We start from the raw sequence: 114,093 nt of genomic DNA, 5'->3' as shown, positions 1-114,093 counted from the left end.
TGTGCAGGCGCCGGCGCTTTTCGCCGCGCACGATGTCCACCGTCTCGCTGTCGCGCGTGATCTTGCGCAGCGGGTTCTTGTTCGTGTGGTACATCGCGGTCGCGGTCGCCATGGGCGAAGGATAGAAGGTTTGCACCTGGTCGGCACGGAAACCGTTCTTCTTCAGCCAGATGGCGAGGTTCATCATGTCTTCGTCGCTCGTGCCCGGATGCGCGGCGATGAAGTACGGAATGAGGTACTGCTTCTTGCCCGCCTCGGCCGAGTACTTCTCGAACATCTGCTTGAACTTGTCATAGCTGCCGATGCCCGGCTTCATCATCTTCGTGAGCGGCCCCTGCTCGGTGTGCTCGGGCGCGATCTTGAGGTAGCCGCCGACGTGATGCTGCACCAGTTCCTTCACGTACTCGGGCGATTGCACCGCCAGGTCGTAGCGCAGGCCGGAGCCGATCAGGATCTTCTTGACGCCCTTGAGGGCACGTGCCCGGCGGTAGATCTTGATGAGCGGATCGTGGTTGGTGTTGAGGTTCGGGCAGATGCCCGGGTACACGCAACTGGGCTTGCGGCAGGCCGACTCGATGGCGGGCGACTTGCAGCCGATGCGGTACATGTTGGCCGTCGGGCCGCCGAGGTCGGAGATGGTGCCGGTGAAGCCCTTGACCGAATCGCGGATCGCCTCGACCTCCTTGATGATCGAATCCTCGGAGCGGCTCTGGATGATGCGGCCTTCGTGCTCGGTGATGGAGCAGAAGGTGCAGCCGCCAAAGCAGCCGCGCATGATGTTCACGCTGAAGCGGATCATTTCCCACGCGGGGATCTTGGTCGCGTGGTCGTGGCTGCCGTTCTCGTCGGCGTAGCGGGGATGCGGGCTGCGGGCGTAGGGCAGGTCGAACACGTAGTCCATCTCGGCCGTGGTCAGCGGGATGGGCGGCGGGTTGATCCAGACGTCGCGCGCGGTCGTGCCTTCGCCGTGGGCTTGCACCAGGGCGCGGGCGTTGCCGGGGTTGGTTTCAAGGTGCAGGACGCGGTTGGCGTGGGCGTAGAGCACGGGGTCGGACCGCACCTGCTCGTACGAGGGCAGGCGGATCACCGAGCGGTCACGCGGCGGGACCTTGATGCGCGCGTCGGCCGTTGTTGCGCCGACTGCCTTGGGTGCTGCCCCCTCTGCCTGGGCTGCTGCCCCCTCTGCCTGGGCTGTCGCCCCCTCTCCCGCAAGCGGGAGAGGGTTGGGGTGAGGGCTCCGCGCCTTCAAATTGGGATTCGGCACGAATATCAGAGGCTGCGTGCCCTCACCCCTGCCCTCTCCCGGAGGGAGAGGGAGTGAAGACCGGGACTCGGCGGCCTTGGCGACGGCTTCCGCTTCCTCTTCCTTCGCACACGTCGCGCCATTCGCCTTCGCCTGGTCCGACACCATCAAATACGGATTCACATGCGCTTCGACGCGGCCCGGTTCATCCACGCTGGTCGAATTGATCTCGAACCAGGCCTCCGGCGTTTCTCGCCGCACGAATGCCGTGCCGCGAACGTCGGTGATCTGCTGGATCGGCTCGCGCGCCGCCAGGCGATGCGCCACTTCGACGATGGCCCGCTCGGCATTGCCGTACAGCAGCAGGTCGCACTTGGAATCGACCACGATCGAACGGCGGACCTTGTCCTGCCAGTAGTCGTAGTGCGCGATGCGGCGCAGCGAGCCTTCGATGCCGCCGAGCACGATGGGCACGTCGCTCCACGCTTCGCGGCAACGCTGCGAATAAACGATGGCCGCACGGTCGGGCCGCTTGCCGCCGACGTCGCCGGGCGTGTACGCGTCGTCGCTGCGGATCTTCCGGTCCGCGGTGTAGCGGTTGATCATCGAATCCATGTTGCCCGACGTCACGCCGAAGAACAGGTTCGGCTTGCCCAGCACCTTGAAGGGATCGGCACTCTGCCAGTCGGGCTGCGCAATGATGCCGACCCGAAAGCCTTGCGCCTCCAGCATGCGGCCGATGACGGCCATGCCGAAGCTGGGATGGTCGACGTAGGCGTCGCCGGTGACCACGATGATGTCGCAGCTGTCCCAGCCGAGGGTTTCCATCTCCTTGCGCGAGGTCGGAAGGAATTTGGCCGTGCCGAAGCGAGCCGCCCAGTACTTGCGGTAGCTGGTCAGCGGCTTGGCAGCGCGATGAAAAAAGGAGACGTCGACAGGGGCGTTCATTGAATTGCGAGGGTTGGCGCAATGCAACGCCATGTGGGCCCACAACGGGCAACCGGGCATTTTAGGGTTTTACCGGAGTCCTGTCATGTTTGCGGGCTCTCCGGTGGCGGGCGGTGCCCATCCGTTTTACTTGCGTGCGGGTGGTTCGCGGTCTGCACGAACGACCCCGTGTAGCAAACCGGCGGTTGACGTTGGCAAGCCAATTCGTCCAATTACTTGCCTTAGTCAATCAATTTGCTTGACAATAGCATGCATGAGCATTGCCCCACCCCTGCCAGATGCCGCCGCCGTGAAGGCCGTGCGGCAGTTCAATCGCTTCTATACCCGCCAGATCGGCGCACTCGACCCCTATCTGGGCAGCGACCTGTCGCTCACCGAAGTGCGTGTGCTTTACGAACTGGCGCATCGCGCGGAACCCGTCGCCAGCGAGATCGCGAAAGACCTCGGACTCGATGGCGGCTACATGAGCCGCATCCTGCGCCGCTTCGAATCCTCCGGCTGGATCACGCGCGCCGCCCGCGCGACCGACGGCCGCCAGAGCGTGGTCACATTGACGCCGGCCGGACGCGCGGTTTTCGAACCGCTGCAGCAGCAATCGCGCGATGAGGCTTCGGCACTGCTCGCACGCCTGTCCGTCGCCGATCGGCACCGCTTGGTGGAGGCGATGCAAACGGTGCAATCGCTGCTCGACGCCGCGCCGTCCGACAAGGCGCGCACCCGCACCGTGGTGCTGCGCGATCCCGCGCCCGGCGACATCGGCTGGGTCGTGCAGCAGCACGGCGAGATCTACGCACGCGAGTACGGCTGGAACAGCGAGTTCGAAGCGCTGGTCGCCGACATCGCGGCCAAATTCATGCGCGACTTCCAGCCCGCGTGGGAGAAATGCTGGGTGGCTGAACTGGACGGCGAACGGGTCGGCGCCGTGTTCCTGGTGCGCAAGTCGGCCGGCATCGCGCAATTGCGCATGCTCTTGCTCACGCCGGCCGCCCGCGGCATGGGCCTGGGCGCTCGCCTGACCGACGAATGCATCGCCTTCGCGCGCAGCAAGGGCTACAAGAAGATCATGCTCTGGACCAACAGTTGCCTGGCCGCCGCACGCGGCATCTATGCGGCGCGCGGGTTCAAGCTCGACAAGTCCGAGCCCTACGAGGGATTCGGCCAGAAGTTGGTGGGCGAAACTTGGTCGCTCAAGCTTTAGCCTTGTTCCCTGCCGCGACCACGGCCCGCGCCGTCGATGTCGGATCGCCCATCGGATGCCGAACACGCCCAATGCCCGCCTCACTCAGGTCGTAAGTCGTCACACCGTGGATCGGCACGTTGCCCTTGAGCCGGTCGGGGTGCGCCATCGTCGCGCGCAAGTCCCGAACACCCGCCTCCCAATGCTCTTCGACGGCGGCGCGTGAGAACTCATAGTCTTTCGATTCCAGCTCGTAGGGCTTGTCGCGATAAATGAGGTGGAAGATATCGATCGGTTGGTGCGTCAGGTGCGCCTGCACCTGCGCCACGCTGGCGTCGTTGCGCAGAGCGGCGGGCAGCTTGGCGATGAGATCGGCAAGGGCCTGCTGCAGGTTCAGGTTGGCGGCCAGCGCGTCGGTGTTCATGCGCGTCCGGCTTGAATAGGTGATGTCTTTCTGGCGCTCCAGCACTTCACCGAGCGTCGTGGGCATGAGGCCCTTCGCGCTGAAGAGGTCGACCTGCAACACCACCAGTGCCTCGGTGCGCGGTTGCTTGTCCAGCACGTATTGCAGCGGCGTGTTCGAGACGATGCCGCCGTCCCAATAGTCTTCGCCCTCGATGCTCACGGCCGGCAGGCCCGGCGGCAAGGCGCCCGACGCCATGATGTGTTCGGGCCCGAGCTTCTGCTGCGTGTTGTCGAAGTAGACCGAGTTGCCAGTGCGGACGTTGACGGCGCCGACACTCACGCGCGTCACGCCGTTGTTGAGCCGATCGAAATCGACCAGTCGCTCCAGCGTTTGCCGAAGCGGCGCGCTGTCGTACACGCTGGACACGTGCGCGGCCACACCGAGCAGCAACTCCGGCGTGGGCCGCGGCTTGAAGAATCCGGGGATGCCAAAGAGCGAGGTCATGGTGGCGCTCCACTGGTTGAGCGCGGCGCGGTCACCCATCCACGTCGGCACGCGTTGCGCAATGCCGGAAGAAACCAGGTTCCAGAATTCGCGGAGCCGTTCGACCCGCTTGTCCGGCGCATTGCCGGCGATCAGTGCAGCGTTGATGGCACCGATCGAAACGCCAGCCACCCATTGCGGGGGCTTTTGCGTTTCACACCAGGCGGCGTAGACACCTGCTTGATAAGCCCCGAGCGCCCCGCCACCTTGCAGGACCAGGGCCTTGTCCGCGGCGCGCATGGCAGCGCGCCGCGCGGAATCGATGCCACTTTCAGATCGAGTCGTCTTGGTCATGACGTCCATTGGACATCATGACCGGCCCGATCCGCTTGAAGCCTTCGATCAGTCGTTGTCGGACAGGAAAGCGCGGTAGATGATCGCGCCGAGGATGGCGCCCACGATCGGGGCCACCCAGAACAACCACAGTTGACCCATCGCTTCAGGGTTCGTGGCGAACAGTGCGGGACCCGTGCTGCGAGCCGGATTCACGGAGGTGTTGGTGACCGGAATGGAGACCAGGTGGATCAGCGTCAGGCACAGGCCGATGGCCAGCCCACCGAAGCCGCCCGCTGCGCGCTTGGCCGTGGAACCGAGGATCACGATGATGAAGACGGCCGTCAGGACGATTTCGGTGATCAGTGCAGCCTTCATGCTGAACTTGCCGGGCGAGAACGCGTCGTAGCCGTTGGTCGCGAAGCCGCCGATTTCAGCGCCGGGCTTGCCCGTCGCGATCAGGTAGAGCACGCCGGCAGCAGCCATGGCACCCAGGACCTGCGACACCACATAACCTGGAAGCTCGGCAGCCCTGAAGCGGCCACCCAACATGAGCCCCACAGACACCGCGGGGTTGAAGTGGCCACCCGAGATGGGGCCGAAAGCGTAGGCGCCCGTCACGACCGTGAGACCGAAAGCGAGCGACACGCCGGCAAAGCCGATGCCCAACTCCGGAAAGGCCGCGGCAAGTACCGCGCTACCGCAGCCACCAAAGGTGAGCCAGAACGTACCGAGAAACTCGGCAGACAGTTTTTTCAAAGTGCTATTCATTTCCCTGAACCATGTTTTATGTGAGTCAAAAATCCGCTTGACGATTTCAAGCGGCCGCGCATTCTAGGAAGACTTTTCGAAGGAGATTCGCTCGCAAATGTCACCCGTTGGGGCCCGAGCGCGGAGGGGTTCACGGAAGCCATGGCTTTCGATTTGCGCCCCGCAGAAGGGCGGAAGTCGCACGCAAGAAATTTCCATCGATCCGATAATGGCGCCAATGCATTCGGCCCCTTCCGGCGCAACGCCGCCCATCGACCACCCCCGACCCGAATCCCCGCGCGACCTGTTTGTTTCATTCACCTGGCTTGCCTTGCAGGGCTTTGGCGGCGTGCTCGCGGTCGTGCAGCGCGAGATGGTCGAAAAGAAGCGCTGGCTCACGCCAGACGAATTTCTTGAAGACTGGGCCGTGGCACAGGTGCTGCCCGGCCCCAACGTGATCAACCTCGCGCTGATGCTGGGGGACCGCTATTTCGGCCTGCGTGGCGCGATCGCGGCGGTCGGCGGAATGCTCGCCGTGCCGCTGGTCGTCATCCTCGTGCTGGCGTTGGTGTACGCACAGTACGCGGGGCATCCGCAAGTGGCAGGGGCTCTGCGCGGCATGGGCGCCGTGGCCGGCGGGCTGATTGCGGCAACGGGCATCAAACTGATTCCCCAACTGGCCCGGCATCCACTGGGATTGCGCACCTGCCTTGTCTTCATGGCACTGGTGTTCTCCGTGATTGCCTTCCTGCATTGGCCACTGGTCTGGGTGCTGGTTGCGTTTGGCGGTGTGTCCTGCGTCTGGACCTGGCGAAAGATTGCGCCATGAGCATCACGCTGCACTGGTCCGACTGGCTGGGCCTCTTTGGCCAGTACATGTTTCTTTCGCTGCTTTCCATCAGCGGCGCAATCACGACGGTGCCTGACATGCACCGCTATCTGGTGGCCCAGCATGGATGGCTGACGGATGCGCAGTTCAGCTCTTCCGTCGCCATCGCGCAGGCAGCGCCCGGACCCAACGTTCTCTTCGTCGCGCTGATGGGCTGGAACGTGGGCATCAATGCCGGTGGCGGCGTGGCGGCGGGCATGAGCGCCTGGCCCCTGGGGCTGTTCGGCCTCGCCGTGACCATGTTCGGCATCATGCTGCCGAGCACCACCCTCACTTACGTCGCCACGCGCTGGGGCCACCGCAACCGCGACCGGCGCGGCGTGCGTGCCTTCAAGCAAGGCATGGCGCCGATCGTGATCGGGCTGCTGGTTGCCACGGGCTGGGTGCTCGCCACGGGCAACCACGACGCGGGTGCGCCCGCATGGCATCTGTGGCTGCTGACGGCCGTGTCGGCTTTCATCGTCTGGCGCACGCGCGTGCACCTTTTGTGGCTGCTGGGGGCAGGCGCCCTGCTCGGCGCGCTCGGCATCGTCTGAATTTCAACTTGCGAGGAAACTTTCCATGAACCTTCGTCCCCTTGGCCGCTCCGGCCTTCAAGTGTCTCCCCTGGCCTTCGGTGGCAACGTGTTCGGCTGGACGGTGGACGAGGCGATGTCGTTCCGCCTGCTCGACGCGTGGCTCGATGCGGGGTTCAACTTCGTCGACACGGCCGACGTCTATTCCAGCTGGGTTCCGGGCCACGTCGGTGGCGAGTCGGAAACGATCATCGGCAAGTGGCTGCGCCAGACCGGCAAACGCAACCGCGTGGTGCTGGCCACGAAGGTCGGCAAGCCGATGGGCGAGAAGAAAGTCGGCCTGTCACCCGCCTACATCCGCGAAGCGGTGGACGCGTCGCTGCGCCGGCTCAAGACGGACCACATCGACCTCTATCAATCGCACGACGATGACGCCGACACACCGCTGGAGGACACGCTCGGCGCATTTGCGGAACTCATCAAGGTCGGCAAGGTGCGTGCCATCGGCGCGTCCAACTACAGCGCGCCACGCCTGGCCGAAGCGCTCGACGTGGCCGAGCGCGCCGGCCTGCCGCGCTATGAAAGCCTGCAGCCCCTCTACAACCTCTATGACCGCGCCGTGTTCGAGGACGAACTCGAGCCGCTGTGCGTGAAGCGCGGCGTCGGCGTGATCAACTTCTATGCGCTCGCCGCAGGTTTCCTGACCGGCAAGTACCGCACCGAAGCGGACGCCAGCAAGAGCGCCCGCGGCGCGAACACGACGAAGAAGTACCTCAACCCGCGCGGGCTGAGGATCCTCGATGCACTGGACAAGGCGGCACGGCAATACGGCTTCGCGCCCGGCCAGATCGCCATCGCATGGCAGATCGCGCGGCCTTCGATTACGGCGCCCATTGCCAGCGCCACCTCGATTGCGCAGTTGAACGAACTCACCGCCGCCGCGCAGCTGAACCTCGACGCGGGAACCATCGCCGCGCTCGACGCGGCCAGCGCCGAGACGAAGTAGGCAACGGCACCATGTCGACCAGCGCATTCGATCCCCTCGCCGCTCCTGGCCTGGAGCACTTTGCCGACCTGCAGGTTGACGTGGCAGCGCCGCAGGTGCTGGGTCGATCCACGCGGGGGCTGCGGCGCGTGGTGCCCATCCTCGGCGGCAGCGCGCAAGGGCATGGCTGGACGGCGCGCGTCTTGCCGGGGGGAAGCGACTTCCAGCTCATCGTGAGCGACACGTTGTCCGAACTCGACGCCCGATACGGGCTGGAAACCGATGCTGGCGATCTGATCTTTGTGCAGAACCGGGCCGTGCGCGCCGCGCCCGCGCAGGTCATGGCCAGGCTGCTGCGCGGCGAGGCGGTGGACCCCGCCAGCATCTACTTCCGTTGCAGTCCGAGCTTCGAGACCTCATCCGAGTCCTTGCGCTGGATTTGCGAGCGCATGTTCGTCGGGGTCGGCGTGCGCCATCCGGCGCAGGTGGTGATGCGCTTCTTTACGCTGCTTTGACGGACGTGCGCTGACGCAGCGCTTCGTACAGGCACACGCCGCTGGCCACGGAAACGTTCAGGCTCTCCACCGCGCCCGCCATCGGAATGCTGATGAGTTCGTCGCAGCTCTTGCGCGTGAGCTGGCGCATGCCCGCGCCTTCCGCGCCCAGCACAAGGGCGACCGGGCGCTTGAGGTCACTTTGATACAGCGTGCCCGGCGCGTCGTCACTGGTGCCGACGCACCAGATGTTGCGCTCCTTGAGTTCGCCCAGGGTGCGCGCAAGGTTGGTCACCATGAAGTACGGCACCGTCTCGGCCGCACCGCTGGCGACCTTCGCCACTGTGGCGTTGATGCCGGCAGCGTGGTCCTTGGGGGCGATGACCGCATGCGCGCCGGCACCGTCGGCCACGCGCAGGCAGGCGCCCAAGTTGTGTGGATCGGTAACGCCGTCGAGAACCAGCAACAGCGGCACGGTGCCCGCCGCTTCCAGCGTCTCGAGCAACTCGTCCAGCGAATGAGTCTGCGGGATCGGCTCCACGCGGGCCGCGACGCCCTGGTGTCCGTGGCTGCCGCTGAGCTTGGACAGGCGCGCACCGTCGGCTTCGATGAGGCGAACACCGGCGTCTTGCGCCTTCGCCACGAACTGCTTCATTCGCGCATCGCGGCGGCTGGCGTCGAAGAGCACTTCGATCACCGATTTGGGTGCGGTCTTGATGCGCACACCCACGGCATGAAAGCCGAAGATCACTTTGGGGGAAGACATCCAGCGATTATCGAGCCTCGCCCGACACGGCCGGACTTGCGGCAACTCTGCCTTCCTCCTTCCCCTCCCGGGGGAAGGTCGGGATGGGGGCACCGCGCGCCTCCTGCGCACGGCCTTCACCCTTCCCTCAGACGCCGATCTCGTCCCCCGCCTTGACGCGCCCCGCCTCGATCGTGATGCGGTGCTCACAGCGATCCGCAATGCCGCGGTCGTGCGTCACCAGCACGAGCGTGGTGCCCAGTTCGCGGTTGAGGTCGAACATGAGCCGCATGACCTGCTCGCCGGTCGCGAAGTCAAGGCTCCCCGTGGGCTCGTCGGCGAGCAACAGTGCGGGCTGCACGACGAAGGCACGGGCCAGCGCCACGCGCTGCTGTTCGCCACCCGAAAGCACCTTGGGGTAATGGCCCAGCCGCTGGCCCAGGCCCACGCGCGAGAGCATCTCCGCGGCGGCCTTGCGCGCGTCCTTGCGGTTGGCCAGTTCCAGCGGAAGCATCACGTTCTCGAGCGCCGTGAGATTGCCCAGCAACTGGAAGCTCTGGAACACGAAGCCGACCTTCTGCGCCCGCAAGGCGGCCCGCTCGTCCTCGTCGATCGCAAAGATGTCCTGGCCCGCCAGCCGGACGGTGCCGCGCGTGGGCGTGTCCAGCCCGGCGATGATCGACAGCAGCGTGCTCTTGCCCGATCCCGAGGCGCCCACGATGGCGGCCGTTTGCCGCGCGCCCAGCGTGAAGTCAATGTCCTGCAGAATGTCCAGTGTGCCGGTCGAGTCCGAGACGGACTTGAACACGTGCTCGACGGCAACAATTGCTTGGGACTGACCTACAGAAGGGTTTTGGGACATGAATGGCTTTGGCGTGGTGAATCGCCGTGACTTTATCTTGGCCGGCACGCTCGCCGGCACGGCAGGGTACTGGGCGAGTGCGCAAGCCCAGACGGGCAGCGGCAAGCGCGCGGTCATCCTGGTGGTTGGCGACTCGCTCAGCGCCGAGTATGGCCTCAAGCGCGGCGACGGCTGGGTGCCCCTGATGCAAAGGCGCATCGCGGAACAGAAGATTCCCGCGACGGTCGTCAATGCCAGTATCAGCGGCGACACCAGTTCGGGGGGCCGTGCCCGGTTGGGCGCGCTGCTCGCGCAGGAAAAGCCGACCCACGTGGTGCTCGAACTCGGCGCCAATGACGCGCTGCGCGGCCTTCCGCTGCAAGGCACGCAGGAGAACCTCACGCAGATGACGCGTGCAGCACAGGCGGCCGGTGCCAAGGTGCTGATCGTCGGCATCCAGGTGCCGCCGAACTATGGCTCCGACTACACGCGCCGCTTCGAGGCGATGTTCGCCCAGGTCGCGTCCAGCACCAAGGCGGCGCTCGTGCCCTTCCTGCTGAAGGGCGTTGCGGACGCGCCGGACGCGGCGAGCCTCTTCCAGGCCGATCGCATCCACCCCACGGCCGCCGCGCAGGCACGGATGCTCGACAACGTCTGGCCGGAGTTGCAAAAGCTGCTCAAGTAAGGCGCTGCGCCAAAGAAAAAAGCCACCGTCCGAGTCCATCGGACAGTGGCTTGCTTTCTTTTTGCGAGGGATTGCGCTCAGCCGCTCTTGGTGGGCAGTTCGGGTGCGATGGGCGGATCGTGTTCAAGCGAGGCCACATCGGTTTCCGGATCTCCCGGCTCCAGTCCATCGCCACCCGGATTGAGTTTGCGGTCGGCCTTGGCCCGGAGCTTTTCTTCCTTCTTCTTCTTCTTGGCAAGCTCCTTTTGGCGCTTTTCATAACCGTAGTTCGGTGTTGCCACTGTTTCTCCTTGAACAGTCCCGTCAATGTGACGGCGATGGGTCGAATGTACGCGATAACCCGGGCCTTTCAGAGCGCAGCCAGCGCGCGTTCGAGGTCCGCCTGCAGGTCTTCGACCGCCTCCAGTCCGACCGAAAAGCGCACCAGCGTGCCCTTGTGCGGCCAGCGCGCCACCTTGGCATCGCGCATCAATCCGATGTCATAAGGCACGACGAGGCTGATGGGGCCGCCCCATGAGTAACCGAGCCGAAAAAGTTGCAAGGCATCGCAGAATCGATCGACCTGCGCGGTGCTGTAGCGCTCATCGAAGACCACCGAGAAAAGGCCGGCCGCGAGGTCGGTGCCACCGCAAAGCGCACGCCAGTTTTCATGGCCGGGTGAGCCTTCGATGGCCGGATGCAGGACCTGCGCGATTTCCTCGCGGTTGGCGAGCCAGCGCGCGAGCACCCGCGCCGACTGGTCGTGTGCACGGTAGCGCAGCGCCATGCTGGGCAAGGAACGCATCACCACCTGGACGTCGTCCACGCCGATGCCGAAACCGATGCGCATGTGCGTGAGCTTGAGCTTGATGTGCAGCGCCGGGTCGCGGGAGACCACACTGCCCATGAGCACGTCGCCGCCGCCGCTGGGGTACTTGGTGAGGGCATGCACCGAGACGTCCACCCCCTCGCCGTCGCCTTCGAGGTCGAAGGGATTGAAGGCCAGGCCCGCGCCCCAGGTGTTGTCCAGCGCGCTGAACACGCCGGCGTCGCGGCACAGGCGCGCGAGCGCGGGCAGGTCGGGGAACTCCATCGTCACGGAGCCTGCCGCCTCGAGCCACACGAGCCGCGTGCGTTCGGAAAGCTTGGCAGCCAGGTCCTGTGGATTCATCGCGTCGTAGAGCCGGTGCGTGATGCCGAAGTTGGCCAGCTCGCCGGCCGCCAGCGCCTTGTTGGGGCCGTAGGCGTTGTCGGGAATCAGCACTTCGTCGCCCGTCTTGAGCAAGGCAAAGCACACCAGCGAAATCGCCGCCAGTCCGCTTGGCACCAGCAAGCATTCGCTGCCGCCCTCCAGCGCCGCCAGCCGCTCCTCCAGCGTGAAGGTGGTGGGCGTGCCGTGCAGGCCGTAGGTGTAGCCGACCTTCGTCTTCCAGTCCCGCGCGCGCATGGCGGCCACGTCCTTGAAGAAGACCGTGGAGGCCTTGTAGACCCCCGGCTGGGGTGCCTGGAAGTGCTCAGGCGGCTTGTAGGGATGGTGAATCAGGTCGGTCGATGGCTTGCTCATGATGCGATGCTATCGCGGCCCGCGGGATCACAATGCGGGGATGCGACAAGACGACCTGTCTGTCTTGCGTCCACCGACGCTGTTGACGCGTGCGCCCTCGCCGCTTCTGCGGCCCTACGTTCAGCAGATGTGGGCGAGTGCGCCCGCCGGCGGGCAGCCGGCCACACCCGTCGCACGAGAACATGTGCTGCCCACGGGCTACATGCACCTGGTCTTTCGGCTGTCCGGCCCGCCCTTGCGCGTGTTCGCGAGCGCGACCGACGACGGGGGCGAAAGCATTGGCTACGCCATCGTCGGCGGTGCCCGCTCGGCCTTCTATGTGCGAGACGTGTCGCAACCGGCGTGCTCGGTCGGTGCACAGCTTCGGCCCGGTGCAGCACTGGCGCTGCTGGGCGCACCCGAGGACGTGCTGGCCGGCCGCCACACACCCCTTGAATTGCTCTGGGGACGCCGTGCCGGCTTCGCTCTCGAGCGCCTGCACGCCGCAGGAGGACTCGCCGATCAGCTCGATGTGCTGGAAGCCCTGCTGACCGAGGCGCTCGCCTCCCGCATCCACGGCTTGCATCCGGCCATCGCACAGGCCTTGCAGGCGTTGACGTGGGGCGACGCCGGCATTGGCGAACTCGCGGCGCGCAGCGGCTACAGCCATCGGCGTTTCATCACCCTCTTTCGCGGGGCGACCGGCCTCACGCCCAAGGCGTATGCGCGCGTGCGGCGGCTGGATCGGGTGCTCGATCTTGCCGGCAGCGATCCTCTGCGCAGCTGGGCCGACATCGCCGCGGAGGCGGGATTCAGCGACCAGTCGCACCTGACGCGCGAGTTCGGCGAGTTGGCGGGCATGGCGCCGCAGGCCTGGCGACGTGCGGCACCGACGTCGGCGCGCCACGTGCCGCGCTGAAGACGCACTTCAATTTCCTTCAAGACATGCGCCGCGCGGCGGCAGAAAATTGGCGCCTGTCCGTCTTCTTCTTTGAAATGAGGCAACCGCATGGCCACCCGTGAAATGTTCCCCTACATCTGCGTGCACGACGCCAACGCCGCCGTCGATTTCTACACGCGCGTCTTCGGCATGACGGAGAAGTTCCGGCTCACCGAGCCGGGCGGCCGCGTCGGCCACGTCGAGATGGATTTCGGCGGCGCGACCCTGATGATCAGCGAGGAATTTGCGGAGTACGGCATTCGCAGTCCGAAGTCGATCGGCGCGACGCCCGTCACCATTCACCTGCATGTGGACGACGCCGACGCGGTGGTCGCAAAGGCGCTGGAGGCCGGTGCGACGATCCACATGCCGCTGGCGGACCAGTTCTATGGCGAGCGCTCAGGCAGCTTCTTCGACCCCTTCGGCCATCGCTGGAACATCGGTCATCACATCGAGGATGTGTCGACCGATGAAATGCAAAAGCGCTATGACGCCGATCCGGGCTGTTCAGATCAGCCCAAGTAGTCAGGTCAGACTGACCACTTCTCGATCAACTTTTCAGCGCCGAGCGAGTCGTACCCCTCGAAGGGCTGGTGGATCCACGGGTTGGTTGCCAGGAATTCCACCGAGTAGTCCGGCTCGAAGGTCGACAGCGCCTTCGTCCAGATCACCGCGCTGCGCAGTTCGGTGATGGGCGTGTACTTGTTGCGCAGCATGTCGACCACGGCGTGCAACGTGTGGCCCGAATCGGCCAGGTCGTCGACCAGCAGCACCTTGCCGGCAATCTCGCCCTTGGGCGTGGTGATGTAGCGGGCGATGTCGAGGTGGCCCTGGATCGTGCCGGCGTCGGCGCGGTAGGAACTGGTCGACATGATGGCCAGCGGCTTGTTGAAGATGCGCGAGAGCACGTCACCCGGACGCATGCCGCCGCGCGCAAGGCACAGGATCGTGTCGAACTCCCAGCCCGACTGATGGACCTTGATGGCCAGCTTTTCGATCAGGTTGTGGTACTCGTCGTAACTGACGTACAGGTGCTTGCCGTCTTCGGTCAACATTTTTGCTTGGCTCCAGGTGTAGTTCTGCGCGGGCGTGGGGATGGGAAAAAAGCGGGCGACGGGATCATTCCGCCAGATAGGGGTGGCGCATCATGATCGTGTGGTCGCGATCCGGGCTGGTGGACACCATGTGGATGGGCACGCCAGTGACCTGTTCAATGCGCTGCAGGTACAGGCGCGCGTTGACGGGCAGCTTGTCGTACTGCGTGACGCCCACGGTGCTTTCCGACCAGCCTTCGAGCTTCTCGTAGACCGGCGTGCAGCGCTCGATCTCGTCCGCGCCCATCGGCAGGATGTCGGTGTATTCGCCGTCAAGCATGTAGCCGGTGCACAGCTCAAGCTCCTTGATGCCGTCGAGCACGTCCAGCTTGGTGATGCACAGGCCCGACAGGCCGTTGACCTGCGCCGAGCGCTTGAGCAATGCCGCGTCGAACCAGCCGCAACGGCGGCTGCGACCGGTCGTCACGCCCTTTTCGGCGCCCACGGTGCTCAGGTGATAGCCGACGGTACCGGGCGTCGCCCAGTCGAGTTCCGTCGGGAATGGGCCGCCACCGACGCGCGTGCAGTACGCCTTCGTGATGCCCAGGATGTAGTGCAGCATGCCCGGGCCCACGCCCGAACCCGCCGCCGCATTGCCCGCAACGCAGTTGCTGGAGGTCACGTAGGGATAGGTGCCGTGGTCCACGTCGAGCAGCGTGCCTTGCGCGCCTTCGAACAGCAGGTTGGCGCCGTGACGATTGGCTTCGTTCAGCTCGCGCGAAACGTCGGCCATCATCGGCTTGAGCAGCTCGGCATGGCGCATGGCCTCTTCGAAGACCGTGTCGAAATCGACCGGCTTGGCGCCCAGCACTTCGACCAGCACGTGGTTGTGCAGGTCCAGGCAAACGCGCAGCTTGGCGGCAAAGCGCTCGGGGTGCTTCAGGTCCTGCACGCGCAGGGCACGGCGGGCGATCTTGTCTTCGTAGGCGGGGCCAATGCCGCGGCCGGTGGTGCCGATCTTCTCGATGCCGCCCTTTTCGCGATACGCCTCGCGCGCAATGTCGAGCGCCGCGTGGAACGGCAGGATCAGCGGGCACGCCTCGCTGATGCGAAGGCGCGAGCGCACTTCGACGCCAGCCTTCTCCAGCCCTTCGATTTCCTCGAACAGCTTGGCCGCCGAGAGCACGACGCCATTGCCGATGTAGCACTTGACGCCCGGACGCATGATGCCGCTGGGGATCAGGTGCAGCGCCGTCTTCACGCCGTTGATGACCAAAGTGTGGCCCGCGTTGTGGCCGCCCTGGAAGCGGACCACGCCCTGGGCGCTTTCCGTCAGCCAGTCAACCAGCTTGCCCTTGCCTTCGTCGCCCCACTGGGTCCCGACGACGACCACGTTTCTTCCAGTGGTTACGCTCATAGTTGTTCCAATTGATCAGATAGGTTTCACGCTCCATTGGCCGGCCTGCTCGACGAGCTCGCGGTCGCAATGGAATTCATCGATTTCGCTGTCGTGGCCCGGCAGCACGCAGACCACGGTTTCGCCCTGGCCGCGGAGTTTGGCGATGGCCGAACGCAGCCCCGCCGCATCGCGCCATGGTGCACGGATGGCGGCGCGCAGCGGACGCGCCGGCAGCACGCCGACCAGTTCGCGCACGTCCAGGCTGAAGCCGACCGCCGGACGGTTGCGCCCGAACACGGCGCCGACCTCGTCATAGCGGCCGCCGCGCACCAGCGCATCGGCAGCGCCTTCGACGTAGATGCCGAAGCGCATGCCGCTGTAGTAGGCGTAGCCGCGCAGGTCGGCCAGGTCGAAGCTCACGCGTGCGCCTTCGAGATGCCTGGCGAGCATCCGCAGGTCAGCGAGGGCAGGCAGCACGCCATCGACACCGGCGAGCGCCTGTTGCGCCTCGTCGAGCACCGATACGTCGCCGAACAGCTGCACGAGCGCGAGCAAGCCTTCGCGCGAATCCGATGGAAAGCCGTGCGTGATGCTGCGCAGCTCGCTCGCGTCCTTGGCGGCCAGCGCCGCATGCACGCGGCCAATGACGTCGGCATCCTTCGTCGCACCGGCGAGCAAGGCGCTCACGATGCGCGCATCGGCCATGTCGACGATGGCGCCTTCGCCGATGCCGGCGGCAGCGAGGCAATCCTGCGCAAGGCGCAAGACTTCGATGTCGGCCTCCAGGCCGGCATGGCCGTAGATCTCGGCGCCGAATTGCAGCGGCTCGCGCGTGGCGTGCGGGCGGTCGGGGCGCGTATGCACCACCGGGCCGCAATAGCACAGGCGTGCAACGCCCTGGCGGTTGAGCAGGTGCGCATCGATGCGGGCCACTTGCGGCGTGGTGTCGGCGCGCAGCCCCAGCGTGCGGCCGGAGAGCTGGTCGACCAGCTTGAAGGTCTGGAGATCGAGTGCTTCGCCGGTGCCCGACAGAAGCGATTCCAGATGCTCCAGCATCGGCGGCATCACCAGTTCGTAGCCGTAGCCGCGAGCCGTATCGAGCAAATGACGTCGGAGTTCTTCGATGTGGCGCGCCTCGGAAGGCAGCACATCGGCAATGTGATCCGGGAGAACCCAGGCAGACATGGGAGGCGAGGAACGAATGTCCCGGGGGATATAAAACGTGGATTTTACAGGCCCGCGCGAGGCCTTCTGCCGGTCAACCCGGCGGATCACTGCTTCAGCGCTCCACCTTGCTTCGCGCGACACGAAGTGCGCGCGGCCTGAAGGCGAGCCCGGTTAACTGGACAGCCAGAGCAGCAACAGGCCCACCCCGATGCTGCACAGGCCAAAGAAGCGCAACTGACCGTCGCGCAGTTGCATCAGTTGCGAGAATCCGCGCCGCCAGTTCCGGGGCGAGAAGAATGGCAGCAGGCCTTCGATGACAAAGACCAGCGCCAACGCGCTCCAGAAGACATCGCCGTTCACGCTCGTGCCTGTCCCGTCAGCGGCGCGGAGGGGCGGCGGTGGTCGAACCCGAGCCGTGCATCGAGCGGAAGAAGTCCGACGATGAAGGATCGACGACCAGCACGTCGCTCTTCTTGTTGAAGCTCTGCCTGTAGGCGTCCAGGCTGCGATAGAACTGCGCAAACTGCGCATCGCGGCCGAAGGCCTCGCCGTAGGCGGCTGCGGCTTGCGCGTCGCCCGTGCCCTTGACGGTCTGCGCGTCGCGGTAGGCGTTGGCCACGATCACTTCACGCTGGCGGTCGGCGTCGGCGCGGATCTTTTCGCCTTCGGCAAAACCGGTCGAACGCAACTCGTTGGCCACGCGCTTGCGCTCTGCTTCCATGCGGCGGTACACCGACTCGGTGATGGCCTCGACATAGTCCACGCGCGTGATCCGCACGTCGATCACGTCAACGCCCCACGGCTTGGCGCCCTTGACCACGGCCAGCACTTCGCGCTGCACGTCGGCCATCAGGGCCTCGCGACGCACGGAGATCAGGTCGCGCACCGTGCGCTTGTTGATGTTCTCCTGGAAGGCATTGCGCACCACGCGATTGAGCTGGCTCGCGCCGGCGTTCTCGTCAAGCCCCACGTTCCGGATGTATTCCGTCGGGTTGATGATGCGCCAGCGTACATACCAGTCGATCACCACGCGCTGCTTTTCCGCCGTGAGCATCGGCTCGGTGTCGAGGCTGGCCAGCGTCAGCAGGCGCTTGTCGATGTACGAGACATTCTGGAACGGCGGCGGCAGCTTGAAGTTCAAGCCAGGCTCGGTGATGACTTCCTTGATCTGGCCCAGGGCGTAGACCACGCCGAACTGGCGCTGGTCGACCACGAAAAGCGTGGAACTCAGCAGCGCAAGCGCCACGAGGACGGAGGAAACGATGAATCCGATTCTGTTCATGTCGGTCTTTCCTCAGCGCACGTCGCGATCGCGCGAACGGCCATCGCGGCTGCGGGCGGGGTCACTGGTGCTGGGGACCACGATGGGCGGCGGCGTCGTGCCGGACGCGCTGGCGGTGGGGGCGTCGGGGGACGCCGCAGCGCCTTCCTTGGCCAGTTGCATCAGCTTGTCGACGGGGAGGTACAAGAGATTGGAGCCCTGTTTGGAGTCGATCAGCACCTTGGTGGTGTTGCTGTAGATCTGCTGCATGGCGTCGGTGTACATGCGGTCGCGTGTCACCTGTGGCGCCTTCTGGTATTCGGTGAGCACCTGGCCGAAGCGCTGCGCATCACCTTGCGCCTGGGCGACGATGCGCGCCTTGTAGGCCTCGGCTTCTTCCTTCAGCCGCGAAGCGGCACCCGTGGCGCGGGGCACGACGTCGTTGGCGTAGGCCTGGGCTTCGTTCTTGGCGCGTTCGCGCTCCTGTCCGGCCTTGAGCACATCGTCAAAGGCAGCCTGGACCTGCTCGGGCGGGCGAACACCGCCCTGCTGCAGGTTGATGCCCACGACTTCGACGCCCACCTTGTAGCGGTCGAGGATGGTTTGCATGAGCGCACGAACGCGCGGGGAGATCTGGTCGCGCTCCTCGGCCAGTGCGGCGTCCATCTTCATCTTGCCGATGACTTCGCGCACGGCCGTCTCGGCCACCTGGATCACCGTGTCGGCGGGCGCCTTGCTCTCGTAGAGCCAGTCGCGCGCATTGCTCAGCCGGTATTGCACGGCGAACTTGATCTCGACGATGTTCTCGTCTTCCGTCAGCATGGCCGACTCGCGCAGGCCCGTGGAACGCACGATGCTGTCGCGGCCTACGTCCGCCGAGCGGATCTGCGTGACGAACACCAGTTCATGGCGCTGGATCGGGTACGGCAAGCGCCAATTGAAGCCGGCGCCCACGGTCGTCTTGTAGCGCCCGAACTGCGTGATGACGGCCTGCTGGCCTTCCTGCACGATGAAAAAGCCGGTGCCCAGCCAGATGAGGAGCGCCACGACGGCGACCAGACCCAGGCCGAAGCCCGCGTTCTTCATGTCGGGCTTGAAGCCCCCACCATTGCCGCCGTTGGAGGGCGGCTGGTTGTTGCCGCCGCCGCGCCCGCCGAACAGGCCGCCCAACTTGCGGTTGAAGTCACGCCACAGTTCGTCCAGGTCAGGCGGCCCCTGGTTGGGACCCTGCCCTCGCGGCCGGTTGTTGCCCGGAGGCGGCGGGTCGGCATCGGGCCGATTTCCGGTTGGACGGTCGCCGTTGGACGACTGGTCGTCCCCACGGCCCCACCGTCCATCGTTCAGATTGAACATGCCGGGAATCCGTCTCCACAGTGGCTTTGCATTCATTCGGGTGGCTTTTCTTATCTCTGCTAGTGGCGCCGATTGTGCCCAATCACTGGGCCGCACTATCCAATTCAGCCGTGACCATCGGGGACATCGTCGCGTTCATTGCAACAGTTGCCCGACGCGACAGTTCGGCACGCAGGGCCGGCAAGCCTTCGCCACTGCGGGCACTGAGGAAGATGCGGCCAACCTGCGCGCCTTCAACCTCGACCTCGTCTTCGAGGCGCACAGGGCGCTGGGCTTCGTCGATGGCGTCGAGCTTGTTGAAGATCAGCAGTTGCGGAATGGTGTCGGCGCCGATCTCGCGCAGCACGTCCTGCACTTCGGCCATCTGCTCGGGGTGGTGCGGGTTGGAGGCGTCCACCACGTGCAGCAGCAGGTCAGCATCGACAGCCTCTTGCAGGGTCGCCTTGAAGGCGTCGACCAGTCCGTGCGGCAGGTCGCGGATGAAACCCACCGTGTCGGAAATGGACACCTGGCGCGCCGCGTCGCCGAGGTAGAGCTGGCGCGTGGTGGTGTCCAGCGTGGCGAAGAGCTTGTCCGCGGCATAGGCGCGGGCCTTGACCAGCGCGTTGAAGAGCGACGACTTGCCGGCGTTGGTATAGCCCACCAGTGAGATGTTGAAGGTGTCGCGCCGCTCGCGCCGGCGACGCTGCGTGCCGCGCTGGCGCTGCACTTTGGCCAGCCGCTCGCGGGTGCGCTTGATCGACTCGCCGATCATCCGGCGGTCCAGTTCGATCTGCGTTTCACCCGGACCGCCGCGCGTGCCGATACCGCCGCGCTGGCGCTCCAAATGGGACCAGCGGCGTACGAGGTGGGTGCTGAGGTATTGCAGGCGAGCCAGTTCCACCTGCAACTTGCCTTCATGGCTGCGCGCCCGCTGGGCGAAGATCTCGAGAATGAGGAAGGTGCGGTCGTAGACGGCAACCCCCATGGCGCGCTCGAGGTTGCGCTGCTGGGCAGGACTCAGCGCCTGGTCGAAGATGACTTCGCTCGCGCGATGCATCTCGGCCAGTTCGCGGATTTCATCGGCCTTGCCGCTGCCCACGAAGAGTGCGGCGTCGGGCGCCTTGCGCTTGCAACTGAGACGGGCAACGGGTTCGAGTCCGGCAGTCTGGGCGAGCAGGCCCAATTCTTCGAGCTCACCGTCGAAATGTGGGAGTCCAAAATCAACGCCGACAAGAATCGCGGCGCCGTCCTGGCGGGGAATGTGATCAGACAAGCGGGTTGTGACCGTTCAAAAAAGCGCGGCAGTGGTCGCTGCCGCGCTGTGTGTGCCGGTCAAGCGGCCGCGTCGTCGCTCTCGTTGGCCGAGAAGTTGACCGCGCGTCCCGGCACGATGGTGGAAATTGCGTGCTTGTAGACCATCTGCGTCACCGTGTTGCGAAGCAGAACAACGTATTGGTCGAAGGATTCGATCTGACCTTGAAGCTTGATGCCGTTGACCAGATAGATCGACACCGGTACGTGCTCACGACGCAGGGTGTTCAGGAATGGGTCTTGCAAAAGCTGCCCTTTATTGCTCACGATATTCTCCGTGTTCAAGAAGTTGTTGTTGGATTGGCAACCTTAACACAGGGTTTCCGCGGTGCAGCAAGCGGACACAAAAGCCTTCGAAAAATAACGGCACTTGCGAGCCGGAACTTTTGAAGGCGGTGCCGCTCGTGCGCGCCACCCTTCAATCTTCCTTGTTGGCAAAGGGATTGGTCGAGGTCTTGAATTCAATGCGAAGCGGCGTTCCGACCAGATCGAATTCCTTGCGGAAGCGTCCTTCGAGGAAGCGCTTGTAGGCGTCCGTGACGTGCTCCAGCGAATTGCCGTGGATCACGATCACCGGCGGGTTCATGCCGCCCTGGTGCGCGTAGCGCATCTTGGGGCGGAACATGCCGCCACGCTGGGGCGACTGGAACTGCACGGCCTCCAGCAGCAGGCGCGTGAGCACCGGCGTCGACATCTTGCGCGTTGCCGCCTTGTGCGCCTGGGCAATGGCCTGCCACAACGGGCCCAGGCCTTGCCGCTTGATGGCCGAAATGAAGTGCATCGAGGCAAACTTCAGGAACGGCAGGCGCGTCTCGATCTGGCGATGCAACTGCTCGCGCTGGTAGCTGTCGACCGCATCCCACTTGTTGATGGCGATGACCACGGCGCGGCCGCTTTCCAGGATGTAGCCGGCAATGTGCGCATCCTGGTCGGTCACGCCCTGCGTGGCGTCCAGCAGCAGCAGGACCACGTTGGCCCCTTCGATGGCCTGGAGCGTCTTGACCACCGAGAACTTCTCGATGGCCTCAAAGACCTTGCCCTTGCGGCGCAGCCCGGCCGTGTCGATCAGCTCGAAGCGCTGTCCGTTGCGCTCGAAGGGCACCATGATGGCGTCGCGCGTCGTGCCCGGCAGGTCGAAGGCGACCAGGCGCTCTTCGCCCAGCCAGGTGTTGATCAAGGTGGACTTGCCGACATTCGGCCGGCCCGCCACCGCCAGGCGGATGGGCTTGTTGCCCTCGCCGTCGTCTTCATCCTCGTCGTCGGGATCGGGCAGGTTCAGTGGCTCCAGGGCCAGGTCGACCATGCCGCGAATGCCCTGGCCGTGCGCCGCGGAGACCGCATGCACTTCGCCAAAGCCCAGTTCGTAGAACTCGGCCAGCTTGGCGCTGGCGCTCATGCCCTCGGCCTTGTTGGCGGCCAGCAGGCAGGGCTTGCCCAGCCGGCGCAGTTCGCGCGCAATGTCGTGGTCCTGCGCCGAAAGACCTTCGCGGGCATCGACCACGAAAATGACCACATCGGCCTCGGCCACGGCCTGGCGCGTCTGCTTGGCCATCTCCTTGAAGATGCCGCTGCCCGCGTCCGGCTCGAAGCCGCCGGTGTCGATGACGATGTACTCATGCCTGCCGGCGCGGCCATTGCCGTAGTGGCGGTCGCGGGTGAGGCCAGCGAAGTCGGCCACGATGGCGTCGCGGCTCTGCGTGAGCCGGTTGAACAGCGTGGACTTGCCGACGTTGGGGCGCCCGACCAGCGCAATGACGGGCTTCATGGACGGCCCTTCGAGAAAGCGCAGTGAATGATGGTGCGGGCGAGGTGTGTCATTCGGGTCGGTATCCAAAGACCCCGCCCTTGCGGGTGACGACCACCACGGTATTGGCCGCCACGACCGGGTCGGCCGCGATGGCGGAGCCGTCCGGCGACACGCGATTGAGCGGCGAGCCGTCGTCGCGGTTCAGGAAATGCACAAGGCCGGTGCCTTCGCCGATGACGATCGAACGGCCCACCGACAGCGGCGCCGTCAGCGTGCGGTACTTCAGGAAGTCGGAGGACCAAGCTTTCTCGCCATCGGAGCGACGCCACGCCGTGATGACGCCGTTGGCTTCCGTGCCGTAGATGGCGCTTTCGTTGCCGCTCAGGCCTTCGGAGCCCGATGCCGGCTTGGTCCAGGTGAGGGCGCCGCGCGAGGCGTCGACGCAGCCGACGCTTGCGTAGTACGCACGGGCGCAAATGCTGTCGCCCACACGGCTCACGGTGCCGGTCAGGTCGACCAGGCGCTCCACGTCATTGGTGCCGCGCGGCGACGCGATGGGCGACTCCCAGCGCGAAGAACCGTTGGCGGGGTTGATGCCGACCAGCCGGCCGCCCACGCCGGTGACCAGCGTGTCGCCCACGGCGAGGATGACGCCGGGGCGTTTGAGGACCAGGGTCTCGGCGGGGCGCGTTTGCGTCCAGAGGCGGCGGCCGGTCTGGCCGTCCCACGCGATGGTTGTGCGGTCGGCCGTCTGCACGAAAACGCGTCGACCGGCGACCAGCGGCGGCGTGATGGTTTCAGCGGTGACCCGCTGCTTCCACATCACCTTGCCGCCTTCCAGCGCGACGACTTCGTTGTTGGTCGTCACCACGGCGGCCATCGTGCCGTCGCTTCCGACGCCAGCAGCCAAGGGTGCGCCGGCGCTCGCGCGCCACATCTCGACGCCGTTGCGTGCGTCGATGGCCACCACGGTGCCGTTGGCGGAGGCCACCGTCACCACGTCGCCCGACACATTGGCCACCAACGGGAAGGCGACGTCCGGAATCTTGACGTTCCACGCCTGGCGAATGCCGAGGACGGGCACGTTGGCGGGCAACTCGGTCGGCTTGGGCTTGGAGGTTCCCTGACAGGCCGCAAGCGCAGCCAGCAGCGCAACGGCAGCGCCACCTCGGAGAGTGCGCGCACGGGGCACGAAACGCTTGATGTTCATCATTCGATTACGAATTGTTCTTGACCGGCGCCGCAGCCTTGAGCGTCTGCGGATCAACACCCACCGCATTGAGCTTGATTTCGACAAGGCGACGGTATTCCGCACGCTCGTCAAAGGCGGTCCAGGCCTTCTGGTACTCGGCCTTGGCCTCGTCGCGCTTGCCCTGGGCCATGTAGATGTCGCCCTTGCGATCGGCCACTAGGGCTTCGAATTCCCTGGGCACGGGAGCGGCGAGCTGCTTGAGCGCGTCGTCGTAGGACTTGGCTTCCATCAACTCGGCCGCCAGGCGCAACCTGGCGATGGCTTGGTAGCCCGGATCGATGGCCTTGTCGGACACCCAGGTCAACGCGGCGCGCGATGCGTCGAGGTTGCCCTTGTCGCGCAGCGCCTTGGCGGCGAGCAGGCCGGCCTGCTGTGCGTAGGCGGTACCGGAGAACTTGTCCTTCATGTCCGCCAGCGCGCGTTCGACGCGTGCTGTGTCGCCCGATTCAACGCCGCGTTGCAGTTCGTCGTAGAGCGCGGAGGCGCTGGCCGCCTTGTTGCGTTCGTAGTACTGCCAGCCGTTCCAGCCCATGAACACGAGGGCGGCCAACACGATCACCGCGGTGATGAGGTTGCCGTAGGTGTTCCAGAAGTGCTTGAGCTGGTCGAGCTGTTCTTGTTCTTCGAGGTCGAGATGGGTAGCCATGCGCTGTCAGTCGTTGGAAGCCGATGATTGTAGGTTGCCCGCCCAGGTCGACACGTCGGCAAGCGATCGGGCGACCTGCTGGCCGCTGCCGTCGCGCAAGGACTTGACGGTCACTTCGCCCCGCGCCAGCTCGTCCGCACCAAAAATGAGCGCGAATGCGGCGCCGCTGGCGTCGGCCTTCTTGAACTGTGACTTGAAGCTGCCGAGGCCTTCGGTGGTGCTGGCGTGCATCTGCACCCGAACGCCCGCGTCGCGCAGTTGCTGCAAGGTGCGCAGCGCCAATGGCATGGAGGCCGCGTCGGGGATGACCGCGTAGGCGTCTGGCGCGGGCTCGGCCGACAAGGCGCCCTGCTCTTTCAGCAGTTCGAGCACGCGCTCGATGCCCAGCGCCCAGCCCACCGCGGGAGCCGCCTTGCCGCCGATCTGGACGATCAGGTCGTCGTAGCGGCCGCCGGCGCACACCGTGCCTTGCGAGCCCAGGCGGTCGGTCACGAATTCGAAGACGGTGAGGTTGTAGTAGTCCAGCCCGCGCACCAGCCGCGGATTGATCGTGTAGGCGATGCCGTTGGCGTCGAGGATGGCCTTGAGCCCCGCGAAATGCGCCAGGGATTCCGCGCCAAGGAAGTCGAGCAGACGGGGCGCGGACTCCACCACTTCTTTCATGGCCGGGTTCTTGGTGTCGAGGATGCGCAGCGGATTGCTGTGCAGGCGGCGACGCGCCTCCTCGTCCAGCTTGTCGGCGTGCTGTTCGAAGTGCGCGATGAGCTGGGCGCGGTGCTGCGCACGCTCGGCCGGTTGGCCGAGGCTGTTGAGTTCGAGCCGCACGTCCGTCAGGCCAATGGCCTTCCACAGCGCCGCGGCGAGCAGGATCAGTTCGGCATCCACTTCCGGGCCGGCAAAGCCCAGCACTTCCGCGCCGATCTGGTGGAACTGGCGATAGCGGCCACGCTGCGGCTTTTCGCGGCGGAACATCGGGCCCATGTAGTAGAGGCGCTTGCCGCCGTCGTACAGCAGGTTGTTTTCGACCACGGCGCGCACCACGCTGGCGGTGCTCTCGGGGCGCATCGTCAGGTGTTCGGCCTGTCCGTGCTTGTCGGAGCGGTCCTCGAAGGAATACATCTCCTTCTCGACGATGTCCGTCACCTCGCCGATGCCGCGCACGAAGAGCGCGGTGTGCTCCAGGATGGGCGTGCGGATATTGCGGTAGGCGTAGCGCGACATCACGTCGCGGACGGTGGCTTCGAACGCCTCCCAGCGCGCCGACTCCGGCGGCAGGATGTCGTTCATGCCCTTGACGGCCGACAGCTTTTCGAACTTGGGCGACGCCGCCTTGGCTTTAGGGGGAGAAACGGGCGCCTGCGCGCCCGGTGCTTGCTCTTGGGACATTGTGTGGATGCTCAGACCGTCTCGACGGCCGGTGTCGTGCTGCCGAAGCGTTTTTCGACATAGTTTTCGACCAGTGCGTGGAACTCGTTGGCGATGTTGTCGCCACGCAGCGTGAGGGCTTTTTCGCCGTCGATGAAGACCGGTGCCGCGGGCGCCTCGCCGGTGCCCGGCAAGCTGATGCCGATGTCGGCGTGCTTGCTCTCGCCGGGCCCGTTGACGATGCAGCCCATGACGGCCACCTTCATCGTCTCGACACCGGGGTATTTCTTGCGCCAGACCGGCATCTGCATGCGCAGGTAGTCGTCGATCTGCTTGGCCAGTTCCTGGAAGGTGGTGCTGGTGGTGCGTCCGCACCCGGGGCAGGCGGTGACGCTCGGCACGAACACGCGCAGGCCCAGCGCCTGGAGAATCTCGGTGGCAATCACGACTTCCTGCGTGCGCGCCTCGCCCGGCTGCGGCGTGAGCGAGACGCGGATCGTGTCGCCAATGCCCTCTTGCAGCAAGATGGACAGCGCCGTGGCCGATGCCACCGTGCCCTTGGTGCCCATGCCGGCTTCGGTCAGGCCCAGGTGCAGCGTGTAGTCGCAGCGGCGCGCCAGTTCGCGGTACACCGAGATCAGGTCCTGCACGCCGCTCACCTTGCAGCTCAGCATGATCTGGTCGCCATTCATGCCCATCGACTCGGCCAGCTTCGCGGACTCGATGGCCGAGGTGATGAGCGCCTCGTACATCACCTGCTTGGCATCCCACGGCTCGGCGCGGCGGCTGTTGACGTCCATCAGCTCCGCCAGCAGTTCCTGATCGAGGCTGCCCCAGTTCACGCCGATGCGCACCGGCTTGTTCCAGCGCATGGCGGCGTCGATCATCTGGCCGAACTGCCGGTCCTTCTTGTCGCCCTTGCCCACGTTGCCGGGGTTGATGCGGTACTTGCTCAGCGCCTCGGCGCAAGCGGGATAGTCGGTGAGCAGGCGGTGGCCGTTGTAGTGAAAGTCGCCGATCAGCGGCACGTCGATGCCCATGCGGTCGAGTTGCTCTCGGATGTAGGGCACCTGCGCCGCCGCCTCCGGCGTGTTGACGGTGATGCGCACCATTTCGGAGCCGGCAATCGCCAACTCCTTGACCTGGATCGCCGTGCCGACGGCATCGACCGTGTCGGTGTTGGTCATCGACTGGATGCGCACCGGCGCGCTGCCACCGACGGTGACCACGCGCTGTCCCCACGCGACCTGCGCCTGGCGCGAGCGACGCGGACGCGGCGCTGCCGATTCAATCGGCAGGCATTGCCCTGGAGCCATGTCTTGTGTCATTGCTTGACCTCGAATCGTGCGACGCCGCCGCCGCGGGTGACGGGGCCCAGTTCAAAGGGCTTGCCGCGAAGCTGGACATCGACGCCAGACGCCCGTCCCACGGTAACGCTCAACGGCAGGTTGCCCGAGACGCCGACCTTTTCGCCGGCATTCACGGTGCGGTGCAACAGTTGCTTGCCGCCAGCTTCGGTGACCGACACCCACGACTCCGTGCGAGCGGTGAAGACCAGCAGATCCGTGGGCGGGGGCGCGACCACGGGCGCCGGCGGCGGCGCGACGGCGGGCACCGCGCTGTCTTGCACGGCCATCTGCGTGCCACCGGGCGCACCCATGGGAACACCCGCCGGCACCGGCTCGGTGGAGGTCGGCGGTGGCGCGGAATCCGCGGGGGATGGCGCGCTCTGCTGGCTCACCGCCTGGCCGCGTGCCAGGACATGGTCAACGGTGGCGGAGAACCGGTCCAGCAGCGACTGCGGCAACCAGAAAAGCAAGGCGGCACCCACGAGCAGCAGGCCCACGATGGTCAGCATCGCCTTGGACATGGCGCTCGCGTTGGAGCGTTGCACGCCCGTGTGAAAACTCGCGCTCATGGCACGCTGGCCGCCGCTGAGGCCGGGGCGCGGAGCACCCGGCAGCTTTTCAAGCACGGGCCGCGGGTCGACGCGAAGCGCGCGGCAGACGCTGGCCGCCAAGGCGCGGGCAAACACCGGATCGGGCAGCGCATCGATGTCGTCGGCTTCAAGCGCCTCGATTTTCTGCACAGGCACCTTCAGCGCGGCCGCAACAACCGCCACGTCCAGTCCATGCGCTTCCCGCGCCTGGCGCAACATGTCACCGGCCGACTGGTGGGTGGTGTCGCCGCTGATAAGAGGAACGGCTGCCGAAGCGCCGAACTCACTTGCCCGTTCAATCATTGAAATTTCCGCGTTCGTAGGCCTGCGCTTCCTTCGATTGAGGGAAACGCCGTTGCAACTGGCCCGCCAACTGGGTGACGGCGTCGCGATTGTTGAGGTGACGCTCGACCTTGATGCCGAGCCACAGCGTTTCGGCGTTGGCCGCCTGGCTGTTGTTGACGCGCCGGATGTAGAACTGCGCCCGCGTCCACTCGTCGCGCCGCGTCAAGATCATCGCGAGGTTGTAGCCGATCACCGGGTTGGCGGCGTCAATTTCGTAGGCCTTGGTCAGGGTGCGCTCTGCCTCGGCCATCTCGCCGGCCCGGATCTGGCACACGCCTTCCGTCAGCAGCGTCTTGGCGCGGTCGGTGTAGTTGGGCACGTCGAGGGCGCGATTGAATTGCCGTGTCGCATCCGCATAGCGCTGTTGCTGGCACAGGAGCCAGCCGTAGTTGTGCATGGCGTTGGCGTCGCGCGGATTGAGCGAGATCGCGCGGCGAAAGCTGTCCTCCGCCATGGGGGGATCGTCCAGGCGCATGTAGATGAGTCCGCGCAGGTTGTACGCGTCCGAATAGTTCGGATCGGCCGTGAGGGCCTGCTTGATTTCGTCCAGCGCGACCGTGGTCTGCCCCTGCTCGTAGTAGCCCATGGCCAGCTCGAGCCGCAGGCGTGCCCGCTTGCGACCGGAGGTCTCGTCCGACTCCGTGACGATCTCCGGCTCGGCACCGCGACCGGAATTCAGTACGGGTCCGCTACCCGAAGACTTGTTCGCACATCCGGCAAGAAGGATGGCTGCGAATATGCCAAGCGCGAGCCGACTCGCGGCGACCCATGGGATCGGAAAGGCCATGCTCATCGGGTCAGCGCTCCTGGGCGTCGGGGGTGGTGGTAGAGATCTTGCGGGTGGGATGCAAAACAATGGGACGAACGGCAGCATCTGCCGCGACGCGGCGCTGCGCCATGCGCTCGGCGGCGCGCGTGCGGTCCTTGACGTCGCCTGCCAACTGACCGCATGCGGCGTCGATGTCGTCGCCGCGCGTCTTGCGCACGGTCGTCACCACGCCGGCCTCGCTCAACACCTTGGCGAAGGCTTCCACGCGCGGGCGTGGCGAGCGGATGAGGCCCGATGCAGGAAACGGGTTGAAGGGAATGAGGTTGAACTTGCACGAGACACCACGGCCCGCGTGCTTTTTCACCAGGTCGACCAACTGCCTGGCGTGCTCGGGCTGGTCGTTCACGCCGTCGAGCATGCAGTACTCGAAAGTCACGAAGTCGCGCGGGGCGTGCTCCAGGTAGCGATTGCAGGCGTCAAGCAACTCGGCAATCGGGTACTTTCGATTGAGCGGCACAAGGTCGTCGCGCAAGGCGTCGTTGGGTGCGTGCAACGAAACAGCGAGCGCCACCGGCACATCGGCGCCCAGTCGATCCATCATGGGCACGACGCCCGAGGTCGACACCGTGACGCGGCGGCGCGACAGGCCGTACGCGTTGTCGTCGAGCATCGTGCGCAAGGCGGGAACGAGTGCCGAGTAATTCTGAAGCGGCTCGCCCATGCCCATCATCACCACGTTGGAGATGACGCGTTCGTCGCGCTCCAGGTGCTTGCGCAGGAAGTGTTCGGCAAACCAGAGTTGGGCGGTGATTTCACCCGTGGTCAGGTTGCGGGAAAAGCCCTGGTGGCCCGTCGAGCAGAAGCGGCATCCGACGGCGCAACCGGCTTGCGACGACACGCACAGCGTGCCGCGATCGTCTTCGGGGATGAACACGGCCTCGACCGCGTTGCCATCGCCCACGTCGAACAGCCACTTGATCGTGCCGTCCGAGGATTCGTGCTGGGTGAGCACCTTCAGCGCCTCGACGTGCGCCGTGGTGGCCAGCTTTTCGCGCAGCGACTTCGCCAGATCGGTCATCCGGGTGAAGTCGCTTTCTCCCCGCTGGTGGATCCAGCGGAAGAGCTGCGTTGCGCGGAAACGCTTTTCGCCGAGCCGTTCGCAGAACGCGGCCAAGCCCTCCAGATCGAAATCGAGAAGATTGGTCGTCGTCATTGCGTCAGGCAAAGCGCTCAACGTGCGTAGACGTTGAGACCAGCGAAGAAGAACGACACTTCGACAGCAGCCGTTTCGGGCGCGTCGGAGCCGTGAACGGCGTTGGCGTCGATGCTGTCGGCGAAGTCGGCGCGGATGGTGCCGGCGGCTGCCTTCTTGGGGTCGGTGGCGCCCATCAGGTCGCGGTTCTTGGCGATGGCGTTTTCGCCTTCGAGCACTTGCACGAACACCGGGCCCGAGATCATGAACTCGACCAGGTCCTTGAAGAAGGGACGTTCCTTGTGCACGGCATAGAACTGCTCGGCTTCAGAGCGCGACAGGTGGATGAACTTGGCAGCGACGATCTTCAGACCGGCGGCTTCGAAACGGGAAACGATCTTGCCGATCACGTTCTTTGCAACCGCGTCGGGCTTGATGATGGAGAGGGTGCGTTCGATGGCCATGAATGTTGCTTTCCTGAGCGTTGATTTTGAGGACTATTCGACAAGGAGCCGCCCTGAGGGTTGCACCACCTTGACAAAGCCCATGATTTTAACCGGCCCGGTCCTCACCCCTCGCGCGAGGGGCGAAATACTCGGGAATTGACAAGGCCGGCTTCAGCGACCGCGACGGCGATTGCCGCCGCCACCCTGCCCACCGCCGCCCTGGCCGCCACGGCGTCCGCCGTCGCGCTGCTCCCGCCGTTGCCGCGAGAAGCTGTCGGCGCCGATGTAGCCGAGGGAGGTCTTCATCGGATCGGGCTGGTTGGCACCGCTGGGCTGGCGGTCGCCGCCGCCCTGGCCGGTAAAGCGATCGCCACGGTTGCCGCCGCCCCCGCCGCCTCCTCCTCCACCACCGCCGCCACCGCGCCGCTGGCCTTGCGGAGGACCGCCCGCGTTGCCGGGACCGCGATTGCGCCCCCCGCGGCCGCGTTGACCGTCGCCCATCGGGTTGGGGATTTGCTCGCCCGCGCCGTCGGCACGCGGACCGCCGCCACCCCCGCCGCCGTCACGCTTGCCGCGCCGGCGCTTGTTCCGGTTGTTGCGGCCTCCGCCGCCTTCCTGATCGGGTGCGCGTTGCGGACGCTCGCGCATGCCGCCGGAAGCCTGGAACAGGGCCCGGATGTCGGCCTCGTCCAGTTCCATGAAGGCACCGCGCTTCAGGCCGCGCGGCAGCACCATGGCGCCGTAGCGGATCCGGATGAGGCGGCTGACGGCATGGCCGACGGCCTCGCACATCCGGCGCACTTCGCGGTTGCGCCCTTCCGAGATGGTCACGCGGTACCAGCAATTGGCGCCTTCGCCGCCGCCATCTTCAATGGAGCCGAACTGCGCCATGCCGTCGTCCAGGCGCACGCCGTCGAGCAGCTTCTGCTTTTCTTCCTTGCTCAGCGCGCCCAGTACCCGAACCGCATACTCGCGCTCCAGGCCGAATCGCGGGTGCATCAACTGGTTGGCCAGCTCGCCCGAACTCGTGAACAACAGGAGGCCTTCGGTGTTCAGGTCAAGACGCCCGACCGATTGCCACTTGCCTTGCTGCAGGCGCGGAAGCTTGCGAAAAACAGTGGGCCGGTTTTGCGGATCGTCATGCGTGACCACTTCGCCAGCCGGCTTGTGATACGCGATGACGCGCGCCGGCGGCGGCGCAATGCGGTAGCGAATGGGCTTGCCGTTGATCTTGACCTGATCGCCGTACTGGATGCGTTGCCCGATGTGCGCCGGCTCGTTGTTGACGGAGATCCGGCCCTGCAGAATCAGTTGCTCCATCTCCAGGCGCGAACCGAGTCCGGCCTGCGCCAACACCTTGTGAAGCTTGGGGGAATCGGCTTCCGGCAACAACACGCGCTTCAGGGGCGCGACGTCCGGGCTCTCTTCGTCGGCATCGAATTGACCCGACACCACGTCGACAAAGCGGATGGGCTCCGGCGGCGGCGCGTTGCGCTGTTCGCGTTGGGCGGCACGACGGGCACGGTCGAGGTCGTCCTCTTCCTCGTCCGGCTCTTCCTCGTCTTCGTCGATGTCGTCATCCTGATCGTCTGCACGGGCCGGCTGGGCGGCCGGGGCAGGCGCTGCAACGGGCTCAGGCGTCGCTTCAGGTGTCGCGACCTGCACAGGCTCCGGCGCGAAGGACGCTTCTGGCGCCGGCTCTTCAGACAATGGCGGCTGGGCCACTGCGCCCTCTTCACCCTCTGGCGCCACGGCTTCCACCGTCTTTTTCCGGCGCGGGCGGCGCTTGCGCGGGGCGGTTTCGCCTGCGTTGTCGGCGGTCGCTTCCGGCGCCGGCGAGGCGGCGGCGTCCCCGGCCGGAGATGCCATCGCGGGCGACTCCTCCACCTTGGGCGCGTCTGTCGGCACGGGGACTTCAGGATTTACTGGTGTCATGGTTGGGTTCCGGAGCGCGCGGTGGCGGGGGTATCGTCGTCTTCTTCAGTGGGATCGGGCGCCCCAAGGGACGTGGCGGGCCGCTCGGCAATCGCGTCTTCGCCAGGCGGCGATTGCAGGGATGGCGCACCGGGCAATTGCGTGGGGGTAGCTTCGTCCGCCGGCGTTTCAGCGGGGGGGAGGTCCACCTCGGACGGCACGGCCGAGACCTCGTCGAATTTGGCCGACTGGGCTGCGACCGCCTCGGCTCTGGCCGGCTCGGCCGGGAGTGTGTCGACTTCGGTCGGAACAGCCGGGACCGCATCGACCTCCGCCGCTTCTGTCGCGCCTTGCGCCGGCTCGGCCGACGCCGGGACGGCATCAACTGCCACCGCCTCTTCTGGAGCGGACTCAACCACTGATGCCAGCTCGCTGCTGTCAAGGGCTGCCGCCAGCACCGGCTCATCAATCGGCAGCGCGCCCTGCTCAGCCGCCGCAGTGGCCAACGCATCGACCAGCGCGCCTTGCTGGGCGGGCGTCTCGATCAGCGGAAGCTGGTCCAGCGACGCCAGGCCCAGATCGTCCAGGAACTGGCGGGTGGTGGCATAGAGGGCCGGCCGGCCCACCGTTTCGCGGTGGCCGATGACTTCCACCCAGTTGCGATCTTCCAACTGCTTGAGGATCTGGGAGTTGATGGTCACGCCGCGAATGTCTTCCATGTCGCCGCGGGTCACCGGCTGCCGATAGGCAATGATGGCCAGCGTTTCGAGCGCGGCGCGCGTGTAGCGCGGGGGCTTTTCAGGGTGCAGCCGGTCGAGGTGGTCCCGCATTTCGGGACGGCTCTGAAAGCGCCAGCCGCTGGCCACGCTCACAAGTTCCAGGCCGCGCTGCGTCCATTCGTCCTGCAGTTCGACAAGAAGCGACTTGATCGTGTCGGCGCCGAGTTCGTCGTCGAACAGCACGCGCAGTTCGCGCACCGGCAACGGCTGGGCCGAACAGATCAAGGCGGTTTCGAGAATGCGCTTGGCATCCGCCGTATTCATGGTTCGCGTTTTCCGGGATGGCGCCGGGGCGGCGCGCGTTCAGGTGGAAGTTAAGGGGGCGTTGCCGGCGCTTGGCAAGAACAACGCAGGGCCGGCACGGTGTGGCCGGCGAGGCCCTGGGGGCCATCACGCGCGATTGTAGTCCAGGCCCCAGGCGCGCATCGCCTGCGCGACGTCTTGCGGTGGTTCGGACGCAAAAGACAGGGCTTCACCTGTCACCGGATGGTTGAAGGCCAGCTTGAACGCGTGCAGCGCCTGTCGGTTCAAGCCTTCTGCCGGCGCCCCGCCATAAAGGGCGTCGCCCACCAGCGGATGGCCGATGGACGCCATGTGAACGCGGATCTGGTGCGTACGCCCCGTTTCGAGGGTGCAGCGCACCGCGCAGCCGACATCGTTGCTGTCCAGGTGCTCGATCAGGGTGCGCGCTGGCTTGCCCGAATGACGGGCCAGATCGACCACGGCCATGCGCAGGCGGTTGCGTGGATCTCTTCCGATGGGCGAGTCGACGTGGCGCGCGGCGGCGCCCTGCCAGCTGCGATGCGCCATCGCCAGGTATTGGCGCGTGACTTCGCGCGCTGCGATCATCGCCACCAGGGAATCCATGGTGGCGCGCGTGCGCGCGACGACCATCAGGCCGCTGGTGTCGCGGTCGAGCCGGTGCACGATGCCGGCGCGCGGCAGGTTCGCGGCCTGCGCGTCGAGCGCGAGAAGGCCGTTGAGCAGCGTGCCGCTCCAGTTGCCCGGCGCCGGATGAACGACGAGCCCGACCGGCTTGTCGATGACGCGCAGGTGGGCGTCTTCGTGCACCACCTTGAGGTCCATCGCCTCTGGCTTGAAGGCTTGGCTCTGCGGCGTCGGTCGCAGTTCGATGCTGCCCGCATCCGCCGCATGAACGGTTGCGGACGGCTTCATGACGGGCCGCCCCTTCAACTGGACGGCGCCCGCTTCGATGAGTTGGCGCAGGTAGCTGCGCGAGAACTCCGGGATCAGCTCGGCCAGGGCGCGATCGAGACGCGCGTTGTGGTGCGCCGCGGAGATGACGAAGTCCCGCGTCTCGCTCGCATCCACCGGATCCCCCATGATTTCATCCGGGGCATCGTGGCCGTCGTCAAGGGGGTCGGTCGATATAATTGAGGGCACCTGTTTCACGAAAGCTTCTAGTGATGTTTCGCAAATTATCGGTTGTCCCCGGCTGGCTCGCGTTACTCGCGACGGCATGCCTGATCACCGGATGCTCGACCGACAAGGTCGACAAGACAGCGAACTGGAGTCCGAACAAGATCTACAGCGAAGCCAAGGACGAGTTCGACTCGGGCGCGTACGACAAGGCCGTGCCCCTCTACGAAAAGCTTGAAGGCCGCGCCGCAGGCACCCCGCTTGCCCAGCAGGCCCAGCTCGAAAAGGCCTATGCGCAATACAAGGCCGGCGACAAGACCGCTGCGGTCGTCACCCTCGACCGCTTCATGAAGCTGCACCCCGCGAGCCCCGCGATGGACTATGCGCTCTACATGAAGGGCGTGGTCAACTTCAATGACGACCTGGGCATGTTCTCCTTCCTGACACGTCAGGATCTTTCGGAGCGCGACCAGAAGGCGGCCAAGGAATCCTTCGAGTCGTTCAAGGAACTCGCAACGCGCTTTCCCGACTCGCGCTACGCGCCCGATGCACGTGCGCGCATGAACTACATCGTGAACTCGCTCGCGCAGTATGAAGTGCACGTGGCCCGCTATTACTACTCGCGCGGCGCCTACCTGGCGGCCATCAACCGCGCGCAGATCGCCATCGCTGACTACCGGGAAGTGCCGGCGGTCGAAGAAGCGCTCTACATCATGTACCGATCCTACGATGCACTGGGCATGACCCAACTGCGCGACGACACGCAGCGGGTGCTGGTCAGCAACTATCCCAAGAGCGACTACATGGCCAAGGGCTTCCGCAGCAAGGATGACCCGTGGTGGAAGTTCTGGTAATCAGCCAGTAGTCGGCGCTCAGTCCGTGAGCGCCGCAAGCGCCGCGTCGAAGTCGGCTTCGTTGTCGATCCTGCGCATTCCCGGCACCGCGGCGAGCAGCCGCTTTCCATAGCCCATCACCGCAAGGCGCGTGTCGCAGATCACGAGCACGCCCTGATCGGTCTCTCGCCGAATGAGTCGCCCCGCACCCTGCTTGAGCGCGATGGCAGCCTCGGGCAGGAAGTAGTCGTTGAACGCGCTGCGCCCCTGCGACTCCAGCCGTTTGGACCGCGCTTCAACCAGCGGATCGTTGGGTGGCGGAAATGGCAGCTTGTCGATGACCACCAGCTGCAGCACGTCGCCCGGCGCGTCGAAGCCCTCCCAGAACGACGCCGAGGCCACGAGGACGCATCCGCCCCGCCCTTGGCTCGCGCCTTCGCGAAAGCGCTCCATCAACACGCGCTTGGGCAACTCGCCCTGCACCAGCACTTCCAGCGCGACCGGCGCATCTGACTGCTCGAACTGCCGTTTCAGGTCGTCGCCAATGGTGCGCAGGGCGCGCAAGGTCGTGGTGAGCACCAGTGTCCTGCCGCCCAGCACCGCGGCGCCGCGCCCTGCGACGCGAGCGACCTCGCTGCCGTGCGCAGGATCGTTGGGTTTGGGGAAATTGCGCGGCACGTACAGCGCCGCCTGCTCAAGGTAGTCAAAGGGGCTGGACACGCGCAGCACGCTGGCGTCGTCAAGCCCGCAGGGTTCGGTGAACCAGCGCAGCTTGGGGTCGTCGCCCAGCGTGGCGGAGGTGAAGATCCAGCTTCGGCCTGTCGCCTCGGGGTCGTCCTGATCCTTCTTGATCATGCGCGTGCGCACCGCATGGGCGATGTCGAGCGGCGACTCCACCAGCCGTATCTGCGTGCCGACGTCGACCCACCGCACCGACTCGGGCGCGCAGGACAGCGCGAATCGGGCGCTGCGACGGGCCAGCTCGGTCGCGCGCTCGTGCAGGCGAACGAAATCCGGCGTGAGTTCGCTGACGGTGTCGAGCCCTTCGGCCGCTTTCTCGAAAGCCAGTTGCAGCGCTTCCAGCGACTCCTGCCAAACGTCGTCGGCCACACCGTCGGGCGCCTTCTCGGTCCAGCGCAGCTTGGTGCCCGGCCATTGCTTGCCGACGGCAAGCCTCAACTCGCGCGCGCCACGCTCCACCGCTGCGCTCAGTAGCTGCCAATCGACAAGGCCGCGTGCGTGCTGCAGGCCCGCCGCCAGGATGTCGCGTGCAAAGTCCAGTGCCTGCGCGCTGCCCAGCTGCGCGCCCAGAAACTGGACACCGGTCTCGTTGAGCTGATGGGCTTCGTCGAACACCACGACGCGCACGGTGGGCAACAACTCGGCCATGCCGGATTCACGCACCGCCAAGTCTGCAAAGAACAGATGGTGATTGACCACCACCACGTCTGCGGCCAAGGCCTCGCGCCGCGCCAGGTTGACGTGGCAAGCCCTGAACTGCGGGCACTGCGCGCCAAGGCAGTTCTCGCGCGTGGAACTGATGAGGGGAATCACCGGCGATCGTTCATCCAGCCCCGGCAACTCGGCCAGGTCGCCGGTTCGCGTGGCCTTGGACCACTGCTCGATCTTGGCCAGCGTGCGGGCCGATGCACGCTCGGACGAGGCATCATGCCGCGCCAGATCGAGCCGGTGCAGGCACAGGTAGCTGCCACGTCCCTTGAGCAAAGCCGTGCGCACCGGCAAGCCCAGCGCTTCGATCAAGCGGGGCAAGTCCCGCCCGAACAGTTGGTCCTGCAGGGTCTTGGTGGCGGTCGAAAGCAGCACGCGCTCGCCGCTCAGCAAGGCGGGCACGAGATAAGAGAAAGTCTTGCCCACGCCAGTACCCGCCTCGACAACCAGCACGCCGCCTTCATCGATGGTGCGTGCGACGGCCAGGGCCATTTCCGTCTGGCCGGTGCGCTCGCGAAACTGGTCGGCCGCGTGCGACAGCGCGCCACCTTGCGCGAAGGTCTCGCGCACGCGGTTTTCAAGTTGCATCAGGCGGGCTCTTGGGGGTCGAGTTCACGCTCCAGACGGGCGATCTGGTCGCGCAGCGCCAAGCGGCGCTTCTTCAGGCGACGCAGCAATAGCTCATCGACAGGAGTGGTGTCAACCAGCCGATCGATCGTGGCATCCAAATCCGCATGTTCCATGCGAAATTCGATCAATTGGCGAGAAAGGGAGTGAAGATTGGAATCCAATGTTGCACACGGTCACATATGATGCGACGCGAAACGTGTTCGCTTGAATAATACGTCCTCCATCAACTCCGCAACAGAGCAAGGTTGACTGCGCCGTGGCGCGACCCGAACCCATGACTCGAGGTTTCCGACTTTCAGCGGCCAGTGGCCTTCACAAGGGTGACCGTCCTTACCAGCAGGATCAGGTCATGATGCTCAGTCACCCGCGCGCGCCTGGTTGCGTGATGGGCGTGGTGGCAGATGGCATGGGCGGGCGCAGCGGAGGCCGCAAGGCCTCCGACCAGGTGCTCATGACGGCCAAGCAGCTTTACACCAAGTACGCCCCTGACACCGACAGCGCGGCTCACTTGCTCAAGCAACTGGTAGAAGACGCGCACACGGTCATCAAGCTCACCGCCCTTTCAGCGGAGCAGGAACCGCACAGCACGGTGGCAGCGTTCATCATGAATCCACGGGGTGAGTGCACCTGGATCCATGCCGGCGACTCACGCATCTATCAATTCCGCAAGGGGCGGCTCGTCAGGCGCACACGCGATCATTCTTATGTGCAGGCGCTGATCGACCGCGGCGAGATCAGCGAAGACGAGGCCGACGACCACCCGCAGGGCAACATCCTGCTGGGCTGCCTGGGCATGGCAGCGACGCCGCCACCGATTGACACGCACGTGATCCCGGAACTCCAACCCGGCGATGCGCTGCTCGCCTGCAGCGATGGCCTGTGGCATTACTTTGCGCCGGAAGAAATGGGCGCGCTCATCGCCGAGAGGCCGCCGCGCGAGGCGGTTGAATTGCTGATCGACGAGGCGCGCGTGCGCGCACGCGGCACCGGCGACAACATCTCCCTGGCCATCCTCAAGATCGAGCCTTTGCTCAAGGCGACGACGCCGGCCCAATCCTCCTGAGCGCGGGCGCACCGCGATGCACAGCGGTGGCAGGCAGCTGGCGGCCGCGGCCGCTCAGGGTGGGTTGGGTGGCAGCGGCGCTGCGCGCGGCTTGGTGCGCTTGGCATTGCGCGCATCGAGATCCGCCTTGCTGCGCTCGGCCTTTTGCTGCTTGGACTCGTAGTTCGTTCGCTCCACCGACTCCTGCGAGCGCTTCTGGGCCGCCTTGGCCTGCTCCTCTGCATGGCGGCTTTGCTTTTCAGCGAAATCGCGCTTGTTTTTTTCCGCCTGTGACGCTGCCGCTTCGCGACTGGCTGCGTTGGCTGCGGCGCGCTCTTCGCGGGCTTTCTGGTCTTCGAGCGATTTCTCGCGCTGCGCCGCTTCGGCATCGGGCGCCGACTTCTTCTGCTCCAACCGCTCCATCTCGGCTGCACCACGCCGCTTGCGCTCGGCGTCGTTGAGCGCGGCCTCCTGCCGCTTGAGATCGTCCGTCTGCGCCCGCCGGGTTCGGCGGCTGTCCGTCAGGCAGTCCTCCACCGCAAACTTTTGGTAGCAGGCTTCGCGCTCCTTGGCGTAGCGATCTTCAATGGCCTTGCGCTGCGCCGCGATGCGGGCGTGTTCGGCAGCCGCGTCGGCATCGGCGCCCTGAGCCCATGCAGGCACGGCAGCAATGGCGATCAACAGCGAAAGGAAAAGCTTGGTCATGTGATGCGGGTGTCGACGGACCTGCGCTCCAGCGAGAGAAACTCCTTCGACTGCATCTCGTGCAGGCGCGAGATGGTCCGCGGGAACTCGTGGGCCAGTGGCCCTTCGGTGTACAACGCCTCGGGCGGAACGGCTGCCGACATGATGAGTTTGACACGCCGGTCATAGAGCACGTCAACCAGCCAGGTAAACCGCCTTGCCTCCGAGGCCATCCGGACGGGCATGTGCGGCACGTCCGACAGCAGCACGGTGTGAAACTGGGTGGCGATTTCGAGGTAGTCGTTCTGCGAACGCGGCCCGACGCACAGGGTCTTGAAGTCGAACCACACGACGCCGCCGGCCTTGCGGCGCGCACGGATTTCGCGCGCCTCGATGTGCAGGATCGGGTCTTCGTCATCGGCTTTTTCGGCCAGCTTGTGGAAGGCCTCGCGCATCTCCTGATCTGCCTGCGCACCGTTGGGCGTGAGGTACAGGCGCACCTGTTCCAGAGTCCGGCGACGGTAGTCGGTGCCGTTGTCCACGTTGACCACTTCCAGCCGCTCGTTGAGCAGGGCAATGGCCGGCAGGATGCGGTCGCGGTGCAGGCCGCCGGGATAGAGATCGTCGGGCCTGAAGTTCGACGTCGTGACGAAGCCGACGCCGTTCTCGAACAGCGCCACCAGCAGGCGGTGCAGGATCATGGCGTCCGTGATGTCGGCCACGTGGAATTCGTCAAAGCAGATCAGCCGGTAGCGCTTGGCCATGCGCCGGCCGAGTTCGTCCAGCGGGTTGACGGTGCCTTGCAGGTCGGCAAGCTCGCGGTGCACCTCCCGCATGAACTCGTGGAAGTGCAGCCGCGTCTTGCGGCGCAGCGGCACGGCCGTGTAGAAGCAATCCATCAGGAAGCTCTTGCCGCGCCCCACCCCGCCGAACATGTAGACGCCGCGCGGAATGTCCGGGCGATTGATGAACTTCTTGAAGGCATTGGAGCGCTGCGCCTTGTATTCGGCCCATTCCTCGCAGCAGCGCTCCAGCGCGTCCACGGCGCGCAATTGCGCGGGGTCGCTCTCGTAACCCCGCGTCTTGAGTTCCGCCTCGTAGACGGAACGGACCGATATCGCTCCCTCAGTCACGCTCAGAAGTTGAGCGTGCGCTTGTCGACGGCCAGCGCAGCTTCCTTGGTCGCTTCGCTCAAGCTCGGATGCGCATGGCAAATGCGCGCGATGTCTTCGGCGCTGGCCTTGAATTCCATGGCGACGACAGCTTCGGAAATCAACTCGCTGGCCATCGGGCCGACGATGTGCACGCCCAGGATTTCATCCGTTGCCGCGTCGGCCAGGAACTTGACCATGCCGGTCGTGTCGCCCAAGGCGCGTGCGCGACCGTTCGCGAGGAACGGGAAGGTGCCTGCCTTGTAGGCGCGGCCAGCCGCCTTGAGCTGCTGTTCGGTCTGGCCGACCCACGCGATTTCCGGCGACGTGTAGATCACCCACGGAATGGTGTTGAAGTTGACGTGACCATGCTGGCCGGCGATGCGCTCGGCGACGGCAACGCCCTCTTCCTCTGCCTTGTGCGCGAGCATCGGGCCGCGCACCACGTCGCCGATGGCCCAGACGTTGGGCAGGTTGGTCTTGCAGTCGTCGTCGACCACGATGGCACCGCGTTCGTCGAGCTTCAGGCCCACGGCGTCAGCGGCCAGGCCGATGGTGTTGGGCACGCGGCCGATCGACACGATCAGCTTGTCGACGTCGAGCGTCTGCGCCTCGCCCTTGGCGGTGGTGTAGGCAACGCTCACACCCTTCTTACCGACCTTGACGTCGCCGACGTTCACGCCGAGTTCGATCTTCAGGCCCTGCTTGTCGAAGGCCTTCTTGGCTTCCTTGGCGATCTGCTCATCCACGGCGCCGAGGAAGGTCGGCAGCGCTTCGAGCACGGTCACTTCGGAGCCGAGGCGGCGCCAGACCGACCCCATTTCGAGGCCGATCACGCCGGAGCCGATGAGCGCCAGCTTCTTCGGCACGGCGCCGATGCGCAGGGCGCCGTCGTTCGAGAGGACGTTCTCTTCGTCGAAGGGCGCGCCCGGCAACGCGCGAGCGTTGGAGCCGGTCGCGATGATGACGTGCTTGCCGGTGATCGACTCTTCAGCGGCGCCGGCCACCTTGATCTCGTATCCGCCTTCAGCCGCCTTCACGAAGGCGCCGCGGCCGTGGAAGAAGCTGACCTTGTTCTTCTTGAACAGGTACAGGATGCCGTCGTTGTTCTGCTTCACGACGGTGTCCTTGCGGCCGAGCATCTTGCCGATGTCCAGGCCCAGGCCTTCGACCTTGATGCCGTGGTCGGCAAAGTGCTTGCCGGCGTGCTCGTAGTGCTCCGACGATTGCAGCAGCGCCTTCGACGGAATGCAGCCGACGTTGGTGCAGGTGCCGCCCGGAGCCGGGCCGCCCTTGCTGTTCTTCCATTCGTCGATACAGGCAACGTTGAAGCCGAGCTGTGCGGCGCGAATCGCCGCGATGTAGCCGCCGGGACCGCCGCCGATCACGACGACGTCGAACTGTTTACTCATTTGAATCTTTCATTTCAGTTAGCGCACACCGCAATGCCAGCGATCCATTCGCGAAACACCGCGGAACCGGCTGCGCCGGCCCGCTGGTGTTGCCCCCGTCGAAGGGTTGGCGAAGCGACACGAAGTGCGCGCAGCCTGGGGGAGTGCTTTAGATATCGAAGAGGAGGCGTGCGGGATCTTCCAGCGCTTCCTTCATGGCGACCAGGCCCAGCACGGCTTCGCGGCCGTCGATGATGCGGTGGTCGTAGCTCATGGCCAGGTAGTTCATCGGGCGCACCACGATCTGGCCGTTCTCGACGACGGCGCGGTCCTTGGTCGCATGCACGCCCAGGATGGCCGACTGCGGCGGGTTGATGATCGGCGTCGAGAGCATCGAGCCGAACACGCCGCCATTGCTGATCGAGAAGGTGCCGCCGGTCATTTCCTCGATGCCCAGCTTGCCGTCGCGCGCCTTGGCGCCGTACTCGGCAATCTTCTTCTCGATGTCCGCAAAGCTCATCTGGTCGGCGTTGCGCAGGATCGGCACCACCAGGCCACGGGGCGAACCGACAGCGATGCCGATGTCGAAGTAGCCGTGGTACAGGATGTCGTTGCCGTCAACCGAGGCGTTGAGCACCGGGTACTTCTTGAGCGCGTGCACCGCGGCCTTCACGAAGAAGCTCATGAAGCCGATCTTGACGCCGTGTTCCTTCTCGAACTTGTCCTGGAAGCGCTTGCGCATTTCCATGACGGGCGCCATGTTGACTTCGTTGAAGGTCGTCAGGATGGCGTTGGTGCCTTGCGATTGCAGCAGGCGCTCGGCGATGCGGGCGCGCAGGCGGCTCATCGGCACGCGTTGCTCGGGGCGGTCGCCCAGGTTCGGCGCGGCAACGGGCGCTGCCACTTGCTGCAACGCCGGACGGGCTGCCGGCGCGGGAATGGCGGGCGCTGCTGCCGCGGCAGGCTTGGCGCCAGCGGCCACGGCCGACAGCACGTCGCCCTTGGTCACGCGGCCATCCTTGCCGCTGCCGGCGACGTCGGAGGTCTTGAGGTTGTTATCGGCCAGCAGCTTGGCGGCTGCGGGCATGGCGACGTCACCCTTCGATCCGCCGGTGGCGGCCGAAGCAGCCGCGGGGGCTGCCGCAGGCGCAGCGCCTGCAGCCGGTGCCGCTGCGGGTGCCGCCGCGCCAGCCGTGGCAGCGGTGTCGATCTTCGCGATCAACTGGTCTGCAACGACGGTCGCGCCATCGCCAGCCACGATCTCGGCCAGCACGCCGGCGGCGGGCGCCGGCACTTCCAGCACGACCTTGTCGGTCTCGATCTCGATCAGGATTTCATCGATGGCGACGGCTTCGCCGGCTTTCTTCTTCCACGTGAGCATGGTGGCTTCGGCCACCGATTCAGACAGCTGGGGAACTTTGACTTCTACGATAGACATTTTGGAGTGTGCTCCGCTTCGTGTTCTTGATGGATTGATCGTTGTTTTACTTGGTCAGCACGAAGCCTTTGAGCTTGCCGAACGCGCCGTCGACCAGCGCCTTCTGCTGTTCCTGATGCAGGTGCGAGTAGCCCACCGCGGGCGATGCCGAGGCAGCCCGGCCGGAGTACCCGAGCTTCTGGCCTTCCTGCATGTTTTCGTGGATGTAGTGCTGCACGAAGAACCAGGCGCCCTGGTTCTGCGGTTCGTCCTGGCACCACACGACGTCGACGAGGTTCGGGTACTTCTTGAGTTCGGCACCGAAAGCCTTGTGCGGGAAGGGATAGAGTTGCTCGACGCGGATGATCGCCACGTCTTCGCTGCCGCGCTCTTCGCGCTTCTTGGCCAGGTCGTAATAAACCTTGCCCGAGCAGGCGATGACGCGCTTGACCTTCTCGGCCTTGAGGTCCTTGTTGTCCGGAATCACCGTCTGGAAGCCGCCCTTGGTGAACTCGGACAGCGGCGAGGTCGCGTCCTTGTTGCGCAGCAGCGACTTGGGCGTGAGGATGATCAGCGGCTTGCGCAGGTTGCGCACCATCTGGCGACGCAGCAGGTGGAAGATCTGGCTGGCCGTGGTCGGCTGGCAGACCTGCATGTTGGTGTCGGCCGACAGCTGCATGAAGCGCTCCAGGCGCGCCGAGCTGTGTTCCGGACCCTGGCCTTCATAGCCGTGCGGCAGCATCAGCGTGATGCCGTTGACGCGGCCCCACTTCACTTCGCCCGAGGCGATGAACTGGTCGATGACCACTTGCGCGCCGTTGACGAAGTCGCCGAACTGAGCTTCCCAGATCACGAGCGTGTTGGGATCGTTCGAAGCGTAGCCGTATTCGAAGGCCAGCACGGCTTCTTCGGACAGGATCGAATCGATGACGACGAACGGGGCCTGGTTGTCGGCCACGTTTTCCAACGGCACGTAGATGCCCGTGTCGAACTTCTCGCGGTTCTGGTCGTGCAGCACGGCGTGGCGGTGCGTGAAGGTGCCGCGGCCGCAGTCTTCGCCCGACAGGCGAACCGGGTAGCCGCTGGACACCAGCGTGGCAAAGGCCATGTGCTCGCCCATGCCCCAGTCGACGTTGACTTCACCGCGGCCCATGGCGGCACGGTCGTCCAGCACCTTCTTGACCAGCGGATGCACGGTGAAGCCGGCGGGCACCGTCGTCACGCGTTCGGCCAGGCGCTTCCACTCGCTCATCGGCACGGCCGTGTCGCCGGAATCGGTCCACTTCTTGTTGAGGAAAGGCGTCCAGTCGACGGCGTACTTGCTCTTGAAGTTCGTGAGCACGGGGTCGAAGGTGTGCTTGCCGGCATCCATGGCGGCGCGATAGGCCTTGACCATGTCGTCGCCGAGCGTGGCGCCCAGACCTTGCGCGGCCAGCTTGTCGGCGTACAGCTTGCGCGTGCCGGGGTGCTGGCCGATCTTCTTGTACATCAGCGGCTGGGTGAGCGAAGGCGTGTCCTGCTCGTTGTGGCCCAGCTTGCGGAAGCAGATGATGTCGACGACCACGTCTTTCTGGAATTCCATGCGGAACTCGAGGGCGAGTTGCGTTGCGAGCACCACGGCTTCGGGGTCGTCGCCGTTCACGTGCAGCACCGGCGCTTCGATCATCTTGACGATGTCCGAGCAGTACAGCGTCGAGCGGCTGTCGCGCGGGTCGCTGGTGGTAAAGCCGATCTGGTTGTTGATGACGATGTGCACCGTGCCGCCGGTCGCGTAGCCGCGCGTTTCGGCCAGCGCCAGCGTTTCCATCACGACGCCCTGCCCGGCAAAGGCCGCGTCGCCGTGCACCAGAACGGGCAGCACCTGCTTGCCCTGCGGGTCGTCGCGGCGGTCCATGCGGGCGCGCACCGAGCCTTCGACCACCGGGTTCACGATTTCCAGGTGCGAGGGGTTGAACGCGAGGCTCAGGTGGACCGGGCCGCCAAGCGTGGTCACGTCCGAGCTGAAGCCCTGGTGGTACTTGACGTCGCCGCTCGGCAGGTCTTCCGGCGCGGTGTGGTCGAACTCGGCGAACAGGTCGGCTGGCATCTTGCCCAGCGAATTGACCAGCACGTTCAGGCGGCCGCGGTGGGCCATGCCGATCACGATTTCCTGTACGCCGGCGATGCCGGCCTGGTTGATCAGTTCGTCCATCGAGACGATGAAGCTTTCGCCGCCTTCGAGCGAGAAGCGCTTCTGGCCGACGTACTTGGTGTGCAGGAAGCGCTCCAGGCCTTCGGCGGCCGTCAGGCGGTCCAGCACGTGCTTCTTTTCTTCAGCCGACAGCTGCGGATTGGTGCGCGCGCTTTCGAGCTTCTGTTGCCACCAGCGCTTCTGGTTCTGGTCGGTGATGTACATGTACTCGGCGCCGACGGAGCCGCAGTACGTTTCGCGCAACGCATTCAGCAGGTCGCGCAGGGACATCGTGTCCTTGCCGAAGAAGGTGTTGCTGGTGTTGAACACCGTTTCGAGGTCGGCGTCGGCGAAGCCGTAGAACGACGGCTCCAGTTCCGGAATGGCCGGGCGCTCGGTGCGCTTGAGCGGGTCGAGGTCGGCCCAGCGTGCGCCAACGTTGCGGTAGGCGGCAATCAGCTGCTGGACGGCGGTGCGCTTGCGGCCGAGCTCGGAATCGGCGCCGCTCGCCTGCACCACGCGGGTCGTGCCCTGTTTGGCCAGTTCGGCGAAGGCGTTGATGACGGGCTGGTGCGGGACATCCCGCGTGTTCGAGCCGTCGGTGGCTGGAACGTTCTGCAACGCATCGAAATACGAGCGCCAGTTGTCGGGCACGCTTCCGGGGTTGGCGAGATAGTTCTCGTACATCTCTTCGACATAGGGCGCGTTGCCGCCGAAGAGGTAGGTGTTGCCTTGATAGGCTTGATAGACGCCCGAAGACGACGAATCGCTCATATTTGCGCTGACCTTCGTTCCCCTTCAGGGAACATGAGTTGGCTTAAGAAACCTTCCGCGACACGGCTGAACCGATTGGCGGATGCGACTGTGGCTGGAAGGGCCTGAGTACCCCGCGATTGTGCCACTTGAACGATATGGGGGCACGCACCAATATCGCGAGTCTTTTTTGGGTCTTGCTCTGGACGAGTTGCCTGATTTGGTGCAGGCATGCTGAAACAGCGCCTGCGATGGCGCCGGAACAGAGTCAGCGGATCAGGTCCAGGACCTCGCGAAAGGCCGGATGCTCCGCCGTGCGCAGCCATTCGAATCCGACCATTTCCGTCGTCACCAATTCGGCGCCTGCGCCAGCGAGTCGGTCAAAGGCCGCGTCGCGATTGCGCTCGGTGCGCGAGCCGCAGGCATCGGTGACGACCCAGACATCGAATTCGTCGTCGATCAGGTCCAGTGCTGTCTGCAAGAGGCACACATGCGCCTCGCATCCGGCCATCACGATGATGTTGCGTTCCTGCGCGGCGGGTTTCTTCTGCAGGTGCTTGGGCAAGCTGCGGGCGTTGCCCTGCGGCGCGGGCGCGGGCTCGCGAAGCCATTCGCCCAGCCCTTCTTCCACGGCACTGAAATGCATCTTGGACAGGGTGCGCTGGCACAGGGCGCGGATCTCCGGCAGGTTTTCTCCGAGTCGCGACGGGTTCTCTTCGGTGCCCCACACCGGAACCTTGAGGAGCTTGGCCATCTTGGCAAGCCGAACGGCGTTCCTCGCGACGGCCTCGCCTTCGAGGATCGCCGGCATGAGCTTGGCTTGATAGTCCACGAGGACGAGTTGGGATTGGGATGCGTCGAGCAGCATGATCGGATGTCTTCTGAATTGAGTGGGCGCGCTGCGCGCCTGTCGGCGCAGCGCGATGGCGTGACCGTACCACTGAAATCCGTGGCTCGTGGTCGCCTGTTACAGACCGCTATCGCGGCACGACCTTGAGCTCGTTCATCACCATTTCAACGTCATCCAGCGAGCGGATCAGGCGCTCCAGTTCTGCGGACTGCGCCTGGGTTCGAACGCAACCCTTGAGCCACACCCAGCGCCGCTGCCCTTCGAGCCAGACGCTGGTGTCGCCGAAAGCGCCGGCGGCGAGCACGGCCTTTTGGGCGCGCGCAATGATGTCGGGGTCGTACAGGTAGGCGTTGGGGAGCCGGCATCGGCCTGATTGATAACAGCTGGTGCCGCGTTCAGCGCGGCCGTGCGTCTGGGCTCGCCGTTCGGCCTCGGTGATCAACGGGCCTTCGGGCACCGGGCAGTTGGCGATGCCGCCAGTTGCCTGCACGAAGGGATCGTTGAAGTAGTTTGCGCGCTCCTGTGCGCCGCAAGCGCTCCACGCGATTGCAAACGCAATCAACGCCAGTCGCGCCGCCGTGCGCATCCATCCATCCTCACGGCTGCAGGCGAATGAGCTGGCCTTGTGCCTGGTCGGTCAGCACATACAGAAAGCCGTCCGGCCCCAGCTTGACGTCGCGCACGCGCGCCTTGCCGTCCTCCAGCAGCTTGTGCTCGGCGACGACCTTGCCGTTCTGGATGTCGATGCGATCCAGATAGCCGAACTTCAGGGAGCCCACGAACAGATTGCCCCGCCACGCCTTGCCGTAGCGATCGTTGGTCAGAAAGGCCATGCCGGACGGCGCGATCGAAGGCACCCAATAGTGCACGGGCTGCTCCATGCCTTCATTGGCCGTGATGCCGTCGCCTATCTTGCCGCCGCCGTAGTTTTCGCCATAGGTGATCACCGGCCAGCCGTAGTTCTTGCCCGCCTGCGCAATGTTGATCTCGTCGCCGCCCTGCGGGCCATGCTCGGTCATCCAGAGGCGACCGTCCGGCCCGATGGTCGCGCCCTGCCCATTGCGATGCCCGTAGCTCCAGATTTCCGGCAGCGCATCGGAGCGGCCGACGAAGGGGTTGTCAGGCGCAGCGGCGCCCTCTTTGGTGAGCCGCACGATCTTGCCGAGATGGTTGTCGAGCTTTTGCGCGTCGTCCTTGCGGCTGAACCGGTCGCCCAGCGTCATGAACAGCGTGCCGTCGCGGCCCTCGACGATGCGGCAGCCGAAGTGATTGCGGCTCGCCACCTTGGGGCGCTGGCTGAAGATCACACGCACGTTCTCCAACCGAGTGCGGTCGTTCGAAACCTGTGCCCGCGCCAGCGCCGTGCTGTTCGTGTTGACGTTGTCGCCCTGCGGTTCCGAGAAGCAGAAGTAGATCGTGCGGTTGGATTCGTAAGCCGAATCGGCGGCGACATCCAAGAGGCCACCCTGCCCGCCCACGGCGATGGCAGGCAAGCCGGGCAGCGGAGGCCCGACCTTGCCGTCCGGTTCGATGATCCGGATGCGCCCCAACTTCTCGGTCACCAGAAATCGCCCGCCTGGCAGAAAGGTGACCCCCCAAGGGTTCTCGATTCCCGTCGCAACGACCACAGGCCGGGGCTCTGCCAACGCCAGGCTTGCGACCGGAATCAACAGCAGAAACTCAATCAATCGTTTAAATGTCATTGGTTTCTTATGACTTTGAATACTAGAACTTTGACATTACTCCTATAGCGTCAATTCGCCGCGCGTTTTTCACCTCGCCTAAACACGTTACATTCACATAACGATCATGATATGAAAATTCGTTGTGCGACAATCACTTGGCCGTAACTGTTAAAGCCGTCAAGGATTTGACATGACCGCGCGTCATCAATATCCTACTTGTCATGCGTTTTGTCGTCTTACCCGTACTTCTCTTGTTCGCCTGCAGCGCGATCGCTGCACCGCAGGATGACAAGGCGGATGAAATCGGTCACCTGATGGTCAAGCAGGGATTGATCGCGCAATTGGATCAGGTTCGTCAAACGGTCACGGACCGCACCACCAGTCTTGTGGGCAGCGCCATGGGCTTTCTGGGCGTTCCCTATCGATTTGGCGGCACCTCCGCCGAAACCGGATTCGATTGCAGCGGCTTCGTTCGCGCCATGTACAACCAGACCTTGGGCCACGTGCTGCCGCGCCGCGCTGAAGAGCAGGCCGCCGCCACCGAGAAAATCGACCGCAACGAACTCAAGCCCGGCGACCTCGTGTTCTTCAACACCATGCGCCGCGCCTTCAGCCACGTTGGCATCTACATCGGTGACGGCAAGTTCATTCATGCGCCCCGCACTGGAAAGACGGTTCAGATCGAAGACATGAATGGCAAGTATTGGCTCAATCGCTTCAACGGTGCCCGCCGCGTGCCAGGGGTCGAGGCGACTTCCGGCGGCGAATGACTCTGTTCGACTTGTCCGCACCAAAAAAAAACCCGCCGTCAGGCGGGTTTTTTTGTTTTGGGGTTCGGTTCAGCGCCGTTGCGGCGGCAGGTCCGTGCAGGTCCCGTGCGCCACTTCCGCGGCCATGCCGATGCTTTCGCCCAGCGTCGGATGCGGGTGGATGGTCTTGCCGATGTCCACTTCGTCCGCACCCATCTCGATGGCCAGCGCCACTTCGCTGATGAGGTCGCCCGCGTGCGTGCCGACAATGCCGCCGCCGACGATGCGGTGCGTTTCCGCATCGAACAGCAGTTTGGTCACGCCTTCGTCGCGGCCGTTGGCGATGGCGCGGCCTGAGGCCGTCCACGGGAACAGGCCCTTCTTCACCTTCTTGCCCTCGGCCTTCGCCTGGTCTTCGGTCAAGCCGACCCACGCCACTTCGGGGTCGGTGTAGGCCACGCTGGGGATCACGCGTGCGTTGAAGGCGGCGCTCGCCAGGGACTGGTCGCCCTTTTGCTCGCCGGCAATCACTTCCGCCGCCACATGCGCCTCGTGCACCGCCTTGTGCGCCAGCATGGGCTGGCCAATGATGTCGCCGATGGCAAAGATGTGCGAGACGTTGGTGCGCATCTGGATGTCGACCGGAATGAAGCCGCGATCCGTCACCGTGACGCCCGCCTTCTCCGCACCGATCTTCTTGCCATTCGGTGAGCGCCCGACGGCCTGCAGCACCACGTCGTAGACCTGCGGCTCCTTGGGGGCCTGTTCGCCTTCGAAGGTCACGCGAATGCCCTCCTTCGTCGCCTCGGCGCCCACGGTCTTCGTCTTGAGCATGATGTTGTCGAAGCGCGGCGTGTTCATCTTCTGCCAGATCTTCACGAGGTCGCGGTCGGCGCCCTGCATGAGGCCGTCGAGCATTTCAACCACGTCGAGCCGCGCGCCGAGCGTGGAATACACCGTGCCCATTTCGAGGCCGATGATGCCGCCGCCCAGCACCAGCATGCGCTTGGGCTCAAAGCCCATCTCCAGCGCGCCGGTCGAATCGATGACGCGCGGATCCTTCGGCATGAACGGCAGGCTCACCGACTGCGAACCGGCCGCGATGATGCAGTTGCGGAACTTGATGACCTGCTTCTTGCCCGACTTCTCCTGGCCCGTTGCGCCTGTGGTTTCCTCGACCTCGATGTGGAAGGCATCGATGAAGGTGCCGACGCCGCGCACGGTCGTGACCTTGCGCATCTTGGCCATGGCCGCGAGGCCGCCCGTCAGCTTGCCGACGACCTTGTTCTTGTAGCCCAGCAGCTTGGCGCGATCGATCTTGGGAGCGCCGTAGTCGACGCCGAGGTCGGCAAAGTGCGTGACTTCGTCCATGACGCCCGCAACGTGCAACAGCGCCTTCGACGGGATGCACCCGACGTTGAGGCAAACGCCGCCCAGGGTGGCGTAACGCTCGACGATGACGGTCTTCAGGCCGAGGTCGGCCGAGCGGAAGGCCGCAGAATAGCCGCCGGGGCCGGCGCCCAGCACCAGCACGTCGCATTCGAGGTCGACGCTGCCGCCATAGGTCGATGTTGCGGTGCTTGCCGCTGCGCGCGGGGCAGCCGCTGGCGCGGCGGCCGGGGCTGCAGCCGGCGCAGCCGTGGGCGCCGCTGCCGGAGCGGGCGCCGGGGCAGCGCCGGCCGCGTCGGCTTCAATGGTCAGCACGACGGAGCCTTCGCTCACCATGTCGCCCACCTTCACGGCCAGCGACTTCACGGTGCCGCCGTGGCTCGACGGAATCTCCATCGACGCCTTGTCCGACTCCACCGTGATCAGCGACTGTTCCGGCTTGATCTTGTCCCCGATCTTGACCAGCACTTCGATCACCGCCACTTCGGCGAAGTCGCCGATGTCCGGCACCTTGATTTGTTGTTCGCTCATCTGGACACCTTCAATTTGAGTGTGAATACGTCGACCGGTCCGGCCGAATTGCGATCGAATTCGCAGGCTGCCGCAATGCCTGCATCTGCCACTTCGCGCGCCGTGCGCGCCTTGCCGTACGCCGCGTGCATGGCGCCGAGCGCAAAGCTGCGTCCGGAGCCGATGCTCCAGAACTCCTTGAACTCGAAGACCTCGCGGTAGCTGTACACGCCGAAGATGCCGTTCGGATTGACGATCAGCAGCGTGAACTGGCTCGATTCGTACGGGTCGTGGTCATCTTCCTTGGTCTGCAGGAAGAACGTTTCCTTGAGCACGGGATGCAGGCGCGTCAACGTGCGAAAGATGTCGTTCTTGCTGCCAAAGCGCAGTTCCTCGCGCGGCTGCCCGGCCAAGGCCTGCTGCAGCACGAGGAAATGCGCCGCCGCGCCGGCTGCGGCAAACATGCTCTGTCCGTCCGCATCGTCCACCGCAAAGATCTTGCGGTTGGCCTCGAGGCGGTTGGACAGCCGCGTGTCGCCGAAGGTCACCAGCGTGTCCGCCATCAACGCCGCCTGGCCGCCCTTGCGGACTGCCACGACGGTGGTCATAGCAAGACGCGGCGGTAGTCCGAAAGGACTTGCCCCAGGTAAGCGTTGAACCGCGCCGCTGCGGCGCCGTCGATCACGCGGTGGTCATAGGACAGCGACATCGGCAGGATGAGGCGTGGCACGAACTGCTTGCCGTCCCACGTTGGCTTCATCGCGCCCTTCGACAAGCCGAGGATCGCCACTTCCGGCGCATTGATGATCGGCGTGAAGTGCGTGCCGCCGATGCCGCCAAGCGAGCTGATCGACATGCAACCGCCCTGCATGTCGGCCGAGCCGAGCTTGCCGTCGCGTGCCTTCTTGGCGAGTTCGCCCATCTCCTGGCTGATCTGCAGGATGCCCTTCTTGTCCGCGTCCTTGAGCACCGGCACCACGAGGCCGTTGGGCGTGTCCGCCGCAAAGCCGATGTTGTAGTACTGCTTGTAGACAAGGGTGTCGCCGTCCAGGCTGGTGTTGAACTCGGGGAACTTCTTCAGCGCCGCGACGACCGCCTTGATCACGAAAGCCAGCATGGTCACCTTGACGCCGGACTTCTCGTTCTCCTTGTTGGTGGAGACGCGGAAGGCTTCGAGATCCGTGATGTCGCATTCGTCGTTGTTGGTGACGTGCGGGATCATCACCCAGTTGCGGTGCAGGTTCGCGCCACTGATCTTCTTGATGCGCGACAGGTCCTTGCGCTCGACAGTGCCGAACTTGGTGAAGTCGACCTTCGGCCACGGCAGCAGGTCGAGGCCGGCGCCGCCGCCTCCGCCCGCTGGCGCACGCGAAGCTGCAGCAGCCTTCGGCACGGCTTGGCCGCTCATCACCGACTTGGTGTAGTTCTGGACGTCTTCCTGCGTGATGCGACCCTTGGGACCACTGCCCTTCACCTCTTCAAGCGCCACGCCGAGTTCGCGCGCGAACTTGCGCACCGATGGCGATGCGTGCGGCAACGTGCCACTGGGCGCCACCGTCGGATCGTGCGCTGGCGCGGCCGCAGCGGGCGCCGCCGCAGGTGCGGGGGCGCTGGCGGTTGCGGCCGCCGGTGCGGCTGCGGCTTGAGCTGCGGGGGCTGCTGCTGGCGCAGCTGCCGGCGCCGCCGCTCCGCCCGCGCCTTCCAGCACCGCGATCAGGTCGCCGATGTTGACCGTGTCACCCACCTTGACCTTGAGTTCCTTCAGGATGCCGGCCGCCGACGACGGAATCTCCATCGACGCCTTGTCCGATTCGACCGTGATCAGCGACTGCTCGGCCTTGATCGAGTCGCCGGGTTTCACCAGCACTTCAATGACGGCCACGTCCTTGAAGTCACCGATGTCCGGCACCTTCACTTCGACCGGTCCGCTGCTTGCCGCAGGTGCGGCGGCGGCTGGTGCTGCTGCAGGCGCCGGCGAAGGGGCAGGTGCTGCCGCGGCAGGAGCCGGGGCCGCAGCAGCCGGCGCTGCCGCAGCCGCGCCCTCCGCTTCGAGCACCAGCACCACCGAGCCCTCTTTCACCTTGCTGCCGACTTCGACCTTGAGCTCTTTCACCACGCCGGCCGTGCTCGATGGAATTTCCATCGACGCCTTGTCCGACTCCACCGTGATCAGCGACTGTTCGGCCTTGACCGTGTCGCCCACCTTGACCAGTACCTCGATGACCGCGACTTCGTCGAAGTCACCGATGTCCGGCACCTTCACTTCCACTGTTGCCATGTTCGTGTCTCCCGCCCGAAAGGCTGTGTTGTTGATTTGTTGGTTGGTTGGATGGTTGTTGTTTACGCGTAGAGCGGATTGACCTTGTCGACGTTGATGCCGTATTTGGTGATCGCTTCCTGGACCTTGGCGGCCGGCACGACGCCATCTTCACTCAGCGCCTTGAGCGCGGCAACGACGATGTAGTGGCGGTTGATTTCGAAGTGTTCGCGCAGCTTGGCGCGGAAGTCGCTGCGGCCGAAGCCGTCGGTGCCCAGCACCTTGTAGTTGCGCCCCTTCGGCACGAAGGCACGGATCTGCTCGGCGTAGGCCTTCATGTAGTCGGTCGACGCGATCACCGGGCCGGTCGAAGCCGACAGTTGCTGCGCCACGAAAGGCACGCGCGGCGTCTCGGTGGGATGCAGCAGGTTCCAGCGGTCGGCGTCCTGGCCGTCGCGGGTGAGTTCGTTGAAGCTCGGGCAGCTCCACACGCCGGCGCTCACGCCCCACTCCTTTTCGAGCAGTTCCTGCGCGAAGAAGCTTTCACGCAGGATGGTGCCGCTGCCCAGCAATTGCACCGACGGCGCTTCCTTGCCCTTGGCAGCCTTCACCACCGGCGCCTGCTTGCACAGGTACATGCCCTTGATGATCTGCTCTTCGGTGCCGGGCTGCAGGCCGGGCATCGGGTAGTTCTCGTTGAGCAGCGTGATGTAGTAGTAGACGTTGTCCTGCTTCTCGACCATGCGCTTCAGGCCGTGGTGAAGGATCACGCCGACTTCATGCGCGAAGGTCGGGTCGTAGCTCAGGCAGTTCGGGATGGTGTTGGCCAGGATGTGGCTGTGACCGTCTTCGTGCTGCAAGCCCTCGCCGTTCAGCGTGGTGCGACCCGAGGTGCCGCCCAGCAGGAAGCCGCGTGCCTGCATGTCGCCGGCCGCCCAGGCCAGGTCGCCGATGCGCTGGAAGCCGAACATCGAGTAATACACGTAGAACGGCACCATGATGCGGTTGTTCGTGCTGTACGACGTGGCTGCCGCGATCCAGCTTGACATGCCGCCGGCTTCGTTGATGCCCTCTTGCAGGATCTGGCCGGCTTTGTCTTCCTTGTAGTACATGACCTGGTCCTTGTCGACCGGGGTGTACTGCTGACCTGCGGGGTTGTAGATGCCAATCTGGCGGAACAGGCCTTCCATGCCGAAGGTGCGTGCCTCGTCGACCAGGATGGGCACCACGCGCGGCCCGAGCGCCTGGTCACGCAACAGTTGCGTGAGGAAGCGCACGTAGGCTTGCGTCGTCGAGATTTCGCGGCCTTCGGCAGTCGGTTCGAGCACCGACTTGAAGGTGTCCAGCGACGGCACCGTGAAGCTCTCGTCCGCTTTCACGCGGCGGTGCGGCAGGTAGCCACCCAGTGCCTTGCGGCGCTCGTGCAGATATTTCATTTCCGGCGTGTCGTCGGCCGGCTTGTAGAACGGCAAGTCGGCAATCTGGCTGTCCGGAATCGGGATGTTGAAGCGGTCGCGGAAGGCCTTGATGTCTTCCTCGCCGAGCTTCTTGGTCTGGTGGACCGTGTTCTTGCCCTCGCCGATCTTGCCCATGCCGAAGCCCTTGACGGTCTTGATGAGCAAAACAGTCGGCTGGCCCGTGTGCGTGGTGGCGGCGTGGAAGGCGGCATACACCTTCTGCGAATCGTGGCCGCCGCGGCGCAGCTGCCAGATGTCGTCGTCGCTCAGCTTGGCGACCATCTCGGCCGTGCGCGGGTCGCGGCCGAAGAAGTTCTTGCGGACGTACGCGCCGTCGTTCGCCTTGAAGGATTGATAGTCACCGTCGTTGGTGTCCATCATGAGCTTGCGCAGCGCACCTTCCTTGTCGCGCGCCAGCAGCGGATCCCAGTTGCTGCCCCACAGCAGCTTGATGACGTTCCAGCCCGCGCCGCGAAATTCGCCTTCGAGTTCCTGAACGATCTTGCCGTTGCCGCGCACCGGGCCGTCCAGCCGCTGCAGATTGCAGTTGATGACGAAGATCAGGTTGTCGAGATTCTCGCGTGCCGCCAGGCCGATGGCGCCCAGCGACTCCACTTCGTCCATTTCACCGTCGCCGCAGAACACCCACACCTTGCGGTTCTCGGTGTTGGCAATGCCGCGGGCATGCAGGTATTTGAGGAAGCGCGCCTGGTAGATCGCCATCAATGGGCCCAGGCCCATCGACACGGTGGGGAACTGCCAGAACTCGGGCATCAGCTTGGGATGCGGGTAGCTGGACAGGCCCTTGCCGTCGACTTCCTGGCGGAAGTTGAGCAGTTGCTCTTCGGACAGGCGGCCTTCGAGGTAGGCGCGGGCATAGATGCCGGGCGAGACGTGGCCCTGGATGTAGAGGCAATCGCCGCCATGGTTTTCACTTTCGGCATGCCAGAAGTGGTTGAAGCCGGCGCCAAACATGCTGGCCAGGGAAGCAAAGGAGCCGATGTGGCCGCCCAGGTCGCCGCCTTCGGGCGGGTGCAGGCGGTTGGCCTTGACGACCATCGCCATCGCATTCCAGCGCATGTAGGAGCGCAGGCGTTCCTCGATTTCGAGGTTGCCCGGCGAGCGCTCTTCCTGATCGACCTCGATGGTGTTGACGTAGGCCGTGTTGGCCGAGAACGGTTTGTCGATGCTGTTCTGGCGCGCGTGCTCCAGCAACTGCTCCAGGAGAAAGTGAGCCCGGTCGGGGCCTTCGCTCTGGATGACGGCGGACAGCGCGTCCATCCATTCACGTGTTTCTTGCGAATCTGCGTCGTTCGCAGCTGAACCGAAGGCGCTCGCGGGATTTGCCGACATGCTTTGTCTCCTGGGTTGGGTGGCGTAATTTAGTGCCGGAATGGACTGAACGGCAGTTTCTCACAAAAATCTCGATTTATCAAATGATGATCTTCAATCTCACAATATGAATTCTCCCAGTGAGACGCATGACAGTCTTCGCAGAATGTGATCTACCGCTTCCCCTACACTCGGCTGATGCCGTCTCCCCCTCAGCTGCCCGTTGCAAGGCCTCCCAGATCGTCGCCTCGATCTGTGTGGAGCCGCTGGTGGCGCCGGCAAACACCGGTCTTGCAGGACGCACTGGCGATGCTTGCGCCGCTGGCTGCGGTGCTGCTTTTCCTGGCGGCCATCGTGTCGGCCTTCTGGTACTTGCGCGCAGAGGAAGTCGAGCGCGAGCAGGAGTCCGTCAAGCGCGACGTCGAATACGCACAGCAACGCGTGCGGCTTCGGCTGCTCGAACGGCAGGAGCAACTGATGCGCCTTGCGCGCGACGCCGGCAATCGCGAAATCGATCCAGCCGAATTCGTGAGTCGTTCCGAATCGCTGGTCAGCCAGTTCCCCGAGTTGCAGGCCATCAGCTGGATTGACGATCGCCGCCGTTTTCAGGGGTCTTATGCCGCGCCCAGCGTGCATCCCGCGCAGCAACATGTGCCGGGCGATGTGCTGCGGCCGGGCGACACTGAAACCAATTACGCGCTGGCGCGCGAGCTTCGCCAGCCTGTGTTCTCGCAGCCGGCCACCGGCACCGAGCCACCTGGGCTTTTGCAGCTTCACATTCCGCTGTTCGACCAGGGGCTTTTCGCCGGCGACGTGATGGGCGAGTTCTCCATCGACGGGCTGCTGCGCTACGGCATTCCGCCGGAAGTCGCGGCGCGCTATGCGGTGTCGCTTCTCGATGGCAAGGGACGCCTGATCGCCGGCAACACCGTCAATCCGCGGGAGGCCGGCACGCGTTTGCTGCCTTGGATCGAGCACACCAATGAATACGAAGTGCCCGTGTCGCCGGTCGGCAATGGACTGGTGCTGCGCGCGCAGGCTTATCGCACGTCGCAGGGCCTGGTCGGCAACGGCCTGTTCTGGCTGGTGGTCGCGCTGAGCGTGATGACCAGCTGGATGCTGATCGGCACCTGGCGCCACACGCGGCGGCGCCTGCAGGCGCAAAAGGCGCTCGTGGCTGAAACGAACTTTCGGCGCGCGATGGAAAACTCCATGCCCACCGGCATGCGCGTGCTCGACCTGGAAGGCCGCATCACCTACGTCAACGCATCCTTCTGCGCCATGACAGGATGGAGCGAAGCGGAGCTGGTGGGCCAGTCGCCGCCCTTCCCCTACTGGCTCGAAGCCGATCGCGAGATCATGAACGAGCGGCTCGAAGAAGAGCTGCACGGCCGCGCCCTGCCCGGTGGATTTCAGGTGCGCGTCAAGCGGCGCAACGGCAGCGTGTTCAACGCGCGCCTCTATGTTTCGCCACTGATCGACGCCCGCGGCCACCAGACGGGCTGGATGACGTCGATGACCGACATCACCGAACCGACGCGCATTCGGGAGCAACTGTCCGCGTCCTACGAACGCTTCACCACGGTGCTGGAAGCGCTCGACGCCGCCATCTCGGTCGCGCCCATCGGCAGCGAGGAACTGCTGTTTGCCAACAAGCTGTACCGCTTGTGGTTTGGCTCCGACACCGTGGGCCACCTCGGCATGGTGGCGCAGGCCGGTGTGCCACCGTCCGCCGCGCACGACGAAGAGCTGGACGACGTCGATCCCTTCGCGGGCCTGCCCATCGACACGCTCACCGGCGCGCAGCCTGCGAACAACGAAATCTTCGTGCCGGAACTTGGGAAATGGCTCGAGGTGCGCTCGCGCTATCTCACGTGGGTCGATGGCCGTCTTGCGCAGATGGTGATCGCCACCGACATCACGCAGCGACGTGACGCGGAAGAGCAGAACGCGGCGCAGGCCGACCGCGCACAGGCCGCCAGCCGTCTCATCACCATGGGCGAAATGGCGTCCAGCGTGGCGCACGAACTGAACCAGCCATTGACCGCCATCACCAACTACTGCAACGGCATGGTGTCGCGCATCAAGGGTCAGCAGATCGACACGGACGCGCTGCTGTCCGCGCTCGAGAAAACCTCGCGACAGGCGCAGCGCGCGGGGCAGATCATCCAGCGCATCCGCACCTTCGTGAAGCGCAGCGAGCCCAACCGCACGGCTGCCGAAGCCGCCACGATGGTGAGCGAGGCAGTGGAACTCGCAGGCATCGAATTGCGCCGCCGCAACGTTCGCCTCAACCACTATGTGGCCGCGCGCTTGCCGGTGCTGCGCGTCGATCCAATCCTGATCGAGCAGGTGCTCGTGAACCTGCTGCGCAACGCGGCCGAAGCCATCGATGTGGCCAAGCGCCCGCCCGCGCGCCGAAGCGTTGAACTACGCGTATTGCCGCGAGTCATAGATGGGAACCCCGCTGTCGAGTTCTCGGTCCAGGACACCGGCATGGGTTTGGCGCCCGAAGTGATGGAACGGCTCTACGAAGCCTTCTTCTCCACCAAGCCGGAAGGCATGGGAATCGGACTTAATTTGTGCCGGACGATTGTGGAATCTCACCGCGGCAGGATGCAGGCAGAGAACATCTACAATGGTTCCGAGATTGTTGGGTGCCGGTTTTCCTTCTGGATTCCGGTACTGGACGCTCTGAATTCAATAGCAAGCGACGAGGCAAAGGTACCTGCATGAGTTTGATTCCCAAAAAGGGCACGGTCTATGTCGTCGATGACGACGAAGCTGTGCGAGATTCGCTGCAATGGCTGTTGGAAGGCAAGGATTACCGGGTCCGCTGCTTCGACTCCGCAGAGTCGTTCCTCTCGCGCTATGACCCGCGCGAAGTGGCCTGTCTCATCGTCGATATCCGCATGGGCGGCATGACGGGTCTCGAATTGCAAGACAGACTGATCGAACGGCGCTCGCCGCTGCCGATCGTGGTCATCACCGGTCACGGCGACGTGCCGATGGCGGTCGACTCCATGAAGAAGGGCGCGATGGATTTCATCCAGAAGCCTTTCAACGACGAAGAACTCGTCGCCCTGGTCGAGCGCATGCTCGAACACGCGCGCGGCACCTTCGCGCAACACCAGCAATCGGCCAGCCGCGACGCGCTGCTGTCCAAACTCACGGGCCGCGAGGCGCAGGTGCTGGAACGCATTGTCGCCGGCCGCCTGAACAAGCAGATCGCCGACGACCTGGGCATCAGCATCAAGACGGTGGAGGCGCACCGCGCCAACATCATGGAAAAGCTCAACGCCAACACGGTGGCCGACCTGCTCAAGATCGCGCTCGGCCAGGTGACGGCCAAGGCCTCCTGACTTGACGCCGCGCCCAGCGCCGCCCCACTGACCACCACGCCTGCGCAAGCGGGCGTTTTCATTTGGAACATCAAAAGCGATGACTGCTCAACTGATCGACGGCAACGCCCTTGCCAGGACCATCCGCGCGGAGGTCTCCGGCCGCACGCAAGCGCTGAAGGCGAAAGGCGTCACGCCGGCCCTCGCCATCATCCTGGTGGGCGAAGACCCGGCCAGCCAGGTCTACACGAAGCACAAGGTCAACGACAGCACCGAGACGGGCCTGCAGGCCACGCTCGAACGCTACCCGGCCGACATGACGGAGGCCGACCTGCTGGCCCGCATCCGCGCCCTCAACGACGACCCGAAGGTGCACGGCATCCTCGTGCAATTGCCGCTGCCGAAGCACATGGACAGCCAGAAGGTCATCGAGACCATCTCGCCCGCCAAGGATGTGGACGGCTTCCACATCCACAGCGCCGGCGCACTGATGACCGGCGCGCCCGGCTTCTGGCCGTGTACGCCTTATGGCTGCATGAAGATGCTGGAATCCATTGGCTACAAGCTGCGTGGCAAGCACGCGGTGGTCATCGGTCGCAGCAACATCGTCGGCAAGCCGATGGCCATGATGCTGCTGGCGCAAAGCGCCACCGTCACCATCTGCCACAGCGCCACGGCCGATCTCAAGGCCATGACGCTGCAAGCCGACGTGATCGTCGCGGCCGTGGGCAAGCGCAATGTGCTCACTGCCGACATGGTGAAACCCGGTGCGGTCGTGATCGACGTCGGCATGAACCGCAATGATGAAGGCAAGTTGTGCGGCGACGTCGACTTTGCCGGGGTGAAAGAGGTTGCGAGCTGGATCACGCCGGTGCCCGGTGGCGTCGGCCCCATGACCCGCGCGATGCTGCTGGTCAACACGCTCGAAGCCGCCGAACGCGCCACGGCCTGAAGGCCGATCCGCCATACGTCATCACTTGAACTTGCAACGCCCGCCCGCCATCTGATCCAGACCATGACCAATCCCCTCCTCGACTTCAACGACCTCCCGCTGTTCGACCAGATCAAGCCGGAACACGTGGCGCCCGCCGTGGACACCCTGCTGGCAGACGCGGAGCTTGCGCTGCAGACCGTCACCGCGCCCGAGTTTCCGGCCGACTGGACCGCGATTGCCAAGGTGCTCGACGTTTCCACCGAGCGCTTCAGCCGGGCGTGGGGCGTCGTGGGCCACCTCAACGCGGTGGCGGACACCCCTGAACTGCGTGCGGCCTACAACGACGCGATGCCGCGCGTCACGGCCTTCTGGACGCGCCTGGGCTCGGACGAGCGGCTCTACGCCAAGTACAAGGCAATCGACCCGGCATTGCTCAATGCGGAGCAACGCCAGGCGCACCTCAATGCTGTGCGCAACTTCGTGCTCGGCGGCGCTGAACTGCAAGGTGCCGAAAGGGAGCGCTTTGCCGCAATCCAGGAAAAGCAGGCCGAGCTGAGCCAGAAGTTCAGCGAGAACGCACTCGACGCCACCGACGCCTTCGCCTACTACGCCCGCCTCGACGAACTGGACGGCGTGCCGCATGACGTGATCGACAGCGCGCTCGCCGCCGCGAGGGCCGAGGATAAGACGGGCTACAAGCTCACCCTCAAGATGCCCTGCTACCTGCCGGTGATGCAATTCGCCCGAAACGCCAGCCTGCGCGAGGCGCTCTACCGCGCCTATGTGACGCGCGCCAGCGAGCTGGGAGATCCGGCATTCGACAACACCGAACTGATTCGCGAAATCCTCTCCCTGCGCCAGGAAGAAGCCAAACTTCTGGGCTACAGCAACTTCGGCCAGCTCTCCGTGGTACCGAAAATGGCCGAGTCGCCCGAAGAGGTCGTGAAGTTCCTGCGCGACCTCGCCACCAAGGCCAAGCGCTACGGCGAACAAGACCTTGCCGACCTGCGCAAATTTGCCACGGAGCAACTGGACATCGCCGACCCGCAGCCTTGGGACTGGAGCTTCATCGGTGAAAAGCTCAAGGAGGCGCGCTATGCCTTCAGCGAGCAGGAGGTCAAGGAGTACTTCACCGCGCCGAAGGTGATGGCCGGTCTTTTCAAGATCGTCGAAACCCTGTTCGAAGTGACGATTCGCCGCGATGGCGCGCCGGTGTGGCACCCCAGCGTCGAGTTCTATCGCATCGAGCGCCAGACGCCGCAAGGCACGCAGAAGGTCGGCCAGTTCTACCTCGACCCTTCGGCGCGCGCGGCCAAGCGCGGCGGTGCGTGGATGGACGACGTGCGCGCACGCTGGCTTCGGCCCGACAACGGTTCGCTGCAAACGCCCGTGGCGCAACTGGTGTGCAACTTCGCCGACGGCGTCAACGGCAAGCCGCCGCTGCTCACGCACGACGACGTGACTACCCTCTTCCACGAATTCGGCCACGGCCTGCACCACATGCTCACGCAAGTGAACGAGCGCGACGTCTCGGGCATCAGTGGCGTCGAGTGGGACGCGGTCGAGTTGCCCAGCCAGTTCATGGAGAACTTCTGCTGGGAATGGGACGTGCTCAAGCACATGACCTCGCACGTCGACACCGGCGAGCCCCTGCCGCGCGCCCTCTTCGACAAGATGACGGCCGCCAAGAACTTCCAGAGCGGCATGCAGACCTTGCGGCAGATCGAGTTCTCGCTGTTCGACATGCTGTTGCACACCGAATACGACGCCACCACCGCCGCGCCCGGCGCGGTGATGGATCTGCTCGCCAAGGTGCGCGCCGAAGTCGCCGTGATGCCTGCGCCGCCCTTCAGCCGCACGCCGAACACTTTCACCCACATCTTTTCGGGCGGCTATGCGGCCGGCTACTACAGCTACAAGTGGGCCGAGGTGCTCAGCGCGGATGCCTACGCGGCCTTCGAGGAAAGCGCGGGCGCCGACGGCAAGCCAAGCATCGAGACCGGGCGCCGCTACCGCACGGCGATCCTGGAAGCGGGCGGCAGCCGGCCGGCCATGGAATCGTTCAAGGCTTTCCGCGGACGGGCGCCTCAACTTGACGCGCTGTTGCGACACCAAGGCATGGCGCCGACAGCGACCGGGGCCTGAAAAGGTCATCCGCTGCCAATATCGGGCTGCAACTGACATACTTGTCGCATCGGTTTTCTGGAGCTCGAACGATGAAGTTGAACGTCCGCCTCGGCGCGATCGCACTGGCATGTGTCTCGCTGGCTGCGATGGCGCAGCCCGTCTATCGCCAGGTCGATGGCAACGGCAGGGTGACGTACTCCGACCAGCCGCCGACGTCATCCGCCAAGCCTGCGCCCCGCGCGGGAACGGTGACGGCGCTGCCCACGGACACCGCGCTTCCTTATGAACTGCGGCAGGTGGTGCAGCGCTATCCGGTCACGCTCTACTCGCGCGATGCATGCGAGCCCTGCGAATCGGCCAAGACCCTGCTCACGACGCGCGGTGTGCCCTTCACCGAGAAAACCATCCAGACGCCCCAGGACAGCGACGCCCTGCAGCGCCTGACGGGCCAGATTTCACTGCCCGTCGTCACCATCGGCGCGCAGCAGCTCAAGGGCTTCTCGGACGGCGAATGGACGCAGTTCCTCGACGCCGCGGGCTATCCGCCGAGTTCGCGTTTGCCCGCGGGGTACCGGATGCCACCGGCCACACCCATGGTGGCAACGCAGGTGGCGCCCGCGCAGCAACCTGCAGCACCGTCCGTTGCAACTCCGCCGCCCGCGACCGCTGCGCCCAGCGGACCGACAGCCGAGAACCCGGCCGGCATCAAGTTCTGAGCCGGCTTCAGTAGACCAGCGTCTCGACGCCCGTGGGCGTTCCCAGCAGGCACACGTTGGCCCGCTGGTGCGCAAACACGCCCACCGTGACCACACCCGGCCACTGGCTCACCTGGGACTCGAAAGCCAGCGGGTCGGTGATCTTCAGGCCCGTCACGTCGACGATGTGCTGGCCGTTGTCGGTGACCAGGGGCGCGCCGTCCTTTTGGCGCACCTTGGCCGCGCCGCCCATTTGCGCGAACTGGCGAATCACGCGCTGCGTCGCCATGGGAATCACTTCCACCGGCAGCGGAAAAGCGCCCAGGGTTTCGACGCGCTTGGACGCATCGGCAATGCAGACGAATTGCTTCGACTGCGCCGCCACGATTTTTTCGCGCGTGAGCGCCGCGCCACCGCCCTTGATCATGTTGCCGTGGCCGTCGATTTCATCGGCGCCGTCGATGTAGACCGCGAGTTCTTCCACCTCGTTGCTGTCGAACACCGGAATGCCCAGGGCGCGCAGGCGCTCGGTCGAGGCGACGGAACTGGAGACCGCGCCGCGGATGTCGTTTTTGATGTCTGCCAGCGCCTCGATGAACTTGTTGACCGTGGAGCCGGTGCCCACGCCGACGATGGCGCCTTTCACCACATAGGCGAGTGCCGCGCGGCCCACTTGCGCCTTGAGTTCGTCCTGAGTCATTTGGGGGGAGTTCATCTGGGAAAATCCTGTACTGTCTGAAGCTGAGAATTATCCGATGTCACTTGTCCCCTACGGCCTTGCCCGCCCCTTTCTGTTCGGCCTCGACGCCGAACACGCGCACGAGGTCACCATGGATGCGCTGGCGCGCACCCAGAACACGCCGCTGGCCTGCTTTTACGCCTCGACTCGCGTCGACGATCCCGTCACGCTGGCGGGACTGCGCTTTCCCAATCGCGTCGGCCTCGCCGCCGGGCTGGACAAGAACGCACGCTGCATCGACGGGCTTGCGGCCATGGGCTTCGGATTCGTCGAAGTGGGCACGGTCACGCCCAAGGCGCAGCCGGGCAATGCCAAGCCGCGCATGTTTCGCATTCCGGAACGCAACGCGCTCATCAACCGTCTCGGTTTCAACAACGAGGGGCTCGATGCCTTCGTTGCCAACGTCAAGCGTGCGCGCTTTCGCAAGTCGGGCGGCGGCTCGCCCATGCTGCTGGGCCTGAACATCGGCAAGAACGGCGCCACGCCCATGGAGCGTGCGCACGAGGACTACGTCACCTGCCTGGAAGGCGTGTATCCGCACGCGGACTACATCACCATCAACATCTCGAGCCCGAACACGGCCAACCTGCGCACCCTGCAGGGGGACGAGGCCATTGATGGATTGCTGTCCGCCATTGCGGCGCATCGCGAAGTGCTGGTCCAACGCTTGGGCAAGCGCGTGCCGCTGTTCGTCAAGATCGCGCCCGATCTGGACGAAACGCAGGTGAGCGTGATCGCTTCCGCGTTGCAGCGTCACGGCATGGATGGCGTGATCGCCGCCAACACGACGCTGGCGCGCGATGCGGTCGAGGGCTTGCGCAATGGCAAGGAAACGGGTGGCTTGAGCGGTGGGCCGGTGCTGGCGGCGAGCAATCGCGTGATTGCCCAACTGCGCGCCGCAGTGGGCAGCGGATTTCCGATCATCGGCGTGGGCGGGATCATGAGTGCCGAAGACGCGCGTTCAAAGATCGCCGCGGGCGCGGATGTGGTGCAGATCTACACCGGGCTGATTTATCGCGGACCGGGACTGGTTAGCGAAGTGGCACGGGCGCTGGCCTCGCGTCGCGCCTGAGACACGGCGCCTGAGATACGGCGCCTGAGATACGGCGCTTGAGGCCCGGCGCCTGAACCGCGGGCGCCTGAACTGCGGCGCTTGAGTCCACAAAACAGTTCCGAGGCCGAACGCCGCCCGCGATGGGAACGGCATTCGGCACCCGGAACTTCGGACTCTTACCGCATCTTCCAGAGAACAGGCGCGATCCACGCCGCCAGGCGCACGATGCGCCGGGGACCCACCGCAGCCACGACCCCTGCAGCGACGGCAGCCGTCGCGATCGGATGCTCCTTCGCGATGCGCAGGGCAGTCGCGCTCAAGGGCTCTTCCTGCGCTTCGGCCGCTGCGCCGGTGCCAGGCAGCGGATCCTGCAGATGCGCAATGCGTTCGCGTTGCCGATCGATGCGCGCCAGCAGCTCGTCACGCGTGGCGGGCCGGGGTTCACGCAAGGCCGGGTCGCGCGGACGCACGCCGATCTGGGCCTGAACCCAGTGCCAATCGCGAGAGAACTCGCGCCGTGCGGCGTCGATGCCCACCGTGGCGCGTTTCAGCGCCGACATCAGCGAGACGCAGGTCACCAGCCAGATGACGGTCCACACGCCGGCGACCGACCATGCAGCAGTGATGCGTGAAGGCGTGTCCCAGAAATGGACCACGACGGCAACCGAAAGCAAGGCCACGGCGACTGTGGTCAGGCCCATGACCGCGACCACCAGCACCAGGATCTGGCGCAAGCGTTCGCGTTCTTCCTCCCACGCCAGCCGCAGCAGCTGCGCCCGGTCTTCCGCGGCGAGGGCACCCTCGCCGGCCGCAATGCGCACCTGGCGCAATTTGCGATCGATGCCCAGCAGGGAAAACAGCCGGATCATCGGCCGAGTCTCCCGGCGAGGGGCAACGCACGCACCTCCATGGGCGGGCTGATCAGCACCGGGCGATCAGCGACGGCCAAGCATCAGACCCACCAGGATGCCGACGGCAAGCGCCGCACCGGCGATCTGCCAGGGTTCGTCGTGTGCATAGGCATTGGCCGTGCCGGCCGCCTCGCGCGCCTTCTTCGCAGCCAACTTGCCTTTTTCGGCCGCCAGTTCGCGTGCAATGGCCAGCTTGGCATCGACACGCTGGCGCAATGCCTTGATGTGGGGCACTGAGTCGAGATCCTTGCTGGAAAGTACGCCGCGGACGTCGCTGGCGAGGTCTTCGACTACCTGGTTGGCGGCTGCTTCGAGATTGGCGCTTGATGTGGACATTGATACTTCCTCCGTTGAATGCACCGGCACCGTGCCGGCGACGAAAACACCAGCAAGTGGCGTACCGGCTCATGTTACAGGCTGGAGGACGCTACGCCAGCATTTCTGCCGCATGCGCAGCGATTGCAAGGCTGCTTGTGAGGCCCGGCGACTCGATGCCGAAGAGGTTGACCAGGCCTGGCACGCCATGATCGGCCGGCCCCTGGATGATGAAGTCGCGTGCCGGCTCGCCGGGCCCGTACACCTTGGGACGCATGCCGGCATAGCCGGGCACCAGTGCACCATCGGGCAGCGCCGGCCAATACTTGCGCACTTCGCCGTAGAAGGCGTCGCCGCGCGCCGCATCCACCACCAAGTCGTCAGGCGACGACACCCATTGAACGTCCGGGCCGAACTTGGCCTGTCCACCAAGGTCGAGCGTCAGGTGCACGCCCAGGCCGCCCGGCTCGGGCACGGGATAGACGAGCCGGCTAAAGGGCGCGCGTCCGGACAGCACGAAGTAGTTTCCCTTGGCGAAGTGCTCGACCGGAACCGCGCTTGCAGGCAGCCCCTCGAAGCGGCGCGCAAGCGCCGGCGCACCGAGACCGGCCGCGTTCACAACGCTCCTGCATCGCAGGACCGTGCCATCACGCGCTGTGAGCTCGATCCCGGCCCCGCCGCATTGCGCGCGCTCCACAGGAGACTTGAGCGCGACAACGCCACCCGCATTTTCCAGGTCGCCCTGCATGGCGAGCATCAGCGCGTGGCTGTCGACAATGCCGGTGCTGGGCGAATGCAGCGCCGCCAGGCATTGCAGTTGCGGCTCCATGGCCAGCGCCTGTTCGCGCGTGAGCATCACAAGGTCATCGACACCGTTGGCACGCGCCTTCGAGGCAATGGCTTCCAGCTCGCCCACCTGTGCGGCCGACGTGGCCACGATGAGCTTGCCGCAGCGCCGGAATGGAACGCCGCGTTCGGCCGCATAGGCATAGAGCAGTTGCTTGCCGCGCACGCACAAGCGTGCTTTCAGCGAACCCTGCGCGTAGTAGATGCCCGCGTGAATGACCTCGCTGTTGCGCGAACTGGTGCCGGTGCCAATGCCGGCTTCGCTCTCGAGCACGATGACCTCGCGGCCGGCCAGCGCAAGCGCACGCGCGACCGCCAGACCCACCACACCCGCACCGATGACGGCGCAATCAAAGCTTTCCATGGTCCGAGCTTAGCGGGCCATGGCAGCGCATCCAACAACCAACCCCGGGGAGACTCTGAAAGAACCCGTCTCAATGCGGTGGTGAAAGCGGCGAGGCAGGATCGTTCGGCTTGGACGGGGGCGTCGATGGTCCTTCGTCGGGCTCGACGGGCATCTCGCCCGGATCGGGCGGGCCGCCCGGATGGTGCGTGTTGATGAAATGCTCGCGACCCATTGCCATGTTCCACCTCCTTCTGGATGTCGAATTGAACGGGCGTCGGCGTGCGAACGCAAGGGCGTGCCGGCGAACATGCCCGTCGGCAACATCCGACAGGATGAACCGCGCCGCGCCCGGACGCAATGGCCAAAAAGACATGCCCGCCCCGATCGCCGCCTTCAGAGGCCCCTGCGCCCAACGACGCCTATCAGACCATGGTCGAGCCGCGCTCGATGATGCGAAATCCCACGTCAATGACGGGCTGCGCAACAACCTCGCCGCGACAGCGCTCGACAATCAGGCGCGCTGCCAGCCGTCCGATTTCCCGGCCGTCGACATGCACGGTGCTGATCGATGGCACCGTATGCGCCGAGAAGTCTGCATTTCCGAAGCCACAGATGGCCAGGTCTTCGGGAACGCGCAATCCGCGCGCCTGCGCTTCGATCAGGACGCCATGGGCCAGTTGGTCAGAGCTGCAGCACACCGCGCGCAGCCCGGGTTCTTTTTGCAGCAGTTCGGACAGCGCGCGGCGACCCAGTTCGAGACTGCTGGGCGCCGGCACGACGGCGGTCGGCACGTCGCGGCCCATGGTTGCCACGAAGCCATCGCGCCGCAGCAGCGCGCGGTGGTCGCTGCCGCTGGCAACGCCGACCTTCTGCCAGCCCTTGGAAAGAAAGTAGCCCGCAACCGCTCCCCCTACCTTGAGCAGCGAGAAACCCACCAGCATGTCCACCGGCCGATCGCTGAAGTCCCAGGTCTCGACGACCGGAATGCCGGCGCGCTGGAGCCGATCCCGGGCCGCCTGCGATTGCACCAGGCCCGTCACCACGATGCCGTCGGGCCTGCGGCTGATCATCGTGTTGAGCATGGCCTCCTCGCGCGCGCTGTCGTAGCCGGTCTGTCCAAGGATGAGCTGGTAGCCGGAGGCGGCCAGGGACTCGTCCAGCGCCTGCACCGTCGGCAGGAACTGCGACACCGACAGCGCCGGCACCAGGGCCGCGACCAGCAGGCTGCGCTTGGACTTGAGCCCGCCGGCCATCAGGTTGGGGATGTAGCCCGTCACCTCGACCGCCTGCTTCACCCGCGCGATGGTCTTTTCGGAAACCAGCCCGGGATTGCCCAAGGCTCGCGACGCGGTGATCAGCGAGACACCGGCTTCGCGGGCGACGTCGTGGAGCGTCGCAGGCTTGAGTGGAAGGGGTGCGTTCATGGGCTCATTACGTTTGACAACGTTAGCAATATAGCCCGGAAACCTGCATTGACGCGCGATTCCTGAAGTGTCATCAAAGGCCCAGCGGAAGCGCTCTCCAATGAAAAACCGCACCAACAAGGGAAAACCCCGACGTGCATCAGATTGACTCTGGAAATGACAACGATATCATTTACCTCATTGGAGCAGCGCAGAGCGACACGGCCAGCGGCAAGCACAGGCAGCGATCAAGTGGAAAGTCGCTGCCTCTTTCGCCCCCGAAATGACAACGTTACCAATTCAATTCTTCGAACACATTCGCCCTTGGAGACAACACACATGAAGAAGCTTTTGTCCGCACTCGCTTTCGGCCTGACCGCCCTTGCCGCCAATGCGCAGACCTGGCCCGAGAAGACGGTGACGCTCGTCGTCCCCTTCCCGCCGGGAGGCTCCACAGACCAGGTGGCGCGGGCCGTCGGTCCCAAGCTGACCGCCAAGTTCAAGCAGTCCTTCCTGGTCGACAACAAGGCCGGCGCCACGGGCACCATCGGCGCCACCTTCGTCAAGCGCGCCGCGCCGGACGGCTACACGTTCCTGGTCACCTCACTCGGCCCGCTGGTGATCGTGCCGCACCTGGTCAAAGGCCTGCAATACGACGCGCTGAAGGACTTCGACCTGATCACGGTGGCCGTGCAGTCGCCCAACGTGCTGGTCGTGCCGGTCAACTCGCCGCACAAGACAGTCGCCGACGTCATCGCCTACGAAAAGGCCAACCCCGGCAAGATGAGCTTCGGCTCCGCCGGCAACGGGTCGAGCGACCACCTCACGGCCGAGCTGTTCTGGCAGCAGACCGGCACGAGCGGCGTGCATGTTCCGTACAAGGGCGGCGCGCCGGTGCACACCGACCTCATGGGCAGCCAGCTCGATGCCTCCTTCCAGAACATCAACTCGGTCGTGCAGTACATCAAGGGCGGCAAGATGCGCGCCCTGGCGGTGACCAGCCCCAAGCGCTCGCCCGTGCTGCCCGACGTGCCGACGCTGGCAGAAGCCGGCGTGAAGAACGTCGAGGTCGCCTCCTGGCAAGCCATCGTCGCGCCCAAGGGCCTGCCGCCGGCCGTGCGTGAAAAGGCGCATGCCGCTTTCGTCGAGGCGTTGGCCGACCCGAAGGTGCAGGAGCAATTCACCTCCATCGGCTTCGAGATGGTCGCCAACACGCCGGCGCAGTTCGCAGAGTTCCAGCAGAAGGAGTACGCGCGCTGGAAGAAGGTGATCGAGGCCGGAAAGATCACCATCGATTGATCGCAGCAGCGCCCCTCCCACTCTCCCGGATCGACACCACCATGACCACCACACCTTCCGCAGCCGGCGACAGCATCGCCTGGGTTCGCATCTCGTCGTGCTACCTGCCGCTGGCCAATCCGATCAGTGACGCCAAGGTGCTCACCGGCCGCCAGAAGCCGATGACCGAGATCGCAATGCTGTTCGCCGAAATCGAAACGAAGGATGGCCATCGCGGCCTGGGCTTCAGCTATTCCAAGCGTGCGGGCGGCCCCGGCCAGTTCGCGCACGCCAAGGAAATTGCGCCGGCACTCATCGGCGAAGACCCAAGCGACATATCGAAGCTGTGGACCAAGCTGTGCTGGGCCGGCGCATCGGTCGGCCGCAGTGGCATGGCGGTGCAGGCCATCGGTGCCTTCGACGTGGCGCTGTATGACCTCAAGGCCCGGCGCGCGGGCCTGTCGCTCTCCAAGCTTCTCGGATCGCAGCGCGATTCCGTCCAGTGCTACAACACCTCGGGAGGCTTTCTGCACACGCCCCTGGACCAGTTGAAGGTGAACGCAGCGGCCTCGCGTGAACGCGGCATTGGCGGCATCAAGCTCAAGGTGGGCCAGCCTGACCGCAAGCTGGACATCCAGCGCGTGGAAGCCATTCGCAAGCATCTGGGCGATGACGCGCCGTTGATGGTCGATGCCAACCAGCAGTGGGATCGCCCTACCGCACAGCGCATGTGCCGCATCTTCGAGCAGTACAACCTCATCTGGATCGAGGAGCCGCTCGATGCCTATGACTTCGAAGGCCACGCAGCACTGGCCGCGACCTTCGACACGCCGATCGCCACCGGCGAAATGCTCACCAGCGCCGCCGAGCATGGTGAGCTGATCCGCCATCGCGCCGCCGACTACCTGATGCCCGACGGGCCCCGTGTCGGCGGCATCACGCCCTTCCTGAAAATCGCCGCGCAAGCCGAGCAAGCCGGCCTGAGCCTGGGCCCGCACTTCGCGATGGAACTTCACGTGCACCTCGGTGCGGTCTACGCGACGGAGCCCTGGGTCGAGCACTTCGACTGGCTCGAGCCTCTCTTCAACGAGCGGCTGGAGATCAAGGACGGCCGCATGCTGGTGCCGACCCGTCCGGGCCTGGGCCTGAGCCTGAGCGAGCAGGCCACCGCATGGACCCGCGAGCAAGTCGAAATCGGCAAGCGCGCCTGAGCACCCACGACAACTCCCGCGCGCCCCTGTTGCGCAGCCAAAGGAACCCCATGAAGAAGATTGCCCTCAGCGGTGCGGCCGGCCAGCTTGGCTCCGTCTTGCGCTCTGCATTGATCGCGCGCGGTGTCCCGCTGCGCTCGGCCGCCGGCAGCAAGCCGCTGGCGCCCTTGGTGGATGGCGAGGACTTGATGCACGGCGACCTGCGCGACAGCGCTGTGGTTGACCAATTGCTCGACGGCGTGGATGTGCTGATCCACCTCGCTGGCACGAGCGTCGAGAAGCCGCTGCCCGAGATCATCGAGAACAACCTGCGCGCCCTGGTCGAAGTCTATGAAGGCGCTCGGCGCAACGGCGTTCGTCGCATCGTCTTTGCCAGCTCCAACCACGCGATCGGCATGTACCCGGTCACCGAGAAGCTCGACCTCGATTGCCAGCTCCGGCCCGACGGCTTCTACGGCCTGAGCAAGATGTGGGGCGAAGGCCTGGCGCGCATGTACTGGGACAAGCACGGCATCGAAAGCATCTGCGTGCGCATCGGCAGTTGCGTTGAACGACCGACCGAGCCGCGTCACCTGAGCACCTGGTTCGGCCACGAAGACTTTCTTCATTTCATCGATCGCTGCGTTGAAGCCGAGGACGTGGGCTTCCTCGTCGTGTGGGGCGTGTCGGCCAACCAGCGCAGCTGGTGGGACAACAGCGGCGCCGAACGCTTGGGCTTCAAGCCGAAGCAGGACGCCGAAGCGTTCGCCGCTGAAGTACTGGCCAAGCCGAACCCGCTCGACGCACTGGGCCAACGCTTCCAGGGTGGCAGCTTTGTCGGCATCAATTACTCGCGGAGTGACATCGCGGCGCAGTGAACGCGTCGCACGGCATTCCATTTCTTGACTCCACAGATTCAATACATAACAGGAGATAACGCGATGAAGATCAAAGGCTTGCGCTGGTGGATGGTTGGCTTGGTTTCGGCCGGCCTCATCGTCAACTACCTCGCGCGCAACACGCTGTCGGTGGCCGCACCGACGCTGATGAAAGACCTCCACATCACCGTGGAGCAGTACTCGCATATCGTGGTCGCATGGCAGCTCTGCTATGCATTCATGCAGCCGGTCGCGGGCTACTTGCTCGACGCGATCGGCACGAAGATCGGCTTTGGCGTCTTTGCGCTGCTCTGGTCGCTCGCCTGCGCCGCGGCGGCATGGTCCACCGGCTGGCAAAGCCTGGCCTTCTTCCGCGGCCTGCTGGGCCTGACCGAGGCGGCCGGCATTCCTGCTGGCGTGAAATCGACGACGGAGTGGTTCCCGGCCAAGGAACGCTCGGTGGCGATCGGCTGGTTCAACATCGGCTCGTCGGTGGGCGCCCTCCTGGCTCCCCCACTGGTGGTCTGGGCACTGATGCACGGGCAATGGCAATGGGCCTTCCTGATCGTCGGCGCGCTGGGCATCGTCTGGAGCGCGCTGTGGATGCTGTTCTATCGCCACCCGAAGGACCACCAGGCCCTGACCGAGAACGAGCGCGAATACATCCTCTCGGGACAAGAAGCGAAATACAGCAACGCCGGCGTCGCCAAGCGCAAGTGGACCGAGATGATCCGCAGCCGCGACTTCTGGGCCATCGGTATTCCGCGCATCCTGTCGGAGCCGGCCTGGCAGACCTTCAACGCCTGGATCCCTCTCTACATGATGACGGAGCGTCACATGAACCTGAAGGAAGTGGCGATGTTCGCGTGGATGCCCTTCCTGGCGGCGGACATCGGCTGCGTGCTCGGCGGCTACCTGAGCCCGCTCTTCCACAAGTACGCCAAGGTGTCGCTGTTCACCTCGCGCAAGATGGTCTTCGTCCTCGGTGCGCTGTGCATGGTCGGGCCGGCCTGCGTGGGCTTCGTCGCGAGCCCCTATGTGGCCATCGCGCTGCTTTGCGTCGGCGGGTTTGCGCACCAGACGCTGTCGGGCGCGCTCTATTCCATCACGTCCGACATGTTCGGCAAGAACGAAGTCGCCACTGCCACCGGCATGGGCGGCATGGCGGGCTACCTGGGCGCCGCGGCGTTCACGGCCTTGTTCGGCGTGCTCGTCACGCAAGTCGGCTACAGCCCGCTGTTCGTTCTGCTTGCGGTGTTCGACATTGCGGCTGCAGTGGTCGTGTGCCTGCTGGCCCGCAGCGGCGAGCGCGTTCCGGAACCCCACTGGACGCCAGCGGCGGCCGTGGCCAAGTAAGTCAGCGCAGGAGTACTCATGAAGCGTGAATCGCCAACACCGGCACCCCTGTTCATCACGATGCACGACAACGACAACGTTGCGATCGTGGCGAACGACGGCGGCCTGCCTGCGGGCACCATCTTCCCCTCGGGCCTCACGCTCGTCGACAAGGTCCCGCAGGCGCACAAGGTCGCACTGGTGGACATCCCCGACGGCGGCGAGGTGCGCCGCTACAACGTGCCGATCGGCTATGCGCTGAAGGCCATCCCGGCCGGAAGCTGGGTGCACGAACGCCTGCTCAAAATGCCTGCGGCGCGTGAACTGGTGGGGCTGCCCATTGCCACCGTCAAGGTGCCGGCACAGGCGCCGCTCGAGGGGTACACCTTCGAGGGCTACGTCAACGCCGACGGCTCGGTGGGCACGCGCAACATCCTCGCGATCACGCAGACGGTGCAGTGCGTGGCGGGCGTGACCGAGTTCGCCGTTTCTCGGATCAAGTCCGAACTGCTGCCGCGCTTTCCCAACGTCGACGACGTCGTGGCGCTGGAACACACTTACGGCTGCGGCGTGGCCATCGATGCGCCCGACGCGATCATCCCGATCCGCACGCTGCGCAACATCAGCCTGAACCCCAACTTCGGCGGTGAAGTCATGGTGGTGAGCCTGGGCTGCGAAAAGCTGCAACCCGAACGCCTGATGCCACCGGGCACCATTCCCCTCATCGACGAGCGCAACGTCGCCGATGTCGGCTCGAGCGCCGACGCCAAGCTCGACGTGGTCTGCCTGCAGGACGACGCGCACGTCGGCTTCATGTCGATGGTCGAGTCGATCATGCGGCAGGCGGAAGAACACCTGGAGCGCCTGAACGCCCGTCGCCGCGAGACGGTGCCTGCCAGCGAACTGGTGGTCGGTGTTCAATGCGGCGGCAGCGACGCTTTCTCCGGCGTCACCGCCAACCCGGCGGTGGGCTTTTGCACCGACTTGCTGGTGCGCGCCGGCGCCACCGTCATGTTCTCGGAAGTGACCGAGGTGCGCGACGGCATCGACCAACTCACTTCGCGCGCCGCGACGCCTGAAGTGGCCGAAGGCATGATCCGCGAGATGGCCTGGTACGACGCCTACCTGGACAAAGGCCGCGTCGATCGCAGCGCCAACACGACGCCAGGCAACAAGAAAGGCGGCCTGTCGAACATCGTCGAAAAGGCGATGGGCTCGATCGTGAAGTCAGGCAGTTCGCCGATCTCCGGCGTGATCTCGCCCGGCGAGAAGGTCAAGCAGAAGGGCCTGATCTACGCGGCCACGCCGGCCAGCGATTTCATCTGTGGCACGCTGCAACTGGCGGCCGGCATGAACCTGCATGTGTTCACGACAGGCCGCGGCACGCCCTACGGTCTGGCGGAAGTGCCGGTGATCAAGGTCGCCACACGCGCCGACTTGGCGCGGCGCTGGCATGACCTCATGGACATCAACGCCGGCACCATTGCTACAGGGGAAAAGACGATTGCCGACGTGGGCTGGGAGATGTTCCACCTCATGCTCGAGGTGGCCAGCGGCCGCAAGAAGACTTGGGCGGAGCACTGGAAGCTCCACAACGCACTGGTGCTGTTCAATCCGGCGCCGGTGACGTGAGCTGCTGAACGCACGTCACGTGATTCACGATCACTCGATCGTGATGTTCCCCGCCTCGATCACCTTCTTCCAGCGCGCGTACTCCTGCTGCTGGAAGGTCGCGAACTGGGCGGGCGTGTTCAGCACCATCTCGAATCCGATCGAGGTGAACTGATCCTTGACCTTCGGATCGCTCAGCGCCTCGACAAAAGCGCCATGCGCGCTGTCACGCACGGCGGCAGGCAAGCCCTTGGGCGCCACGATGGCTTGCCACGAGGCCACTTCCACGTTCTTGACGCCGGCTTCGGCCAGCGTCGGCACGTCCGGCAACACCGGCGAGCGCTTCGGGCTGGTCACCGCCAGCGCACGCATCTTGCCGCCCTTGATGTATTGCGCCACCGAGTTGATGTTCTGGAACGAGGCATCCACCTGGCCGCCCATGAGGTCGGTGTGCACGGGCGCCCCGCCCTTGTACGGCACGTGGATGCCCTTCGTGCCCGTTTGCTGCCAGAACAACTCGGCAGTGAGGTGGTCGCTCGACCCGTTGCCGGCGGAGCCGAAGCTCATCTTGCCGGGGTTGGCTTTCTCGTAGGCGATGACGTCCGCGACGCTCTTGTGCGGCGAGCTGGTCGGCACCACGAGCACATTGGGCGACTGCACCGCGACCGTGATGAGGTCGAAATCCTTGAGCGCGTCGTACTGCATGCTCTTGACCAGATGCGGCACGATCACCAGCGGGCCGAGCGAGGTGACCAGGAAGGTGTAGCCATCCGGTGCTGCGCGCTTCACGAACGTGGCGCCGATGGTGCCCGTCGCCCCGGCCTTGTTGTCGACGATGAATGACTGCTTGAATTTCTCGGTGAGATTTGGCGCAGCGGCACGTGCGACTTGATCGGTGGAGCCGCCGGGCGGGAACGGAACAACGAGCGTGACCTGTTTGTCGGGCCATGTCTGTGCGCTGGCAACGAAGGCGACCAAGCCAAAGGCCAAGGCGGTGAGGGTGGTCTTCATGGATGTCTCCAGATTGGGGGCGATGAGGGTTCGACGATTCGATCCCGTTCGGTTTCTTGCTCAATGGGGATTCGACGCGACTGCGCAGGAAGTTATCTGTTGTCGTATAACCCACGCCGCCACGCAACCCACTATCGACCGATATTACGAACAACGCGCTCCGCGTCAATGGCGCACACCCCAGCTTTGCTGCCACGAGAGCTGAGGCAATGAGTTGTCTGACAACCTATGAGTTGAGATGACCCGGCACCCTGCCATACGAGATCAGCAATCCATAGGAAAGCCGCGGCCCAAATGCAGAACGGCTCAAGCAGAACACTTGAGCCGTTGACTGATTTCTTGAGGAATTTGGTGGGCGGTGGAGGTTTCGAACCTCCGACCCCAGCAGTGTGAATGCTGTGCTCTACCCCTGAGCTAACCGCCCCTGCCGGCCCGGAGAACTCCGGGTGGCTAGATGTTTGTTCGCCGTTCAGCGAAGCCTCAGATTATGCCACAGAAATTTCTGCGAATTGGCGGAACACCGTTTTTCCGTTGCTCGCCTTGTCCAGTTGCAGCAGCACCTGTTCGTGGATCGCCAGTTCCGCATCGGAAGCCGTGATCACCGGCAGGACGAAGCCGCGCAAGTCCACCGCCACCACCCTGCCCTGCTCCGGCTCGTTCGACGAAATGTCGATGAGAAGCGCATCCTGGCCGCGCGTGAGGTTGATGTAGACATCGGCCAGCAGTTGCGCGTCGAGCTTGGCGCCGTGGAAGGTGCGGTTGGAGCGGTCGACACCGAAGCGGTCGCACAAGGCATCGAGCGAATTGCGCTTGCCGGGGTACACCGTCTTGGCCATCGCCAGCGTGTCGGTGACATCTGCGACGAAGCTCTGCAAAGGCTCAAGCCCGCAACGCTCGAACTCCTTGTTCAGGAAGCCGACGTCGAAGGCCGCGTTGTGAATGATGATCTCGGCGCCGCGCAGGTACTCGATGACATCGCTCGCCAGCGTGGCGAACTTCGGCTTGTCGCGCAGGAAGTCTGTCGTCAGCCCGTGCACCTTCAACGCGTCTTCGTGGCTTTCACGTTCCGGGTTGAAGTAGATGTGCAGGTCGTTGCCGGTGAGCTTGCGGTTGAAGAGCTCAACGCAACCCAGTTCGATGATGCGGTCGCCGCTCTCGGCGGACAGGCCCGTGGTTTCAGTGTCGAGGACGATTTGCCGGGTCAAAGCTGCCCCCAGTCTCGGCACTTCGTGTCCTCGCCGCCCCCCGAGGGGGTGCGAGCTTGCTTGGGGCGGCCCGGCGCAGAAGCTGTTGCCCCCACGCTCGGCACTTCGTGTCCTTCGCTGCCCCCCGAGGGGGTGCGAGCTTGCTTGGGGCGGCCCAGCGCTGCGCTCATCAGTGATTTTCCTTTGCGTGGTTGATCGAGTATTTAGGAATCTCGATCGTCACATTTTCCTGCGCAAGGATGGCCTGGCAGCTCAGGCGCGACTGCGGCTCCAGGCCCCAGGCGCGGTCGAGCAGGTCGTCTTCGCTCTCGTCCGATTCATTGAGCGAGCTGAACCCCTGCCGCACCACCACGTGGCAGGTGGTACAGGCGCAGCTCATCTCGCAAGCGTGCTCGATGTTGATGTGATTCTCGAGCAGGGCCTCGCAGATCGAGGTGCCCGCGGGCGCGCTGATTTCAGCGCCGTTCGGGCAGTACTCGGCGTGAGGAAGGATCTTGATCGTGGGCATGTAGGCGTTCTAGAGGGATTCGAGCGTGCGGCCCGACAGGGCGCGGGCAATGCCCTGGTTCATGCGGCGTGCGGCAAAGGCTTCGGTGCCGTCGGCCAGCGCCTTGGTGGCGGCTTCGACCGTGGCGGCGTCCGTCGCGTCCTTTGCACTGCGCAAGGCGGCCATCAGCGCATCGACTTCCTTGCGTTCGTCTTCGTCGAGCAGGGCGGCGTCGGCATCGAGCGCGCTTTGCGTGGCCAGCAGCATGCGGTCTGCATCGACGCGGGCTTCGACCAGCGCGCGGGCCTGCATGTCCTGCTGCGCGGTCTTGAAGCTTTCCTGCAGCATCGTGGCAATCTGGTCGTCCGACAGGCCATACGATGGCTTCACGGCCACGCTGGCTTCGACGCCGCTGCCCTGCTCCTTCGCGCTCACGCTCAGCAGGCCGTCCGCATCGACGGTGAAGGTGACACGAATGCGCGCCGCGCCCGCCACCATCGGCGGAATGCCGCGCAACTCGAAGCGCGCAAGGCTGCGGCAGTCGGCCACCAGGTCGCGTTCGCCTTGCACGACGTGCAGGGCCAGCGCCGTTTGACCGTCATGGTAGGTCGTGAAGTCCTGCGCCATCGCGGTCGGGATGGTCTGGTTGCGCGGGACGATGCGCTCCACCAGTCCGCCCATGGTCTCGATGCCGAGCGACAGGGGAATCACGTCGAGCAGCAGCAGGTCGTCCGCACCGCCATTGCCAGCCAGTTGGTTGGCCTGGACGGCAGCGCCGAGCGCGACGACTTCGTCAGGGTTCAAATCAACAAAGGGTTCGCGACCGAAGTACTCGGCCACGGCGCGGCGGATCTGCGGCATGCGCGTTGCGCCGCCCACGAGCACCACGCCCTGCAGTTCGTCGGGCTTGAGGCGCGCGTCGCGCATGGCCTTGCGAACGGCAGCCAGGGTGCGCGCCGTGATGGCTTCCGTGGCCTGCTCGAACTGCGCGCGGCTCACGTCGACGCCGATGTGCTGCCCGGCAACCTCGGCCACGAAGGGCGTGCTGTCGACAGCGGACAAGGCTTCCTTCGCCGCACGCGCGGCGATCAGCAGCGAGGCCTTGTCGCCATCGTTGGCCAGCGTCACGCCTGATTGCGCGAGCACGAAGTCGGCCAGCGCATGGTCGTAGTCGTCGCCGCCGAGCGCGGAGTCACCGCCCGTCGCGATGACCTCGAACACGCCCTGCGTCAGGCGCAGGATGGAGATGTCGAAGGTGCCGCCGCCAAGGTCGTACACGGCGTAGACGCCTTCGGCCGCATTGTCGAGACCGTAGGCAATGGCCGCGGCCGTCGGCTCGCTGATGAGGCGCAACACATTGATGCCGGCCAACTGGGCCGCATCCTTCGTCGCCTGTCGCTGGCCTTCGTCGAAGTACGCCGGCACCGTGATGACGGCGCCGTACAGGTCGTCGTCGAAGGTGTCTTCCGCGCGAAAGCGCAGCGTCGCCAGGATCTCGGCGCTGATCTCGACCGGGGACTTGTCGCCCACAGCCGTGCGCACCTTCACCATGCCGCCCTCGCCCGTCAACTGGTAGGGAAGCGACTCGCGGCGCGCGATGTCGTCGATGCCGCGGCCCATCAGGCGCTTGACCGATGTGATGGTGTTGTGCGGATCCGTGGCGCGCGAGGCCAGCGCGTCAAAGCCGATCTGGCGGCGATCGCCTTCCATGTAGCGCACCGCCGAAGGCAGCAGCACACGCCCTTGCGTATCGGGAAGGCATTCGGCCACACCGTTGCGCACGGAGGCGACCAGCGAATGGGTCGTGCCAAGGTCGATGCCCACCGCGATTTTTCGCTGGTGCGGGTCGGGCGCCTGGCCGGGTTCTGAAATCTGGAGCAGTGCCATCAGGCCTCCGCGGGGAACAACGGGCAGTTCATATGGCTATTGTCCCAAGTGATCAAGTTTGAATTCGACGTCGTGGGCAAAGCGCTCAATGAACATGAGGGCTCTGACCTGCGCCGCCGCCTCGGCGTAGGCGCCCTTTTCGTCGATGAGCCAGTCGAGCGAAGACAAGGCGCGACGGCGCGCATCGTCCACTTCGTCGTGCAAGGTCTGGAGCGCTGCGGCTTCGCGGGTGTCTTCAAGCGTTTCGCGCCACTCCATCTGTTGCATGAGGAATTCCGGTGGCATGGCGGTGTTGTGCTCGGCATCGATCGGCGCACCGTTGAGCTTGCACAGGTAGGTGGCCCGGCGCACAGGATCTTTCAGGCGTTGATACGCCTCGTTGATCCGCACCGACCACTGCATCGCCACACGCTGCGCAGCGGCACCGCGCGCTGCAAAGCGGTCAGGATGCGCCTCGCGCTGCAACTCTTTCCAGCGCGCGTCCAGCTCTGCGCGGTCCTGCGCAAACGTGGCCGGCACATCAAACAGTTCGAAATCGGTTGCGTCGAGGTTCATCACGAAAAAATGCCGCTGACAAGGCAGCGGCGGGTTCTCTTTCCCAAACCTGGGAGCCGGGCGTCAGATCCTGAAACTCTCGCCACAGCCGCAGCGGTCGCGTTCGTTCGGGTTGTTGAACTTGAAGCCTTCGTTCAGGCCTTCGCGCACAAAATCGAGCTGCGTGCCGTCGATGTACGCAAGGCTCTTCGGGTCCACCAGAACCTTGACACCGTGGTCTTCGAACACGACGTCTTCCGGCGAGAACTCGTCAACATATTCGAGCTTGTAAGCAAGACCGGAACATCCGGTCGTCTTGACGCCAAGGCGCACGCCCACGCCCTTGCCCCGTTTGCCAAGGTAGCGGTTGACGTGGCGCGCTGCGGCCTCCGTGAGCGTGACTGCCATGTTCTCAGTGCGCGGATTCGGCAGGCGCCGAAGCACCGTGCTTTTGTTTGTAGTCGTTCACCGCCGCCTTGATGGCGTCTTCGGCCAGGATGGAGCAGTGGATCTTCACGGGCGGCAGCGCCAGCTCTTCGGCAATCTGCGCGTTCTTCAGCGCAGCAGCCTGGTCGAGCGTCTTGCCCTTGACCCATTCGGTCACGAGCGAAGAAGAAGCGATGGCCGAGCCGCAGCCGTAGGTCTTGAAGCGCGCGTCTTCGATCACGCCCGTTTCGGGGTTGACCTTGATCTGCAGCTTCATGACGTCGCCGCATGCGGGCGCGCCCACCATGCCGGTGCCAACCGTGTCGTCGCCCTTTTCGAAGGAACCGACGTTGCGGGGATTTTCGTAGTGGTCGATGACCTTGGATGAATAAGCCATGGGGTACCTCTCAATCTCAATTTAATGCGCTGACCATTGGATCGTGCTGATGTCGATCCCGTCCTTGAACATTTCCCACAGGGGACTCAGCTCGCGCAGCTTGGCCACGTTGTGCTTGATGGTCGAAATTGCGTAATCGATTTCTTCTTCGGTCGTGAAACGGCCGATGGTCATGCGCAGGCTGCTGTGCGCCAGTTCGTCGCTGCGGCCCAGGGCGCGCAGCACATAGCTGGGCTCCAGGCTGGCCGACGTGCAGGCCGAGCCCGACGACACCGCCAGCCCCTTGATGCCCATGATCAGCGACTCGCCCTCGACGTAGTTGAAGCTCATGTTCAGGTTGTGCGGCACGCGCTGCGTGAGGTCGCCGTTGATGAACACCTGTTCAACGTCCTTCAGGCCATCCAGCAGGCGCTTTTGCAGCGCGGCGGCCTTGGCGATGTCCTGCTTCATTTCCAGCTTGGCGATGCGGAAAGCCTCGCCCATGCCGACGATCTGGTGCGTGGGCAGCGTGCCCGAACGCATGCCGCGCTCGTGGCCGCCACCGTGCATTTGTGCTTCGAGCCGCACGCGGGGCTTGCGGCGCACGTACAGCGCGCCGATGCCCTTGGGACCGTAAGTCTTGTGCGAGGCCAGGCTCATCAGGTCGATGGGCAGCTTCGAGATGTCGAACTCGACCTTGCCGGTCGCTTGCGCCGCGTCGACGTGGAAGACCACGCCCTTTTCGCGGCAGGCATTGCCCAGCGCGACCACGTCCTGCACCACGCCGATCTCGTTGTTCACGTACATGACGCTGGCGAGGATGGTGTCGGGGCGGATGGCCGCCTTGAACTTGTCCAGGTCGAGCAGGCCGTTTTCCTCGACGTCGAGGTAGGTCACTTCGAAGCCCTGGCGCTCCAGTTCACGCATGGTGTCGAGCACGGCCTTGTGCTCGGTCTTCACGGTGATCAGGTGCTTGCCCTTGCCCTTGTAGAAGTTCGCCGCGCCCTTGAGCGCGAGGTTGTTCGACTCGGTGGCGCCGGAGGTCCAGACGATTTCGCGCGGGTCGGCGCCGATCAGGTCCGCCACGAAGCCGCGTGCCTTCTCGACCGCTTCCTCGGCTTCCCAACCCCAGGCGTGACTGCGCGACGCCGGATTGCCGAAATGCTCGCGCAACCAGGGAATCATCGCGTCGACCACGCGCGGGTCTACCGGCGTCGTGGCGCCGTAGTCGAGATAGATCGGGAAATGAGGAGTGACGTCCATGGCTGGCTCAGGCTTGCGTGGGTGTGATGGTTATTCGGTTCAGGCTGCGCCCCGCCCGCAGGGCCAAGGCGCGATCAAGCATGTCAGGACTTGGCGAAGACGTTGCCCAGCGCGAACACCGAGTTCGGCGCGTTGACGCGAATCGGCTTCACGACCGGCTGCGCAGAAATCGCGCGCTTGACGGCAGGCTTGTTCTCGATGGTGACGCCCTTGGCGAGCTGGTCGTCGACCAGCTTTTGCAGGGTGACGGAGTCCAGGAACTCGACCATGCGCTGGTTGAGCGAGGCCCACAGTTCGTGCGTCATGCAACGACCGGCTTCGCCCAGGCAGTTTTCCTTGCCGCCGCATTGGGTGGCGTCGATGGGCTCATCCACGGAGACGATGATGTCGGCCACCGTGATGTCAGCCGCCTTGCGGCCCAGCGAGTAACCGCCACCAGGGCCGCGCGTCGACTCGACCAGCTCATGACGACGGAGCTTGCCGAAGAGCTGTTCCAGATAGGACAAAGAAATCTGTTGGCGTTGGCTGATGGCAGCCAGCGTCACCGGGCCAGTGTTCTGGCGCAGTGCCAGATCAATCATGGCAGTGACCGCAAAACGGCCTTTTGTTGTGAGACGCATCGCAAGCTCCTAGATAGGCTTACCGTTTAAACAATCGCCGCGACTTGTGACCACGGCGACCTCGTCTCCGCCCTTTCCGACCCGGTTGGCACTGGAGACCCAGTGAGTTGGAGCCAGCCCTTCATCGCGAAGTTCTTTTGTTGTTGAGTATTTCTGTCAAGTATAGCAGAAGACCCCGGGGCGTGCCCGGGTAAACACCAATGGGAACTTCTGAAGTTCTTATTTCCCGGGTGAAAGTACGGCGATGTTGTCGTGACCCGGACCGCCGAAGGCCTGCTCGCGCAGCAAAGCGAGTTGGTCGCGCACGCGCGCCGCCTTCTCGAATTCGAGGTTGCGGGCGTGTTCGAGCATGACTTTCTCCAGCCGCTTGATCTCGCGGGAGATGTCCTTTTCGCTCATGTCCTCGACCTTGGCGCGTTCCAGTTCCAGCTTGGCAGCTTCCTTGCCGCTCTTTTCGCTGTAGACGCCGTCGATCAAGTCGCGCACCTGCTTGACGATGCTGCGCGGCGTGATGCCGTGCTCCTCGTTGTGCAGGATTTGCCTCGCGCGGCGACGCTCGGTCTCGCCGATGGCCTTCTTCATCGAGTCGGTCATCTTGTCGGCGTAGAGGATGGCCTTGCCGTTCAGGTTGCGAGCGGCGCGGCCGATGGTCTGGATGAGCGAACGCTCCGCACGCAAGAAACCTTCCTTGTCGGCATCCAGGATCGCCACCAAGGACACCTCCGGAATGTCCAGCCCTTCGCGCAGCAGGTTGATGCCCACCAGCACGTCGAAGCTGCCCAGGCGCAAGTCGCGCAGGATTTCCACGCGCTCCACCGTGTCGATGTCACTGTGCAGGTAGCGCACCTTGACGCCGTTGTCGCTGAGGTAGTCGGTGAGCTGCTCGGCCATGCGCTTGGTGAGCGTGGTGATGAGCACACGCTCGTTCTTCTCGACGCGGATGCGGATTTCCTGCAGCACATCGTCCACCTGGTGCGTGGCAGGACGCACTTCCACTTCGGGGTCGATCAAGCCCGTCGGACGCACGAGTTGCTCGACGACCTGGCCTGCATGTTCCTGCTCGTACGCAGCCGGCGTGGCCGACACGAAGATGCACTGGCGCATCCGCCTTTCGAACTCCTCGAACTTGAGCGGCCGGTTGTCCAGCGCCGACGGCAGGCGAAAGCCGTATTCGACCAGCGTCGTCTTGCGCGAGCGGTCGCCGTTGTACATGGCGCCCAACTGGCCAATCATCTGATGGCTCTCATCCAGGAACATCAAGGCGTCCTTGGGCATGTAGTCCGTCAGCGTGGCGGGCGGCTCACCGGGCGCGGCGCCGGAAAGGTGGCGCGTGTAGTTCTCGATGCCCTTGCAGTGGCCGATCTCGGCGAGCATTTCAAGGTCGAAGCGCGTTCGCTGCTCCAGCCGCTGGGCTTCGACCAGCTTGCCGTCGTTGAGCAACTCCTTGAGCCGACCGTCCAGTTCCAGCTTGATGGTCTCGACGGCGCTCAGCACCTTGTCGCGCGGCGTGACGTAGTGGCTCGACGGGTAGACCGTGAAGCGCGGGATTTTCTGCCGGATGCGCCCGGTGAGCGGATCGAAAAGCTGCAGCGACTCGATCTCGTCGTCGAAGAGCTCGATGCGGATCGCCAACTCGCTGTGTTCGGCCGGAAACACGTCGATGGTGTCGCCGCGCACCCGGAACGTGCCGCGCGAAAAATCCTGCTCGTTGCGCGTGTACTGCATGCGAATCAGGCGCCCGATCACGTCGCGCTGCCCGATCTTGTCGCCCACCCGCATGATGAAGCGCATCTGCGTGTAGTCCTCGGGCGTGCCGATGCCGTAGATGGCGCTCACCGTGGCCACGATGATGGTGTCGCGGCGCTCCAGAACGCTCTTGGTGGCCGACAGGCGCATCTGCTCGATGTGCTCGTTGATCGAAGAATCTTTCTCGATGAACAGGTCGCGCTGGGGAACGTAGGCTTCGGGCTGGTAATAGTCGTAGTAGCTCACGAAGTACTCGACAGCGTTCTTCGGAAAGAACTCGCGGAATTCGCTGTAGAGCTGCGCCGCCAGCGTCTTGTTGGGCGCGAACACGATCGCCGGCTTGCCCAGCCGCGCGATGACGTTGGCCATCGTGAAGGTCTTGCCCGAACCCGTAACGCCCAGCAGGGTCTGGAACACCTCGCCATCGTTCACGCCCTCGACCAGCAAATCGATGGCCGTTGGCTGGTCGCCCGCCGGCGGATAAGGCTGGAAAAGCTCGAAGGGCGAATCGGGAAACTTGATGAATTCCCCCGGCTTCGCCGGGCCCACGGCATCCGCGTGGGGCGAGGCTGGAAGGACTTCCGTGATGTCAGACATAGGGTGTTCCCGCATCAGGTGAGTTGCGAACGTTAAAATTCAAGGGAACTGGACAGCGTAACCCAGCCTCCAGTTCCAAGAAAGCCCGGCACCGAGCGCGGGCAAACCGACCCATCCAAAGGACTTTTTCCATGTCAATGTTCAACGCCGTCGAAATGGCGCCGCGCGACCCGATTCTTGGCCTCAACGAGCAATACGCTGCCGATACCAATCCGAAAAAGGTCAATCTGGGCGTGGGCGTGTACTACGACGACACCGGCAAGCTGCCGCTGCTCGACTGCGTCAAGGCCGCCGAAGAGGACATGATGAAGGCGCCCAGCGCCCGCGGCTACCTGCCGATCGACGGCATTGCCGCATACGACAGCGCCGTCAAGGGGCTGGTGTTCGGCGCGGACAGCGAACCCGTCAATTCGGGCCGCGTGGCCACCATCCAGGCCATCGGCGGCACCGGCGGCCTGAAGGTCGGCGCCGACTTCCTGAAGAAGCTCAACCCATCGGCCAAGGTGCTGATCAGCGATCCGAGCTGGGAAAACCACCGTGCGCTGTTCACCAACGCAGGCTTTGTCGTCGAGTCGTATCCCTACTACGACGCCGACAAGCTCGGCATCAACTTCGACGGCATGCTGAGCGCGCTGAACGCTGCCGCCGCCGGCACGGTCGTCGTGTTGCACGCCTGCTGCCACAACCCGACCGGCTACGACATCACGTCGGAGCAATGGGACCAGGTGGTGGAAGTGGTGAAGGCCAGGAACCTCGTGCCTTTCCTCGACATGGCTTACCAGGGCTTCGGCTACGGCATCACCGAAGACGGCGCGGCCATCGGCAAGTTCGTCAAGGCGAGCCTGAACTTCTTCGTCTCGACCTCGTTCTCGAAGAGCTTCAGCCTCTACGGCGAGCGCGTGGGCGCCCTTTCCGTGCTCTGCAAGGACAAGGAAGAAGCTGGCCGCGTGCTGTCGCAACTGAAGATCGCCATTCGCACCAACTACAGCAACCCGCCGATCCACGGCGGTGCCGTCGTGGCAGCCGTCCTGAACGACCCGGCCCGCCGCGCCATCTGGGAAAAGGAACTCGCCGAAATGCGCGTGCGCATCAAGGCGATGCGCCAAAAGCTGGTCGACGGCCTGAAAGCCGCCGGCGTGCAGCGCGACATGAGTTTCATCACCTCGCAAATCGGCATGTTCAGCTATTCGGGCCTGACCAAGGACCAGATGGTGCGCTTGCGCAACGAATTCGGCGTTTATGGCACCGATACCGGTCGCATGTGCGTGGCCGCGCTCAATAGCAAGAACATCGACTACGTTTGCGAAAGCATCGCCAAGGTCTTGTGATTTAGTGAATTAGTGTCAATGCGGCGGGGCCGCATTGACAAATTGGGGACATTTCGCGCAATTGACCAGGGAACCCTCGCCTGTTTTGAGGGGTACCCCGCTGATATATTGCACTGCAGCGAAAACGAATATCACAGGCCCCAAAAATGTTGTACCAGTTCTACGAAGCCCAGCGCTCCCTCATGGAGCCGTTTGCCGACTTTGCGCAAGCCGCTTCCAAGCTTTTCGGTGGCGGTTCCCCGTTCAGCCAGATGCCGCTTTCACAGCGCATGGCGGCCGGCTACGACTTGCTTTACCGGCTCGGCAAGGACTACGAAAAGCCCGAGTTCAACATCAAGACGGTCAAGGTGGACGGTGATGACGTCATCATTCACGAAGTCATCGAACTCAATAAGCCCTTTTGCGAACTGCGCCGCTTCAAGCGCTTCACGGACGAGCCGCACACGCTCAACACGCTGAAATCGCAGCCTGTGGTGCTGATCGTCGCACCGCTCTCCGGCCACTACGCCACGCTGCTGCGCGACACGGTGCGCACCATGCTGCAGGGCCACAAGGTCTACATCACGGACTGGAAGAACGCACGCACGGTGCCGCTGAGCGACGGTTCGTTCCACCTGGACGATTACGTCAACTACGTGCAGGAATTCATCCGCCACCTGCAGGCCGAATACGGCAACTGCCACGTGGTCAGCGTTTGCCAGCCGACGGTGCCGGTGCTGGCGGCCGTGTCGCTCATGGCCAGCCGCGGCGAAACCCTGCCACTGTCCATGACGATGATGGGTGGCCCCATCGACGCGCGCAAGTCGCCCACCGCGGTGAACAACCTCGCGATGAACAAGAGCTTCGAGTGGTTCGAGAACAACGTGATCTATCGCGTGCCACAGGGCTTTCCGGGCAAGGGCCGCCGCGTGTATCCCGGCTTCCTGCAGCACACGGGCTTCGTCGCGATGAACCCGGACCGCCACGCGTCGAGCCACTACGACTACTTCAAGGACCTCATCAAGGGCGACGATGCCAGCGCCGAGGCTCACCGCAATTTCTATGACGAGTACAACGCGGTGCTCGACATGGACGCCGACTACTACCTCGAGACGATTCGCACGGTGTTCCAGGACTTTGAATTGGTCAACGGCACGTGGGACGTGAAGAACCCGCAAGGCGAGGTCGAGCGCGTTCGCCCGCAAGATATCAAGACCAGCGCGCTGCTGACGATCGAAGGCGAACTGGACGACATCTCCGGCTCCGGCCAGACCGAGTCGGCGCATGAGCTGTGCACCGGGATCCCGAAGACGCAACGCCGCCATCTCGAGGTCGAAGGCGCGGGCCACTACGGGATCTTCAGTGGTCGTCGCTGGCGCGAGCACGTTTACCCCGAAGTGCAGGCGTTCATCGCCGCGCACGACCAGCCGCAAAAAGCGGCAGTGTCGTCCGCGCGGGTGACATCCGAAGACACGATCCGCGCGCCCAAGCGCGTGGCTCGACCAGCAGCGAAGGCTGCGCGCAAGACGACCGCCAGCCCGGCCAAGTCGACGCGTCGCATCGCGCGCTGAGTTTCACCACCGCGTTTTGTTCCCATGACCCCGCTGGCAGTGCGCATCCACGCAGCGCTGCCGCAGACGCAGTGCACGCGCTGCGGTTACCCCGATTGCGCGGGTTATGCGCAGGCCATTGCCGACGGTGAGGCGGGCATCCAGCAATGCCCGCCGGGCGGCGCCGAAGGCATCGCGCGATTGGCCGCGATCACCGGTCAGGCGCCGCGCGCGTTGGGCGAGGAATTCGGCGTCGAAGGCCCACGCCGCATGGCCGTGATCGACGAAGCGTGGTGCATCGGCTGCACGCTGTGCCTGGACGCATGCCCCACGGACGCCATCCTGGGCATCAACAAGCGGATGCACACTGTTGTCGAGGCGCATTGCACCGGCTGCGAGCTGTGCATTCCGGTGTGCCCGGTCGATTGCATCTCGCTCGAAGACGTGACGCCCGGCCGCACGGGCTGGCAAGCGTGGTCGGAACAACAGGCGCAGGAAGCCCTGGCGCGCTACAAGATCCATTCGTCGCAGCGTGTTCCCGGCGAAGCGCCTGCGCCAGCAACGCAGGAATCTCCGCCGGCACTTGCGCAAGATCGCAAGCGCGCCATCATCGAAGCCGCACTGGCGCGTGCACGCGCCCAAAGAGAAAAAACATGACCTTCGACACCCTGTTCCTGTTTGTCGTCAGCTCGATCTTGCTGGCCATCACGCCCGGGCCCACCATGCTGCTGGCGCTGTCCAATGGCATCTCGGGCGGGATGCGGCGCGCGGGCTGGGGCATCGCAGGTGCGTCCCTGGGCAGCGTCACGGTCATCACCGCGGTCGCGCTGGGACTGGGATCGCTCATGGCGGCGTCGGAGGTTCTGTTCAATGCCCTGCGCGTGGCCGGCGTGTTGTACCTCGTGTGGCTCGGCGTCAAGATGTGGCGCAGCCCGCCGCCGGACGTGGCGGCTGCCATTGCACAGCAGGATGAGTCTCCCCAAGGTGGCAAGGCATTGATGCGCAGCCTGGCGGTAGCCTTGTCCAACCCGAAGTCGGTGCTCTTCTTTGCGGCCTTCCTGCCACAGTTCATCGATACGACGCTGCCGCAGGTGCACCAGTACATCGTGCTCGGCGGCATCTTCGTGGCGCTCGACACCTGCGTGATGCTGGCGTATGCCAGCGCGGGCACGCAGGCGGTGCGGTGGATGTCCCGGCGCAGCCTGCAGCGGCTCAACCACGGTTGTGCGGCGGGGATGTGGGCGCTGGCGGCGATGCTGGCCTTCTGGCGTCGCCCCGGCGCCTGAGCCCGGCGCTTTTCAGCGCGGCCGTTTCCAGAGCATCAGCAGCACGCCTGACAACACGACCGATACCGCGCCCCATTCGAAGGGCGTGACAATCTCCCCCGCAATCCACACGCCCAGCAGCATTGCGATGACCGGATTGACGAAGGTGTAGCTCGAAGCGACAGCAGACGACGCGCGGGCGAGCAGGACCATGTAGGCGTTGAAGGCGATCAGCGAGCCGAAGACCACGAGGTACACCCACGCGAGCACGGCCACCGGCTGCGGCGGCCAGGCGAAGGTCTCGCCATCGAGCGCCGCCATCCCCAGCAGGACGATGCCGCCGCAGATCATCTCGCTGGCAAAGCCCATCGCCCCCTGGGCCAGCGGCAGGTTGCGCTGACTCAGCACGCTGCCGATGGACCACGTGATGCACGCCGCGGCGATGGCGAACAAGCCCACTGGCGAAGCCTGGAAGCCGCTGCCGCGCGTGAGGATCAGCACGCCCACCAAGCCCAGCGCGATGCCCGTGGCCTCGAGCCGGCTCGGCACTTCGCCCCAGAACAGGTTGAGCAAGGCGATCATCAGCGGCACGACGGCAATGAAGGCCACGACCAGGCCGGAACCCACCGACACTTCGGCGTAGGCGGTGCCGCCCATGCCCCCGCCCAGCATGAGCGCGCCCACGATGAACGCGTTGCGCCATTGCACCAGCGTCGGCCAGGGCGCGCCGCGCCAGCGCATCCACGCCGCCAGCACCACGCCGGCGAACAGGAAGCGCGTGCCCATCTGCAGGAAGGGCGCAAAACTCAGCAAGGCGTACTTGATGGCGAGGTAGGTCGAACCCCAGATCACCCACGTGGCGCCCAGGCACAGCAGCAGGAACGGCGGCAATCCGGGGCGGGCGCCGCGGAGCGGGAGGTCGTTGGCGGTGGTGAGCGAAGTCATGGAGGTGTCTCGACGGGATCACCTCGATGATATGAAGGCGATACGCCAAGATCCATGCGGCTTTGACGGTTGTGGAACCAGAATGCCGTTGATTCAAAGGAGATTCATGGACACCGCCTTAACGCCCCTATTGGACGCACACGACACCCGCATCCTGGCCGAGCTTCAGGCGGATGCGCGCCTGACCATGGCCGAACTCGGCCGTCGTGTGCACTTGAGCCAGCCGGCCGTGACGGAGCGCGTGCGCAAACTCGAAGCTTCGGGCGTAATCAGCGGCTACCGCGCGACGGTCGATCTTTCGAAGCTCGGCTATGGCATTCGCGCCATCATCCGCGTGGGGCGCGCCGAATACGCACGCGTCGTCAAGCTGGTGCAGCAGACGCCGGAATGCATCAATGCCTACAACGTGACCGGCGACGACAGCTGGGTGCTGGAAATCGCCGTCATCGACGTGGCGCACCTTGACGCGGTGGTGACCAAGTTCTGCCTGCTGACGGAAACTGCGACATCGATCATCCTGAACCCGGCGCGCGAGCATCAGCCGATGCTGCCACCCCAGCGCTCGGACGTGAAGCCGCCGATCCGCAAGGTGACCAACGCGTGAACTGACGACCCCGCGGTGCTAGTGCGCAGCCAGCGCCGCAAACGCGGTAACGACCTCGGGCGGCGCCTGCACCATCTCGATCAGCACGCCCTCGCCAGCGATCGGAAATTCGTCGTTCGCCTTGGGATGCAGGAAGCAGATGTCGAAGCCCGCCGCGCCTTTGCGAATGCCACCGGGCGCGAAGCGCACGCCCCTAGACGTGAGCCACTCGACGGCCACCGGCAGGTTGTCGATCCAAAGTCCGATGTGGTTGAGCGGCGTCGTGTGCACGGCAGGCTTCTTGTCGGGGTCGAGCGGTTGCATCAAATCCACCTCGACCTTGAAGGGCCCGCTGCCGATCGCGCAAATGTCCTCGTCCACGTTCTCGCGCTCGCTTCGAAACGTGCCCGTGACCTCCAGGCCGAGCATGTCGACCCAGAGCTTTTGCAGGCGCAGCTTGTCGGGGCCGCCGATGGCAATCTGCTGGATGCCCAGCACCTTGAATGGACGTTCCGTGTCGTTCATGCGAACTCCAGGATGATCTGGTCCACGGCCAGCGACTCGCCCTTTTCGGCGGAGATCTTGCCGACCACGCCGTCCTGCGTTGCGAACAGCACGTTCTCCATCTTCATCGCCTCGATGACGGCGAGCTTCTCCCCGGCCTGCACCTGCTGCCCCGGCTTCACCGACACCTCGACCAGCAGGCCCGGCATGGGCGACATCAGGAACTTGCTCAAGTCCGGCGGCGCCTTGTAGGGCATCAGCTTGAGCAGCTTGGCGCCCAGCGGCGACAGCACGGTGGCTTCGATCTGCGTGCCGTCGTGCGACACGCGAAGCGCCAGCGGATTCTTGCCCGCTCCACGCTCCACCTGCGCCGTGAAAGGCTGCCCGTTGACCAGTCCCTGCACGCTGATGGCACCCAAGGTCGCGTGGCTGCTGATCCGATAGGTCTTGCCATTGACGGCGACGGCACTGGAGCCGGTCCGGCCCTCGAAGTCGCTCACCGACACAGGCGAGTGATGCTGCTTGCCGCCCTCGCCGATGGTGACGACCACGAACTGCTCGCCGATCTTCACGCCATGGCCATCCAGTTGCCCGCTGATGCCGGAAGCGCGCGCGCGGTATCGACGATGCATGAACGCCGCCAGCGCAACGAGGAAATCCGGGTCGCGATGCGGCACGTCTTCGGCGTGGAATCCCTTGCCGTAGTGCTCGGCGATGAAGCCGGTGTTGAAGTCACCCGTCACGAACTTCGGATGTGCCAGCAGCGCCGCCTGGAACGGGATGTTGCTGCTGATGCCACGGATCACGAAGCCATTGAGCGCCTCGCGCATCAGCGAGATGGCGTGCGCGCGATCGCGGCCATGCACGATGAGCTTGGCGATCATCGAGTCGTAGTACATCGGGATCTCGCCGCCGTCGTACACGCCGGTGTCCACGCGAACGCCGTTGAGGTGCTCGGTGTCGGAGGCGAACATCGTCGCCTTGGGCGGCTGGAACTTCACCAGTCGGCCGGTGGAAGGCAGGAAGTTGCGGAACGGGTCTTCCGCGTTGATGCGGCACTCGATGGCCCAGCCATTGCGCTTGACGTCTTGCTGCGCGAGCGGGAGCTTTTCGCCCGCGGCCACGCGGATCATCAGTTCGACCAGGTCGAGGCCGGTGATGCATTCGGTGACGGGGTGCTCCACCTGCAGGCGCGTGTTCATTTCCAGGAAGTAGAAGCTCTGGTCCTTGCCGACCACGAACTCCACGGTGCCTGCGCTCTGGTACTTCACCGCCTTGGCGAGCGCCACGGCCTGCTCGCCCATGGCGCGGCGCGTCTCCTCGCTGATGAAGGGCGACGGAGCTTCTTCGATGACCTTCTGGTGGCGTCGCTGGATCGAGCATTCGCGCTCGTTCAGGTAGATGACGTTGCCGTGCGAGTCGCCGAGCACCTGGATCTCGATGTGACGCGGCTCCTCGACGAACTTCTCGATGAACACGCGGTCATCGCCGAAGCTGTTGCGTGCCTCGTTGCGGCAAGAGGTGAACCCTTCGAAGGCTTCCTTGTCGTTGAACGCCACGCGAAGGCCCTTGCCGCCGCCGCCGGCCGACGCCTTGATCATGACCGGGTAGCCGATGTCCTTCGCGATGTCGACGGCACGCTCGGCAGTCTCGATGGCGTCATTCCAGCCGGGGATGGTGTTGACCTTGGCCTCGTTGGCCAGCTTCTTGGAGGCGATCTTGTCGCCCATGGCCGCGATAGAGTAGTGCTTCGGGCCGATGAAGATGATGCCCTCTTCCTCGACCTTCCTGGCGAAGGCTTCGTTCTCGGACAGGAAGCCGTAGCCGGGGTGCACGGCTTCGGCACCGGTCTGCTTGCAAGCGGCAATGATGCGGTCGGCTTGCAGGTAGCTTTCCCGGCTCGGCGCGGCGCCGATGTGAACGGCTTCATCCGCCAGTTCGACATGGCGCGATTCCTTGTCGGCATCGGAGTAGACGGCCACCGTGAGGATGCCCATCTTCTTGGCCGTTTGAATGACGCGGCAGGCGATTTCCCCGCGGTTCGCGATAAGGATCTTCTTAAACATTTTGGGTCTCCGCGGAGAAACCGCCTGCGCACGCTTCGCGTGCCATGCAATTTGACTTCGTCGCTGCGCCGCTGCGCGGCTGGTCACCGCGGTTCGCAATCAGGATCTTCTTGAACATGCTTTTCTACCTGAATCAAAGGGGAATGTTTCCGTGCTTGCGCCACGGGTTCTCGAGCTTCTTGTCGCGCAGCATCACGAGCGAGCGGCAGATGCGCTTGCGCGTTTCGTGCGGCAGGATCACGTCGTCGATGTAGCCACGCGCGCCGGCCACGAAGGGGTTGGCAAAGCGGGTCTTGTATTCGGCTTCACGTGCGGCGAGCTTTTCAGCGTCGTTCTTGTCTTCGCGGAAGATGATTTCCACCGCGCCCTTGGCACCCATCACCGCGATCTCGGCGCGCGGCCAGGCGAGGTTGACGTCGCCGCGCAGATGCTTGGACGCCATCACGTCGTAGGCGCCGCCGTAGGCCTTGCGCGTGATGACGGTGATCTTGGGCACCGTGCACTCGGCGTACGCATAGAGCAGCTTGGCACCGTGCTTGATGATGCCGCCGTATTCCTGGCTGGTGCCGGGCATGAAACCGGGCACGTCGACGAAGGTCACGACCGGAATGTTGAAGGCATCGCAAAAGCGCACGAAGCGCGCCGCCTTGATGCTGCTCTTGATGTCCAGGCACCCGGCCAGCACCAGCGGCTGGTTGGCCACGATGCCGACCGTCTGGCCTTCCATGCGGCCGAAGCCGATCACGATGTTCTTGGCGTAATCGGGCTGCAGTTCGAAGAAGTCGCCGTCGTCGACCACCTTCACGATCAGCTCCTTCATGTCGTAGGGCTTGTTCGGGTTTTCGGGAACGAGCGTGTCCAGCGAATGATCGGCGCGATCGGCCGCATCGCCACTGGGGCGCACGGGCGGCTTCTCGCGGTTGTTGAGCGGCAGGTAGTTGTACAGGCGCCGCAGCATCATCAAGGCTTCGACGTCGTTCTCGAAGGCCATGTCGGCCACGCCGCTCTTGGTCGTGTGCGTGGAGGCGCCGCCGAGCTCTTCGGCCGTCACCTCTTCGTGCGTGACGGTCTTCACCACCTCGGGGCCGGTCACGAACATGTAGGAGCTGTCCTTGACCATGAAGATGAAGTCGGTCATGGCCGGCGAATACACCGCGCCACCGGCGCACGGGCCCATGATCATGCTGATCTGCGGTACCACGCCGGAAGCCATCACGTTGCGCTGGAACACATCGGCATAGCCACCGAGCGATGCCACGCCTTCCTGGATGCGCGCGCCGCCCGAATCGTTCAGGCCGATGACCGGTGCGCCCACCTTCATGGCCTGGTCCATGACCTTGCAGATCTTCTCGGCGTGCGCTTCGCTGAGTGCGCCGCCGAACACGGTGAAGTCCTGGCTGTAGATGAAAACGAGGCGGCCGTTGATCATGCCGTAGCCCGTGACCACGCCGTCGCCGGGGATCTTCTGCTCGTCCATGCCGAAGTCGACGCAGCGATGCTCGACGAACATGTCCCACTCTTCGAAAGTGTTGTCGTCCAGCAGCAGCTCGATGCGCTCGCGGGCCGTGAGCTTGCCCTTCTTGTGTTGTGAGTCGATGCGTTGTTGTCCGCCGCCAAGGCGTGCCTGTGCGCGCCGCTTTTCAAGTTCTTCAATCAGTTCTTGCATGGTGTTGAGTCCGGAAGAGGAATGGTTATGAGTGTTGTTGGGGGGGCACGTCAGGCCGCGCTTGCCGAGGCTGCCAGCAGGTTGCGCGCGGCGGTCGAGGCCGGCAGTTCGCCGTCCGCCACCTGCCGGGACAATTGCGGCAAGAGCATACGCACTTGCGGGTGTTGCCTGAAGGCCTGTTTGAGTCCTGCGTCGATGCGCTCCCACATCCACGACAGGGCCTGTTTTTCACGGCGTCTGGCCAGGCGGCCATTGCGGGTCTGCAATGTCCGGAATTGCGTGACGGCTGCCCAGAACGCGTCCAGGCCCGTTCCGGCCAGGGCGCTCATCTGCAGCACCTTTGGCATCCAGAGTTCGAGTTCGGCGCCGCTGGCATCGTGCATGGCGGCCGCGTGCTCGGGATTGCCGTGGTGCCCGAAAAGGCGCAGCGCCGACGTGATCTGCGCCTGCGCGCGTGTCGCGGCATCCTTGTCGATGTCGGCCTTGTTGATGACCACCAGATCGGCCAGTTCCATCACGCCTTTCTTTATGGCCTGCAAGTCGTCGCCGGCATTGGGCAACTGCAGCAGCACGAACATGTCCGTCATGCCTGAAACCGCCGTTTCCGACTGGCCAACGCCCACCGTTTCGACGATGACGATGTCGTAGCCCGCGGCCTCGCACACCAGCATGGCTTCGCGCGTTTTCTCGGCCACGCCGCCCAACGTACCGGACGAAGGGCTGGGGCGGATGTAGGCGCGCTCGTGCATCGAGAGCCGCTCCATGCGCGTCTTGTCGCCGAGGATCGAGCCGCCGGACACCGTCGACGACGGGTCGATGGTGAGGACTGCGACGCGATGGCCCTTGTCGATGAGGAACAAGCCCAATGCCTCGATGAACGTCGACTTGCCGACGCCGGGAACACCCGAGATGCCGAGGCGAAACGACCGCCCCGTCGAAGGCAGCAGGGCGGTGAGCAACTCGTCGGCCAGCACGCGGTGATCGGCCCGCGTCGACTCCAGCAAGGTGATCGCCTTGGCGATGGCACGGCGCTGGGGCAAGCCCGATTCGGAGACGACCGATTCGACCGTGACCGGGGTTCGCACCACGTCAGGCTACCGCTGCGCGAATCTGCTCCAGCACGTCTTTCGCGCTGGCCGGAATCGGCGTGCCGGGGCCATAAATGCCCTTGACGCCCGCTTCGTACAGGAAGTCGTAGTCCTGCCGCGGAATCACGCCGCCGACGAAGACGATGATGTCGTCGGCGCCCTGCTTTTTGAGCTCTTCGATGATTGCGGGCACCAACGTCTTGTGGCCGGCGGCCAGTGTGGAGACGCCCACGGCGTGCACGTCGTTCTCGATGGCTTGGCGCGCGCACTCTTCCGGCGTCTGGAACAGCGGGCCCATGTCCACATCGAATCCGAGGTCCGCGAATGCGGTTGCGACCACCTTCGCGCCGCGGTCATGGCCGTCCTGCCCGAGCTTGGAAATCATCACGCGCGGACGGCGGCCCTGCTCTTCGGCGAAGGCGGCGATTTCGTGCTGCAGCGTCTCCCAGCCTTCGGCCGAGTCGTAGGCCGCGGCGTAGACGCCAGTGACCTTCTGCGTGTCGGCGCGGTGGCGGCCGTAGACCTTTTCCAGTGCATCGCTGATCTCGCCGACCGTGGCGCGCAGGCGCACCGCCTGGATGCTCAGTTCGAGCAGGTTGCCCTTGCCGCTGTCGGCCGCGGCCGTCAGCGCGTCCAGGGCGGCCTGCACGGCAGCCGTGTCACGCTTTTCGCGAATCGCCTTGAGCTTGGCAATCTGCCCGTCGCGCACCTTGACGTTGTCGATTTGCAGGATGTCGTGCGTGTCTTCGTTCTTGAGCTTGTACTTGTTGACGCCGACGATCACGTCCTTGCCCGAGTCGATGCGGGCCTGCTTGTCGGCCGCGGCGGCTTCGATCTTGAGCTTGGCCCAGCCGCTGTCCACGGCCTTGGTCATGCCGCCCATCGCCTCGACTTCCTCGATGATTTCCCACGCCTTGTCCGCCATGTCCTGCGTGAGCTTCTCCATCATGTAGCTGCCGGCCCAGGGGTCGATCACGCTCGTGATGTGGGTCTCTTCCTGGATGATGAGCTGCGTGTTGCGTGCGATGCGGGCGCTGAATTCGGTGGGCAGCGCGATGGCTTCGTCGAGCGCGTTGGTGTGCAGGCTTTGCGTCCCGCCGAACACCGCGGCCATCGCCTCGATGGTGGTGCGCACGACGTTGTTGTACGGGTCTTGTTCCGTGAGCGACCAGCCGGAGGTCTGGCAGTGCGTGCGCAGCATCAGGCTCTTGGCGTTCTTCGGCTCGAACTCCTTCATGATCCGGCACCACAGGAGGCGCGCGGCGCGCATCTTGGCGACTTCCAGATAGAAGTTCATGCCGATGGCCCAGAAGAAGCTCAGGCGCCCGGCGAACCCGTCCACGTCCAGGCCCTTGGCCAGCGCCGTCTTCACGTATTCCTTGCCGTCGGCCAGCGTGAAGGCGAGTTCCAGCGCCTGGTTCGCGCCGGCTTCCTGCATGTGGTAGCCGCTGATCGAGATCGAGTTGAACTTCGGCATGTTCTGCGCCGTGTACTCGATGATGTCGCCGATGATCCGCATGCTCGGCGCCGGCGGGAAGATGTAGGTGTTGCGGACCATGAACTCCTTGAGGATGTCGTTCTGGATGGTTCCGCTCAACTGGTCCTGCGCAACGCCTTGCTCTTCGGCTGCGACCACGTAGCCCGCCAGCACCGGCAGCACGGCGCCGTTCATGGTCATCGACACAGAGACCTTGTCCAGCGGGATCTGGTCGAACAGGATCTTCATGTCCTCGACCGAGTCGATGGCCACCCCGGCCTTGCCGACGTCGCCCGTCACGCGCGGATGGTCGCTGTCGTAGCCGCGGTGGGTGGCCAGGTCGAAGGCGACGCTCACGCCCTGTCCGCCGGCGGCCAGCGCCTTGCGATAGAAGGCGTTGGATTCCTCGGCGGTCGAGAAGCCGGCGTACTGGCGGATGGTCCAGGGGCGCACGGCGTACATGGTCGCCTGCGGGCCGCGCAGGAAGGGCTCGAAGCCCGGCAGCGTGTCGGTGTATTTCAGGCCTTCGAGGTCGGCCGCGGTGTACAGCGGCTTGACGGCGATGCCGTCCGGCGTCATCCAGTTCAGGGCGTTCACGTCGCCACCGGGGGCGGATTTGGCGGCGGCCTTGTTCCAGGCGTCGAGGGTCGCAGTTTTGAAGTTGGGTTCGGTTTTGCTCATAAGCGCCGCTTTGCAAGTGTCTTGCGAATGTCAAGGGAGTGTCCGCGCAGGGTGCGGAGAGTTCAAGGTGCCAAGTTTACCCTATCTGTAATTATTAATTTAAAAGAATAAATTGCGGTACATTCGGGGTCTATGTCCGCTGCTCTCACTTTGACCCCGCGCGCCCTCTATGAAGAGGTCGCCGAACTGCTGCGCCAGCGCATCTTCAGTCGCGAACTCGAGCCGGGGAGCTGGATCGACGAACTCAAGCTGGCCGAGGAATACGGCATCAGCCGCACGCCGTTGCGCGAGGCGCTGAAGGTTCTCGCCGCCGAAGGACTGGTGACCATGAAGGTGCGGCGCGGCGCCTATGTGACCGAGGTGTCAGAAAAAGACCTGGCCGACGTCTACCACCTGCTCAGCCTGCTGGAAAGCGATGCGGCCGGCGTGGTGGCCCAGCGCGCCACCGATGCGCAAGTGGCGGAACTCGAAGCCCTGCACGACGAACTGGAGGCAGCCGCGGTGCCGGGCCACGTCGATCGCGGACGCTTCTTTGCAATCAACGAGCGCTTTCACATGCGGCTGCTGGCCATGGCGGACAACCGCTGGCGCGACCAGATGGTCGCCGACCTGCGAAAGGTGATGAAGCTCAACCGCCACAACTCGCTGCTGAAGTCGGGCCGCATCGATGAGTCGCTTCACGAGCACCGGGAGCTCATGGCCGCGATCAAGGCGCGCGATGCGGGCGATGCCATGGCACGCATGCAGAAGCACTTTCTCAACGGGCTGGAAGCGGCCAACTGAAATCGGCTGGTTGCCGCACGGCGCCGCGCGGCAACTGTTTCTTGCTCGAATTCCTTACGAAGCCAGGCTGGCGAGCGCCTGATCGGGCGCGTCCGCGCCCTCGCGGCCTTGCGGCGTTGCGTGGGCTTGCACCATGACTTCATGGGGCGGGAGCCCCTTCAGACGGTGGTCGCTCCACACCTGCCGCCAGCGCCGGGCACCGGGCAGCCCGTTGCGAAGCCCCAGCATGTGGCGCGCGATGTTGGACCACGGGGTGCCGTGCTCGGCGGCCTCGCGTGCCATGTAGTCGCACATTTGCGCCTCGACGTCTTCACGCGTGAGTTCGCGCGGCGCTTCGCCGAAGAAGCTGCTGTCCCACTCCGCCAGCCACCAGGGGTTGTGATAGGCCTCGCGCCCGATCATCACGCCATCGAGAAGGCGCAACTGCCGATGCACGGCGTCGTTCGCCGCGAAGCCGCCATTGATCGAGAAGCGCAGATGCGGGAACTCATGCTTGAGCCGATGCACTACCTCGTAGCGCAAGGGCGGCACCTCGCGGTTCTGCTTGGGCGACAAGCCCTTGAGCCACGCGTTGCGCGCGTGCACGATGAACGTGGTGCAACCGGCTTCGCTCACGGCGCCGACAAAGTCCCGCACGAACTCATAGCGCTCGATCTTGTCGATGCCAATGCGATGCTTCACCGTGACGGGCACGCTCGTCGCGTCGACCATCGCCTTGACGCAATCGGCCACGAGGGGCGCCTCGTTCATCAGGCAGGCGCCAAAGGCACCGCGCTGTACGCGCTCGCTGGGGCATCCGCAGTTGAGGTTGATCTCGTCGTAGCCCCACTCTTCGCCGAGCTTTGCGCAATGCGCCAGGTCGACCGGCTCGCTGCCGCCGAGTTGAAGGGCGACGGGATGCTCCTGCGCATCGAAGCGCAGATGCCGAGGCACGTCGCCGTGGATGAGCGCGCCCGTGGTCACCATTTCGGTATACAGCAGGGTGCGGCGGCTCAGGAGGCGATGGAAGTAACGGCAGTGGCGGTCCGTCCAATCCATCATGGGCGCGACGGAAATGCGACTGGCGTCGAAAGGCGGTGAAATGTCGTTGGAAGCGGTCACGGGGAAATTGGGAGCGGCGGACGTGCCACCCCGCATTTTCCCCGACTTGTCGCGGCAGCGCCCTAAAGGCTGCTCAACGGCGGCTTGCGGGGCGCCGGCAGGATGCGCTTGCGCGGCTTGTCCGGCGTGGGCAGTTCAGGCGGCAAGGCGTCGAGTTCCTCATCGCTGAGTTCGCGCTCGACGTGCTCCGGCGCATCGAAGGGCTCTCGCCGTGGCAAGGGCGTGTGCAGAAGCTCGGGTGGGCGTGCCGATACCGCATCTGTGGGCGTTGGCTCGAACGGCCGGGAAACGGGCGCGCCAATTTCCGGCAGTTGCGAAAACGATCCCACACGCCTGACCTGCGGCGGGGTCAGCAGCTGGATCATCCTGCGCAGTTCACCCGCATGGCGACCGGCCTGCTCCAGTTGCTCGGCGTGCAGGCGAGCCTGTTCGCGAAGGAACGCGTCCAGTCGATCGCCCTGCTGCTGGCCAAGAAAGTCGATCTCGACCTGAATGGCCTGCTGGACCCATTGCGTGACACGCTGAAGCGTCTCCTGCAAGGACTGATCAACGTGCGCCAAGGTTTGCGCCTGCCCATCTTGCTGCGACTGCCTGATTGCCTCGCGCTGCTGGCCGAGTTGTCGGCTCACCTGCTGTTCAATGTCCTTGCCAACGCCTTTACTGCGCTGCTCCGCCTGCCCCATCAAGCGCTCGGCTTGCGCGGCGAGCAACCGCGTTTGATGCTCCAGATGCGCGCGCAAGCTTTCCTGAACCGTCTCAGCGATCTGCTGCTGCGATGCGCGAAGGGCGAGCAGTTGGCGGGCGAACTCATCCGGGTGCGCCTTGTGTCCAGGCGCGCCCTCGCCATCGCCCAACCTGCCGATGGCGGTGCGGAACGCGGCATCCTGCGCGCGCGATTGGGCCGTGAGTTGGGCATCCAGCTGCAGGGTCCATTGGCCCTGTGCCTTGCGCAAGACCAGCCATGCACCTGCGGCAGCGCCGATGACACCCAGCGCGAGGCTGGAGGCCAACAAGATCATCCACTCCGTATTCACGATGGCTCTCCCGAGGCACCGTCCGACTCTTCGGAATCCCACTTCCTGAGCAGGTCCAGGGGAATGGAATCGGCGATCTGGGAAAAGCGTTTGCCCACCATCCGCTCGGCCTGCAGGAGCAGCACGGCCACCGGGCTGCTGGGCTCATGGGCTTCGAACCATTCGCGCGCCTGGCGAATGCTGACGAGAACCTGGGCGCGCGTGGCAGGCTTGCTGCCGGCGCGGGGCGTTGCCCCGTGCCAAGGCTCTTCGGCATGAGCGCCCTGCCCGGCCAATCCCTCGGCGCGTTCTTGCAGCAGGTCAGGCTCCGGCGCAGGCTCGGCGAAGTGATCCAGGATTCTGAGAAGCGCTTGAAGCGAAGGCGCATCGTCCGCCAGGTACCGCTTGCACCACGCCGCGATGTCGTGCGCCTTGCGTGCGCTGAGCGCCAGCAGGTTGATCGTCGCCTTGGCATCGCCAGCAGCCGCTTCCCGAAGTGCCTGGAGTTGCTGCGTTACTGCGTCGGCCCCCAAAGCGTCCGCGCTTCTGGGAATCGCAAAGGCGCGCTCCACGTCGCGAACGCTCAGCCGCACACCCGTGTGCGTGGCAATCACGATCTCGCGCACATCGGCCAACAGGCCGTCGGGATCCACCAGCGCGGCCAGCGCATTGGCACGCACCGCCGGATCAAGCTCGCCATCGACCATCAGCTGTGGATGGACCGCTTCAGGCCACGTGTGCAACGTCGTCGCGATCATCTGGAGGACCTGCGCCAGACCCGCCGCATGGGCCAGCCGCGTGCGCGCACGGCAAAGCCACACGAGCAGGTTGATGTCCTTGGTTCGCAGCATCAAGCGGCGGCAGTCGCGCTCGATCTCTGCCCAGTTGGGCCCTTCGGGTGCGTCGACAAAGCCGCCGTACTGTGCTTCGCCGCGTGGCGTCATGCGCGACAGGAGCACGGCAAATTCAGCGTCGTATTCCAGGCTGATGCCGCAGGGCGCCTGCGCGTTGATGGGCATCAGCCAGTCCGGCGTTGGGCATTCCGGAACGCCAGCGCTTGCCGCGATGGGGGCATGGGTCAATTGGGTCATGAATTGCCAGGGTTCGAACTAACTCAGTGAATGGGGATTGCGCGTGTGCCGATGTACTGTTCAGGCTCGAAGACCATGCCGACTGCGTAGTCCACAGCGGGCGCGCCCGACGGCCGCCGCGTCGCCTGGGCGCCGCCAGCGGCCTCGCCGAGCCAAGTCGACCATCCAAGCTTTTCCTTGTCTTCCAGCCGGGCGGGCGGCGCGCTGTCGTTGCGCACGCGCAGTTCCACTTCCCACACGAACTCGTAGCCGACGAAGCCTCGGACCCATTCGACAAGCAGCGGCAGGTCCTGCCCCTGCGGCGTGAAGCGCAGGTATTGCTGCAGGGTCAAGGGGCCGAGGACGAGGCGGAACTTGTTCTGCCGGTCCGCCACGACCTCGCCGGCAATCGCGCCCACGCCCATGATGCTGGACGTGCGCGCCTTGCCGAGGTGGCTTTGGTCTTCCTCGTCGATGCGGATCCAGTGCATGACGAATTCCTGGAGCTGCACCGGCACGGCGAAGAATCGGGCGAGCGTGTTGGCTAGGCCATCGGGATTGCGTGATTCGCGGCTCAGGTGTGTCGACGCCGCAAGGCGCGCATGCGCAGGCAGCGCCGATTGCCGGATCTCCAGCGGATCGTGTCCCGTGAGTCGCGCAACGTAGCGGCTGAAGGTTTCCTCGTCGGCGCGGTCAAGCCCTGCAGCCGCCTGGCTTTGCGCCCACGCCCGGTGCATGTGCGTGAGGTAGCGGTGATGGAACACGTCCAGAAAATCCGCGAGCGTGCTGTCGTTGTGGTTCTCGGTGCGCTCGCGCACCAGCTCGCTGTAATGCAGCGGCAAGGCGCCATTGGGCCCGAGCAGCCCCAATCCGTAGACGCGAACCATCGGATGCGCGGGGTTGTTGCCCCCGCGCGGCGGTGCTTCGCCGGGCGCACGCACCTGTTGCGACTCGCCCGGCAACACCACTTCGGCAATTTCGCGCGGCGCAAAGGTCAGCGCGGCGCTCTGTCCCAGCCTGAATGGCTCCTGCTGCGGCCGGCTCGCGAGGCCAATGGCGGGCAGTTGCGAATGCACGGCACCGATGCGCCGCATGAGAGCGGTGAAGCCGAACTTCCACGGCGCCGCACGCAGACGCGCAAACAGCTCCTGAAGACCAAGCAACCCTGAATCAGTGTCGCGCCGCATCAAACGATGCCCCGACCGCCCATGCGCACCGGCCATCGCGCCACCGTTCCGCGCTGCATCGATTCGAGCGTGGTCTGCGTGAACACGTTGATGCTCACATGCTTCGCAAGGTAGTGCTCCAGCACCAGGCCGAACAGATAGGGGCTCGTGCCGGAGAAGCCTTCTTCGTCCACGCTCAGGGTGCATTGCACCCCGCGGCCGTAGATCAAGGGGCCCGCACCCGGCAAGCGCCGCGTCACCGGCTCGATGCGCGAGCCCACCAGGCTTTCGATCTGCCGGTTCTGCACTTCGTTGTCCACGGAGACGAAGAGGCGCAGCATGTCGCGCAGTGCCTGGGCGCCTTCACGGTGCGGCATGTCGGCCAGCGGAAGATGATTGAAGCCCAGCTGGCGAATGAGCCGCCATGCGATCTCGCGCTGCGCAAAAGGCGACTTGGGCGTGCTCGGCGGCCGGATCAGGCCCACCGAAGCCACCGGAATCGAATCGGCCACGGCGAGGTCGGAGCGACCGTTGCGCGGCACGAGGCAAGGCAGGTCCCGGTTGGTCAGCAGCGCCTTGACGGACAGGTAGCGGATGTCCTGCGAGTACGGCGCGTCGAGCTGATCGACCAGCGACAGGAAGACCTCGGTGCCGACATAGGGCGTACGCGTGCCGTACTTGCGGGACGTGTCGGAGGCCAGCCGCGGCTCGCGTCGCACCGAGAAATAGCGCCCGTAGTTGCCCTCGTCTTCATTGAGCGTCTGGTAGAGCGGGCGGAACTCCATCGCCGCTGTCGTCTGCGCCTGCTGGCCGACGATGCCCTTGACCGAATACACCTCGAAATCCAGTGGCCGGGAACGGTCTGGCACCAGATGGAATTCAGGTTGCGCCGCGTTGAGCTCGATGCGGTCGGTGCGGCGCTCGAAGAGATTGACCACCGGCGTGCAGAACAACGCGAACTGGTTCACGTCGACCAGGCCGCCCAGGTGCCCGGGCGGCTTGGTCAGCAGCACCAGCACTTCGGCTTCCTTGCCCTGGATGCGCGAAAGCCCGGGCGCCAGCTGGGTGAGCGAGAAGAAATAGAAGCGCTCGGGGCAAGCAAAGTATTCGTGCAGCAGGTTGTGGCCGTGGAAGGTGTTCCATTCCAGCGGCAGCAGGCCCTGCCCCGGCTCAAGGCCTTCATGGACCAGCGCGCCCTCAGTGACGACGTGCGGCCGGTTCATCAGATGGCCCGGCTCGCCGGTGAAGGTCGCCACGGCCGAGGTGTGCAGCAGTTCGAAGAGGTGCGACGCAACCTGCTCATTGCCGCGCAGGTAGACCGGCAACCGGTCCAGCCCCACGAGCGCGCTGAAGTTGAGCTCGCCGACCATGCGCAGCCGCAGGCGCAGCGCGCCCGTCACCTGCACGTGCGCGGGCACGTAGCGCTCGAGGCCGGGGATGTCCGGCGGCGCGCCAGTGAGCTTGGCGTCAACGATCTCGATCGGCCACAGCGTCACGTCCTGGCTCGAACGAAATTCGCAGGGCGTTTCTTCGCCCGCCGGCACGCGCGCATGAAAAGCCGTGTTGCGCGGCACGACAAAGCCACGTGTGAAGTCGCCCTCTTTCACGCTGGGATGCAACTGCGCCACCGCCATCGAGGGCGTCGGGCTCAGGTAGTTGGGATAAAGAACTTCCAGCAGGCGCTGCGTGAAGCGCGGAAACTCCGCGTCCAGCTTGATCTGCATGCGCGCCGACATGAAGCTGAAGGATTCGATGAGCCGCTCCACGTAGGGGTCGGCCACCTCGACCCCATGCATGCCCAATCGGCGCGCGATCTTGGGATGGGACGCGGCGAATTCGCCGGCCGCCTCGCGCATGTAGACCAGTTCCCTGTTGTAGTAGTCGAGGAGTTGCGGATCCATTTAATTCTCTTAGCGGATGGCCCGTGTCGAGCCCTGCGATGCGCGAGAGACGTGCATGCGATTGGTCTCCAGGTCGACCGAGCTTTGCACCGTGAGCTCCAGCGGATAAGGCTTGAGATTGATCATGGCGCGGATCTCGAAGAGCAGGACGTTGTATTCCTCGCTCGCGCCTTCTTTCATGAGCGGCAACACCGTCACTGTTTCGGGAATGAGGCGCGGTTCGAAGTCTGTGACGGCGCGGCGGATGATGCGTTCGATGTCCGCCCACTTGCGCTCCGACAAATAGCTTCCCGCCAGTGGCGGCACGCCGAAGTTGATGGTGGACGACGCGGCCTCGGCGTAGCGCACACGGTCGATCAGGTCTTCGGCATTCGTGGTGTTGAGCAGGAACGCCAGGTCGCGCTGCACGATGTCGCGCATCTGGCTTTGCGTGACGGCGTATTCCGAAGGCGCCTCGGTGGTGCGGCTGGGTGCGTCGTCGCGAAGGCGATCAAACAGCGTTGGCATCAACTGCGCATTGGCGCGAGCCGGCGCGGCGTGACCGACCCGGTGCGCGCGAACGCCGGGATGTGCCCCGCGCCTCAGATGCGATTCTTGCGGGTCATCCTGCGTCATGGAGGAACTCGCAGTGACGCAGATCGAGCAGCGAAACGTCGCCCGCGTCGGTCATCCACATCTTCTGGCCGCGGGCATGAACGCCGGTGCGACCGCATTCGGTCCAAACGGTTTCGCGCGCCATCAGCAGCGCGTCGCGCTCGCCCGCATGCACGGGGTATCGCATCGGCATGTAGCCCTTCAGCGGCGTTCCGTCGCGCAGTTCGATATCGACCTGGCTCCAGACGAGGTCGAGCAGGCGCTGAGGCGGCGCCTTGGTGATGGAGCGCATGTCGCAAAACGGCAGCCATCGGTAGGCGCCAATGAGGATCACCTCGCAGACCGGCCCGATGCGTGTGTCCGAATCCGTGATCCATGAAAAGGCGCCCAGGTGGTCGCAGGAGCCGGGCGTGTCGGGCGCCTGCGCCAGCGCGGCCTCGCGTGCGGCGTCGCTGGCCTCGCTGGCCTGCAAGTCTTCGTTGCCGGCGTGAAGCTCCCCCGCGGCCACACGCAGGGCTTGGGACAGGCCCGCCATCCATGCCGGCACCGGTGTCTCTGATGCAGAAACGGTCAAGACCTCGGCGCGGCCGGCAAGAACCTCCACACGCGCATGCTCAGCGCGGATCAGGCCGCGCATGACATGGGCCGTGCTGTCCACTCCCTCTTTGGAGAGCTCAGCCCAGGTTTGCAACTGCTTGAGTGCCCGTTCCCACTGCCCCAGCACGCACAGCAGTTCGAACAGCAGCCAACGCATCTGGGCGTCTTGCGGGCGCATGCGGACGTCGGCTTCCACGCGACTCAGGTTGTCGGCGAGCGAACGGGCCTGCGACCACTGGCGAAAGGATTGCGCGCTTTCGTGTCGAAGGGCGGAACTGGGCGTTGTCGTCATGGATGGGATCGGATGGTTTGTAGGCCAACTGGAATGTTCATTCGTCTTCGTCCGTATTGCGCACACGCGTGCCGATGCGCACATGGCTGTCCGGCGAGAGTGCGTGATGCTCCTGGCGCGTCAGGCTTGGCACGTGTGTGCGGGCCGTGCCGGCGATGTCCGGTGCGAAGAGATGCAACACGTCTTCTGATTTCTCGGGCTCCATCAGGTCTGGCGTACCCAGTGGATCGAAGTCTTCGATGACGCGATCGATGCCTTCGCGCGGCAGGAGAATGTCGCGCAACAAGGGGAAGGATTCGGCCTGCTCGCTGAGCTCATCCAGCGTCGGGGCCTGCTCGCCGTCGGATGAAAGAAAGCCTTCCCAATCCGTGCGTCCGGCCAGCTGCGTGGGATCGCGAACCACGCGCACGAATTCATCGTGCAGTTCGTCAAACAGGGAGCTGGACGGCTTGGGGCGCGGCGGGCTTTGCACAACCTGCAACGCAGGCCGTGCAACGGGCGCAGCCGCCGGTGCAGGTGCGTCGCCGAGGAGCCCTTGGAGCGCATCGATTCGCGGTCGGGCATCGACACCTTCGATGTCGAGCACGCCGAAGGGATCTTCGGATTCCTCTTCCTGCCGGGTGGGCATGACCAACGAAGCAAGGTCGCAAAGGTCGAAGTCGTCTTCTGCCGACGCCGCCTTGGGCGACGCTGTCGTCGCGGGATCAACTGCCGCAAGGCCTTCCAATGCCGCCAGGGACGAGCGCTGAGCGGCCTTGCCCATCGAAGGGTGGGCTATCTCGACTGCAAAGCGCAGCAGTTCGACTTCGATCACGTCGCCGGGCCAGATCTGCACAGGCCGATCGACCATCACGCGCACGTCGTTGACCGAACAAACCAGCGATGCGTCGCCATTGAGCAGTTGCCAGCAATAGTCCGGCGCATTCCAGAGGATGCGACACAAGCTGGCACGCCCCTGCGGAATGGGGGCTCCCCCGAACTCGAGCACCGCTCCCATGCCCACGCCCCCGGCCGGGACCAGCATCTGCGCATCACGCTCCGCGCCGCGGCTGTGCGTCAATCGCAGCGCGAGGTCGGTCAGGGATGCCCCTTCCGGAAATGGATCATTCGCAGCGTGCATCACGATTCGCCCCACAGTCTTTGCAGCCGGTTGGCGGCGTTGACGAAGCGGCCTTGCGCATCCTGTTGCCAGAACACGCCATGTCGGTGTGGCCTGTGCAAGCACTCGGGCCAATCCGCCCACGGCAGATGACGCACGCCATGCAAGCGGCCTGCGAGATCGGCGGCAGACGCGGGACCGGCCCACCGATCGACCAGCGCGCCCGAGTTGTCAGCGATCGGCGGCGATGCCGGACGCCCTTCCACCTTGTGGCCGGCCCAAAGCTCCGTCCAGGCCGGCGCATGCAGACTCCACAGCTCGTTCACCGTGCGCCGCAGCGACGGCATGTCCGAGATGTTCACTTCGTTGGTATGGCGCGCAATCGCACGCGCGAGCCAGAACAACCAGTCGCGCGGTTGACGCACGTGAGATTCAAAATGCCGTTGCACCCAGCGCGGATGCGCGAGGTGGTAGACCAGCAGCGGGTGACGTCGCCCGACACCATCGCTGGATGGTGTGATGACGCCGACCACGAAACGCTTCGACGCAAACGACAGCGTTCCCGGCGGCAACACGAAGGCAGAAGGCAGCACGGCCGGCGAATCGCCTTCTTCGTCGTTTGCAGCGGCGCGCCCCAATTGGGCGAGCCAAGGCTGCCAGCCTTCGCTTTCACCGTGGCGCATGCCGTGGCGCACGAAGTCCGAATGCGCCGGGAGCTTGCCCCAGATGGCAGGCGGCGTGACCAGGTTGGACTCGATGATTTTACGCAACATGACAATGCAATCAGGAGGCCCGGCCGGGGCAGCGGTAGCCCTTGAGCACGTCGCTGTTGAGCGGATTGGGCTGGCTGCCGGAGCCGATGTCGATGAGCGCCTTGCGACCATCGAAGGCAAACTCGACGCTGGTACGACCCGGCGTTGCCGTGTCGGCGATCCGCCCTTTTTCGAGCAGGCGAAACAACGCCCACGGGCCTTGCGCCAGCAGGCTGGAGGTCGTCGGCGTGATGCGTGGATTCGCCGTGAGTTCCGCCATGGCGCCGCCACGCGGTCCCGGCCAGGTGACCGAGAACGCCTGCACCGGGCCATGCGCGTAGCGATCGCCCTGGCCGTCGATGTCGATCACGAGGTCCGTGATGCTCGGCTCGAGTTCCTGGACCTTCAGGTCCATCTTCCACGAAAACTTCTTGCCGCCCGCATCGCGGAAGAACAGGTCGCGAATCTGCTTTGCCCGGTAGAACGCGTCGAGGTTCGGCCCGCTTTGCGCGAGCAGCTTGAGCAATTCGCCCAGCATCGTCGGCCCCGTGGCGGCGGGCGCGGGCGGCGTGCCGTTGGCGATGGTCTCGGCGCCCACCATGGTGTTCGCGAAATCGGGACTCTTGTAGCGCCACGGCCGTACGCTGGTGTCGACAAAAGGCGCGAGGTATTTGGTGAAGAACTCATCGGCGGCGCCGCCGGCGGCAAACACCAGCGTGAAGTCTTCGATGGAAGCGTCCTGCGCCACGGCTGCCAGCGGATAGCGGCCTTCCACGCCGCGCTTGCAGGGCTCGCTGACCTGCAGGGCCATCATGCCCATGATGCGGTCGAGTTGCGCCTGCGCCTGCTTGCGCAGGATGAGAGTCGCGCCTTGCACGACCTTTTCGCTGCCGCTGGACGACAGGGCGGTCAGCACCTCACGAAAGGGGGCCGGCAATTTGCCGGCCTCCAGCTTCAAACGTGCACCCACTTCAGCGCCGCCGGGCGGCAGGCTGCCGGCGTTGAGGGCCGTGTCGGCCACCACCAGCAGGGTGTAGAACTCGTTGAGAAGACCGGAGATGGTTTCGAGCCCCGACTTGGTTGCGCCGCCGGCACTGCCCGCGACGTTGATGTCGGGCTGACCCGTCACCACTTCGCGCAGCGCCGCAAAGCGGTTGTCGACGATCTGCTTTTCCAGGCGCTCTTCGGGGCGAATGCCGAAGTTCTTGCCGATCTCGTGGGACTGCTTGTTGAGTTCGTCGGTGGCCTTGTCCAGGAAGCTCTTGTCCTGCTGCGCCCGCGTGACGAGCGGGCGCGACAAGGTGGTTTCGCGCGCCGCTGCACGCGCCAGTCGCGACAGCGGCGAATCGGGCGCCGCGAACTGGCGCAGCACGCTCAGGTCGAAGCCGAGGCTCGTGCCCGTGGTGTCACTGCCGCTGACGGTGCGGATCGAATTCAGGAACGCTTCCCAGTTCTGCGCGTACTCCATCAGGTATTGGCGACGGATGTCTTCGAGCAGCGGGTCGCGTTCGGCCTTGCGCGCGACTTCGTCCAGGGGGCTTTGATCACCCAGGATCCCTTTGTCCTTGCCCTTGGCGACGGTGCCGCGACCCATGACCCATGCGTCGTCCTCCAGCGCCTTGCCCACGAACTCGGGCAGGCGCTTGTTGAAGAGATCGTGATAGCCGTCATAGGTGAACAGGCCGGGCACGCCCTTCTCGAGCGGCTGGCCGCCGGCGCGCGAGAACACCGTGCCGGCCTGCGGCCCCACGGCGCGCACCAGCGTGAACTCCTGCGGCGCCTCCGATTGCATCGCTGCCTTGGCGCGCTCGAAGACACGCTGCGTCGATGTGTTGCTGTTCAGGAAGTCCTGCACCTGGCGAATCAGCGCTTCGTTGGGCAGCGAGTTCGACTGCACGGGCCGCGCGCCCGAGAACAAGGCCTGCACGTGGCCGACCATCGACGCACGGCCTCCGAACGCAGACGCGCTGTCGGCCGTCGCCCAGTCCTTGAGCACCCACTCGCGGATGTCCTGCGCGCCGCCCTTCATGTAGCGCTCCTTGTCGTGCAGGAGCTTGTAGACGCGAAGCGTTTCGTAGGCCGACTTGGAATCGCGTTCCGCCACGCTCCGGGTCAGGACGTCCTCCATGCGCTGCACGATGGATGGCAGCAGCATGTGGTCTTGCAGTGCGGCGTAGGTCGCCTTGGTGGCGTCCAGGACCGGCGGCGCCGAATACAGGCCGTAGGTGAAGCTGCCCGGCGGATCGTTCAGGTCCAGCCCCGAATAGCCGGGGAGTTCTCGCGCGCCGTTGAGCACATCGGGCACGCCCGTCAGCTTGAAGTCGGCATACAGGGCCTTTACACGGTCGGCGAGTTCCTGCGTGCGCTGGCCGACGGTGTCGAGGTACTGGCGATTGTTGCCGTGGCTCAGGACCAATGCACCCGCGAGCCATCCGAACAGGACCACCGCCAGGGTGTGACCCAGCAGGCGCAGCATGCGGAAGCGGAATTCCCATCGGAGGTTCGGGCGAACCAGATGCGCTTCCGGAATGATGATCCTTGTCAGCAACTGGTGGATGAAGAAGCCCTGCTGTCCACGTGAGGGCGAAGTGTCGAGCGGAACAGGTGCTGCATCCGGCTTCCTGGTCGCGGTCGTTGCGGTGGCTGGGGTTGAAGCTGCGTCCGTTTCGCTGCTTTCCTCGGGCGCCTTGCCGGTTTCCGCGTTGGCAGGTTCGCGGATCGCAGCTGCGGCGCCCACTGCGCGCAAGCTGCGCTGCGGCAATCCCATGCTCTTGCGCAGGCGCTCGAGCAACGTATCCGGGTTGGCCGGCACGTCCACCTCCGACTGCGCACCGCTCGTGAAATAAACGCCGCGCAGGGTGTTGTACTGCTGCGTGGCGTCGAAGCGCGAATCGAGGAACACCTCGTCGAGCATCTCCACGAGTGGCACCGTGATGCCCGCAAACTCCTGCGGCAAGGCGAACAGCTTGCGGCGGCGATCGACGTCGAACTCTTCGTTCAGGCGCGTACGCAGGCCCGCCGCGACGCGGTCTTTCAGGAGCGTGAGTTCCGTGCCCACCTGCGCGCGCATGGCCTCGCGGTTGGCCGCGATGTCGCTCGGTCGCCCCCCCTTCATGCCCTGGTAGGGCAAGGTGAAGCCCCAGGCCTGCGTGCGCCCTTCGCTGGTCAGCGACTGGAAATACTCGACGAAGCCGCGCAGCAGGTCCATCTTCGTCACGATGACGTAGACGGGAAAGCGGATGCCCAGCTCCTGGCGCAATTCCGCCAGCCGGTCGCGAATCATGCTCGCATGCTCTGAGCGATCCAGCGGCTTCATCAACAGCAACTCGGCGGCGTTCAGTGCGACGATGACGCCATTGAGCGGCGCACGCGTGCGGTGCTTGCGCAAAAGGCCCAGGAAGCCGTGCCATTCGGCGGGGTCTGTCTGCGGATTGCTTTCCTGCGTGGTGTAGCGGCCGGCGGTGTCGATCAGCACGGCTTCGTTGGTGAACCACCAGTCGCAATGCAGCGTACCGCCCTCCGAGTTCAGCACCATGCTGCGCGGCGCGTTGTTCGCCTGGCGTGCAAGGGGAAACTGCAGGCCGGAGTTCAAGAGCGCCGTCGTCTTTCCGGCTCCCGCGCTGCCGACGATCATGTACCAGGGCAGCTCGTACATGTAGCGCTTGCCCTCGAACAGGCGGCGCAATCCACCCCGGCCACGCAAACCCTTGAGCTGGACGATCGCGCGGTTGACCGTCGCGGTGACTGTCTTGATCTCCTCCTTGGCAACGTCCTGTTCGGCATCACCCTTGCCGAAGTTCAGGAACTTTGCCAGCAGGTCGTCGTTGTTGCGCAGGGCCTGCCAAAGACGGTAGAGCCAGTAGATCGCATACACCACCAGGATGGCGGCAATGATCGCCACCCGCACCCCGACGGGTTCCAGCGGCGTTGCCTGGCCGATGGCCAGCATCGGCCCACCGTGCCACACCAGCAGGCACAAGGCCGCGACACCCACCAGGCTGAAGGGCCCTTTCACCAGCCAGAGAATGCCCATGACCAGCAGCAGCACGATCAGTGCGACGCGCACACCCACCGAACCCAGCGGCCGCAGGCCATCGACCGCCAGCATGGGGCCGACGAACCAGACCACGAGCGCCAGGACCACCATCGCCAGGAAGGCGAACATCTGGCGCGAAAAGATGAAAGACAAGAATTGTTTTAAGTACTGCATGACTGCTCTCCCTGACACGGCGCTCAGCGCGCCGCTTCCCGCGCGGGGACGGCTCCGCTCACGACACGCGACGGTGCCCTGGGTGCGGCGCCCGATGCGCCTGCGGGCGACGCTGCGCGCGCGGGAGCCGAAGCTGCTGGCGCTGGCGTCGCATCGCTGCGCGATGGCGATGCGTCGCCGCCTTGCGTGACCACGACATCCACGCGCCGGTTTTTCGCACGACCTGCTGCGCTCTTGTTGTCAGCCACCGGCGTCGTATCGCCCCGCCCTTCGGTCTGAATGCGCGAGGCATCGACGCCCTTTTCCTTGAACACGTCGGCAACGGCGGCAGCCCGCTTTTCGCTCAGCACCTGGTTGTTCGGGAACTCACGCGTCTTGATGGGCCGATCGTCCGAATGCCCCGTCACGAAGACGGTGCCTGAAACGTTGTTGATCTCTTCGGCAACCTTCGCCAGCACCGGCAGGATCTTTGCGTTCAGGCGCGCCTGTCCGGGGACAAACATGTCGTCGCCCTTGAAGGTCACCGTGCTGTGCTTGTCGTCTTCGTCCACGCTGACGGTACCGCGCGCAATCTCCGCGGACAGCAGTTCTTTGAGGCGAAGCGGCTTGTGCGGTGGCGCCGGTGCCGCTTGCGGCGGGCGCAGTTGGCCAATGGCTTCGATGCCGTGCACGACCTCGCCACTCTCCCGCGTGAGCTGATACTTGTACCAGCCAAATATGCCGAGCAGTGCCAGCGCCAGCAGTGAAAAGGTGACCCACACCGGAATGCTTCGCAGCAAACGGAACTTGCCCGTGCCCACGCCCTTCCAGTGCGGCGACAGATCGTTCGGTACATCACCCCGCGCGGCGGCCAGCAGCGTAAGCAGCCGGTGCCGAATCGTCTCCAGTTGACGCCGTCCGTTGGTGGCCGTGCTGAAACGCCCTTCGAAACCCACGCCCAGAATCTGGTACATCAGCTCCAGAAGATCGGTGTGTTCCTTCGGGCTTGCGGCCAAACGCCCCACCAGCAGGAAGAACTTGTCCCCGCCCTTCGTGTCCCCGTGAAACTGCGCAGCGAGTTGCTGGGAGGCCCAGACGCCGGCCTCGCCGCCCTGCCCCCCGCCCCACTGCGTGCTGTTGGCCGCTTCGTCCAATGCGGTGCACAGCGAATAGCTCGCAGCAACCATGTGCTCGTGCTTGATCTGCGCGTGGCTGCACAGCGACTGAAAGCTGACGACCTCGCGCTCCAGCAGGCGATGCAGG

Annotated in this window: 102 protein-coding genes and 1 tRNA gene (2 of these 103 only partly in view); 28 read left to right on the top strand and 75 right to left on the bottom strand. The window is 64.8% G+C overall.

Annotated features, from left to right (window positions below):
• Positions 1-2,191: the 5' portion of a YgiQ family radical SAM protein gene (locus QTI66_RS08560; RefSeq protein ID WP_286558903.1), read on the bottom strand. 314 nt of this gene lie to the left of the window's left edge; the window shows 2,191 of its 2,505 coding nt (coding positions 1-2,191); it begins with the start codon at positions 2,189-2,191; its stop codon lies off the left edge, out of view.
• 253 nt (positions 2,192-2,444) lie between these two features.
• Between QTI66_RS08560 and QTI66_RS08555 the strand changes: the two genes are divergently transcribed.
• Entirely contained in the window at positions 2,445-3,389 is a 945-nt protein-coding gene (locus QTI66_RS08555) for a bifunctional helix-turn-helix transcriptional regulator/GNAT family N-acetyltransferase (protein WP_286558901.1), read from the top strand.
• On the opposite strand, the gene QTI66_RS08550 is transcribed toward QTI66_RS08555, so the two are convergent.
• Both QTI66_RS08550 and aqpZ read right to left on the bottom strand, forming a co-directional pair.
• The gene (locus tag QTI66_RS08550; RefSeq protein WP_286558900.1) at positions 3,379-4,611 is read right to left on the bottom strand and encodes a patatin-like phospholipase family protein; all 1,233 of its coding nucleotides are present in this window, start codon (positions 4,609-4,611) and stop codon (positions 3,379-3,381) included. The genes QTI66_RS08555 and QTI66_RS08550 overlap by 11 nt on opposite strands.
• 48 nt (positions 4,612-4,659) lie before the next feature.
• Positions 4,660-5,361, bottom strand: a complete 702-nt coding sequence (gene aqpZ, locus QTI66_RS08545; RefSeq protein WP_286558899.1) for an aquaporin Z — start codon at positions 5,359-5,361, stop codon at positions 4,660-4,662.
• Between the two features lie 217 nt (positions 5,362-5,578).
• Between aqpZ and QTI66_RS08540 the strand changes: the two genes are divergently transcribed.
• From QTI66_RS08540 to QTI66_RS08525, 4 genes are read left to right on the top strand one after another with little or no spacing between them, the layout of a single operon-like run.
• Positions 5,579-6,169, top strand: a complete 591-nt coding sequence (locus tag QTI66_RS08540; RefSeq protein WP_286558898.1) for a chromate transporter — start codon at positions 5,579-5,581, stop codon at positions 6,167-6,169.
• Complete coding sequence (locus tag QTI66_RS08535) at positions 6,166-6,765, top strand: chromate transporter (protein ID WP_286558897.1); 600 nt, start codon at positions 6,166-6,168, stop codon at positions 6,763-6,765. The genes QTI66_RS08540 and QTI66_RS08535 overlap by 4 nt, the downstream gene beginning before the upstream one ends.
• Positions 6,766-6,790: 25 nt before the next feature.
• Positions 6,791-7,750: an aldo/keto reductase gene (locus tag QTI66_RS08530; protein WP_286558894.1), complete on the top strand. Its 960-nt coding sequence runs from the start codon at positions 6,791-6,793 to the stop codon at positions 7,748-7,750.
• An 11-nt stretch (positions 7,751-7,761) separates the two neighbouring features.
• Positions 7,762-8,244: a DUF3237 domain-containing protein gene (locus QTI66_RS08525; RefSeq protein WP_286558892.1), complete on the top strand. Its 483-nt coding sequence runs from the start codon at positions 7,762-7,764 to the stop codon at positions 8,242-8,244.
• On the opposite strand, the gene rlmB is transcribed toward QTI66_RS08525, so the two are convergent.
• Together rlmB and QTI66_RS08515 are read right to left on the bottom strand one after the other, a co-directional pair.
• Positions 8,231-8,989 carry a 23S rRNA (guanosine(2251)-2'-O)-methyltransferase RlmB gene (rlmB, locus tag QTI66_RS08520; protein WP_286558891.1) on the bottom strand — a complete coding sequence of 253 codons (759 nt, stop codon included), beginning with the start codon at positions 8,987-8,989 and terminating at the stop codon, positions 8,231-8,233. The two genes, QTI66_RS08525 and rlmB, sit on opposite strands and share 14 nt — an antisense overlap.
• A gap of 127 nt (positions 8,990-9,116) precedes the next feature.
• Positions 9,117-9,830, bottom strand: coding sequence for an ABC transporter ATP-binding protein (locus QTI66_RS08515; protein WP_286558889.1), 714 nt, complete (start codon positions 9,828-9,830; stop codon positions 9,117-9,119).
• Between QTI66_RS08515 and QTI66_RS08510 the strand changes: the two genes are divergently transcribed.
• Complete coding sequence (locus QTI66_RS08510) at positions 9,829-10,494, top strand: arylesterase (protein WP_286558888.1); 666 nt, start codon at positions 9,829-9,831, stop codon at positions 10,492-10,494. The genes QTI66_RS08515 and QTI66_RS08510 overlap by 2 nt on opposite strands.
• Before the next feature lie 77 nt (positions 10,495-10,571).
• Here the strand turns inward: QTI66_RS08510 and QTI66_RS08505 are convergent, their stop codons facing one another.
• Both QTI66_RS08505 and QTI66_RS08500 read right to left on the bottom strand, forming a co-directional pair.
• The gene (locus QTI66_RS08505; RefSeq protein ID WP_286558887.1) at positions 10,572-10,775 is read right to left on the bottom strand and encodes a hypothetical protein; all 204 of its coding nucleotides are present in this window, start codon (positions 10,773-10,775) and stop codon (positions 10,572-10,574) included.
• 68 nt (positions 10,776-10,843) lie between these two features.
• Positions 10,844-12,037 carry a PLP-dependent transferase gene (locus tag QTI66_RS08500; protein WP_286558885.1) on the bottom strand — a complete coding sequence of 398 codons (1,194 nt, stop codon included), beginning with the start codon at positions 12,035-12,037 and terminating at the stop codon, positions 10,844-10,846.
• Between the two features lie 40 nt (positions 12,038-12,077).
• Here QTI66_RS08500 and QTI66_RS08495 point away from each other — a divergent pair, with 40 nt between their 5' ends.
• The gene (locus QTI66_RS08495) at positions 12,078-12,935 is read left to right on the top strand and encodes a helix-turn-helix domain-containing protein (RefSeq protein WP_286558884.1); all 858 of its coding nucleotides are present in this window, start codon (positions 12,078-12,080) and stop codon (positions 12,933-12,935) included.
• A gap of 90 nt (positions 12,936-13,025) precedes the next feature.
• Positions 13,026-13,481 carry a VOC family protein gene (locus QTI66_RS08490; RefSeq protein WP_286558882.1) on the top strand — a complete coding sequence of 152 codons (456 nt, stop codon included), beginning with the start codon at positions 13,026-13,028 and terminating at the stop codon, positions 13,479-13,481.
• Positions 13,482-13,486: 5 nt separating this feature from the next.
• On the opposite strand, the gene QTI66_RS08485 is transcribed toward QTI66_RS08490, so the two are convergent.
• From QTI66_RS08485 to QTI66_RS08390, 20 genes are all read right to left on the bottom strand, one after another.
• Positions 13,487-14,011, bottom strand: coding sequence for a phosphoribosyltransferase (locus QTI66_RS08485; protein ID WP_286558881.1), 525 nt, complete (start codon positions 14,009-14,011; stop codon positions 13,487-13,489).
• A gap of 64 nt (positions 14,012-14,075) precedes the next feature.
• Positions 14,076-15,407 (bottom strand): adenylosuccinate synthase, encoded by a 1,332-nt coding sequence (locus tag QTI66_RS08480; RefSeq protein ID WP_286558879.1) that lies wholly within the window; start codon positions 15,405-15,407, stop codon positions 14,076-14,078.
• Positions 15,408-15,422: 15 nt separating this feature from the next.
• Positions 15,423-16,574: an ATP phosphoribosyltransferase regulatory subunit gene (locus QTI66_RS08475; RefSeq protein WP_286558877.1), complete on the bottom strand. Its 1,152-nt coding sequence runs from the start codon at positions 16,572-16,574 to the stop codon at positions 15,423-15,425.
• Between the two features lie 153 nt (positions 16,575-16,727).
• Positions 16,728-16,916: a DUF2065 domain-containing protein gene (locus QTI66_RS08470; RefSeq protein ID WP_286558876.1), complete on the bottom strand. Its 189-nt coding sequence runs from the start codon at positions 16,914-16,916 to the stop codon at positions 16,728-16,730.
• Positions 16,917-16,932: 16 nt separating this feature from the next.
• A complete protein-coding gene (gene hflC, locus QTI66_RS08465) occupies positions 16,933-17,838 on the bottom strand; it encodes a protease modulator HflC (RefSeq protein ID WP_286558874.1) in 906 nt (301 codons plus the stop codon).
• A gap of 12 nt (positions 17,839-17,850) precedes the next feature.
• Positions 17,851-19,170: an FtsH protease activity modulator HflK gene (gene hflK / locus QTI66_RS08460; protein ID WP_286558873.1), complete on the bottom strand. Its 1,320-nt coding sequence runs from the start codon at positions 19,168-19,170 to the stop codon at positions 17,851-17,853.
• Between the two features lie 82 nt (positions 19,171-19,252).
• The gene (gene hflX / locus QTI66_RS08455) at positions 19,253-20,425 is read right to left on the bottom strand and encodes a GTPase HflX (protein WP_286558871.1); all 1,173 of its coding nucleotides are present in this window, start codon (positions 20,423-20,425) and stop codon (positions 19,253-19,255) included.
• Between the two features lie 59 nt (positions 20,426-20,484).
• On the bottom strand, positions 20,485-20,730 hold the full coding sequence (hfq, locus tag QTI66_RS08450) for an RNA chaperone Hfq (RefSeq protein ID WP_093378535.1): 246 nt from the start codon (positions 20,728-20,730) through the stop codon (positions 20,485-20,487).
• A gap of 151 nt (positions 20,731-20,881) precedes the next feature.
• Entirely contained in the window at positions 20,882-22,228 is a 1,347-nt protein-coding gene (gene der, locus QTI66_RS08445) for a ribosome biogenesis GTPase Der (RefSeq protein ID WP_286558869.1), read from the bottom strand.
• Between the two features lie 49 nt (positions 22,229-22,277).
• On the bottom strand, positions 22,278-23,420 hold the full coding sequence (gene bamB / locus QTI66_RS08440) for an outer membrane protein assembly factor BamB (RefSeq protein ID WP_286559060.1): 1,143 nt from the start codon (positions 23,418-23,420) through the stop codon (positions 22,278-22,280).
• Positions 23,421-23,427: 7 nt separating this feature from the next.
• Positions 23,428-24,108 (bottom strand): YfgM family protein, encoded by a 681-nt coding sequence (locus QTI66_RS08435; protein WP_286558868.1) that lies wholly within the window; start codon positions 24,106-24,108, stop codon positions 23,428-23,430.
• A gap of 6 nt (positions 24,109-24,114) precedes the next feature.
• A complete protein-coding gene (gene hisS / locus QTI66_RS08430) occupies positions 24,115-25,395 on the bottom strand; it encodes a histidine--tRNA ligase (protein WP_286559059.1) in 1,281 nt (426 codons plus the stop codon).
• 110 nt (positions 25,396-25,505) lie between these two features.
• Positions 25,506-26,801: a flavodoxin-dependent (E)-4-hydroxy-3-methylbut-2-enyl-diphosphate synthase gene (gene ispG, locus QTI66_RS08425; RefSeq protein WP_286558866.1), complete on the bottom strand. Its 1,296-nt coding sequence runs from the start codon at positions 26,799-26,801 to the stop codon at positions 25,506-25,508.
• Positions 26,798-27,715 (bottom strand): RodZ domain-containing protein, encoded by a 918-nt coding sequence (locus QTI66_RS08420; protein ID WP_286558864.1) that lies wholly within the window; start codon positions 27,713-27,715, stop codon positions 26,798-26,800. The genes ispG and QTI66_RS08420 overlap by 4 nt, the downstream gene beginning before the upstream one ends.
• Positions 27,708-28,550, bottom strand: a complete 843-nt coding sequence (gene pilW, locus QTI66_RS08415; protein ID WP_286558863.1) for a type IV pilus biogenesis/stability protein PilW — start codon at positions 28,548-28,550, stop codon at positions 27,708-27,710. The genes QTI66_RS08420 and pilW overlap by 8 nt, the downstream gene beginning before the upstream one ends.
• Before the next feature lie 4 nt (positions 28,551-28,554).
• Complete coding sequence (rlmN, locus tag QTI66_RS08410) at positions 28,555-29,739, bottom strand: dual-specificity RNA methyltransferase RlmN (protein WP_286558862.1); 1,185 nt, start codon at positions 29,737-29,739, stop codon at positions 28,555-28,557.
• A gap of 17 nt (positions 29,740-29,756) precedes the next feature.
• Positions 29,757-30,182: a nucleoside-diphosphate kinase gene (gene ndk / locus QTI66_RS08405; protein WP_286558861.1), complete on the bottom strand. Its 426-nt coding sequence runs from the start codon at positions 30,180-30,182 to the stop codon at positions 29,757-29,759.
• A gap of 153 nt (positions 30,183-30,335) precedes the next feature.
• A complete protein-coding gene (locus QTI66_RS08400; protein WP_286558860.1) occupies positions 30,336-32,099 on the bottom strand; it encodes a pseudouridine synthase in 1,764 nt (587 codons plus the stop codon).
• On the bottom strand, positions 32,096-33,121 hold the full coding sequence (scpB, locus tag QTI66_RS08395; RefSeq protein ID WP_286558859.1) for an SMC-Scp complex subunit ScpB: 1,026 nt from the start codon (positions 33,119-33,121) through the stop codon (positions 32,096-32,098). The genes QTI66_RS08400 and scpB overlap by 4 nt, the downstream gene beginning before the upstream one ends.
• 126 nt (positions 33,122-33,247) lie before the next feature.
• Positions 33,248-34,201, bottom strand: a complete 954-nt coding sequence (locus QTI66_RS08390; protein WP_286559057.1) for an RluA family pseudouridine synthase — start codon at positions 34,199-34,201, stop codon at positions 33,248-33,250.
• 83 nt (positions 34,202-34,284) lie between these two features.
• Here QTI66_RS08390 and QTI66_RS08385 point away from each other — a divergent pair, with 83 nt between their 5' ends.
• Complete coding sequence (locus QTI66_RS08385) at positions 34,285-35,091, top strand: outer membrane protein assembly factor BamD (RefSeq protein ID WP_286558858.1); 807 nt, start codon at positions 34,285-34,287, stop codon at positions 35,089-35,091.
• Positions 35,092-35,109: 18 nt separating this feature from the next.
• On the opposite strand, the gene yoaA is transcribed toward QTI66_RS08385, so the two are convergent.
• Entirely contained in the window at positions 35,110-37,107 is a 1,998-nt protein-coding gene (gene yoaA, locus QTI66_RS08380) for a DNA repair helicase YoaA (protein ID WP_286558857.1), read from the bottom strand.
• Entirely contained in the window at positions 37,107-37,310 is a 204-nt protein-coding gene (locus tag QTI66_RS08375) for a YdcH family protein (RefSeq protein WP_286558856.1), read from the bottom strand. The genes yoaA and QTI66_RS08375 overlap by 1 nt, the downstream gene beginning before the upstream one ends.
• 113 nt (positions 37,311-37,423) lie before the next feature.
• Here QTI66_RS08375 and QTI66_RS08370 point away from each other — a divergent pair, with 113 nt between their 5' ends.
• Positions 37,424-38,212 (top strand): PP2C family protein-serine/threonine phosphatase, encoded by a 789-nt coding sequence (locus tag QTI66_RS08370; RefSeq protein ID WP_286558855.1) that lies wholly within the window; start codon positions 37,424-37,426, stop codon positions 38,210-38,212.
• A gap of 54 nt (positions 38,213-38,266) precedes the next feature.
• On the opposite strand, the gene QTI66_RS08365 is transcribed toward QTI66_RS08370, so the two are convergent.
• From QTI66_RS08365 to QTI66_RS08330, 8 genes are all read right to left on the bottom strand, one after another.
• Complete coding sequence (locus tag QTI66_RS08365; protein ID WP_286558854.1) at positions 38,267-38,896, bottom strand: hypothetical protein; 630 nt, start codon at positions 38,894-38,896, stop codon at positions 38,267-38,269.
• Positions 38,893-40,008: a cell division protein ZapE gene (gene zapE, locus QTI66_RS08360; protein ID WP_444814964.1), complete on the bottom strand. Its 1,116-nt coding sequence runs from the start codon at positions 40,006-40,008 to the stop codon at positions 38,893-38,895. The genes QTI66_RS08365 and zapE overlap by 4 nt, the downstream gene beginning before the upstream one ends.
• A 2-nt stretch (positions 40,009-40,010) precedes the next feature.
• The gene (gene lpdA, locus QTI66_RS08355; protein WP_286558852.1) at positions 40,011-41,438 is read right to left on the bottom strand and encodes a dihydrolipoyl dehydrogenase; all 1,428 of its coding nucleotides are present in this window, start codon (positions 41,436-41,438) and stop codon (positions 40,011-40,013) included.
• A 148-nt stretch (positions 41,439-41,586) separates the two neighbouring features.
• Entirely contained in the window at positions 41,587-42,855 is a 1,269-nt protein-coding gene (gene odhB, locus QTI66_RS08350) for a 2-oxoglutarate dehydrogenase complex dihydrolipoyllysine-residue succinyltransferase (protein WP_286558851.1), read from the bottom strand.
• 46 nt (positions 42,856-42,901) lie between these two features.
• Complete coding sequence (locus QTI66_RS08345) at positions 42,902-45,778, bottom strand: 2-oxoglutarate dehydrogenase E1 component (RefSeq protein ID WP_286558849.1); 2,877 nt, start codon at positions 45,776-45,778, stop codon at positions 42,902-42,904.
• Positions 45,779-46,025: 247 nt separating this feature from the next.
• Positions 46,026-46,625 carry an isochorismatase family protein gene (locus tag QTI66_RS08340; protein ID WP_286558848.1) on the bottom strand — a complete coding sequence of 200 codons (600 nt, stop codon included), beginning with the start codon at positions 46,623-46,625 and terminating at the stop codon, positions 46,026-46,028.
• A 109-nt stretch (positions 46,626-46,734) separates the two neighbouring features.
• On the bottom strand, positions 46,735-47,193 hold the full coding sequence (locus tag QTI66_RS08335) for a BON domain-containing protein (RefSeq protein ID WP_286558847.1): 459 nt from the start codon (positions 47,191-47,193) through the stop codon (positions 46,735-46,737).
• A gap of 10 nt (positions 47,194-47,203) precedes the next feature.
• A complete protein-coding gene (locus QTI66_RS08330) occupies positions 47,204-48,310 on the bottom strand; it encodes a PQQ-dependent sugar dehydrogenase (RefSeq protein WP_286558845.1) in 1,107 nt (368 codons plus the stop codon).
• Between the two features lie 203 nt (positions 48,311-48,513).
• Here QTI66_RS08330 and QTI66_RS08325 point away from each other — a divergent pair, with 203 nt between their 5' ends.
• Positions 48,514-49,062 carry a C40 family peptidase gene (locus QTI66_RS08325; protein ID WP_286558842.1) on the top strand — a complete coding sequence of 183 codons (549 nt, stop codon included), beginning with the start codon at positions 48,514-48,516 and terminating at the stop codon, positions 49,060-49,062.
• 69 nt (positions 49,063-49,131) lie between these two features.
• Here the strand turns inward: QTI66_RS08325 and lpdA (QTI66_RS08320) are convergent, their stop codons facing one another.
• The 4 genes from lpdA (QTI66_RS08320) to aceE all read right to left on the bottom strand — a co-directional run bounded on the left by lpdA (QTI66_RS08320) (position 49,132) and on the right by aceE (position 56,007).
• Positions 49,132-50,961 carry a dihydrolipoyl dehydrogenase gene (lpdA, locus tag QTI66_RS08320; RefSeq protein ID WP_286558840.1) on the bottom strand — a complete coding sequence of 610 codons (1,830 nt, stop codon included), beginning with the start codon at positions 50,959-50,961 and terminating at the stop codon, positions 49,132-49,134.
• Positions 50,958-51,548, bottom strand: a complete 591-nt coding sequence (locus tag QTI66_RS08315) for an Ntn hydrolase family protein (RefSeq protein ID WP_286558839.1) — start codon at positions 51,546-51,548, stop codon at positions 50,958-50,960. Before QTI66_RS08315 ends, lpdA (QTI66_RS08320) begins: the two co-directional genes overlap by 4 nt.
• On the bottom strand, positions 51,545-53,218 hold the full coding sequence (aceF, locus tag QTI66_RS08310) for a dihydrolipoyllysine-residue acetyltransferase (RefSeq protein WP_286558837.1): 1,674 nt from the start codon (positions 53,216-53,218) through the stop codon (positions 51,545-51,547). The genes QTI66_RS08315 and aceF overlap by 4 nt, the downstream gene beginning before the upstream one ends.
• Positions 53,219-53,280: 62 nt before the next feature.
• Entirely contained in the window at positions 53,281-56,007 is a 2,727-nt protein-coding gene (gene aceE, locus QTI66_RS08305; RefSeq protein ID WP_286558836.1) for a pyruvate dehydrogenase (acetyl-transferring), homodimeric type, read from the bottom strand.
• Between the two features lie 177 nt (positions 56,008-56,184).
• Between aceE and QTI66_RS08300 the strand changes: the two genes are divergently transcribed.
• The 5 genes from QTI66_RS08300 (at position 56,185) to QTI66_RS08280 (ending at position 63,104) form a co-directional block, all read left to right on the top strand.
• Entirely contained in the window at positions 56,185-58,722 is a 2,538-nt protein-coding gene (locus QTI66_RS08300) for a PAS domain-containing sensor histidine kinase (protein WP_286558835.1), read from the top strand.
• On the top strand, positions 58,719-59,348 hold the full coding sequence (locus tag QTI66_RS08295) for a response regulator transcription factor (protein ID WP_286558834.1): 630 nt from the start codon (positions 58,719-58,721) through the stop codon (positions 59,346-59,348). Before QTI66_RS08300 ends, QTI66_RS08295 begins: the two co-directional genes overlap by 4 nt.
• Positions 59,349-59,427: 79 nt before the next feature.
• Positions 59,428-60,279, top strand: a complete 852-nt coding sequence (gene folD / locus QTI66_RS08290; RefSeq protein WP_286558832.1) for a bifunctional methylenetetrahydrofolate dehydrogenase/methenyltetrahydrofolate cyclohydrolase FolD — start codon at positions 59,428-59,430, stop codon at positions 60,277-60,279.
• Between the two features lie 63 nt (positions 60,280-60,342).
• Positions 60,343-62,406 (top strand): M3 family metallopeptidase, encoded by a 2,064-nt coding sequence (locus QTI66_RS08285; RefSeq protein ID WP_286558830.1) that lies wholly within the window; start codon positions 60,343-60,345, stop codon positions 62,404-62,406.
• A 71-nt stretch (positions 62,407-62,477) separates the two neighbouring features.
• Positions 62,478-63,104 (top strand): glutaredoxin family protein, encoded by a 627-nt coding sequence (locus QTI66_RS08280; protein ID WP_286558829.1) that lies wholly within the window; start codon positions 62,478-62,480, stop codon positions 63,102-63,104.
• A gap of 7 nt (positions 63,105-63,111) precedes the next feature.
• Here QTI66_RS08280 and rpiA read toward each other — a convergent pair whose 3' ends face one another.
• Entirely contained in the window at positions 63,112-63,798 is a 687-nt protein-coding gene (gene rpiA, locus QTI66_RS08275) for a ribose-5-phosphate isomerase RpiA (RefSeq protein ID WP_286558827.1), read from the bottom strand.
• Between the two features lie 40 nt (positions 63,799-63,838).
• Between rpiA and QTI66_RS08270 the strand changes: the two genes are divergently transcribed.
• On the top strand, positions 63,839-64,894 hold the full coding sequence (locus tag QTI66_RS08270; protein WP_286558826.1) for a quinone-dependent dihydroorotate dehydrogenase: 1,056 nt from the start codon (positions 63,839-63,841) through the stop codon (positions 64,892-64,894).
• Between the two features lie 158 nt (positions 64,895-65,052).
• On the opposite strand, the gene QTI66_RS08265 is transcribed toward QTI66_RS08270, so the two are convergent.
• The 5 genes from QTI66_RS08265 to QTI66_RS08245 form a co-directional block, all read right to left on the bottom strand.
• Complete coding sequence (locus QTI66_RS08265; RefSeq protein WP_286558824.1) at positions 65,053-65,745, bottom strand: phage holin family protein; 693 nt, start codon at positions 65,743-65,745, stop codon at positions 65,053-65,055.
• 66 nt (positions 65,746-65,811) lie between these two features.
• On the bottom strand, positions 65,812-66,123 hold the full coding sequence (locus QTI66_RS08260; protein ID WP_286558822.1) for an ElaB/YgaM/YqjD family protein: 312 nt from the start codon (positions 66,121-66,123) through the stop codon (positions 65,812-65,814).
• 91 nt (positions 66,124-66,214) lie between these two features.
• Entirely contained in the window at positions 66,215-67,312 is a 1,098-nt protein-coding gene (locus tag QTI66_RS08255; protein ID WP_286558820.1) for an NAD(P)/FAD-dependent oxidoreductase, read from the bottom strand.
• A 70-nt stretch (positions 67,313-67,382) separates the two neighbouring features.
• Positions 67,383-67,532: a stereocilin gene (locus QTI66_RS08250; protein ID WP_286558819.1), complete on the bottom strand. Its 150-nt coding sequence runs from the start codon at positions 67,530-67,532 to the stop codon at positions 67,383-67,385.
• Between the two features lie 184 nt (positions 67,533-67,716).
• Positions 67,717-68,718: a LacI family DNA-binding transcriptional regulator gene (locus QTI66_RS08245; RefSeq protein WP_286558817.1), complete on the bottom strand. Its 1,002-nt coding sequence runs from the start codon at positions 68,716-68,718 to the stop codon at positions 67,717-67,719.
• Between the two features lie 318 nt (positions 68,719-69,036).
• On the opposite strand from QTI66_RS08245, the gene QTI66_RS08240 reads away from it, so the two are divergent.
• The 5 genes from QTI66_RS08240 to garD all read left to right on the top strand — a co-directional run bounded on the left by QTI66_RS08240 (position 69,037) and on the right by garD (position 75,010).
• Positions 69,037-69,996: a Bug family tripartite tricarboxylate transporter substrate binding protein gene (locus QTI66_RS08240; RefSeq protein ID WP_286558815.1), complete on the top strand. Its 960-nt coding sequence runs from the start codon at positions 69,037-69,039 to the stop codon at positions 69,994-69,996.
• Positions 69,997-70,037: 41 nt separating this feature from the next.
• A complete protein-coding gene (locus QTI66_RS08235) occupies positions 70,038-71,186 on the top strand; it encodes an L-talarate/galactarate dehydratase (RefSeq protein WP_286558813.1) in 1,149 nt (382 codons plus the stop codon).
• 50 nt (positions 71,187-71,236) lie between these two features.
• Entirely contained in the window at positions 71,237-72,043 is an 807-nt protein-coding gene (locus QTI66_RS08230) for an NAD-dependent epimerase/dehydratase family protein (RefSeq protein WP_286558811.1), read from the top strand.
• A gap of 63 nt (positions 72,044-72,106) precedes the next feature.
• Positions 72,107-73,399 carry an MFS transporter gene (locus QTI66_RS08225; RefSeq protein ID WP_286558810.1) on the top strand — a complete coding sequence of 431 codons (1,293 nt, stop codon included), beginning with the start codon at positions 72,107-72,109 and terminating at the stop codon, positions 73,397-73,399.
• A gap of 18 nt (positions 73,400-73,417) precedes the next feature.
• On the top strand, positions 73,418-75,010 hold the full coding sequence (garD, locus tag QTI66_RS08220) for a galactarate dehydratase (protein ID WP_286558808.1): 1,593 nt from the start codon (positions 73,418-73,420) through the stop codon (positions 75,008-75,010).
• A gap of 30 nt (positions 75,011-75,040) precedes the next feature.
• Here garD and QTI66_RS08215 read toward each other — a convergent pair whose 3' ends face one another.
• The 11 genes from QTI66_RS08215 to uvrB form a co-directional block, all read right to left on the bottom strand.
• Entirely contained in the window at positions 75,041-76,000 is a 960-nt protein-coding gene (locus tag QTI66_RS08215) for a Bug family tripartite tricarboxylate transporter substrate binding protein (RefSeq protein ID WP_286558805.1), read from the bottom strand.
• 349 nt (positions 76,001-76,349) lie between these two features.
• Positions 76,350-76,424 (bottom strand) — tRNA-Val (locus tag QTI66_RS08210).
• Positions 76,425-76,485: 61 nt separating this feature from the next.
• Entirely contained in the window at positions 76,486-77,205 is a 720-nt protein-coding gene (dnaQ, locus tag QTI66_RS08205) for a DNA polymerase III subunit epsilon (protein ID WP_286558803.1), read from the bottom strand.
• A 169-nt stretch (positions 77,206-77,374) separates the two neighbouring features.
• On the bottom strand, positions 77,375-77,713 hold the full coding sequence (fdx, locus tag QTI66_RS08200) for an ISC system 2Fe-2S type ferredoxin (protein WP_286558801.1): 339 nt from the start codon (positions 77,711-77,713) through the stop codon (positions 77,375-77,377).
• A gap of 9 nt (positions 77,714-77,722) precedes the next feature.
• A complete protein-coding gene (hscA, locus tag QTI66_RS08195) occupies positions 77,723-79,579 on the bottom strand; it encodes a Fe-S protein assembly chaperone HscA (protein WP_286558800.1) in 1,857 nt (618 codons plus the stop codon).
• 36 nt (positions 79,580-79,615) lie between these two features.
• On the bottom strand, positions 79,616-80,134 hold the full coding sequence (gene hscB, locus QTI66_RS08190) for a Fe-S protein assembly co-chaperone HscB (RefSeq protein ID WP_286558799.1): 519 nt from the start codon (positions 80,132-80,134) through the stop codon (positions 79,616-79,618).
• Positions 80,135-80,197: 63 nt separating this feature from the next.
• The gene (gene iscA, locus QTI66_RS08185; RefSeq protein WP_286558797.1) at positions 80,198-80,521 is read right to left on the bottom strand and encodes an iron-sulfur cluster assembly protein IscA; all 324 of its coding nucleotides are present in this window, start codon (positions 80,519-80,521) and stop codon (positions 80,198-80,200) included.
• Positions 80,522-80,525: 4 nt separating this feature from the next.
• Positions 80,526-80,936 (bottom strand): Fe-S cluster assembly scaffold IscU, encoded by a 411-nt coding sequence (gene iscU, locus QTI66_RS08180; protein ID WP_286558795.1) that lies wholly within the window; start codon positions 80,934-80,936, stop codon positions 80,526-80,528.
• A gap of 21 nt (positions 80,937-80,957) precedes the next feature.
• A complete protein-coding gene (locus QTI66_RS08175; protein ID WP_286558794.1) occupies positions 80,958-82,178 on the bottom strand; it encodes an IscS subfamily cysteine desulfurase in 1,221 nt (406 codons plus the stop codon).
• An 83-nt stretch (positions 82,179-82,261) separates the two neighbouring features.
• On the bottom strand, positions 82,262-82,798 hold the full coding sequence (gene iscR / locus QTI66_RS08170) for a Fe-S cluster assembly transcriptional regulator IscR (protein WP_286558793.1): 537 nt from the start codon (positions 82,796-82,798) through the stop codon (positions 82,262-82,264).
• 219 nt (positions 82,799-83,017) lie between these two features.
• Positions 83,018-85,141: an excinuclease ABC subunit UvrB gene (uvrB, locus tag QTI66_RS08165; RefSeq protein WP_286558791.1), complete on the bottom strand. Its 2,124-nt coding sequence runs from the start codon at positions 85,139-85,141 to the stop codon at positions 83,018-83,020.
• Between the two features lie 131 nt (positions 85,142-85,272).
• On the opposite strand from uvrB, the gene QTI66_RS08160 reads away from it, so the two are divergent.
• The 4 genes from QTI66_RS08160 (at position 85,273) to QTI66_RS08145 (ending at position 89,284) form a co-directional block, all read left to right on the top strand.
• Complete coding sequence (locus QTI66_RS08160; protein WP_286558789.1) at positions 85,273-86,469, top strand: amino acid aminotransferase; 1,197 nt, start codon at positions 85,273-85,275, stop codon at positions 86,467-86,469.
• 146 nt (positions 86,470-86,615) lie between these two features.
• A complete protein-coding gene (locus QTI66_RS08155) occupies positions 86,616-88,019 on the top strand; it encodes a polyhydroxyalkanoate depolymerase (protein ID WP_286558788.1) in 1,404 nt (467 codons plus the stop codon).
• A gap of 24 nt (positions 88,020-88,043) precedes the next feature.
• A complete protein-coding gene (locus QTI66_RS08150) occupies positions 88,044-88,655 on the top strand; it encodes an RnfABCDGE type electron transport complex subunit B (RefSeq protein ID WP_286558786.1) in 612 nt (203 codons plus the stop codon).
• Complete coding sequence (locus QTI66_RS08145) at positions 88,652-89,284, top strand: LysE family translocator (protein ID WP_286558784.1); 633 nt, start codon at positions 88,652-88,654, stop codon at positions 89,282-89,284. Before QTI66_RS08150 ends, QTI66_RS08145 begins: the two co-directional genes overlap by 4 nt.
• A 12-nt stretch (positions 89,285-89,296) precedes the next feature.
• Here QTI66_RS08145 and QTI66_RS08140 read toward each other — a convergent pair whose 3' ends face one another.
• Positions 89,297-90,208 (bottom strand): EamA family transporter, encoded by a 912-nt coding sequence (locus QTI66_RS08140; protein WP_286558783.1) that lies wholly within the window; start codon positions 90,206-90,208, stop codon positions 89,297-89,299.
• Positions 90,209-90,314: 106 nt separating this feature from the next.
• Between QTI66_RS08140 and QTI66_RS08135 the strand changes: the two genes are divergently transcribed.
• Entirely contained in the window at positions 90,315-90,812 is a 498-nt protein-coding gene (locus QTI66_RS08135) for an Lrp/AsnC family transcriptional regulator (RefSeq protein WP_286558781.1), read from the top strand.
• 18 nt (positions 90,813-90,830) lie between these two features.
• Here QTI66_RS08135 and QTI66_RS08130 read toward each other — a convergent pair whose 3' ends face one another.
• From QTI66_RS08130 to scpA, 5 genes are all read right to left on the bottom strand, one after another.
• Positions 90,831-91,316, bottom strand: coding sequence for a VOC family protein (locus tag QTI66_RS08130; RefSeq protein ID WP_286558779.1), 486 nt, complete (start codon positions 91,314-91,316; stop codon positions 90,831-90,833).
• Complete coding sequence (locus tag QTI66_RS08125) at positions 91,313-93,361, bottom strand: acetyl-CoA carboxylase biotin carboxylase subunit (protein ID WP_286558777.1); 2,049 nt, start codon at positions 93,359-93,361, stop codon at positions 91,313-91,315. The genes QTI66_RS08130 and QTI66_RS08125 overlap by 4 nt, the downstream gene beginning before the upstream one ends.
• Positions 93,362-93,494: 133 nt before the next feature.
• On the bottom strand, positions 93,495-95,027 hold the full coding sequence (locus tag QTI66_RS08120; protein WP_286558775.1) for an acyl-CoA carboxylase subunit beta: 1,533 nt from the start codon (positions 95,025-95,027) through the stop codon (positions 93,495-93,497).
• A gap of 50 nt (positions 95,028-95,077) precedes the next feature.
• Entirely contained in the window at positions 95,078-96,112 is a 1,035-nt protein-coding gene (gene meaB / locus QTI66_RS08115; protein WP_286559055.1) for a methylmalonyl Co-A mutase-associated GTPase MeaB, read from the bottom strand.
• Between the two features lie 4 nt (positions 96,113-96,116).
• Positions 96,117-98,273, bottom strand: coding sequence for a methylmalonyl-CoA mutase (gene scpA, locus QTI66_RS08110; protein WP_286558773.1), 2,157 nt, complete (start codon positions 98,271-98,273; stop codon positions 96,117-96,119).
• Positions 98,274-98,405: 132 nt separating this feature from the next.
• On the opposite strand from scpA, the gene QTI66_RS08105 reads away from it, so the two are divergent.
• On the top strand, positions 98,406-99,056 hold the full coding sequence (locus tag QTI66_RS08105) for a GntR family transcriptional regulator (RefSeq protein ID WP_286558771.1): 651 nt from the start codon (positions 98,406-98,408) through the stop codon (positions 99,054-99,056).
• Positions 99,057-99,110: 54 nt separating this feature from the next.
• On the opposite strand, the gene dusA is transcribed toward QTI66_RS08105, so the two are convergent.
• The 11 genes from dusA to tssL form a co-directional block, all read right to left on the bottom strand.
• A complete protein-coding gene (dusA, locus tag QTI66_RS08100; protein ID WP_286558770.1) occupies positions 99,111-100,157 on the bottom strand; it encodes a tRNA dihydrouridine(20/20a) synthase DusA in 1,047 nt (348 codons plus the stop codon).
• Between the two features lie 62 nt (positions 100,158-100,219).
• The gene (locus tag QTI66_RS08095; RefSeq protein WP_286558767.1) at positions 100,220-101,191 is read right to left on the bottom strand and encodes a hypothetical protein; all 972 of its coding nucleotides are present in this window, start codon (positions 101,189-101,191) and stop codon (positions 100,220-100,222) included.
• Entirely contained in the window at positions 101,188-102,261 is a 1,074-nt protein-coding gene (locus QTI66_RS08090) for a type VI secretion system protein TssA (protein ID WP_286558765.1), read from the bottom strand. The genes QTI66_RS08095 and QTI66_RS08090 overlap by 4 nt, the downstream gene beginning before the upstream one ends.
• A gap of 23 nt (positions 102,262-102,284) precedes the next feature.
• Positions 102,285-103,427 (bottom strand): type VI secretion system baseplate subunit TssG, encoded by a 1,143-nt coding sequence (gene tssG / locus QTI66_RS08085; protein ID WP_286558763.1) that lies wholly within the window; start codon positions 103,425-103,427, stop codon positions 102,285-102,287.
• Entirely contained in the window at positions 103,427-105,307 is a 1,881-nt protein-coding gene (gene tssF / locus QTI66_RS08080; protein WP_286558761.1) for a type VI secretion system baseplate subunit TssF, read from the bottom strand. The genes tssG and tssF overlap by 1 nt, the downstream gene beginning before the upstream one ends.
• Positions 105,308-105,316: 9 nt before the next feature.
• Positions 105,317-105,922 (bottom strand): type VI secretion system baseplate subunit TssE, encoded by a 606-nt coding sequence (tssE, locus tag QTI66_RS08075; RefSeq protein ID WP_444814963.1) that lies wholly within the window; start codon positions 105,920-105,922, stop codon positions 105,317-105,319.
• A complete protein-coding gene (locus tag QTI66_RS08070; protein ID WP_286558757.1) occupies positions 105,909-106,790 on the bottom strand; it encodes a type VI secretion system accessory protein TagJ in 882 nt (293 codons plus the stop codon). The genes tssE and QTI66_RS08070 overlap by 14 nt, the downstream gene beginning before the upstream one ends.
• A 37-nt stretch (positions 106,791-106,827) precedes the next feature.
• Positions 106,828-107,910, bottom strand: coding sequence for a TagK domain-containing protein (locus QTI66_RS08065; RefSeq protein WP_286558755.1), 1,083 nt, complete (start codon positions 107,908-107,910; stop codon positions 106,828-106,830).
• Positions 107,910-108,662, bottom strand: a complete 753-nt coding sequence (tagF, locus tag QTI66_RS08060) for a type VI secretion system-associated protein TagF (RefSeq protein WP_286558753.1) — start codon at positions 108,660-108,662, stop codon at positions 107,910-107,912. Before tagF ends, QTI66_RS08065 begins: the two co-directional genes overlap by 1 nt.
• 10 nt (positions 108,663-108,672) lie before the next feature.
• Positions 108,673-112,851, bottom strand: a complete 4,179-nt coding sequence (gene tssM, locus QTI66_RS08055) for a type VI secretion system membrane subunit TssM (protein ID WP_286558751.1) — start codon at positions 112,849-112,851, stop codon at positions 108,673-108,675.
• 23 nt (positions 112,852-112,874) lie between these two features.
• Positions 112,875-114,093, bottom strand: the 3' portion of a protein-coding gene (tssL, locus tag QTI66_RS08050) for a type VI secretion system protein TssL, long form (protein WP_286558749.1). 260 nt of this gene lie beyond the right edge of the window; only the last 1,219 of its 1,479 coding nucleotides appear in the window; the start codon falls outside the window, past its right edge; the stop codon is at positions 112,875-112,877.

The sequence above is a fragment of the Variovorax brevis genome (genome assembly GCF_030317105.1).
GTDB classification, from domain to species: Bacteria; Pseudomonadota; Gammaproteobacteria; order Burkholderiales; family Burkholderiaceae_C; genus Variovorax; species Variovorax brevis.
Note: the sequence above shows the minus strand (reverse complement) of the source record. Positions and strands in the feature narration are given on the sequence as shown.

Bases quoted from the DNA above. Each gene is read 5' to 3' on its own strand.
- QTI66_RS08555 (WP_286558901.1), top strand. From the start codon at position 2,445: ATGAGCATTGCCCCACCCCTGCCAGATGCCGCCGCCGTGAAGGCCGTG.
- QTI66_RS08550 (WP_286558900.1), bottom strand. From the start codon at position 4,611: ATGACCAAGACGACTCGATCTGAAAGTGGCATCGATTCCGCGCGGCGC.
- aqpZ (WP_286558899.1), bottom strand. From the start codon at position 5,361: ATGAATAGCACTTTGAAAAAACTGTCTGCCGAGTTTCTCGGTACGTTC.
- QTI66_RS08540 (WP_286558898.1), top strand. From the start codon at position 5,579: ATGCATTCGGCCCCTTCCGGCGCAACGCCGCCCATCGACCACCCCCGA.
- QTI66_RS08535 (WP_286558897.1), top strand. From the start codon at position 6,166: ATGAGCATCACGCTGCACTGGTCCGACTGGCTGGGCCTCTTTGGCCAG.
- QTI66_RS08530 (WP_286558894.1), top strand. From the start codon at position 6,791: ATGAACCTTCGTCCCCTTGGCCGCTCCGGCCTTCAAGTGTCTCCCCTG.
- QTI66_RS08525 (WP_286558892.1), top strand. From the start codon at position 7,762: ATGTCGACCAGCGCATTCGATCCCCTCGCCGCTCCTGGCCTGGAGCAC.
- rlmB (WP_286558891.1), bottom strand. From the start codon at position 8,989: ATGTCTTCCCCCAAAGTGATCTTCGGCTTTCATGCCGTGGGTGTGCGC.
- QTI66_RS08510 (WP_286558888.1), top strand. From the start codon at position 9,829: ATGAATGGCTTTGGCGTGGTGAATCGCCGTGACTTTATCTTGGCCGGC.
- QTI66_RS08515 (WP_286558889.1), bottom strand. From the start codon at position 9,830: ATGTCCCAAAACCCTTCTGTAGGTCAGTCCCAAGCAATTGTTGCCGTC.
- QTI66_RS08500 (WP_286558885.1), bottom strand. From the start codon at position 12,037: ATGAGCAAGCCATCGACCGACCTGATTCACCATCCCTACAAGCCGCCT.
- QTI66_RS08495 (WP_286558884.1), top strand. From the start codon at position 12,078: ATGCGACAAGACGACCTGTCTGTCTTGCGTCCACCGACGCTGTTGACG.
- QTI66_RS08490 (WP_286558882.1), top strand. From the start codon at position 13,026: ATGGCCACCCGTGAAATGTTCCCCTACATCTGCGTGCACGACGCCAAC.
- QTI66_RS08485 (WP_286558881.1), bottom strand. From the start codon at position 14,011: ATGTTGACCGAAGACGGCAAGCACCTGTACGTCAGTTACGACGAGTAC.
- QTI66_RS08480 (WP_286558879.1), bottom strand. From the start codon at position 15,407: ATGAGCGTAACCACTGGAAGAAACGTGGTCGTCGTCGGGACCCAGTGG.
- QTI66_RS08475 (WP_286558877.1), bottom strand. From the start codon at position 16,574: ATGTCTGCCTGGGTTCTCCCGGATCACATTGCCGATGTGCTGCCTTCC.
- hflC (WP_286558874.1), bottom strand. From the start codon at position 17,838: ATGAACAGAATCGGATTCATCGTTTCCTCCGTCCTCGTGGCGCTTGCG.
- hflK (WP_286558873.1), bottom strand. From the start codon at position 19,170: ATGTTCAATCTGAACGATGGACGGTGGGGCCGTGGGGACGACCAGTCG.
- der (WP_286558869.1), bottom strand. From the start codon at position 22,228: ATGAAGCCCGTCATTGCGCTGGTCGGGCGCCCCAACGTCGGCAAGTCC.
- bamB (WP_286559060.1), bottom strand. From the start codon at position 23,420: ATGAACATCAAGCGTTTCGTGCCCCGTGCGCGCACTCTCCGAGGTGGC.
- QTI66_RS08435 (WP_286558868.1), bottom strand. From the start codon at position 24,108: ATGGCTACCCATCTCGACCTCGAAGAACAAGAACAGCTCGACCAGCTC.
- hisS (WP_286559059.1), bottom strand. From the start codon at position 25,395: ATGAACGACATCCTGCCGCCGGAGTCGGCGCGCTGGGAGGCGTTCGAA.
- ispG (WP_286558866.1), bottom strand. From the start codon at position 26,801: ATGACACAAGACATGGCTCCAGGGCAATGCCTGCCGATTGAATCGGCA.
- QTI66_RS08420 (WP_286558864.1), bottom strand. From the start codon at position 27,715: ATGATTGAACGGGCAAGTGAGTTCGGCGCTTCGGCAGCCGTTCCTCTT.
- pilW (WP_286558863.1), bottom strand. From the start codon at position 28,550: ATGAGCATGGCCTTTCCGATCCCATGGGTCGCCGCGAGTCGGCTCGCG.
- rlmN (WP_286558862.1), bottom strand. From the start codon at position 29,739: ATGACGACGACCAATCTTCTCGATTTCGATCTGGAGGGCTTGGCCGCG.
- ndk (WP_286558861.1), bottom strand. From the start codon at position 30,182: ATGGCCATCGAACGCACCCTCTCCATCATCAAGCCCGACGCGGTTGCA.
- QTI66_RS08400 (WP_286558860.1), bottom strand. From the start codon at position 32,099: ATGACACCAGTAAATCCTGAAGTCCCCGTGCCGACAGACGCGCCCAAG.
- scpB (WP_286558859.1), bottom strand. From the start codon at position 33,121: ATGAATACGGCGGATGCCAAGCGCATTCTCGAAACCGCCTTGATCTGT.
- QTI66_RS08390 (WP_286559057.1), bottom strand. From the start codon at position 34,201: ATGGGGGATCCGGTGGATGCGAGCGAGACGCGGGACTTCGTCATCTCC.
- QTI66_RS08385 (WP_286558858.1), top strand. From the start codon at position 34,285: ATGTTTCGCAAATTATCGGTTGTCCCCGGCTGGCTCGCGTTACTCGCG.
- yoaA (WP_286558857.1), bottom strand. From the start codon at position 37,107: ATGCAACTTGAAAACCGCGTGCGCGAGACCTTCGCGCAAGGTGGCGCG.
- QTI66_RS08370 (WP_286558855.1), top strand. From the start codon at position 37,424: ATGACTCGAGGTTTCCGACTTTCAGCGGCCAGTGGCCTTCACAAGGGT.
- QTI66_RS08365 (WP_286558854.1), bottom strand. From the start codon at position 38,896: ATGACCAAGCTTTTCCTTTCGCTGTTGATCGCCATTGCTGCCGTGCCT.
- lpdA (WP_286558852.1), bottom strand. From the start codon at position 41,438: ATGAGTAAACAGTTCGACGTCGTCGTGATCGGCGGCGGTCCCGGCGGC.
- odhB (WP_286558851.1), bottom strand. From the start codon at position 42,855: ATGTCTATCGTAGAAGTCAAAGTTCCCCAGCTGTCTGAATCGGTGGCC.
- QTI66_RS08345 (WP_286558849.1), bottom strand. From the start codon at position 45,778: ATGAGCGATTCGTCGTCTTCGGGCGTCTATCAAGCCTATCAAGGCAAC.
- QTI66_RS08340 (WP_286558848.1), bottom strand. From the start codon at position 46,625: ATGCTGCTCGACGCATCCCAATCCCAACTCGTCCTCGTGGACTATCAA.
- QTI66_RS08335 (WP_286558847.1), bottom strand. From the start codon at position 47,193: ATGCGCACGGCGGCGCGACTGGCGTTGATTGCGTTTGCAATCGCGTGG.
- QTI66_RS08330 (WP_286558845.1), bottom strand. From the start codon at position 48,310: ATGACATTTAAACGATTGATTGAGTTTCTGCTGTTGATTCCGGTCGCA.
- QTI66_RS08325 (WP_286558842.1), top strand. From the start codon at position 48,514: ATGCGTTTTGTCGTCTTACCCGTACTTCTCTTGTTCGCCTGCAGCGCG.
- lpdA (WP_286558840.1), bottom strand. From the start codon at position 50,961: ATGAGCGAACAACAAATCAAGGTGCCGGACATCGGCGACTTCGCCGAA.
- QTI66_RS08315 (WP_286558839.1), bottom strand. From the start codon at position 51,548: ATGACCACCGTCGTGGCAGTCCGCAAGGGCGGCCAGGCGGCGTTGATG.
- aceF (WP_286558837.1), bottom strand. From the start codon at position 53,218: ATGGCAACAGTGGAAGTGAAGGTGCCGGACATCGGTGACTTCGACGAA.
- aceE (WP_286558836.1), bottom strand. From the start codon at position 56,007: ATGTCGGCAAATCCCGCGAGCGCCTTCGGTTCAGCTGCGAACGACGCA.
- QTI66_RS08300 (WP_286558835.1), top strand. From the start codon at position 56,185: ATGCCGTCTCCCCCTCAGCTGCCCGTTGCAAGGCCTCCCAGATCGTCG.
- QTI66_RS08295 (WP_286558834.1), top strand. From the start codon at position 58,719: ATGAGTTTGATTCCCAAAAAGGGCACGGTCTATGTCGTCGATGACGAC.
- folD (WP_286558832.1), top strand. From the start codon at position 59,428: ATGACTGCTCAACTGATCGACGGCAACGCCCTTGCCAGGACCATCCGC.
- QTI66_RS08285 (WP_286558830.1), top strand. From the start codon at position 60,343: ATGACCAATCCCCTCCTCGACTTCAACGACCTCCCGCTGTTCGACCAG.
- QTI66_RS08280 (WP_286558829.1), top strand. From the start codon at position 62,478: ATGAAGTTGAACGTCCGCCTCGGCGCGATCGCACTGGCATGTGTCTCG.
- rpiA (WP_286558827.1), bottom strand. From the start codon at position 63,798: ATGAACTCCCCCCAAATGACTCAGGACGAACTCAAGGCGCAAGTGGGC.
- QTI66_RS08270 (WP_286558826.1), top strand. From the start codon at position 63,839: ATGTCACTTGTCCCCTACGGCCTTGCCCGCCCCTTTCTGTTCGGCCTC.
- QTI66_RS08265 (WP_286558824.1), bottom strand. From the start codon at position 65,745: ATGATCCGGCTGTTTTCCCTGCTGGGCATCGATCGCAAATTGCGCCAG.
- QTI66_RS08260 (WP_286558822.1), bottom strand. From the start codon at position 66,123: ATGTCCACATCAAGCGCCAATCTCGAAGCAGCCGCCAACCAGGTAGTC.
- QTI66_RS08255 (WP_286558820.1), bottom strand. From the start codon at position 67,312: ATGGAAAGCTTTGATTGCGCCGTCATCGGTGCGGGTGTGGTGGGTCTG.
- QTI66_RS08250 (WP_286558819.1), bottom strand. From the start codon at position 67,532: ATGGCAATGGGTCGCGAGCATTTCATCAACACGCACCATCCGGGCGGC.
- QTI66_RS08245 (WP_286558817.1), bottom strand. From the start codon at position 68,718: ATGAACGCACCCCTTCCACTCAAGCCTGCGACGCTCCACGACGTCGCC.
- QTI66_RS08240 (WP_286558815.1), top strand. From the start codon at position 69,037: ATGAAGAAGCTTTTGTCCGCACTCGCTTTCGGCCTGACCGCCCTTGCC.
- QTI66_RS08235 (WP_286558813.1), top strand. From the start codon at position 70,038: ATGACCACCACACCTTCCGCAGCCGGCGACAGCATCGCCTGGGTTCGC.
- QTI66_RS08230 (WP_286558811.1), top strand. From the start codon at position 71,237: ATGAAGAAGATTGCCCTCAGCGGTGCGGCCGGCCAGCTTGGCTCCGTC.
- QTI66_RS08225 (WP_286558810.1), top strand. From the start codon at position 72,107: ATGAAGATCAAAGGCTTGCGCTGGTGGATGGTTGGCTTGGTTTCGGCC.
- garD (WP_286558808.1), top strand. From the start codon at position 73,418: ATGAAGCGTGAATCGCCAACACCGGCACCCCTGTTCATCACGATGCAC.
- QTI66_RS08215 (WP_286558805.1), bottom strand. From the start codon at position 76,000: ATGAAGACCACCCTCACCGCCTTGGCCTTTGGCTTGGTCGCCTTCGTT.
- fdx (WP_286558801.1), bottom strand. From the start codon at position 77,713: ATGCCCACGATCAAGATCCTTCCTCACGCCGAGTACTGCCCGAACGGC.
- hscA (WP_286558800.1), bottom strand. From the start codon at position 79,579: ATGGCACTGCTCCAGATTTCAGAACCCGGCCAGGCGCCCGACCCGCAC.
- hscB (WP_286558799.1), bottom strand. From the start codon at position 80,134: ATGAACCTCGACGCAACCGATTTCGAACTGTTTGATGTGCCGGCCACG.
- iscA (WP_286558797.1), bottom strand. From the start codon at position 80,521: ATGGCAGTCACGCTCACGGAGGCCGCAGCGCGCCACGTCAACCGCTAC.
- iscU (WP_286558795.1), bottom strand. From the start codon at position 80,936: ATGGCTTATTCATCCAAGGTCATCGACCACTACGAAAATCCCCGCAAC.
- QTI66_RS08175 (WP_286558794.1), bottom strand. From the start codon at position 82,178: ATGGACGTCACTCCTCATTTCCCGATCTATCTCGACTACGGCGCCACG.
- iscR (WP_286558793.1), bottom strand. From the start codon at position 82,798: ATGCGTCTCACAACAAAAGGCCGTTTTGCGGTCACTGCCATGATTGAT.
- uvrB (WP_286558791.1), bottom strand. From the start codon at position 85,141: ATGTCTGACATCACGGAAGTCCTTCCAGCCTCGCCCCACGCGGATGCC.
- QTI66_RS08160 (WP_286558789.1), top strand. From the start codon at position 85,273: ATGTCAATGTTCAACGCCGTCGAAATGGCGCCGCGCGACCCGATTCTT.
- QTI66_RS08155 (WP_286558788.1), top strand. From the start codon at position 86,616: ATGTTGTACCAGTTCTACGAAGCCCAGCGCTCCCTCATGGAGCCGTTT.
- QTI66_RS08150 (WP_286558786.1), top strand. From the start codon at position 88,044: ATGACCCCGCTGGCAGTGCGCATCCACGCAGCGCTGCCGCAGACGCAG.
- QTI66_RS08145 (WP_286558784.1), top strand. From the start codon at position 88,652: ATGACCTTCGACACCCTGTTCCTGTTTGTCGTCAGCTCGATCTTGCTG.
- QTI66_RS08140 (WP_286558783.1), bottom strand. From the start codon at position 90,208: ATGACTTCGCTCACCACCGCCAACGACCTCCCGCTCCGCGGCGCCCGC.
- QTI66_RS08135 (WP_286558781.1), top strand. From the start codon at position 90,315: ATGGACACCGCCTTAACGCCCCTATTGGACGCACACGACACCCGCATC.
- QTI66_RS08130 (WP_286558779.1), bottom strand. From the start codon at position 91,316: ATGAACGACACGGAACGTCCATTCAAGGTGCTGGGCATCCAGCAGATT.
- QTI66_RS08125 (WP_286558777.1), bottom strand. From the start codon at position 93,361: ATGTTTAAGAAGATCCTTATCGCGAACCGCGGGGAAATCGCCTGCCGC.
- QTI66_RS08120 (WP_286558775.1), bottom strand. From the start codon at position 95,027: ATGCAAGAACTGATTGAAGAACTTGAAAAGCGGCGCGCACAGGCACGC.
- scpA (WP_286558773.1), bottom strand. From the start codon at position 98,273: ATGAGCAAAACCGAACCCAACTTCAAAACTGCGACCCTCGACGCCTGG.
- QTI66_RS08105 (WP_286558771.1), top strand. From the start codon at position 98,406: ATGTCCGCTGCTCTCACTTTGACCCCGCGCGCCCTCTATGAAGAGGTC.
- QTI66_RS08090 (WP_286558765.1), bottom strand. From the start codon at position 102,261: ATGACCCAATTGACCCATGCCCCCATCGCGGCAAGCGCTGGCGTTCCG.
- tssG (WP_286558763.1), bottom strand. From the start codon at position 103,427: ATGCGGCGCGACACTGATTCAGGGTTGCTTGGTCTTCAGGAGCTGTTT.
- tssF (WP_286558761.1), bottom strand. From the start codon at position 105,307: ATGGATCCGCAACTCCTCGACTACTACAACAGGGAACTGGTCTACATG.
- tssE (WP_444814963.1), bottom strand. From the start codon at position 105,922: ATGACGCAGGATGACCCGCAAGAATCGCATCTGAGGCGCGGGGCACAT.
- QTI66_RS08070 (WP_286558757.1), bottom strand. From the start codon at position 106,790: ATGACGACAACGCCCAGTTCCGCCCTTCGACACGAAAGCGCGCAATCC.
- QTI66_RS08065 (WP_286558755.1), bottom strand. From the start codon at position 107,910: ATGCACGCTGCGAATGATCCATTTCCGGAAGGGGCATCCCTGACCGAC.
- tagF (WP_286558753.1), bottom strand. From the start codon at position 108,662: ATGTTGCGTAAAATCATCGAGTCCAACCTGGTCACGCCGCCTGCCATC.
- tssM (WP_286558751.1), bottom strand. From the start codon at position 112,851: ATGCAGTACTTAAAACAATTCTTGTCTTTCATCTTTTCGCGCCAGATG.